Here is a 95,758-nt window from a genome sequence, read left to right as displayed (position 1 = left end):
CAGGCACTGGGAAGGATAGAGAACAGGTACAAGATGGCCAAGCATTTCATCTTCACGATAGAGGAAGGGAAGTTCGATTACAGGAGAAATGAAGAGAGTATAGCCAATGAAGCTTCGCTTGACGGATTCTATATAATCCGAACCAGTGTAGAGAAAGAGAAGTTGACTGCAGAAGAAGTGGTGTACAGTTACAAGAATCTATCCAGAGTTGAGAGGGCATTCAGGACGCTAAAGGGAGTGGATCTGAAGATACGACCAATACACCACTGGCTTGAGAAGAGAGTAAGGGCCCACATATTTCTCTGCATGCTAGCGTATTATGTTGAATGGCATTTGAGAGAGTCATGGAAGAGCATGATCTTCACTGACGAATATACCGATAGAGAACATGTACTACAGGCTACAAGATCCGAAAGCGCTCTTGAGAAGACGAGGAAGAAGAAGCTGAGTGACGGAACACCGGTACACAGCTTTCAGACTCTTCTATCTGAAATGAGTACGATTGTCTGTAACGATGCCAGGGTACCTGCTGTACCGGAGATACCTTCATTCACGATAATAACAACTCCCAACGAGGTACAGAGAAAAGCACTTGAACTTGTAGGATTGAAACAACTCAGCAACGTAGACAGAAATAACCGCTTCATTTCTCTGAAATCCTTTCAGATAGCTATTTCTTGCTTGCTCAGTTCGGGAACTTCAGACTAAAGAGAAAGGGCCTTACTGGATGCAACCAGTGGGTTCCAGTATTTGAGGTGCAGAACACACTATTCTTTATCCTTCTAAAATGCTCTTCAGATCCAAAATGTTCTTTCCAATCGTCCTATGTATTTCAAGAAGCTTGGTAAATGATAAGATGACCTTTAGTCCTGTCCCCGTAACAAGCGCAACAACTGATTCTTCCTTACTTTCGATTCCCTCTTCAAGGGCTTTCGCCAAACCTGCTATAGAAGCCACGCCAGTTGGTTCTGCAAAAATACCCTCGTGTCTTGCCATGACACGGGTAGCGTTAACCATCTCACTGTCTGACACGGAGATAGCCGACCCACCGGAATCCCTTATTGCTCGAAGAGCAAGTTCACCGTCAAGCGGGTAAGGCACGCTAATTGCTTTCGCCAGAGTACTGGGCTTTTCCCATCTCTCGATCTTGGTATCGTGCTCCTTAAAGGCCTTTACCAGAGGCGCACAACCCTCAGCCTGAACAACTAGGAGTCTTGGGAGTTTGGCTATCATACCAGCTTCGCTCATCTCCAAAAAGCCCTTCCAAATAGCAGCTGATAGTCCGGCCCCTCCCTCGGGCATCATAACCCAATCGGGAGTATTCCATCCAAGATCTCCAGCAATCTCGAAAGCTATGGTCGTACCTTCAAAGTGATAAGGAATGACTGATGAGGCAGTTGTAAGGTGAGTCCAGCTAGAAGATTCAGATAGATCCATTATCATGTCTATACAATCACTCACATTGCTTTTTTCCACAAGAATTAGTTCAGCACCATATAAGATCGTTTGCACATTTCTTTCAACAGGCGTATCGGCGGGCATCTGTACGAAACAATGGAGTCCAGCTTTCGCACAATAAGCGGCTGTTGCAGGTCCAGCGTTTCCATCAGAAGCGATGATTACTTTTCCTGAAGCGATTTTCTTAGCCTTACTGACACCCATAGCTGCAGGGCGATCTTTGTAAGTGCCGGTAGGATTCTGAGTTTCGTCTTTCAGCATTATTCTCCCGGTGTTTCCCAACTCAGCCTGAAGTCTAACGCCAGCAGTTAAAGGAGTTGCACCCTCTCCCAGCGTTACACAATGGCGAATATCATCGATTGGTAGTAGTCTATGGTACTTTCACAAGCCGTAACAATATTTGTCCGGAAAATCATCCAGATTCATTCCGCCAATTTGATTGTATCTGTAATTCAGAGTGCTGCCACACTTAGGGCATTTTGGGATACCAACTGAATTGCTGCACTAGAAACCGCATACGTCACAACTTTGCAGATAATGGCGGGATGTCAAATTCCTACCTCACAACTCTTCCTGAAGCGTTTCCACCAAGTAGCTTTTCGACCTCGTCTCTAGATACGATGTTGAAGTCTCCCTTTATTGTGTGTTTTAGGCATGAGGCTGCGACTCCGAACTCAAGTGACTTCAATGGTTCCCATGAATTGTCCAGTCCAAAAATCAATCCCGCAGCAAATGCATCTCCTCCGCCTACACGATCGATTATGTTTATGTCGTATTTCGTAGATACAATAAATTCTCCTCCAGTGAGCAGCGCAGCCGACCATTTATTGAAATTGGCATTTATGCTTTCTCTTAGGGAAATTGCAACTGCCTTCAGATCAAAAGTGTCCCTAAGCTTTGTTGCCACATCTCTGTATCCCTCGACACTTAACCTGCCATCACTCACATTAGTGCCCTCAGCCTTTATTCCAAAGACAGATTCACTATCCTCCTCATTTGCAAAAAGGACATCTATGTTATTCATAAGAGAAGTCATAACCTTTCTCGCCTTTTCTTTGCTCCATAGTCTCGACCTGTAATTTAGATCGCAAGAAACAGTTATTCCTCGCTTCTTGGCCTCTCTTAGAGCTACTTCACATGTTTCAATCAACCCGTCGCTAAGCGCAGGAGTAATGCCTGTGAAGTGGAACCAGGTGGCATCTGAGAAAACCTCTTCCCAATCGAAATCTCCGGGCTTTGAATTAGCGAAGACCGAGTTGTCACGGTCATAAATTACCTTTGACGGTCTCTGAGAATAGCCATATTCATAGAAGTATTTACCTAGCCTGCCAATGTCTTTCAAAACATAACTCGTATCCACCCCGTGAACACCAATATTCCCAATTGCCGCGTCTCCAAACTGATCGGCAGATACTTTGGATACGAATCTACTTTTTCCGCCGTACTTCGCAATCGCAACAGCAACATTGGCTTCCGCTCCCCCGTAAACAACTTCGAAATTCTTGGTCTGCTCAAATCTCTCTCCCAAAGGAGATGCGAGACGCATCATTATTTCTCCGAAGGTAACTACTCTAGACATAAAAATCCTCCTCCTACTTCATAAACTGATAACCAAAATCTATGAACACTCCTGCTGCAACTTCTAAAAAGTAATAGAACTTCCAATTCATAATTACTAGATGATAGCACGGCAGATCAAAACCTCCGGTGAAGTTGAAGATCTGACAAGACTTTTCCCCCAATCGGGATTCAATTCTACTTTCTTGAACGAAATAATAAAGTTTGTTGTGTCTACTCAATTTCTAATATCAATAATTTAAGGTAGATCTTGATGTTTTGACGTTAAACGTGATAATATTAAACCAGCATTTGCAGAAATTGAGGTGGTTCGATGAAAGGGTTGGGAAGAAATTTCTGGCTTTTCACTCTTGGAAGACTAGTGTCACTTATTGGAAGCGGCGTTCAAGCGCTTGCGATACCACTCTACATTTTGGATCTAACTGGCTCCGGGGTGATGATGGGCACATTCTCTGTAGTAACGATGCTGCCCAGAATCCTCTTTGGACCAATCGCCGGTGTTTTGGGTGATAGATTCAATCGGAAATATATTATGATATATATGGATTTTGCTAGAGGAGCAGCAATTATTCTTATGGCATACCTCTCAGATGTCGGTGTCTTGAATCTAGCGCTTCTCTTTGTCTTCCAGCTAGTTATATCGACTTTCGACATTTCATTCGACCCGGCAACTTCTGCAATGCTACCAGATATCATTGAAGAGCACAAACTTCTGAAGGCAAACTCTATTCTTGGCGCGGTTAACTCCGTTTCCTACATAGTCGGTCCTGCTCTCGGCGGAGTTCTATATGGACTTTTCGGAATTGAAATAGTCTTCATTATAAATGGAACATCGTTTATTCTTTCTGCGATTAGTGAAATCTTCATAGTTTATCAGCAGACTACTAAAAAAACGCGCGTCTCGGTAAAGAGCGTTTTTGTCGATATAGTTGAAGGAATTGGCTATTTAAAGAAGATAGATGGCTTGATGATGGTTCTGATGTTTGCAATGGTTTCCAATTTTTTGTCAACTCCGATTTTCACCGTTGTTTTTCCTTTTTTCGCCCGCACATTGGTTGGTTTCTCTAGCGAACAATACGGTTTTCTCCAGTCGGGTTGGGTATTGGGAGTCCTTTTTGGAAACATTCTAATTGGTACGATTCTCGTGAATAAGAAACAGGACAAACTGTTTGCGGAGGGATTAGTAACAGAGACAGTCTTAAATTTCCTTCTAGCCGCTCTCTTCTTTCCTTACTTCACAAGTCTTTTCGGTGGACCGTCTTGGTTGTTCTTTGCCGCACTGGGAATACCGATAGTTGTAATGGGTGTGTTCAACGCATTTGTGAATACTCCTCTTCAAACACTTTTTCATCGAGTACTTCCTACCAGCCACAGATCTAGGGTCTTTTCCGTAATTTCGATTCTAGCGCAAATTGCAACACCTCTCGGTTCAGCGGTCTTTGGCTTCGCAGTTGACAGGCTTCCAGTTCACTATCTTGTGTTGATATCGTGTATTGCAAATGCCATTCTCACCATTGTCTTCTTGGCAAAAGGAATGTCGAGACTCTTTGAAGTGAGGCCGGGAAAACACGGAGGAGACTCTTATGGTAATGCGGAGGAAATTGCCTGAGAAAACGACGGGATAGAAGTATCCGCATGGCGCAAAAACTGAAAAGATGAAAGTCTGCCACAATCAAAAAAAGAACCGGGGCAACTTCCCCGGCTCTCCTATTTAAAAAGCCAAGCTCATTCTGTTGCTGCAGGAGTCTCAGCCTCAGCTTCGATTTGCTCCAGTTCGGAGATTATAGATTCTATCTCCGTCTGAGCAGCTTCAGATGGCTCAACTTGTATCAAAGCTTCTAAGTAACCGAGTCTTTGATTGAGCTTCTCCTTCCTCCAGTCGGGACTGTAATCGAGCTCAAGGGAAAGGGAGTTATTTCTTATGAGAATGTATAGAACGTCTGCTCTAAGTCCATCGGAAATCTCTTTTTCAAGAACGCTGGTTAGACCGGATTCAATCTCTCCAATTGTGTTGAATACGTAATCTACAAAGCTCTGTCCATAGCTGCTTAACTGTTGCTGAAGAAGATCCTGGTTCATGAACGTGTTTTCAAGTTCCTCCAGCAATGCATTGTAGTATGCTGCAGCAACCTCGGGGTTTTCACTATCCAGATCATACATCTTCTGCACGATCATACCGCGCTTCTCACCGGCTTCAAAGAGATTTCGTATCGCTGTCTCGTAGTCCGGACTGTCAGTAAAGCCAAGCATTTCCGATAGTTCAATAAATGCTGCATATTCCATCAAGGATGCTTCGGACGAGGTTCCATCGCCAAATATGCCCGACGCTATCTCAACGAAGAATTCGTTCGCAGTCTCTTCTGTCGCTTTTGCTTTGGCATATTCATTGTAGAAAAGGAGCTCATTATCCAAGATCTCATAGTCGAACTTGTTTTCTTCTATATAGCTCTCTATCCACCTGTTATAAGTATCGTTTTGATAGCCTGACACGAAATCGTTGTAGCTGGCCGAGTTGACAACATCTTCAAGGCTGTTTATCTCATTTCTCTCTTCTACAATTATCAAATGATAACCAAATTCGCTTTGAACGGGACCATACAACTCGCCGATAGGAGCAGCAAGGATAGCTTCCTCGAATTCAGGTACGGTCTGACCTCTGACTATTGACCCCAGCTCGCCTCCATTCGCAGCCGTTGAAGAGTCTATCGAAAACTGGAGTGCAGCTTCTGCGAAGGTGATTTCGCCGCTGTTGATTCTGTCCATTAATCCAGTTGCTGTAGCCTCTTCTGTAACCAGAATATGTCTAGCTCTTATCGTCTCAAACTGATTCTTTATCTCCGTCTTGAACTCTTCGAAATAAGCCGCCAGAGCGTCGTCATTTAAAGGAGCCACCGATTCTTGAACGAGCTCAGCTTTAAGGGCATCGGAAACATAGTTTCTGATTTCCGATCTGAAAGCGTCCATGGAACCATAGATCGCCTCTATTTGTTCAACCATGTCGGGACTCGAGGTGTACATTTCCATCATCGAATCGGTTTCCGCGTCAATTTCCTCTTCAGATGGAATCAAATTGCTCTCCCAAGCAAAGTAATCTATTAGCTTCTCATCAACGATGTATGGTATTATCATGGTTTTCAGCCCAAGCTCGCTTGGTGTAAAGTAACTGTCAAAATAAGGATCAAGAATAATCCCTTGGCTCGCCGCATTTGCCACTGTTGCGTTAAATGCCTGCTCGATTTCCTCTCTTGTTATCCAGAACTCTTTAGAAACTGCTTCTCCACCTTTTGTTATCCTGACTGCATACTCTGCTCCGATAAGGGTGAGCGAAAAAAACGCTGCCAGGAGTATTAGTAGAAACTTCTTCAAAATCATTCCCCCTCGTGTATTAGGTACATTCATGATAACATTTCATTTGAAAAGGTGTGTCACGAGAGGTGAATATTTTGAAGAAAACTGATCTTGATCTGGAAAGACTTAACTCGACGTCATGGAAGTGGTTAAACTTTGAGGAGGCCGAGCTGTCTGGTGGTGAGAACTCCAGGCAGCCGCAAGCCATGTACTTCTTCACAGACGAAAAGAACAGATCCTTCTGCCGAAGATACAACAGGGAAGTGAATTTCAAGAGGGATGTTGAGGATATTGGTCTTTGTGATAAATGTGGAATGAGATTTCGAACTTACAGGGCAGCTCAGATATGCGTATTTGCACCTGCTGAAGCTTACTATACAATTGACACACGTGATGAAGCGAAAGAAATCGAAGAGTTTCCAGATAAGGACTTTGCGGAAAAGGGAGTAAGCGACTTCGAGAGCAAGAGCTGGCAATAAAAAGCTTTCTAATAGGCATATTGTGGCTATCTTCATCCTCAAAGAGCTTAGAGAAGATCACAAATATATGTTAGCATTAGATCGAATCAATTGATTAAACCTTCTTGGTTAAATCCCGAATGTTTCTGGCAAAATAGAAATCATAGAATGGACAAATAAAAATACATAAGAGTCATTTTGGTTTTCCGTAATAATGAGTATCCATTATTTTACTTTTTCTTGGAGGTGGACAATGAAAAACTTGTCTAGATCGTTTTTGCTGTTTGTCGCATCTGTGATTGTTGTCTTTTCCCTTTCTTCGTGCATTGTAGTAGACAACCCGGTTTTAGTCAGGGTGCCCTTTGAAGAACTTAAGGGCGGTGCTTATTATGGAGGGGGTCTCCTCTTTTCGCCTTCAGATATGTCGATTTCGCATTTGGGAGAGGGAACCCTGATTGCATTCCAGGATCTTAGAATGGAGTGGGCACCTGAAGAAGGTTCTTCTATTGCGGAGAGAAATTATGGTTATCTTTACATCAAATCCATAGATGGTACTGGTATCGAATATGAGTATCTGATTTACGATTCGGAAGGTGCAATTGTAAAGCATGTTGACTCAGTTTTTCAGCCGGTGTCTGCAGGTTCTCAAGATCTCTCGAGCTCATCCGATGCTGATTTCTTCTCTGGAGTCTCATACCATTCTGCCGCCGGTATGCAGGACCCGTATATAAGCAGTGGGTATCTTCTAACCTTCAGGCACGAGATACCCGATGCAGAGAGTTCCGGCCCGGTTTCCTTCAGAAAAGTCCTTTTCAGAGTTCAGCAACCTCCAATGGTTTCCTCAACCAGATTTCCCAGTGGCGTAATTGCAGTGAGCAATTCTATACCTAGATCGCTTGTGATAAACTCTTCTCTTCTTGTTCAGGAACCCTCTGCAATCGAAAATCAAATCGTATTTTCCAAGACATCTTCTTTGCCTAATTTCTCAAATGGTGATTATATTTTTGACACAATGAAAGATTCTTTGAGAAGAGTTGTTTCCGTGAATGATTCTGACCCTTCAAAAGTTACACTTGAAACGGAAGAAGCTTTTGTTGAAGAGGCTCTGGACACTTTGATTCTGAACATTGAAGGTGATGTATCAGAAATCATAGAGAAATTCGGAACCGAAAGTGATCGTTCCTTTGCAGAGAGTGTAACAACAAACCTGATTACAAAAGAATGGGAAGTATCTATCGTTGATGATGATGAGATGAAAGCTGCAATCATGAACAAACTGGTCCTCGACGCGAATATCAGTCTTGACTTTCATCTTTCGTGGAACAAATTCAGCTCAAATGGAACTCTTCGATTTCCGGCAAAAGTCTCTTCTATACTCGAAATAGTTGGAAAGGAAGGGTTCGAGACTGAAAACACGAAGAAGGTAGCTGAACCAGAGGTAAGCATCAGTGTATGCGGCATTCCCGTAAAAGTCAGCATACCGATTGAGCTATTCTATGGAATGGAAACGCAGATCGAGAGCATTGATCTTCAATTCGGTCCAGAGATAGAGGTTTATCCGAAGTTCCATTACGAAGTCGAAGCGAAGATAGACTTCCACGGGCCCCATGGAAAAAGCTATACAAGGGGTTCTATAGACCATAATTCAACCTTTGTAGATAAGATCGATTTCGACGGATCTCCTGAAATTGAAGGAAAGTTTGGCTTCAAGTTCTTTCCGGGAGTAACTATCGCTTGTGTCCTTCGTCCGGAGATGGAAATTCCCATGGGTTTCTCTGCAAAAGTAAATCAATCGAAGGCTGAGCTTGATTTTGAGACTGAAGGCCATATAATGATCAAGTTGGATCTTTTATTCTATAAGCATACTTTCGCCAAGACAAAGGTCTTCAGCCAGACGAGAAATATATATTCAAAAGAGTTCTAACGGATGTTCAGAAAGCTTTATTTGTAATCATCTAGGTTAGTGCAACAAAATTCGATGAAAGAAACCCTGCAAAAAAAACGGAAAGATGTTTTCAAGGAATCGAGGTTTTACAGAAAAGCATAATATGATTTCGGACATCAGAAAATAAACATGGGCATCCCGAAGCATTGCCTGCAAAGGGATGCCCTCTATTAACGAACTATCTCAGATATGAATACTCATTCCATTTACGCCTTCAAGCGCACCAAGTACTGTCTCTGATAGTGTTGGATGAGGGTGTATTGAGTTCTCAAGCTCTTCGACCGTTAGCCCATTCTTGACTGCTATTACTCCTTCCATTATGAGCTCCGTTGCAGATGGAGAGACTATGCTCATTCCCAGAACCTTTCCGTTTTCCTTATCTGCGATTACCTTTACGAACCCAGTGTTTTCAAGTACAGTCCTTGCTCTACCATTGGCGCTTAAGGGGAATTTAGCGATAATTACTCTCTCCATATCTTCAACATCGTCTTCTTTTATGCCGGTAGATCCTACCTCCGGATTGGAGAAAATGATTGAAGGAACTGCGGAGTAATTCATTTCCATTACTTCTCCGGCAATGTTGTGAGCCGCTACTATACCCTCATAGCTAGCAACGTGGGCAAGCATCATTCCGGCTCTTATATCGCCTATGGCGTAAACACCTTTAATGTTTGTCTGCATTCGGCTGTTCGTGACGACTCCCCTTTCAATTTCCAGACCAAGCTTTCTCACATCTTCGGTTATATACGGCCTCCTACCAACTGCAACAAGAACTTTCTCAGCCTGAACTGAGAGCTCCTGTTCACCTTCGGCATTTAGAACGAAGATACATTCATCCTTTTCCACCTCAGTCACCTTCGTTCTTTCAACTATTTCAACCCCCTGTCGAGTCAATGACTTTCGAATGTCATCGGCGACATCCCTATCTTCGTATGGAAGAATGTGGTCCGCAAGCTCAATGATTGTAGTCTTCACTCCGAATGAGCTAAAAAATGTTGCAAATTCGACACCGATAACTCCTCCACCAACGATAACAAGGCTTTCTGGCATCTCTTCCATCTGAAAGACATCGTTGCTGGTCCAAATCCCTTCGATTTCACTGAACGGCTTGAATATGGAGGGTTCAGAACCAGCGGCAATGACTATATTTCTGGTCTCTAGAGTTTTACCATGGTTCTTTAGCAGAACGTGTCCTGCATCCTTAATTTCTGCAACGTCGTTGTAGAAATCAACACCATTTTTCTTCAACAGGTGTTCGATTCCCTTTCTTGACATTGTAATCGTCCTATTCATGTGGGACATTATTCTCTTTAGATCGTAGCCTAGTCCTGATGCATCAATTCCAAGCCTCTTGGATTTCTCGTTTATCTCCGTATATAAATGAGCAGAGGTCAACATGGCCTTCGTTGGAATACAGCCCCAGTTGGTACATGTGCCTCCGAGATTCTCTTTTTCTACGAGTGCGACACTCTTGCCAAGTTGAGCTATTCTTATTGCGCATACATAACCGCCTGGTCCACCACCAATCACAACGGCATCAACCATTTTCTCTCCTCCTTATGTAGATCTTTATATCGCCGTAATTATCCGCCACTTTTTTCAAAAACTCATGCCCTTCTTTCTGAACTGATGCAGGAATTCTTTCCCCAGAAAGTGGATAATCCACTATAACAAGCAAGATCTCGCCAGGATTCATTTTTCTTAGTGTCTTCCTAGCTTGAATATCTGGCACTGGGCAGGATTCGCCTCTCATATCGAGAAGCTGGTCAGGTTCAATTTCGTCCAACTCTCCGCCAAGATAATAACTGCAAATGCCCTCCGAGCAAACAATCGGGCTGAATCCCTTCAGTTCACCCATAAACGTAATTGCTTCATCCAGCATTCTAAAAATGTGCGGAGAACTGAAGTCAAATCTCTCCACTCCGTGTAGATGAGTCGAAGTTAGAATTCCAAGTTTTTTCATCTGCTTCAGATGTCTGTAAACAGTTGACAGATCTATTTGAAGCAACGTCGCGATTTCCGTAGCAGTAAGGTAATTGTCCATCAACATTGTAAGGATTTCTAATCTCGTTTGATTTGAGAGAGTTCTAAAAAGATCTGGAAGCTTAAGAGGCATCCTTGAATTCCTCCTGCAGAAAGAGGTGCACCTCTTTGTGAAGCGCACCTCAAGTATCACACATTCAGAGCTTAACCGATTGATTTGTCACACTTTTCGATTATATCTATGAAGCCATCATAACTTATAAGAGGCACAGTAACGTCATCGGCTGTGTAACCTCTTGCCTCCACATCGTCCTTGATGGCAAAGCATTTTGCTTCAGTTTCTATGTCATTCAGTGCCCAGAAAATCCCGTCTTGAATGAGGACAACACTGTCCCCTTCTTTGGATGCTCTTATCTTTACTCTTTCAGCAGGATTATTGGGTCCGTTCTTCACTACTATTAGATGCATACCAGACACCTCACATAAATACTACGTTGTCAAAATCGTGGAAGAAGTCTCCAAGATCAGCTTCTCCAATCAGCTTTGCATTGAAGCTTTCTTCGATCTCCTTAACTTTGAATCTCTCCACATGTTCTCTGACACCGTATACCGCAGTCTCGTATCTCTTGATAAACCTAAAACACATGGAAATCGAGAGTAGGCCAAGACATTCAGGCTTAGTTTTCTTTGAAAGAGCAACAGTTGCCTCTTCCATTAGGAGAACGGATGGTTCAATATCCTCGCCATACATTCCGAACGCAGTTCTAAATGCTTCGTTTACCCAAATAGAACCTGCTGGCGCCTGATATACAACGAAAAGTATCTTCTTATCCATAAAGCACCTCACGCCATCAGGTTAACAAACCTGTCACTGTTGAAAATCAGTGAAGCCAGTTCGGGAAGACCACTGGGATTCGAACCTTCGATAATCATATCTTTGGTTACACCTCTGTAGTCCATGCATATTCCACAGATCTCAACTTTCAAACCTTTTTCTTTTATCATAGATTCCAATTTTCTGGGGATATCTCTGTCTACTCTTATAGGCTTGACCTTACTGTTTATAGAAAGGATTGAGTCTGCAAATAGAAATATCGTAACTTCATGTCCCTTGTTAAGGCCGGCTTCAGCAATCTTTATTGCTGAATCAAGATCCTCATATGAGTAAGGTGGTGCGAAAACTTGAATTGTTATTCTCAAAAGAGACGCCTCACTTTCTGTATAGTATATAGGCCATTGTCCAGTTGCCAAGTATCAAGAACACACTAGCGATTATAGAAGAGATTGCGAGAGTTGGAAGACCGGCAAGAAAATGACCTATATTACAACCGCCTGCCAGACTGGCTCCAGCTCCCATCATCGTGCCGCCGATCATCACAACAAGATAAGTCTTGGGATTCTTGGGCATTCTCAGTTTGAACTCTTTGGCAAGAAGTGAAGCGATGAGAGCGCCAAGAATGATACCGATTATTTCGAATCCGTCCCATCTAAGAGGCTGATTGCTGATGTAAGAATCAAATATTGAGACCCAGCCACCGGTGATACCGAATCCGTAGTTTCTCCCTGCAGCCTCACTTGTTATCCATGCAATGGGAGAGAGAATAGCAAGAGAAACCGCAGCACCCTTCCAGTTGAACTTAGTCTTTCTCTCTGTTGTCTTTGTCCCCAATGTATACCACAGAAGAACCGCAGCTAGTATCACTGCAGGGATCCAGGGATTGATATTGAGGACCGTTGCAAGAGTCGGACCAACCTTGTCAAGGTAGACAGAGGAATTGGCATCGACGGAAACGTTAAATTGAGAGGCCCAGGTTCTTATGGGCGAAAACACTCCGCCCCGCATTGCCATTGCACCAATTCCGTAGAAAACCGCAGCGATCATTGCAGTTGTCATTCCTTCTCCCGATCTGTAGGTTACACCAGACGCACAACCACCGGCTAGCACCATACCCAGGCCAAATACGTAAGCCCCAACAATATTGCCGAAAAGATTCAGTGTTGGTGGTGCAATCTTTATCCAACCCATTTGGGCAACAAAGAGAACTGTGATCATTTGCAGACCGACAGCAAGAAAACCTAATTTCCAAAGGTAGTTATCCTTGAAGAGCAAAACATCTCTAAACGCTGAGTTAAAACACACTCTTCCTCTCTGAAGAATTATTCCAAAAACGAGACCAACTAAGAGACCCGTCCAGGCCATGTCATCTCACCCCTTTTTTTCACTTTACCTTGATGTATATCTTCCACTCGCTGTTCCCAACTTCCTCGATTTCGAGAACTTCGTGTCCCATACTTTTAACCGCTTCCGGAATTCTTTCCTTTGACATTGCGTAGTCAATCCAAACCTCCAGGATTTCTCCTGATTTCATCTTCTTTAACGCTCTTTTTGTTTCAACATCAGGAACCGGGCAGACTTCTCCTCTTACATCAACTGATTTTGTTACTTCATACTTTGCCATCTTGGCACCTCCTTAATGTGATTTAGTTCACAATCTTCCTATAAATAAAACCGCTGCTTTTTCGGGATCAGACCTGACAACCGACTGTAAATCGAAGAAGGGTCTTCTCCAAAATGATAAATGTACGAAGTTATCACATAGTTGCGGCCTTATTCCAACTTGGTAACTCTAGCAGGATGAAGAATATTCATATTCTTTCAATGAAGTACAATAGAATACTGAAGCTAAAGGAGGCAGAAATGAACACGGGCTTTGTGCAAATTTACACAGGTAACGGAAAAGGGAAGACTACGGCGGCAATTGGACTTGCAGTAAGAGCTGCTCTTGCAGGTGAGAGAGTCTTCATAGGCCAGTTCATAAAGGGAATGAGATACAGTGAGCTATCCTTGCCTAACTACATTGAAAATATCGTCATCGAGCAGTTCGGAAGGGAATGTTTTATCATTAGAGATCCAGAAACCAAGGATCTTGAGGTTGCAAGAAAAGGTCTTGCCAGATCTAGAGAAGTAATCTCCAGCAGAGAATTCGGGGTCGTTATACTCGATGAGATTTTTATTGCTTTTCATTACAGGTTGGTATCTTCAATGGACATCCGAAGACTCATGCTTTCGAAACCGAAAGAGGTTGAACTAGTATTGACCGGCAGGAATGCCCCAGCCGAGATAATTAGAGAAGCGGATCTTGTTACTGAGATGAGAGAAATCAAGCACTATTATTCTAAAGGAGTTTTGGCAAGGGAGGGAATTGAGTATTGAGAAGATCTGGTCACACTGAAATCGATGCAAGTAAACTGAAAGCTCTGATTCTTGATCTAGACGGGACGTTACTTGACAATTCCAAGAGAATTCCCGCATCAGCCTTGAATGCAATCGAGAGGCTTCAGGAAAAAGGAATAAAGCTAGCGATCTTTACCGGACGTGACTACTTAATGGCTCGTGAATATCTGGACGTTCTAAACATTGAGGGTCCTCACGCTCTTCAGAATGGAGCCTTTCTTGCAAAGGGAAAGGGAGAAATCTTCCTCATGCGATGCATAGAAAGAAAGATAACGGAATACTCAGTTTCTCTTGCATCAATACTGAACTGTCATCTCCTCCTTAGAACGGATTCCTCTGAAATTCCTGACTGGTATCATGTGGGCGACTTTGCTCTTAGTCCTTACTTGCCATTCCTAGAAAGCAACATAAACAGAATAGTGAGACTGGACGATCTTACGGAAGTAGTTAAGAGTGCGAACCTTCTTCAACTCGACATCACTGGCGATCTTGAATCTTTGAAAGAGATCTTAGGCAGGCTAACGTCTAAATACACTGGCGACTTCAACTTCTCGTTCATATCAGCGTCGGATGATGCAGGCTTTTTGGATGTGTATTGGTCGCAAATGGAGGACACAGCTGTTCGTCTAGAAATAGCGTCAAAGGTTGACAGCTGGGGACTTCTTTCTCTTTTTAATGCCTCAGTCTCTAAAGGGCTGTCACTCGATGACTTCCTGAATTATCATGGTCTTGCCAGTCAGCAAGTTGCATTTATCGGCGATCACTATGCCGATATTCCCCTTCTAAAGAGAGTCGGGCTTTCTGTAGCTGTAGAGAATGCTCTTCCAGAAGTGAAGGCCGTCTGCGATTATGTGACTCAATCAAACAATGATGATGGTGTTGCTTTAGCCATAGAAGAGATCTTCTTCTCTGGAAAAAGATGACCAAGAAAGGCCTAAATTTATTTATCGAACGTGCGATGGTTTACTCAAACGAGAAAGTCATTAACAAACAGTTGATTATTCTTTCCAAAAAACGCTGGAATAGTGTTAGAATTAGATGAATACTGGTTATTATTAGAGGCGAGAAGATTTTTTGAACCAACGTTTGTTATTATTTTTCTTTAGAATGAGAGATGAATGAGTTTTGTCTTTGGAGGATTCAGCCCAATTTTGTCTCGATCTTATCGATGAAGCGGTCGTAGTTGTTAACAAGAATGGTAGAGTAGTCTTCCAAAACTCGGTTTCACAAAAGCACTTTGGGGACTTGATCGGCAAACTATACAAAGCCTTCTTCGACTGCGAGGATATTTTCGTTGACGACGAAGGAGTAGTTTGGAGAGTCTCTTCTTCTTCAGACAAATCCGACTCCAATGAAATCAAGATATTCAGAAGGACCAATAGTCTAAGTATTGGTTCATCGTTCACGAAACGAGAGAAAACCTCAGCGTCTTCGTTCTTCCAGGGAATAGATGACCATTCAACGCTTCATTCAATGCATTCGAACACGTCATTCAGTATCCTCTCGGAAATCGATCATTTCAGGGTTTACAAAAAAGCTTTTGAAGAGAATACTTCTGGAATGGCTATTTTCACTGTTGATATGTCTCGCGAAAAGATCATCCCGGCGGCAAAAAACCTCGCATTTGAGATCAATCGTCTGGCGCGACTTCCAGTAATAGAGGGCATACCCCTGGATAGACCAATGAGCAAGGCCGACCACCTATTCTTGAAGGCACTCATAAGAGTAGCCCGAACCGGGAGACAGGAAGCGCTTTTTCTTTCTGAAGAAGGCTTCTATGAAGAGGTGTTGATAAAGCCACTTTCTGATCGAGATTTGATAAGTGTACATAAAGAAGTCTCCGCCGAAATGAATCTTCGAATGGAACTGTTGTCGGCAAGGTACTTGGCAGGCACTATCGATCAAGCGGTGATTTCGGTTGATGAAAACGGAAAAATCGTGTTTGTCAACAAGGCGGCTGAAATTCTGTTAGGAAGAGAAAGAGGCGGCCTGATAGGAAAGAATATCAACTACTTTCTTGAAAACCAGTCTGACTCGAGGAGCGAGAAACCATCCGCGGGTCAAGAAATTGGTGAAAGACACCTCTTCTCTATAAACAAAAGCAATGGACAATCTGTTTTGGTCGAGGCCGCAGTAAAGAGGATCGAAGATTCATCACTAGCAGGAAAGGTGACGGCCACCGTATACTGCCTAAGTGGCCTCAAGTTCGAAGATGTGATTCAGGAATCCGCTCAAAAAACTATTAGAGGTCTTATAGAAACTCTTTCTACAGTTGTTGAAGTAAGAGACCCTTTCACGGCAGGTCATCAAAGAAGGGTGAGCAAACTTGCAACAGCCATTGCTACCGAGATGGGTCTAGGTCCGGAACAAATAGACACGGTGCGAGAAGGCGCTTTGCTTCATGATATTGGAAAGATTTCTGTCCCAACTGAAATTCTTAGTAAGCCGGGCCGGCTCACCGAAAACGAGTGGTTCCTTATTCAGAGCCATAGCGAAGCCGGTTTCAAAATGCTAGAAAGAATTGATCTGCCCTGGCCAATATCAAGCATTGTCAGGAAGCACCATGAGAGATTAGACGGCTCGGGTTATCCCCATGGCTTGAAAGGCAAAGACATTCCCTTTGAAACCAGGATTGTCACCGTTGCCGATGTATTTGAAGCCATCGTTTCTCACAGACCTTACAGACCTGCTCACGAAACATCAACAGCAATTACTGAACTTACAGAGGGAGCCGGAAGGCTGTACGATGGCGATGTTGTAGATTGTTGCCTTTCTCTCGTTGGAAAGGGCTTTTCTCTTGACTGAATGAACGCCGTGCCAGAGATCTTCGCATAACATTGTGAACCAATGGCTCAAAGGCAAAATTAAGTATCTAGTTTTTTGCTTAATCGGAAATGATACAGGTTCTTTGTTAAGATCTAAATTATACTCAAGCTACCTGAAAATATCTTAGATTAATAAATAAGCGCTAGCCCTTGCGCAAGAAGGGTATATCTCTCTTTGAAATCCGTCCCAAGATGATCCAACAAAACCTCTCGTGATAGAAAGCGTTCTCTCCATATCATATAAGCGAACTTTTCTCCCTTTCCGGAAGACCTGCCAATAGTTTGCCCACAAAGATAACTACAAGTGGGGAATCATTTCCTGAACCATCCCTTTCTGCGTATGAACAAGAGCATTATGAAAACCACTACACCCATGACAATAAGAACAACGGGATATCCCCACTTTAAGGAAAGCTCTGGCATGTAAACGAAATTCATCCCATAGATTCCGACGATAAAGGATAGTGGTATGAAGATAGTGGAGATAATTGTCAGCACTTTCATTATTTCATTCAATCTGTTACTTGTGGAAGAGAGGTATAAGTTCATGAGCTCTGACGAGAGCTCTCTGCTGATATCAAGCATATCCAGTGACTGAATTATGTGATCGTAAACATCTCTAAGATAAAGAACAGTCTGATCTTTGAAGTACTCGCTTTCTTCTCTGGAGATTCGCCCTATAACATCTTTGGTAGGCCACACAAGCCTTCTCAATTGGGCTAATTTTTGCTTCATTAGATATAGATCCTTAAGCTTTTCTCTGGAGATGCTCTCAACTAACTCTTCTTCAAGTTTTTCAAGTTCACTGCCGATACTTTGCAAGACTGGAAAGTAGTTATCCACGATTGTGTCCAATATTGCATATGCAGTGTAATCGTTGTCCATACTTCTTATTCTTGAGTTCCTCCGCATTCTGTTTCTAACGGGGTCGAGAACGTCCCCGTACCTCTCCTGGAACGTAAGTACAAAAGTCTCGCCCAAGAAGAGACTCATCTGTTCATAAACAACTGAATCTTCTTCCATTCGCATCATGGGAAGACAAACAAACAAGCAATTGTCATACTCCTCAACCTTTGCAACCTGCGGAACATTTGTGATATCTTCGAGAGCCAGCGGGTGGAGAGAAAAGACTTCACCCAGCTTTCGGATTGTCGCTTCGTCTCCTAATCCCTGCACATCAATCCAGTGGACTCTGTCGGTAGCGGAGATGACCGACGCCAGATTCTCTACGTTTCGAATTATTTCTTCTTTCAAGTAATCTCTGTCAAATTCAATGAGACTGATCTTTGGAAATGGTGATTCTTCATCTATACTAAGAGTCCCAGGAACGGAACCGAGCGGCGGTTTTCTCTTCCTGAAAATTCCCTTTCGATCCATTAAGTGCCTCCCTAAACAAAAATCAAAGTGATTTGACTTTCAATATAGCTCAAATATACTATCACCGGTCGAATTTTAGTAACACTTTCTAAGAGAGTGCGGAGCAAAGAAAAAGAATCAATTTTTCCTTTGGATTTCAAACCTGCGGGAGTATATTAGTATCAAAGTCACAAGAATCAGTCGTGAGCACGGAGAATCGCTCAGAGATCTTTGATTCACTCCCTTTTGTTCCATCGATTTCGCAATTCTCTGTTCAGTCGAATCAAAACAGATTTGAAACATCCGAGATTTGAGAATGCCTTCGATTTATGGTCTTGATTTAGTATTGTTGTGTAGATTTCAAAAACCTGGTTCGGAATCATCTTCAAAAAACGATTATGTTTGGTTTGCCCCTTCTCCCATTAGGAAGAAGCAGTTTGGAAAGACTCACAGCCGACACAGAAATGTAGTCGATCGGTTCGAAGATGCTTTGATTCATCAGCCGAATTTTCGTCTTCTCCACCAATGATGAGCTTGAGATTAGAGACTCACATAGATTATTCCTGAAGATTATTCTATCTGGAATAGTCTCCATTTTTCTTAAGAGAGAAGAGGTGAGGTGCCGTGAAAGTTCTGGGAAAATGTTTTCTTGTTCTTCTTTTAGTTTCTGTGAGTAGTTCAATGGCCTGTACGACTTTGATTGTAACGAAAGGTGCTAGTGCAGATGGATCGATGATTGTCGCTCATTCAGACGATAACGATCTGGCCGATCAGAGAATAGTATATGTACCAGCTCAGGATCATGAACCTGGCTCATTCAGACCTGTGTACTGCTCCGCAGTCGCGATGGGTGAATTTCACCAGTACAACAGCTTCATTTATCCGAGAATCGTGTCTGATAGAGCTCCGGCATATGATACTCCAGGGTATCCCCTTTCAATTCCCATCGGAATGATCCCTCAAGTAGATCATACTTTCGCTTATTTTGATGGGTCTTATGGGATTATGAATGAACATCAGTTGATGTTTGGTGAATGTACCGACGGTGCTAAGATTCAGATCGGTCCAGAACCTGGCAAAAGAATTTTCTACTCATCCGAGCTTTCTCGAGTAGCCCTTGAGAGATGCAAGACAGCTGGTGAAGCTGTTGAGTTGATTGGCTACTTGATTGAGAAATATGGATACTACGGAACGGGAGAGACTCTGCCCGTTGCAGACCCTAATGAAGCTTGGGTTATCGAAATGGCTCCCTCTCCCGAGGGAACCGGAGGTCTTTGGGTCGCAAGGAGAGTACCCGATGGAGAGGTCTTCGTTGCGGCAAATCAGTTTAGAATAAGGGAAATCGATACTGAAAATCCCGATTTTCTTTATGGAGAAACCCTTCATGAAGTCGCTGAGAAATTCGGATGGTGGGATCCGAAAGACGGCCCTCTAGACTGGTTGAGAACCGTTAGCCTGGGTGAGTACAACCATCCATACTACTCGCTTAGAAGAGTGTGGCGCCTTTTTTCGTCCATGGCACCAAGCATGAATCTGTCTCCATGGGTAGAAGACGGGTTCACTCGAGAGTATCCATTTTCGCTGAAGCCTGACAACAAGGTCTCAGCCAGTGATGTGATGAATCTATACAGGGATCACTACGAAGGAACAGAGTTTGATCTCACAAAGGGCGTCGCGGCCGGGCCGTTCGGTTATCCAGATAGATATTACGGTCCTTATGACGGACAGGGCGACGTGGGGGATCCTTCCCGCCAACTTGGAGGTGCATGGGAAAGACCAATTTCGGTTACGTACTGTGGTTATGCTTTTGTCTGTCAAGCGAGAAATTGGCTTCCAGATCCGGTTGGTGGAATCATGTGGCTCGGGCTCGACAAACCGGCCGATACTTGTTTCATTCCTTTCTTCGTAGGAGTAAGCGATCTTCCTGAGTCGATTCAAGTCTGCGACACTTCGGAGTTCAATAAAGACAGCGCCTGGTGGGCATTCAACTTCGTTTCTAATTGGGCGGCATTGAAATATAGCTATATGCACGAGGATATTAAACTTATGCAAGAGAAGTATGAAGCACTATCACTCAGTCGTCTTCCGGAAATCGAAGCCCATATAACAAAAATCCTTCTCACAAAGCCCGAAGAAGCGGGCAGATATCTAGCGAGATTCTGCTCTAGAAACTCCCAGGAAATAGTTGAAGCATGGTGGAAACTGTCCGAGTATCTCATTGTGAGATATAATGATGGGTTCATAAATGAAAAAGGGAACATGGCTCAACCAACCGGTTACCCCAAAGAATGGTTGGACGAAACTGGCTGGGCCGATGGGCCAACATCATACGAAAAGAAGTAGAGCTCAAGACCCCTCCTTCGAAGGATCTAATCCGTGCCTTCTTTTGGAGGGGTGTATTTTATTCCAATATTCCATGCCTTCCCAAGGTGCATACCAATGGACCAATAAGAATTGTCATAAACGGAGAAGGTTACCGGACTTATCTTCTTGATATTTGGAAGTCCATCAACAAGACACGATTCAGAACAATATGTTTGAACAACCTCTCCAACAAATGCAATGTGTGCTCCACCGAACTCAAATTTACTAACCAGCTCACATTCCATATTCAAAGGTGCCTCTTCAATCATAGGCACATTTCCCTTTTCACCTGGAAAGGTTCTAAAGAGTTCTGATTTGTCAGTGGTCTTCCCAGAATGAATTCCCATGTAGTCTACCCCTCTTAACATGTCAAGGGAAGGAACATTCACACTGAAATACCCGGTATCCTCTATATTCTTGCAACTCAGTCTGCTCTTTGCCAGAGAGATCTGAATCATGGGCGGCTGTACCTCCACAACTCCACAAAGCGCGATCGTGGTGAAATTAGGCCTCTCTTCATTCATCGTTCCTATGACCACCACAGGCATTGGGTAGAGGTATATTCCTGGTCCAATTCTGTCCTTCAAACTTCTTCACCAATCTTTCCTGCATCATCGATAATATAGAATATCTTCTTCATCTATCCTACATCAATTAATTCTACTCGATTCTGCCTTTGAAAAGCAAGCTGTACACTCGTTTGACGATTTATAAGAAGCGATCGCGTTTCATGTAAATGCCTCAACGGATTCTGCTTCTCTTGATTTACGGAGATTCGATGCTTCACGAAAGCAAAAAAAGAAGATGTCTTTCACAGATTGTATAATGTCAGAAGGAGGAGAAAAAGGGAGGTAATCTTGTGAACGAAATCTACAAAGATGTAGTTTGGGTCGATTTTGATACTCTGGAAGCTTTCATGAAGGATGTATTTGTTGGAATCGGGGTTCCAGAAGAAGACGCGAAAATCTGCGCAAATGTTCTCATCACCTCAGATAAACGGGGAATTGATTCACACGGTGTTGGCAGATTGAAACCTATCTATGTGGATCGAATCCGCGCTGGCATTCAAAATCCTATCACTGAGTTCGAAATCGTCAGAGAAAGTGCCACGACAGCAGTAATTGACGGCCACAATGGAATGGGTCATGTGATAGCGTTCAAATCAATGAAACTTGCTATTGAAAAAGCAAAGAGATATGGAATGGGAATGGTTGCCGTAAGAAATTCAACACATTATGGAATAGCGGGTTACTACCCAATTATGGCAGTTGAAAACGGAATGATAGGCATTACAGGCACTAATGCTCGTCCGTCAATTGCCCCAACATTTGGGGTAGAAAATATGTTGGGAACGAACCCCCTGACTTTTGGAATCCCCACAGACGAGAAGTTTCCTTTTGTTCTCGACTGTGCTACTTCTGTGGCACAAAGAGGAAAGATCGAGGTGTACGCTCGAGCGGGAAAAGAGTTACCAGAGGGATGGGTCATCGGTCTAGATGGAAGACCCAGGACCGACACTCAACAAATACTGATCGATTTGACAAAGGGTGAAGCCGCTCTAACTCCCCTGGGCGGCATAGGCGAGGAGACAGCGGGGTATAAAGGCTACGGCTACGCAACTGTTGTTGAGATTCTGTCGGCCGCGCTGCAAACGGGAAGCTATCTGAAGATGTTAACAGGAATTGCCGATAACAACGAAAAAAAGCCGATTCCAATAGGCCATTTCTTCATTGCGATAGACATAGAACCGTTCACACAACTAGATGACTTTAAGAAGCTTGCGGGAGACATTCTCAGAGAACTCAGGAAATCCAGAAAGGCACCGGGTCAAGAAAGAATCTACACCGCAGGTGAAAAGGAATATGAAGCCTGGCAGTTTAGGAAAAACAGAGGTGCCCCTTTAAACGAGGTTTTAAGAAAGCAACTTGTGCAACTTCGGGACGAACTGCGGCTTCATAGGTACAAGTTCAGCTGGGAATAATATCTATCCCTGAAGACAAAATTTCTCTTTTAGGAGTAAAACAATGAAAATCGGAGTTGTAGGATTTGGAGCAGCATCGATAGGTTTCATAAGTGAAATTTTAGATGAGGATCATGAGATTCATGTTCTGGAGCGTTCAAAAGATATTTTCAGTTCCAGTATAAGCGGAATACGGTCCGATGGAAAGATCTTTGTGTCGGAAACAATGGGAGGAGACATGGAGATTCCTCTCGCAATCCAGAATGAAGTCGTTGACTTCTACCTGGAAAAACTGCATCCAGATGATAGGCGTGAGGTGAAAAGAGGTGTCTCTTTTGATAGAAGATCGCGTTTCTTTGATCTCTTTTATTCAAAAGGCTTCGAGCCCGTTAATTCTACCTTCTGGCATATAGGTACAGATAAACTAAGTTCGGTGCTTACAAAGATTTTTGAGGAATTCTCGACTAGAAATAATCTTAAATTTCACTTTGGTTCTAGAGTCGATGACATAGACATCGAAGACGAGAAAATAATCCTTCGCGGCGAGGGATTCGAGGCTGTATTTGACTATGTCGTGATAGCTGTTGGAAGAAGCGGTCATGCACTAATAAAGAAAGTGACAGACCACTATCCTGAAATCGTGGCTTCTAGCAATACAGTCGATATTGGAGTTAGATTTGAAATCCCAGATCATGTGTTGGAAGAAATCAACGAAGAGATGTACGAGTTTAAAGTGAGACTCAAAACCAAGACAGGATACACAGTAAGAACCTTCTGCAATAACCCTTCAGGGAAGGTAGTTCTAGAGAACTACGACGATTTTGTGACAGTGAACGGTCACTCAAACTCGGGTGGGAGTTCTGAAAACACCAATTTTGCGATACTTTGTACAACGCGATTTACTGAGCCCTTCCGTGATCCAATAGGATATGGCTCATATATTAGCAGGCTAAGTAATATTTTGGCTGGTGGCAGGAAAGTGATCCTTCAGACTTACGAGGACTTCATACAAAGCAAGAGAACTAAGAGGTTAGGGAGAGTTAAGCCCACGCTACCTGACGGAGATTATATTCTTGGAGATATTAATCTTGTGCTGCCAAGGAGAATATCCGTTTCCATTACGGAATTTGTTGAGAAACTAAGTGAAGTAATCCCAGGAATCTCTTATCGAGACAATCTCATGTATGCCGTGGAAGTCAAGTTTTACTCAAACAAGATCAACAACAGTCGCTATAAGAATCTGAAATTCATAGGTGATTGCAGTGGCCATACGAGATCAATTACCTACGCAACTGGACACGGAAGGCTTACCGGTTATTCACTGAAATGAAATTTGAAAACGACCGGATTTAGGAAGCTAAACTGTCGTTACCGAGGAGATTGTCTTCGAGAGAGTTTCAGTGTTACTAAGAAGAAGTTCCATCGAAAATGAGGAGGATTTACCTCGCTGTTTAACGAAAGAGCTTCTCTATTAGTTAAACTTTTGGAGGTCGCTTTTGCTCGGAGTGTTTTTGAAATGTTCTTTTTAAATTGCTCTAGGGGTCTTTTATGAACATCAATAAGCTTGTGTAACTTACATTTAAATTTGACTAAACCCAAACTACACAATTCTCATGAACTTTAGACACCGTTCAAAGGTCTCAATTCAGAAAAGCCGAGATGAAAGACACATCGATTAAGAAAGAGTTGTAGGACCGGCGCAAAGCACACCAACACCCTTTTAAGTGCGACTTCTCCTCAAGGCACCAAAGTAACGTATGAAAGATCAACCGGAAGGGTCCGATCGCTGATCGGACCTTTACTTTGAAGGGAGGAACAGTTAGTGAATATTGAGAATTCTATCGTCTTCTTCGGAACTGAAGATCTAGGTTTAACAAACTCCTTTTATGTAAACCTTCTTGGCCTTAAACTACATAAAGATCAGAAGAGCTGTCAAATATTCCTAACTCAAGGCGGTGGAATGATAGGCTTCTGCAATCATCTTGATCTTGACTCTCAAAGAAACAACTCTATCATTACCTTGTTGACCAATGAGGTTGATGAATTCTACCGCAAATTGAAAGATGCTGGCGTGACGTGTTCCGAACCAAACGTAAGTCGGGAATTCAAGATCTATCATTTCTTTACAAAGGATCCAAATGGTTTTCGGTTGGAGATACAGAAATTTCTATGAGAATTGTTGTTCAGTTCTTTAGTATTCTTGAATGGTAGAATTGATTGAAAACTTCAATCAGGGTGATAAAATTGAAAAAAATAGCTCTACTGGCTAGTTTGCTTTTCTCAGTGGTACTGTTCAGTATAGAGTATTCACCGGACAGCAAGGCATTCAGCGCTACTTCAGTGGCAGTAAGTTTAGACGGAGAGAAACTTGTCGCAGGTTATATTGATAACACAATCAAAGTCTGGAGCCTTTTGGATGGTAAACTACTGAACAACCTTTCTTTCAATAGTTCATGGGTAACCGCCGTCGCTGTTTCGCCCGATGGTAAAAAGGGTATCGCCGGGTACGACGATGGGATGATTATCGTGTGGGATCTTGCCACAGGAAGAAAAATCAAATCGCTTAGCAGTCATACAAGCACGGTAAACGATCTAATTGTTACGAAAGACAGCAAGACGTTGTTTTCATGTAGCTCAGATGCTACTGTGAAGATCTGGTCGCTTGCTGACCTGGCTTTTATTAGAACGCTTAGAGGCCATTCAGGATCGGTCTTTTCAATTGTGGATTGGCCTGAACAGAATCGACTGTACTCTGCTTCGGAAGATGGGACCCTTAGAATCTGGGATTCTTCCACGGGTCAGCAGGTAAAGGTAATCAGAGCGGAAATAGGGGCCCTCACAGCAGTCTCCATGGATGAAGGAAGGTCGATCCTAATTCTTGGATCTGAGGCGGGACAAATGAAATCCTACGATGTCAAGACCTGGTCCTCACTTAAGACCACAAGAGCTCACAACGCACAGATAACAAAAATCTTGATTGACAATGAAGTTGTTTATACTGCATCGAGTGACAGGACAATAAAGCTTCTCTCTCTGCCTTCGTTTAGCCTTATAAAAATGATAACTGGGCACACCTGGGACGTTACTGAGATAGCTCTTTCAATGGATGGTCATGTCCTCTATTCTTCCTCGACAGATGGCAAATTGAAGGTATGGGACATTGAAAAGGCTTCAGCAGTAGGAACATTGATTGGTTTTGGTGATGGGGAGTATTTCTCATATAACTCCCAGGGAAACTGGGTCTCTTCATCATTGGCAAAGGAGAGAGTAACCTGTGAAAATGGATCTAGCCCTGCTGAGGTCGGTAAGGAATTGAGTTCCATTCTTCTTCAACTAGATAAGTTGCCAAGAATCTACACTACCAGTGAACGAGAAATAAATTTAGAAAAGAGCACCGTAAGTTTCACGGTTTCCCAGCCCGTAACAAGAGTAACTGTGAATGAAGAAGAGGTAGCGATTGGAGAAGATGGCTGCGTAGTTTTCTCCCCTGATGGTGAAGGAACTTACACACTTAGAGCTTATGACAGCTCCGGTTCCTACGACGAAAGAATCCTCACTGTTCACTTCGAAGAGACGGTCATGTATGTGGTGAAGGAAATCAGCTCATATCAAAGAGGAGATAAAGTATTAGTGGACGATTACCGAAACAACGAATTCCTAGTTAATGGGGAATGGGTTGATGAAACCTTTTTATCGATATCACCTCCAGATCTTGAACCTCCTATCATAATCGGCGAAAGAACTCAAAAAGTCTCCATTGGGAAAGATAAGTACTTGACATTTTCTGTTTCAGATAACGGAACTGTGACAGCTGCAGAAGTAATAGCACCCGATCTTACCGTTTCGCATCGCACTCTCAATTCAACATCAACGGAAATTGTTATTGAAGTTAACGGAACTGGTGTTTACACTGTCAACGCCTACGATTCCGATGGGAATAAGACAGTTGCTACCTTTTATCTAGAGGGAGAAGAGGAACTCTTCTGGGTCTCCAAGGATTATGGCAGCCTGAGGAAAGGTCAGCAAGTTAAGGTTGCTGAAGAAGGCGAGAGCTGCTACTACGTTTCAGATTATGGCTGGGTTGAAAAGGACTGTCTCTCAAGAAGCCCTGTCACAACGGGGGAGCCGATAATTGATGGCATTCCTGTTCAGTATGCGTCTTCTGCAGGCGAAAAGATTTTAAGCTTCAAAGTCAGTGACGACGTAAACGTAAAAGAGGTTGTGGTTTCCGGGAAGGCCTATCCAGTAAATGAAAGGGAAAGGGAAATGCACATTATTGTGAACGAATATGGTGAACACCTTGTTGTTGCAAAAGATGTCGAGGGAAATTCCTCGGAAGCGATTTTTACTCTGTCGGCCCCTGATAAAAATGAAAAGAGCAATAGAAGTCTGTTTTTGTTGCTAATCCCGATTTTGACACTTGCAGTGTTGATTTACATTTGGGTTGTGAGATCGTCGAGGAAAAAGAGCCGAAAGGTAAGGCTTTGAAAGAGCAAATGAGAAAAATCGTTTTCCTCGTTATTATATGCATTGCGTTTGTTGCGGTTTTCTCTGGATTTGGAATGTTGAAAAGGCACAATCCAGATTTCGAATTAACTGAGTCCGAATCAGTAACAATAGAATATGGAGAAATTGTTTCACTACCACTGTCTAATTTTGTCAAGGCAAATGGGGCAACCGTTGAGTTTTCATTGGTTGGGGAAAACGGAAAGATAGATGGTGACTTCCTCGTAATTGATTCGAGTACGCTTAGCCTACCTGAAGAAACAATCGATATCATCGTTAAGTCTGAAAAGTCGGAAGCTGTGCTTCACATTACATTCTTAGTAAAGAACTTGCCACCACCCCCGGTTCTAAGTATTACAAACCAGAAAGTCTTTGAAGGCGACAGACTAGAGATCGATCTCTCAGAACTCACCTTTTCTGAAATGAACGAGATAAGTTACGAAATTGTCGGTGGGCCGGGATTTATTGAAGGAGATATCTACCGTTACAGTTCTTCGGTACGCGAGGCGCCTGTCGCCCACAGAGTAACTATAAAAGCTATAGACAGTTTGCGGCAGTGGCACTGTGAAACTTTCAGCATAATTGTTATCGACAAAAATCACTGGCCCGAAGAGCCGCATGGTCCTTATCCCGGTGATGGAGTTGAAGACTTCTTTAATGACCTAGTTCTATCTTGGGAATGTAGTGACCCCGACGGTGATATTCTGTCTTATGACCTCTATTTTGGCACCGAGAGCCTTGGTTTACTTGCAAAAGGCATTAACAAGAATATGTACGAGCTGCCATCTCTAGAACACGGAGAAACTTACAGCTGGCAGGTTGTTGTAAATGATGGGAACGGGGGATTGGTAAAGGGTCCCATCTGGTCTTTTTCGACAGAAGAAATACCTGTTTTGACATGGAAGAGAATTGTCGGTTTTGAAGGAAGAGACTCCTTTAACACAGTAAAGTCTCTGTCCAGTGGTGGATACATCCTTTGCGGTTCCTCAGATCCGGTTTCGGAATCCGAATCATTGAAAGACTCGATTCCAAGGGTTGGATGGATCGTAAAGATCGACAATAACGGTTTCATGGAGTGGGAGAAGAGATTTAATCTTGGTTGGGTAGAGCTTAATGACATCATAGCCACCTCGGATGATGGATTCCTGGTAGTGGGTAAAGCAATCGATAAAACCGCTGTTGGATTCGACGCGGATTCTTCACTGCTTGTAATAAAGCTTGATAAGTTTGCGAATGAAAAGTGGAGATTCAAGAGTGAGGGTATCTTCAATGAGGCGACCTCAGTAATTGAGGTAGAGGATGGATACTTGATTCTAGGAACAAAGACGGAGTCAAAAGAAGATCGTTCGATCCTGTTAGTAAAACTAGGCAAATCAGGTTCCCTAGAATGGCAAAAATCCTATGGAGGAAGCTCTTTTGATCGAGGAGTTGCATTTGATGTCGACGGTGATGGCAACGTTGTGATTGTCGCCGAGACAACTTCGAAAGACGGTGAAGCAAAGGGAAATCCCGGCAACCGCTTTCAGGTAAATGGAATCTACATTGAATTATCTTCTGTTCTTACAATCAAGGTCAATAGAGACGGAGAAGTTATATGGTCGAAAGTGCTTGGAGGAAAGAGCGAGGATTCGCCTTCTTCTGTCAGAATAAATGACGAAGGAGAAATAATTATCACAGGCTCCACAAATTCCAGGGAAGAAACTTTCCAGCGAGATTCTTCCGACTACGACGGATTTGCAGCAAAACTATCTGAAGAAGGTGATTTATTGTGGGCAAGAGTCTATGGGGGATCTGGTAACGATATAATCGAAGACTTCTTCATCACGCAAGCGGGTGGCATTCAAGCGATTGGCTTTTCTGAATCAAATCGATCAATCAACCAGCCCGTAGACGAGGCCATGAAGAGATCTGGTATAACTTACAGTGATTTCTGGGTGCTGCAAACTGATGCTGAAGGAGAGCTCTTATGGCAAAAGTATCTTGGAGGCAGTAAAGACGATGTAGGACTATCAATCGCTTATGTTTGTGATGGATTCGTTGTTGCTGGCTATTCAGCTTCAATTGACGGAGACGTTGGCTCTAACAAGGGTGATTTTGATGCAGCGGTTTTTTATCTTAGATAATCAGTTGTAAAATTCCCACTTCAAGCCTTTTCTCTGAGCTGTAAAAATCGCTGTGAGGCAATTGCTGAGAAGTGATTCAGATCTTTCTCCATCAATGGGGAACTGGCAAATTCCACTCACGACAGAAGGTGACACATCAGTATCTGAAACGGCAACTGGTTTCTCCAAATCTGATGTGAGAACCGACATAGTTCTAGAAACGCAACTTCTATCGCTGCAATCCAGTACAGTTACATACACATCATCCATGATTCTAAACGACTTGCCTTCTTCTATCTGAAGTGTGATTCTCTTTCCAAGCCTTTGCAATACGGTATCTAGTATCCTCTTTCCAAACATTGCAGCTATCTCTTTGGAATTGGACAACATAGTGCAAACAATCGAAAAACAAGCTCCATTTTCCTTCGAGGAGGAGATTTTCTTTGAGAGAAATCTATTTAAAGATCTTTCGTTTCCGAATCCCGATAATGGATCGATGTACATAATATCTCTTAAAATGTTTCTAAGAACAGTAGATTCACTGTTATCCCTCAAGGAAATGAAGTAACAAAGCCTTTCCGAAATCTCGACACTGTAAATCACTATCGTAAATGGTAAACCCTTTGAATTCTCAAAATCATTAAGAGCGAAAGATACTTGCTTAGTCTTACCAGACAGAAACTCCTTTAGCCTCAGCGCACAAACCTCGTCGAGCATGTCAGAAAATCGTTTCATATCGAATTCTTCACTCAAGAAACTGAGTTCATCGAAGCAAGCTGCGGCAAGCCTTTCCCATGTTGAATTTGCAACTACGATCTTCCCTTCTGAAGAGACAATTGCGCACGCTTCGACGTTTCCTTCGAGAAGAGTTCGAGCAATGTGCAAACCTTCGTCAATTCCTCTCTTTGCAGCTCTCATGACGCACCTCGCATACTGTATGTCTGACAATTCGTATGCAAATACATGCCAACTATGATTTTGAATAATCGTTTTTTAGAGTATAGAATTTACCCGTGAAGAAGGAAAAGATTGAATACAGACAATCCGAGTCGAGCGACTTGCAATTTGTAGCGCATCTGGTCTTCAATACTGACCCATCCCATTTCAAGCGTGCACTGGGAAGAAAAGCTCTGGCAGGCATATCTAGGCTTCTGATTATGGGCAGCGCGATAAATCTCGAATTCATTACTGTTTGCGAAATTGGCAATCGGCCAATCGCAATATATGCATTTTACACGCATGAGGAGATGAACAGACTGTCGCATTTACACGTTGACATGATCAACTTTTCTTTTAGTATCTTTGGGTTTAGACTCTTGCATGAATTTCGAACTCTTCAAAGATCAATGGAGATGGGCATTTTCCCCGAGCAAAAATACCTCGGTCTAATCTCAGTTCACGAAGATTTCAGAAACAAGGGATATGGACGGAGGATCCTTAATCATCTACTCGAAATGGATGCAGAAATCGTTTTGGACGTCTCTCGATGGAACAGAAAGGCACTATCTCTATACTCCGAATGCGGTTTCGAATTTGAAACCAATCTTCCTTCCAACTATCCAACAAAGGACAGCATACGAATGAAATCCACTCGCGATCATCACTGACTGAGGTGTTGCTAAGCTCTCATCACCACCCTTAAGAGTCTGTCAGAGAAGAAAGAGCAACTTCCTAAGAACTTCGTAATAATCTTGATCTCTGAAAGTGAGAACACGATCGTCCTTCTTGGTCACCCCGGGGAAAAAAGATAACTTATGAGCTAAAGTGTGTTCTATGTAGGCAATTTCAACCTCAAATTCAGCCGGAATTGATACCGGTTGAACTCCGATATTCTTCACAGCATTGTAAACACCTTCCTCGATCAACTTCACTGCCTTAGCGGGATGAATTGAATCTACTGAAGCACCACTGCCAATGTTGGTTGACACGGTTTGTATGCCAGGTACGTTTTGCTTAGCGATTTGTACAATTCCCTCATCCCCGCTGATGAAAACGACCGGTACCCCATGATAAGAGGCCGACATCGCGTTTAGCTCAAATTCGCTAATAAGCTTGTTGTTGATCTTGAGGTAGTATATGTCCCCCGTCATAGTATGAGAAAGAGGATTTAGAGCCTTTCCAGAGGGTGAATGGTATCCTGTGAACACCACGGCTCCAAAACTAGAATCAATTCCTTGCATCATCATGAAAGGATCTCTAGCCCACCCACGGAGAAGTCGAACTCCTTCCGGCAGAAGAGAGGGATCGATGTTTCTTGCGCTCCCGTGGGCATCCCTCACAGTTATTTCCGAGGCTCCAGCCTCAAGAGCACCCTGAACAGCTGCCTTTACTTCTGCAGTCATCTGTTTCTTGAAATACTCGTAGTCCTGATTACCCTTTTTTGCTTCATTCCAGTCCGCAATTCCTGCAGTTCCCTCAATGTCTGCACTAATGAAAACTTTCAAAGATATCCCTCCTGTTTAGTTTTCTATAAAATGCAAGAAGTTTTCGGTAAAAGTAGAAAACCCTGAAACACCACTGGCTGGTTTACTGAATGACCAAATATTGGCATTAAGGACATAAACAATGAAGGATTGAGAGCATTTTTCTATTTATTCCTCCAAGTTGACCAAGTTGCCAGAAAAAATCGATCAGCATTCCATCCTCAAAAGATTCTATCCACAATCTTCAACTGCTTTTTTTGCTAGTTTATCCGCAATCTCGTTGAATGTCTCTCCAATATGTGATCTTGCTTTTACCCATTCAATGTCGATCTGGGAGGAGAACTGCTTGAGCCGTTCAACGTACTTTCTCGTTAGTTTGTTCTTCGCTTTCCACTCCCCCTCCGCCCAACTTCTTAGTCCCATATAGTCATAGTGAATAGTAGCTTTTCTATATCCCTTTCGCATACAGTATTCCAGCGCCCTAATCACGCCTTCGATTTCACCTGTAACGTTTTTCATTTCGAGATTCTCTCTTAAACACCCGTTGATTCTTTTCTCAATTTGATTTTCTGTGATCACCAATACTCCATATCCTACCTTATTGTCCATGAAACTACCATCTACGAAGAGGTGAACTCCATCATAATTTCTTCCGTTGAATTCCTCCCATCTAAACAGGAGCCATTCGCTCTTCTCTTCGGAGAGAAATGAAGGCAGAACCATTCTCTTGTTTCCTTTACGGTTCGTATAAAGCCTGAGCACTACACTGTTTGAAAGTTCAACGCAGTACTCACTGATGACAGTGACAGAACAGCAAAGGCCTCTTTTCTTGAGGAATCTCGCGAATTCGTAACCGGTTTCTTTCAAAGCAAGCGTCCAGTCATTCAAAGTCATATTCTATACAGTGCCTCGATAAAATCCAGAAAAAGGATTGTCGTATACCCGCCGACTGCAATGAAAGGGCCGAAAGGAAGCTGAGCTCGTCGATCAAATTTTCTGCCTTTTGCGGCAGCATTTATTGCATAGACAATTAGCGCTGCAAAAGAAGCTACCATGATCGTATATAAAGAACCTATAATGCCAGATGCCAGAGAAAGTGCTGCAAGCAATTCTACGTCGCCAAAACCAAAACTGTCTTTCCTTACAAGGTTTGCTATGAAGAAAAATGCAACCATCGCCCCAGTAACGAGAAGAGCATGAAGTAAATTTGCAGGGAATCGACCCTCAACAGTTGACCAGGCGAAGCCGCCAGCAGCCACAAGAATCACGCCGAAGTCTGGAATCATGTAGTGCTCAAGATCGATAAAAGAAGAGACAATCAATCCAATAGTCAAAACTGACATTGAAATTGCTCCAAACAGAGAAAAGACAACTGAATTCAATGAGAACAACAGTGCAGTAAGTAACTCAACGACGGGATACCTTGCAGCAATGGGTTCCCCACAATATCTACATTTGCCTCCCAGAAAGATGTAGCTTATCAAAGGAATATTGTCCTTCCATGATAGCTGGTGTTTGCATTTTGGACAAATACTTCTTCGAGGTCTGGTCATTGAGTATTCTTTTGAAGGAATACGAAATATCAAAGCATTTGAAAAGCTTCCAAATATCAGCCCAAAAATGAAGAAGAGAGAGACTCTAAGAACTATGTAATCCCACACTGTTTTCTCTCTTCTTCAGTGAGGTATTCATCGAATAGCTCTTTCTTCCCATAGAAGTACCAAACCTGCTCATTTTCGAATTCTTTAAGGAGTCTCTTTGCCTCATCGCACTGCCCTTTCTTCATATGAGAAACGACTAGCAGCATCTTAAGCTCTGGCCTATCGGGGTTTTCCTTGAGAAAATTTGTCGCCACTTCTTCCACAACGTCGTAATTTGAGTGCTTAAACTGGATTTTTGCCCAAGGCTCCACATCATTTATGTAAACCGGTTTTGTTCTAAGCACCTCATCTTCAACAATTCTCCGCATCTCTATGTTTCCCATCTTTTCGTAAAGTTCGGCCATTTCCACCTTTGTAAGAATACTGTCTGGATCTCTTTTCGAAAGGTCTTTGAGAACATTCAGAGCTTCATCCATTCGACCGGCATTAATATAGGCATCAGTTAACATGAAGTAGGTGACAAGGTGATCGGGAGAAGCTGCAATCTCCCTTTGCCAACAATCTGCCGCACTATCAAAATCACCTCTGTTATAGAATGTCTGACCAAGAAATGAATACGCTGTAACAAGTGAAGAATCTATCTTTAGAGCATTTTGAAGCCATTTAATTCCCTCTTCTTCATCACCTGACTCTAGAAAAATAGAGCCTTTCAGCTCACAAACCGTCGCTTTGTCAACATTTGCATCCATGAGCAAATCAAGAAACTTCTGGGCGCTTTCATAGTCACCCCGATCAGCTATAGAGAGTATTTTGTCCTGAAACCCCGAAAATGTACCTCTAGTAAAAGAAGCCACAGAGAGACCTGTCTCTTTCAAGTAATCATTGAATTCCTCGTATTCTATGGGAGCGTAGTTTTCGGGAGTTACAACATTGTCGAAAGTTTCCGCTAAACCACCTATTGTCAGAAGATCCTTCCCAATTTTAGTAGACTTCAAATCATGTATCGCAACGTTTATATCACCATCGTAAACCTCATCGAGGATTGCGATCGCAAATGGTAGTGTGTCCGTGATATCAAAGCTCTTCTTGTCTTTCTTGAGGCGAATAATCTCCATATAGCACCTCTTCTCAGAGTGACTTGTAAAAAATATACCATGTTTGCTCGCCGAAGAAGTAATTTTACCTAAGATTGGTGAATCTTTCTATTCTTGTTTCACCATGAATGAGGTCTGCCGAGATCAGAATGAACAGAGACCATTCCAGGTAGAAACCCAAAATCACTTTACCATGAAGGACTTCAAAATACCGGTGCACTGCGCTTCTTACATAAGGCAACTAATTATTAAGAGCTTGATAGCTTGTCAACGTGATTTCTTATGGCTCCTTGAGTTTTTTCCCTTCGACTTATCGGGAGAGGAGCGCTTACTTCTCCTGGTCGTCTTTCCGTTATCATTGACAATAATGAAATCGATTTCCATGGTTGTCTTGTCTGCTCTTACAACCTTCACCTCAAGCTGATCTCCGATCCTAAATACCCGCTTGCTCCTTCTTCCCACAAGAATATTCTGGTCCTCAATGAAGTCATAATAGTCATCCAGTGTTGAAATGTGGACTAGACCAGAAATCATTTTTTCGGTCAACTCCACAAAGATTCCGAATTTTGTTACACCCGTGATAACACCTTCAAAAGAATCACCCACATGGTTGGAGATGTACTCCACCTTTTTCATGTCCACAAGATCCCACTCCGCTTCGTTTGCAATTCTCTCTCTCTTCGATGCCCACGAGGCAATTTTGGAAAGACTTTCCTCCAGATTCTTTGAATGGTTCTTAAGATCAGCCCCGGCATTCTTGATCAAATCTTTTAACAGCCTGTGAACAACAAGATCCGGGTACCTTCTGATTGGAGAAGTGAAGTGAGTGTATGCTTCAGATGCCAGTCCAAAGTGACCGATATTTCTGTCAGAATAGACAGCTCGCTTCATTCCTCTCACTAGAACTCTTTCTATGGAGGAGTGGAGGGGGTGATCTTTGGACTTCTCAAGTATTTGCTGAAGAGCCTTAGGATGAACGTTTCTCGGAATCTTGACTTTCAATCCAAGTGCTTCCAGATAATTTTTTAGTTGCATCATTGATTCTGGATCTGGTTTATCGTGAATTCTGTACACAAACGGTAACCCCTGATTGTTAAATATCTCAGCAACAGTCTCATTTGCAAGTATCATGAACTCCTCGATTATCCATTCGGATATTCCTCTACTCTGTGGCAGAATATCAGTTACCCTGCCTTTCTCGTCAAAGATGATCTTTACCTCTCTAGATGAAATATCCATAACTGATCCCCGCTTCTTGCGGATGTCCCGTATCTTCTGAGCCAATTCGTGCGACAATTTGAGACTCTCAGAAACTGGTCTCAATTTCTCCGAAATATCTGAAGATGCTTTACCATTTAGGAAATCGTTAACCTCTGAATATGTTAGTCTCTTCTTAGAGTTAATAACGGAATTCTTCACTGACGAGGAAACCACACGTCCAACAGGGTCAATCTCCAGCAGCAGCGAAAGAGTAAGTCTGTCCTCTTCAGGTTTAAGAGAACATATATCATTTGAAAGTTCAAATGGCAGCATCGGAATAACCGTATCGAGCAAATAAACAGAAGTCCCTCTAGAATAAGCTTCCAGGTCTAGCTGAGTCCCCTCTTGTACATAATGCGACACATCCGCAATGTGTACACCAAGAACGTAATTTCCTTCTCTGCTCTTTCTTATCGATATTGCATCATCGAAATCTTTTGCATCATCACCGTCTATTGTGAAAACCAATTCATTTCGAAGGTCTTCTCTTTTTCTAACTTCTTGAAGATCAATGCTCTTTGCAACCCTGGCTGCTTGTTTTCTCACCTGCTCAGGAAAGTAACCCGGTTCTGGAAGGTCTTGTCTGTAAATAACTGTCATCAAATCTGCTTCGGGACTGAACACGTCACCAATAACCTTTTCTACGACACCTTCAGGATTCCTCCCCGGGGAAGGATATCTGGTGATCTTGATTAGAACCTTTTCGTCGGGTTTGGCTCCATTGAATCCTTCGGGAGGGATATAGAAGTCAGTCTTTATCCTCATATCATCAGCGACGACAAAAGCCATGATGCCCCTGGTCTTGAATGTACCGACTACTTTCTTTTTATTCCTACTGATTACTTTGATGACCTTCCCCTTTCTAATTTCTCGATATCTTCCCGTTATTTCCACAAGAACAGTATCTCCATGAATGGAAAAACCACTGTCTTCGGGAGCGACAAAAACATCCTCTTCGTCTTCAACGCTTATATAAGCTCCCGTCCCTCTTCTTGCGAATTCAATAGTACCAACTATAGTCTTTTCACCAGGAACAATGTACCTTCCTTTTAAATCCTTTATAATCTCGCCAGAATCGGTCAATTCTTCGAGATACTTCTTGAGCAACGCCCTATCCTCCCGATCAGTTAGGCCGAGCTTCACTATGAGACCTCTCATTGTCGTAGGTGAATAATCCTTGGAGGTCATTTCTTCTTTCAATGCTTTCAAACTTAGCTTCATAAGCCTCTTTCCTCTCTGTCATCAGACAATTTTAGGACTCTTCATGTTATAATTATACAGTGTATGTATTATAACCATTTATGGCTTACAGGAGGTCGGTAATGCGAATTGGAATATTGACGGGCGGCGGGGACTGTCCTGGTTTGAATGCAGTTATTAGAGGCATCGTGAAATCTGCTCCGGAAAACGTGGAAATTATCGGTTTGATGCACGGTTGGAAGGGATTGGTTGTTGGTGAGAGTATGAAACTCACCGATAACGATGTTGAAGGTATTCACATTCTCGGAGGTACAATCCTTGGAACATCTAGAACAAATCCTTTTAAATCGGAAGATATGAGAATAAAAATGGAGGAAAACATCAAGAAACTCGGTCTTGATGTGATTATAGGAATCGGAGGCGACGATACTTTGACCGTGGCTGCAAGACTCTCATCCATGGGATACAAAGCAATTGGAGTCCCAAAGACCATTGACAACGATGTTGCCAACACCGATTATACTTTTGGTTATCAAACTGCGGTAAATGTTGGGGCGGACGCGATTGACAGATTGCACTCTACTGCAAAGTCACATGGACGGATCATTATCGTTGAATTAATGGGGAGAGAAGCTGGTTGGGTGACTTTGGAAGCTGGCATGGCTGCCGGCGCACATCTAATCCTTATTCCTGAATACCCAATGACAATAGATGAAATCCTAACCTATGTCAAGAAGCGAATGGATAGATTCGGATACATGATTATCGCAGTTGCAGAGGGCTTCAAACCAACTGAATTGGAAAATGTTGTTGGCGATGAAAGCAAGATCGACGCCTTTGGTCATATAAAACTGGGAGGGATTGCCCATTATATGGCGAATATTATCTCTGAGAGAACGGGTTATGATACTAGATCCGTTGTTCTGGGGCACCTTCTGAGAGGTGGAACCCCCACGGCATTTGACAGAATTCTGGGCACAAGATACGGAGTTCACGCAATGGAGCTTGTCATGAAAGGCGATTTTGGCAGAATGGTTGCACTTAAAGGCAATGATATCATCTCTGTTCCCCTTGAATATGGAATAGCTACAAAGAAGTTAGTTCCCTTTGAGTATTACAAACTGTCCCAGATCTTCTTCGATTGAGGCGTTAAGTTGTATTATTCTGAGCCGGTAAGGATTGCAAGATGCGCTATGGAGGAGTTTATTCGCCATGGTGTTTTAATTGGAACCCCTGACTGGGTTTCTGAAGAGTTCCTGTCTAGGAGAGCAGGTTGTTTCGTTTCTCTCCATACATCAAACGGCTCGCTTAGAGGTTGCATAGGAACGATATACCCTTTGCAGGAAAATGTTGCTCTTGAAATAATCCAGAATGCTATCTCCGCATCTACAAAAGACCCTCGATTCCCTCCTGTAGAGGCGAGCGAACTAGCTGACATAGATGTTTCCGTCGATATTCTTAGCCCTCCAGAAAGAACCACACTTTCTGGACTTGATCCTAAGAAATATGGCGTCATTGTTTCTCTGGGTTACAGAAAAGGAGTCCTGCTTCCCGATCTTGAAGGTGTAGACACGATTCAAAAGCAGCTATCGATAGCCTTACGGAAAGCCGGCATAAGGGAATCGGAAGATTACAGTATTTTCAGGTTTTCAGTTGAAAGGTATCGCTGAAACCGGTAAGAGGTGAATTCATGAAACCGGCCGTTTACTTTGATGAGTATGGCGAGGAAAAGGTACTGCAGTGTCTTCTTTGCCCCTTGCATTGTATAATCAAGCCCGATCAGGTTGGCTTTTGTGGCGTAAGAAAGAATGTTGACGGAATGCTATATTCTCTTAATTACGGTCAGCTCACTTCAATTGCTATAGATCCGATTGAAAAGAAGCCTCTCTATCATCTTTTCCCTGGCGAGAAGATACTTTCAGTTGGTTCATGGGGCTGTAATTTGAGATGCAACTTCTGTCAGAACTGGGAGATTTCGAAGCAACGCCCAAAGACGGTAATGCGTGTTATGCCCCAGCAGCTTATTCAAATTGCTCTGGAGAGAGAATCGCGAGGTATAGCTTTCACTTATAACGAGCCGATTGTCTCTTTCGAATTCATACTTGATACCTCTCGAGCAGCAGCCAAAGAAGGTATATATAGCATACTTGTTACAAACGGAGTGATTGACGAGGAACCCATGGATCTTCTTTCGCAGTCGGTAAGAGGTATGAACATCGATCTTAAGGGTTGGAATGACGAGTTTTACGTGAAAGACATCGGCACAGAAAAACGAGTTGTTCTTCGATCAATAGAGACAGCCAGGAAAGCGGGAACGCACATTGAGTTGACTACGCTCATTATTCCCGGCAAGAACGATTCGCCTGAAGAAATGAGGGAGGAAGCTAAATGGATCTCAGGGCTGTCTAAGGATATCCCACTTCATATTAACAGATACTTTCCTAACTACAAGAGCACAATACCCCCAACTTCGCCTGATTCTCTAATACAACTTGCCGAAGTAGCAAAGGAGTACTTGCGATACGTTTATGTTGGGAATATCGATCTTCCAGGTCTATCGGACACAACATGTCCGTATTGCGGAAACCTCCTGGTCGAGAGAAGAGGTATGCGAAGTTCTGTGGTTGGCATAGATGAAAAAGGAAGGTGCAACAATTGCCAAAAAGAAATCCCAATAGTCTTCTGAGAAACCGAATTTTCCTGTATGGACTCCTCTTTGTTTCCGCAATAATTTTGCTGACAATTGTTTTCTTTCGACAGAAGCCATTGGAGTACTATGACAAAACCGAGTATCATCTGGGAACTTATGTGACAATAAGAGTCTCCTCTTCCACAATGTCCCCAGTTACACTCGCAGAGGCTGCTATGACCGAGATCAAGAGGATAGATGACAAATTTGGGAGCAGAAACAATGGCGTAATCGCTGAGCTGAACAGAACCGGAGAGCTTCATGACATAGATAAGGAAACAAGTTTTCTAATTAGGTCAGCACTGGAAATAGCTCGAAACACGTCCGGTGCGTTCGATCCGACCCTCTATTCTCTAACAAGACTATGGGGATTCGATGATGCATCTTCTAAAAAGAGGATTCCCAGCGATAAGGAAATCGAAGACGCTTTGGGCTCAACGGGCTTTTCAAGAGTTACCTACGATGAAAAGCTGGGATACGTATCTCTGGTTGATGGAGCGATGATTGATCTTGGAGGGATAGCAAAAGGTTATGCAGTCGATATGGCAATTGCAAAGATTAAATCGCTTGATCCGGAAGCAACAGGTTTCATCGATGCCGGGGGTGACATTGGAGTAATCGGTCCCAAGTATGGGAATAGACCATGGATAGTTGGAGTGAGAAATCCCAGAGGAGAAAGTGTTCAAGATGTTCTTGAATACATCTACCTTTACGATGGTGCTGTAGCTACTTCTGGAGATTATGAGCGATTTTTTATTGAGGACAATGTACGTTACCACCACATTTTTGACCCCGAAACGGGTTTCCCTTCCCGTAGCGGAGTTATAAGTGCAACTGTAATAGGAAAGAGCACCATGCTCGCAGATGCCTATGCAACGGCCGCTTTTGTTATAGGTATGGAACCAGGTGTTACTTTCCTGCCTAGATTTGGAGCCCTTGTATTACTTGTAATGGAAGATATGAGTATCTTCAGGTCTCCAGGTTTTGAAGTGTATCAGGAGAAATGAAATTTTCCACGAGAAATGACATCTTGATTGTAATCGTAGCGTTTGCTCTGGTGATCCTTTTTGCATTTCCGCGTGGAAACGGCTCTTCTTTCGCAGAAGTGTACTACGATGGGAGACTGGTGAGAACTATAGATCTGAGCATAGATTCTGAGATTTTTCTCGATGTAGGAATGGTTGTCAAAGTCCAGGGCGGAAAGATTTCCGTGATCGATTCAGACTGTCCGGAGAAGCTTTGTGTTGCCCAAGGAGCAATAAACATGCCCAATATCCCAATCGTATGTGTACCAAACAGAACTTTGATAAAGATCGTCTCGGATCGGTCTGAAGTTGATGCGATAACTCAATAGGGACTTAGGAAAATCAAGTGAGCCACGAACAGAGGCCGAAACATTTCGTGAAGAATTGGGATCAAGAAAGAAATCGGGTCAATGATTTTGTCTCAAAACTCTGGTTAAACGAGTGACTGTGGAGAAATGATGGAAGCAAAGAGAGTTACTACACTATCGATGTTAATGGCGATAGGGTCTGTTCTTTATCTTCTGGAAAGCCTAATACCGTTTCCACTTCCAATCCCGGGAGGAAGATGGGGCTTTTCCAATCTTGTCTTGATCATAGCGCTGGCCGGCTTGCCTTTCGGCGACATCCTGGCTCTTTCAATAGGCAAGAGTATCATCGGAAGTTTGCTGGCAGGCAGACTCGCTACTCCAGGTTTTCTGATGGGAGTTGCAGGCGCAGTTTCGTCCGCAGCAACAATGTGGCTTATGAACAAAACCGGAAAGTTTGGTCTATTTGGAATAAGTATAGCAGGCGCAGCGGTTAGCAATTTCTCACAGCTAATGGTAGCTTCTTCGCTTATTATTAAGAATATAGAGATCATCTTTCTTTACCCCTATATGTTGGTACTTGGATCGATTTCCGCTTCGATTAATGCTTATGTAGCATTTGAAGTCATAAGAAGGATGGGTGATTCACTTTGGCAAGACTAATACTCGGTTCCTCTTCTCCAAGAAGAAGGGAGCTTCTGCATCTACTGAGGGTCTCTTTTGAAGTCATACCTCCAAAGGGAGTAGAAGAGAATCTTTCAGAAAGATTCTGCAAAAAGGAATTGTGCGAACTTTCTCACTTGAAGGCCGAAAATGTCATGCTTAGAAATCCTTCTTCCACTGTAATTGCAGCAGACACGGTAGTCGTTCTTGATGGACTTGTTCTTGGAAAACCATCTTCAGTGGAAGAAGCCTACGAAATGCTGCTTGTCCTCTCGGGCAGAACTCATTCTGTCTTCACCTCAGTTTCCGTAATGTACGAAGAAAGCGAATTCAACTTTGTGGAGAAGACTGACGTAACGTTTAGAGAGGTTCCATCGGAGGTCCTCAAAGAATATGCTGAAAGCGGTCTATCACTTGACAAGGCTGGAGCTTATGGAATTCAGGATTATGGTGCTCTTTTCGTGAAGAGCATAACAGGTGACTTCTATAATGTGATGGGACTTCCAATAGGAAGATTGTGGCATGAGCTACACACGCGGGGGGTAATCTGAATTGGAAGGCCAGATAATGCCTAGAGAGAAACTGTTGGATAAGGGCGCTGGCGCGCTGTCAAACAGCGAATTAATCGCGATTCTTCTTAGAACAGGAATCAAAGGAAAAGACGTACTTCAGCTTAGTGAAGAACTTCTTGGCTACTATGGCTCTCTAACGGCTCTTCTTTCTGCTGAAGTTAACGAACTACTGAATACAAAAGGCCTTGGAAAAGCAAAGGCAGTTTGTTTGAAGGCCGCTCTTGAGCTGGGACAGAGGATCTTCAGAGAAATGACTGAGAAAACGAAAGTTCGGCTGGATGAACCTGAAGGTGTCTACCATCTTTGCCATGATATGGCCTTTATGGATAGAGAAACCGTAAGAGTTATTTCCCTAGACAGCAAACTCAACTACAGAGGATTGAATACGGTTAGTGTGGGATTACTGGATTCCTCACTTCTTCACCCGCGAGAGGTCTACAAACCTGCAATAAGCAGGATGGCCGCTGCAATAATCCTGGTTCATAACCACCCTTCCGGTGATCCATCTCCTAGCAGAGAAGATGAAGGTGTTACTTCAAAGATAAGGGAAGCTGGAGAAACGCTGGGAATCAAAATGCTTGATCACGTTATAATAGGAAGCGGTACATTCTACAGTTTTGCAGCAGGAAGAACATTTAAAGCGGAGGTGGCAGAAAAATGATTTCAAGAGATCACGCAATGCAGTTAATAATGAACAACATACGATCTAATAATCTTATTAAACACGTGCTGGCCACCGAGGCGGTAATGAGAGCCCTCGCAGCACGACTCGGCGAGAATGAGGATGTTTGGGCAATGGCAGGACTTCTCCACGATCTTGATTACGAATTCACAAAAGACAACTTCGATCAACATGGTCTGAAGACTGTTTCAATGCTTCAAAACGAAGACTTGCCAGATGAGGTCAGCGATGCGATTCTTGCTCACTGTGAAAAGAAAGAACGGGTCAAGCTAATCGAGAAAGCAATATATGCTGCCGACCCGGTCACAGGATTCATAGTGGCCGCAGTTCTCATTAGAAAGGGTAGCAAACTCTCAGACATTGATGTGAATTTTCTACTAAACAGGTTCAAAGAAAAGTCATTCGCAAGAGGTGCCAGCAGAGAGCAAATGGCCAGTTGTTCGGAATTTGGAATGTCTCTCGAAGATTTCCTTTCTCTTTCTCTGAAAGCAATGCAAGAAATATCTGTTGATTTAGGTCTGTAGTCTCAAGAATATTCTGGTATAGAGAGGTGATGCCATGCTTAAGGGGACAATCGAAAGAGAAGTTAGAAGGTACAAAGAGGAGTATTCTCCTATCAAGAGAGAATTACCGGAGAACCTTAATATTGCCAAATTCGTTGATCACACACTCTTGAAAGCAGATGCTACTCCAAAGATGGTGGAAAAATTATGTGAAGAGGCCATTAGGTTTGAGTTCTGGAGCGTTTGTGTGAACACTGGGTATCTTCCTCTGGTTAACAGGTCTCTCAGCGGTAGTACAATAAGAAAAACTGTGGTTATAGGGTTTCCATTAGGCCAGATGTCAAGAGAAGTGAAGGGATTTGAGACATCCTGGGCATGTGACAACGGAGCGGACGAATTCGATATGGTAATTAATGTTGGTTTGCTGAAATCTGGAGAGTACGAAAGCGTATTTGATGACATAGCTAAAGTGGTAGAATCGGCTCGTGGAAAGACTGTTAAGGTGATTATTGAAACATCGCTCCTCTCAGAAGAAGAAAAGATCGTTGCTTGCGTTATTTCAAGAGAAGCAGGTGCCGCCTTTGTGAAGACCTCGACTGGTTTCTCCGGAGGAGGGGCTACGGTAGATGATGTATCGTTAATGAAATTTGTCGTGGGAGACGCTTGCAAAGTTAAGGCTTCCGGAGGGGTTAAATCGAGAGAGGAAGCTCTCGCAATGATTTCTGCCGGAGCAAGCAGAATTGGTACTAGTTCAGGAATCAATATTGTGTCAGATGAATCAAAAGAGAATCGGGGGGGTTATTGAGATGGATTTCTGCACATTACCGTTAAAGGACTTCTTGAAGAAAGTCGCTGAAAAATCCGCAACTCCTGGTGGGGGAGCAGTCGGAGCAGTTGTGGCAGCGCTCGCTGCCTCTCTTGGTTCCATGGTTGCAAATCTCACTATTGGAAAAAAAGGTTATGAAGACGTAGAAGGTCACATGGAATCTTGTTTAGAGGTATTCGAATCGGAAAGCAATTATCTGTGTGACTTGATGAACCGAGATATTCAGGCTTTTGATCAGGTGTTATCTGCGTATAAGTTGCCAAAGGCGACCGATGATGAAAAGAATGCAAGAGAGATGAAAATTCAGCAAGCTTTAAAGACAGCTATCGAGGTCCCTTTTGACCTTGCCAGGAGATGTAAAAACATCATCGTGAACGTTGAACGTCTCGCGAAATGGGGCAACTCCAGTGTTCTTTCAGACGCGGAGAGCGCTGCCCATCTTCTTCTTGCAGTCCATAGAATTGCTAAGGCAAATGTCATGATTAATATGAAATCCCTAAAAGACCCTGATTACGGTGCATGGATAAACGAAGAGATGAAACAACTTGAAAAACAGATTGATTCCTCATACAACAAGATAATTGAGATAATCGGAAAACGTAATGGTTGAACTGAAACTCAAGGCAAAGAGTACGGATTCAAAAGCTAGAACCGGGGTAATCGTCACGCCTCACGGTGAATTCGAAACTCCGGTTTTTATGCCTGTTGGCACAAACGGAACAGTAAAGGGATTATGGCAAGATCAGTTAGAAGAGCTTGACGCGAGAATCATACTTGGAAACGCATTTCACCTTTTCTTACGTCCCGGGCTGGATGTTCTCAGGAGCTTTGGTGGGCTTCATGAATTCATGTCGTGGAAACATTCGATTCTGACTGACAGCGGTGGATTCCAGGTCTTCTCTCTAAAAGAAAAAAAGATTACTGACGATGGGGTAAAGTTTCGATCGCCTCTTGATGGCAGAGCACTCTTCTTTACTCCTGAGCTTTCTTCAGAGATTCAGGAGGCGATTGGATCGGATATTGCCATGGCCTTCGATGAGTGTGTTGAACCAAGCGCAAACAAAGACTATGTAAGACAGTCAGTAAAGAGAACTACGATTTGGGCGGAGAGATTTCTGCTTTCTCACAAAGGGCAAAGTATGCAGTCTCTCTTTGGTATAGTCCAAGGGGGCTTTTTTAGTGACCTGAGGGAAGAAAGTGCCGCTAGAATTACTTCACTTGATTTTGAAGGTTTCGCTCTTGGCGGACTGAGCGTTGGAGAGGATTTCCAAACGACGGAAAGAATTTTGTCGGGATCTGTAAATTTGTTACCTGAAGAAAGACCAAGGTATTTGATGGGGATAGGTTCTCCAGAACTCATAATGGCCGCCGTTGAAAACGGCATAGATATGTTTGACTGTGTTCTTCCAACCAGGTTAGGAAGGCATGGAGCGGCTTTGACATCGAATGGAAGAATCAATCTTAAGTCCTCAACAAACAAGGAAGACAAGAGACCCGTTGATCCCGATTGCAGTTGCAAGGTTTGCTCGACATACAGCCGAGCATACATACACCATCTTTTCATAAGGGATGAGATTCTTGGAAAGATCCTGTTAAGCTATCACAATATTAGTTTTCTTATGCAGTTTGTGAAAAGGATCCGACAAGCTATACTTGACGACAGACTGGCCGAATTCAAAGAACATTGTATTGAGACTGGCCTAATTCAAACAGAGAACCTTAAGACTTCTGAAGAACGTATGGGGTGATAAGATGAAGAAGCTCCTGATTCTGATCGTTGTGTTTTTTTGTGTTGTTACTGTGGCAATGAATCCCTTCCAGCTTCAAACGGGTGGAAATGGTATCCTTGCAGTAGAGTATGATTCGGGATTTGGCAGTCCTTCTGATTTGTATGGGATAACTAATTCAGCTTTCTCAACGCACTTCGTTGAACTGACTACGGTTGCCTCTCCCTCTTCAAATCAACGTGCTCTCTACCTGCATCTCTTTGAGGATTCAGATGATGGAATGGCAGGGATGCTTCAATACTACATGGACACTGAAAATGCATCGAATGTTAGATCACTTAGCTACACAATATCGGGTGCGCTTGGCCCCTTTACGGCTTACGGGGCGGATTTTGAATTAAACATGACGACCGCCACGGCAACAACCTACGGTGTCTCAGTCAGGGGAGGTATCACAGGTAAGGCATATGAACTGATTGAATACATAGTTTCCTTCAGCAGCGATTTGTGGAACAGTGGTTCCTCCGTAAGTTCAGTCGATCTGCTCGCTGGGATAAGATTTGTTCCTGACCCTTTTATGATTGGACTTGAATTAGGCACAAGAGAGGGGATGGCAATAAAATATCTGGGTCTTTCGACTCAGTATACATACAACAATCTCTTTTCTGCTCGTGCTGGAGTATCTATGAACGCTGATCTTTTAAGTAACATAGATTTCATTGTTGGCGGAGGCATGGAAGTAAGGGTTGGAGATATGCTGATAACAGCAGGGATTGGCACTAACCTTACCAATAAGATTGAATCTTTTAGCTTCAGCAGGAACTGGAGTGTCGGCCTGCTTGGCCGATGGTGATAATGCCTGCGTCGCCAGACGTGTCGCGTTTGCCTTGAGATTCCTCAAGAGAACTATTCGGCTGATTTTCCTGATCTAGTCGATGGTTCATGGTAAATATGCTGAACCTTTTCTGCTGGAACTACTTTAGGATTTATTTGGCTCTTTTTTGGGAGGCCGTATGGATAGAATAGCTGTTATAGACTACGGATCGCAGTACACACTTCTTCTTGCAAGAAGGATTCGGGAGATGGGCGTCTTTTGTACAGTTGCAAGTCCAGAGGAATTCAAAGTCGAAAGCGAAATTAAGGGAGTAGTTCTTTCAGGGGGACCTCAGAGTGTCTACGAGGAAGGCGCGCTCGGTTTTCCTAAACAACTAGAAGGTTTTCCAGTTCCAATAATGGGCATTTGCTACGGGATGCATCTCCTTGCGAAAAAGCTTGGAGGCGAAGTCCGAAGCGGTGCACTTGGCGAGTACGGACTTACAAATGTGTCTATGGACAACGAACGTTTTCGTGACATACCAGAAGAAATAGTAACGTGGATGAGTCATGGAGACGAGGTTACGTCGCTTCCAGCTGAATGTAAGGTAATAGCTAGAAGCAAGAACGGCATAACTGCAGGTTTCTCCAACGGAAGAGACATCGCTTTTCAGTTTCATCCAGAGGTTAATCACACTCAGTTTGGAACAAATCTAATCGAAGATTTCGTATTTAATGTCTGTAATGCCTCTCGAAACTGGAAACTTAGCGCTTTTGCTGAGCGCAAAGTTGAAGAGATCAAGAGGATCGTTGGCAGCTCGAAAGTAGTTGGAGGCCTTTCTGGCGGCGTCGATTCAACCGTTGCAGCGGTCTTGACCTCTAAGGCAGTGGGTGATGCGTTTACTGGGATTTTTGTAAATCATGGACTTATGAGAAAGAATGAAGATATAGAAGTCTGTGAAGCTCTTAGAAGCCTTGGTATAAAACTGATAAACGTTGATGCTTCGGAAGAGTTTTTTCGAGAGTTAAAGGGAATTGACAATCCCGAAGAAAAGAGAAAGATCATTGGAAAAACATTCATAAAAGTCTTCGAAAGAGAAGCAAACAAACTGAATGCGAGCTTTCTTCTTCAGGGTACAATCTATTCCGACGTAATAGAATCAGGAGCCGCTTCGAAAAACTCCGCAAAGATCAAGAGCCATCACAACGTTGGTGGCCTTCCTGACAAGATGAATCTGAAGCTTCTGGAACCTATAAGAGAGCTTTTCAAAGACGAGGTCAGAAATTTAGGATATTCTCTAGGAATTGAACCGTCTTTACTGACCAGGCAGCCATTCCCCGGTCCAGGTCTAGGCGTGAGAATAATAGGCGAGGTTGATTCTGAGAAAGCGAGAATCCTGAAGGAAGTTGATTCGATATTCATGGATGTTCTCAGGAAATCAGGTGAATCAGAAAAGATCTGGCAATCATTCGCTGTTCTGCTTCCCGTCTTCAGTGTTGGTGTTAAAGGCGACAAGCGGTCATACGGTTATGTTGTAGCACTGAGAGCGGTGAATAGCTCAGAAGGTATGACTGCGTCTTGGCACGAACTGCCTCATGAGATCCTCAGAGAAGCCTCTTCGCGAATAACCTCAGGAGTAAGGGAAGTCGGAAGGGTTGTCTTCGACATAACAGACAAGCCGCCTGCAACAATAGAATGGGAGTAGAATATACGAAGCTCACTAAAGAGAAAACAGTGGCTGCTCACTCTCAAAATGAAACTGCTCTCAAAAAACGAAAGACAATCGTTATAGAAACTCTGGGCAAGAGTCAAATGTGTTCTCTTGCTTCCTGTAGAGGCAACAAGTGCGCTCAAAAAATAAAGACGCCGAACGGCGTCTTTCTGGAGCGGAAGACGGGGTTCGAACCCGCGACCCCCTGCTTGGCAAGCAGGTGCTCTACCACTGAGCTACATCCGCAAATGAAAACTAGTCTCTCTGGTGCGAGAGGAGGGACTTGAACCCTCACAGGTCTCCCCACTGGATCCTAAGTCCAGCGCGTCTGCCAATTTCGCCACTCTCGCTGGTGACTCGCGCGGGATTCGAACCCGCGACCCCCTGATTAAAAGTCAGGTGCTCTACCTGCTGAGCTAGCGAGTCGCTCCCACTTTCAGTCTCCAGCCTGCGCTGGCAGAAAGATTATATCATCACATCATCTGCCTATCAAGTGGAGAGAATTATTAAGAAACTGTGAAAGAACAAGCGCTTCTTGAAGCCTCCACAAGTAGCAAGAGTTGAAGACTGATGATACTATCTACTTAGGAGGTCATAACATGGTTTTACTTGCTGACATTGGTAATACAACAACGGTTCTAGGACTTACCGGCGAGAAGAGCATTGAGGAAGTCTGGAGACTCCCCTCATCAAGAATAGAGACTGAAGATGAACTCTTTGTTATCCTTGATGGGCTTCTTAGGATTAAGGGTTACTCTGTCGGAGAAATAGATGGCCTGTGTGTTGCAAGTGTTGTTCCTAGGTTGAACAGAACAATTAACTACTTCACAAGAAAGTATCTTCCGAAACCTGCAGTCTTCTTGAGGCCGGATAGATTTTTCCCTTTAGGGCTGAATACGGATAACCCAGCCGAGATTGGGGCTGACCGACTTGCCGATGTCTTAGGGGCAAAGGAATGCTATGGAAACAATGTGATAGTTGTCGATGCGGGGACAGCAATTACCATAGACATCGTAAAAGACGGTAATTTTGTGGGAGGAGCAATCCTTCCGGGGCCTGGGACAGCAATGTCCGCACTTTTCTCGCATACCGCAAAACTACCGGAAGTGGAGCTCTTCTTCGAAGACCACTACTTTGGAACTAATACAGAAGACAACTTGAGAATCGGTATTGTAAACGGAACATACTTCGCAATTCAAGGGATTATTGACAATATTATCGAGAAATTCGAAGAAAAGCCAACAGTTGTGGGTACAGGCGGGAATATCGATCTCTTCTTAATTGAGGGAGGTTTGATAGAAATCGCTGATCCGAATCTCACACTCAAAGGCTTAAGTTTCTACTATAACAGAGTGAAACCATTTGAAGAAGATACTACTTGTTAACCCGTGGATAGAAGATGTGTCGGCCTATGACTATTGGCTAAAACCATTAGGTCTGCTGTACATTTCTTCAGTCCTGAAGCATATCGGGATCCAATCAATTCTAATAGATTGTCTCGATAGATATGATGATGAATTGATCACCTTTTCTCCGAAATTCGGAGAGAAATATTACGGAACGGGGAAATTCCTTGAAAGCGAGATACCAAAACCCCAGTCTATTGCCTCGATACCCAGGAGATTCAAGAGGTTCGGATTTCCCGAGGAAGTATTGAGAAAGAAAATAAGACAAGTAAAGAACGTTGATTGTGTCTTTGTCACTTCAATGATGACTTACTGGCATTATGGAGTACACGATACTATTAGGATTATTAAGGACGAAATGCCCTCTGTTCCAGTGATACTTGGAGGAGTTTATGCAACACTCCTTCCCGAACACGCCCGGCGGTATTCCGGAGCAGACAAGGTTTGCCCCGGAACCGGAACGGAACCACTCAAAATGGCTCTTGGTTTCCTGGGAATCAATGAAACACTCGATTTTGACTGGTTCGACGACCTCGATCCAGACTATTCGGTTTATAAATCTGCAAGATATGCCGTGTTGATTTCGAGCCTTGGCTGTCCGTTCAAATGCACATATTGTGCCAGCAGCCTCCTCTGGAACAGCTTCGTGAGAAGAGACCCGGTAAAGAGTGCCAGGTTCGTCAAGCATCTTACTGCATCAAAGGGGCTCTCAGATATCGTCTTCTTTGACGATGCAATTCTTGTAGGTAGTGGTTTCAAGAGACTGATGGAGGAGTTCGAGCGTCTTCGAATCAAGGCGAGATTTCATCTGCCAAACGGCGTTCACGCCAGATTTATCGATAGAGAAACCGCCGATCTCATGTACATGAACAATTTCAAGACGATAAGAATCGGTTTAGAGACTTCCGATCCGGTTATGCAAAATTCCACAGGCGGAAAAGTCAATCTAGACGATATATTCGTAGCGATTGAGAATCTTTCATCAGCGGGATTCACTTCTCGAGAGATCAGCGCCTTTATTATGGTTAACCTTCCAGGCCAGAGCGAAGAAGACGTTCTGGCTTCTCTTAGAATCTGCGAAGAACTAAGAATTAGCCCCAGTCTCAACGAATTCACACCCATTCCTGGAACGGTGCAGTGGAAAGAACTAACCCGTGGCGGCGTATTCGACGAGGATATCGACCCACTCCTTTTGGACAACTCGATCCTTCCATACTGGTGGAAGGAGGGCTTTTCTCCTGACGCTGTTCAGAGGCTGAAAGAGAAAGCGTGGTCATTAAGGAGAAGATTAAATGACTAAGGATCTATTCTTAGGCTTTGGGAGTAACATGGGAGAAAGACTGAATCTCATTATTAAAGCCTTTACAATGCTAATAGAAAGGGAAATCACGCTGCAATCAGTATCATCGCTCTACTTGACAGAACCATTAGGCAATATCGAGCAAAATGAATTCTTGAACTGTGTGGGGAAATTCGAATTCAAAGGTGATCCACACTTCTTGCTTGAAGAGATCAAGGTAATCGAGAAGTCTATTGGAAGAGTTGAAAGGTTCAGGTGGGGTCCGCGAGAAATCGACATCGACATTCTGCTCTTTGGAGAAATGATTCTGACAACTGAAAAGCTTTCTATACCCCACAAAGATATAATAAGAAGGAAATTCGTTTTGGTCCCTTTACTCGAAATCGACGAAGAGCTCAGAGACCCAAGAGACAACAGTCTCTTTTCGGATCATCTTGAAAGCCTTGGTAAAGAGGGATGGCCTGAGCTCTTCCTAGAAGCTCGTCTTTTTGAAAAACTAATAGAATTAGAGGTGAAGAGATGAAAATACGAAACTTCAGCATAATTGTAATAGTGGTTCTAATTACGACCTTGTTTTCCTCCTGTAGTGCCTCGAAATCAGAACTCGTACCCGGAAAGTTTGCGGGGTTTGCGCTAAGCGACTATATGGATATCTCTACTTCGGTTAGTGTTGGCGGCATGATCTTAGGGATAGAACTAAATGAAGATACTCTGCTTCTCCATAAAGAGTTCGCTAAAGGCACAAAGGAATTCAATGTTTACGTAGCAAAATTTGAGAATGCTTCAAGAGCCACAGGTTTCTGGTATGACTTTGTTAGGGAAATTTCAAATGAAATCAGATCAGTCATAAGCGCGATTCCATGGATCTACGGAGAATTCTCCGGTGAAGTCGGCGAGAGCTTCATGAAGTCGTGGTTTTCCGGTAGATGGCTTTACATTTTTCTTGGGGACAATAGTGAGGAAGTAGACTCTGCGGTAAGAGCCTTCAAAGAGTATGAGAAGAGTCTGGTGAGATCAGTTGAGTCTTAAACCATACAATGACCTCAAGACTCATTTGAAATCACGATATGGAGAACCCGTTCATAGAGTTCCCCTTGATGCAGGCTTCTCATGTCCCCACAAAGTAAATGGAAAAGGTGGATGCATATACTGTGATTCCTCGGGAAGTGGTTTCACAGTAGACTCGACTCTCTCGTTAAGAGAGCAGCTCGAAAGTAGGATGGAATTCCTTCGAAAAAAGGGTATTAGGAAATTCATGGCATATTTCCAGGCCAACTCAAATACCTTCGCACCCGTAAAGAAACTACGACAGCTTTACAGAGAGGTTATTGTTGATGACGTTGTCATCCTCGACATCTCTACCAGACCCGATCTTGTCTCTGATGAGGTTCTAGATCTACTTGAAGAATTCACTTCTGACGTTGATGTGATTCTTGAACTCGGTCTTCAGAGTATCAATCCCAACACTATCAAAACCATTAACAGAGGTCACACTCTGTCGCATTTTATCGATTCGGTACTGAGAATCAAGAAAAGAAGAATAAATTTGGTTGTACATATGATATCGAATCTTCCCTGGGATACTGAAGAGGATGTTGCGGAGGCCGCAAGACTGATCTCTGTACTCGGTATAGATGGCGTCAAACTCCATTCTCTATACGTAGTCAAAGGCACTGAACTTGCAAGAATGTATGAAGCAGGTGAAGTTAAGATAGGAAGTGTAGATGAATTTCTGGAAAGAGTAGTGGTATTTCTGGAGCATCTAGACTGGAGAGTCATTGTACATAGACTTGTCTCAGACCCTCCTAACGAAGGAACAATGTTTGGAAATTGGGGAATGTCAAAAATCAAGCTATTGAATATGTTAGAAAGAAAGATGATAATTGAAGGTAGATACCAGGGAAGCAAGGCTCTATTTTATAGATCGGGAAGCGAAAAGAGTGACCGCGGAAAATCCGAGGAAAGTCCGGACTCCATGGGCAGGGGCGCTGGGTAACACCCAGGGAGAGTGATCTCCGGAAAGGGCCATAGAAAATTAGACCGCCTTCGGGCAAGGATGGAAAGGTGAGGTAAGAGCTCACCGGCTGTCGGGTGACCGGCAGGCTAGGTAACCCCCGTCTGGAGCAAGTCCAAGCAGAAAGGGTCTGAGGATGCCCACCGATTCCCTTTCGGGTAGGATGCTTGAGGGTTATGGTAACATAACTCCGAGATAGATGGTCACGAGAACAGGATCCGGCTTACGTTTTCGCTTCCCGCGTTTTTTTGGAGTGTCTAATGAATATTCCGATGACTAGGAGCGATATGGTCGAGAGGGGATGGGAATGTCTCGACATCATTCTAATAACGGGCGATGCATTTGTTGACCATCCTTCTTTTGGAACGGCGATGATTGTGAGAGTGCTGGAATCACAAGGCTGGAAAGTAGGTGTCATTTCGCAGCCCGACTGGCGAACAAACGAAGACATCTCAGTGTTGGGTAAACCTGCTCTGTTCTTCGGTGTCACCTCTGGTAACGTTGATTCAATGGTTGCAAATTATACATCGACTGGAAAGAGAAGAAGGAGCGACGATTACACTCCTGGAGGTTTTGGTGGAAAGAGGCCGGATCGGGCAACGATTGTTTACTCAAATTTGATTCGGCAGGTCTTCAAAGAAACTCGTATAGTTCTCGGTGGAATAGAGGCCAGTCTTAGAAGGTTTTCTCATTTTGACTGGTGGAGCAACAGAATAAGAAAATCGATCTTGCTTGATTCCAAAGCAGACTTGCTGGTATATGGAATGGGTGAAAAGCCAATTCTGGAAATCGCAACCAAGATCTCGAAAGTAAGAGAAGTCCCCACAGATGTTGAAGGAACGGTTTTTTGGTCCAGCTCTAAACCCGCAGGAATTGAATTGCCATCTCATGAAGAAGTATCTCTAGACAAGAAGAAATACTTTGAAATGACAAAAGTAATGCATGAAGAGACAGACCCGGTAAGGGGACACCAGTTGTTCCAGCTTCAAGACAATCGATATGTAGTCCAGAACAAGCCACCCAAAGTTACGTCAGAAGAATTAGATGCTTACTATTCCTTGCCGTTTACCAGAAGAGTTCATCCAGTTTCGCTTTCAAGGGGAAGGGTGAAAGCATTAGAGACTGTACGTTATTCTGTGACAAGTCATAGGGGTTGTTATGGACAATGCAACTTCTGTGCGATCGCTTTTCATCAAGGTAGAACCGTTGTTTCCAGGAGTGAAGATTCGATAATTCAAGAAATATCTTCATTCACCAGAGACGTCGGATTCAGGGGAACTGTTACTGACGTGGGTGGACCTACTGCGAACATGTACGGCTACGAATGTTCTATAAAGGAAAAAGTCGGTGCATGTGCAAAAAAGAGATGCCTCTTTCCAGAGGTGTGTGATTCTCTAAAACCAGATCATTCAAGATACCTTAATCTACTTAGAAAAATAGGGAAAATCCCCGGTGTGAAACATGTTTTCGTATCATCTGGAATCAGATATGACCTCATTCTAAAAGATAAAAGATCCGGAAGGGATTTTCTCAAACAACTTTTGAAAAACCACGTTTCTGGTCAGTTGAAAATTGCGCCCGAGCACACAGTGCAGAAAGTCCTTGAATACATGGGCAAACCCTCTAAAGATGTTCTCTTAGATTTTCTCAAAGAGGTTAGGCTCCTTTCTAACGGGAAGTGCCACATTATAGGCTACTTCATAGCGGCTCACCCGGGATGCACAAAGGAAGACATGATTGAACTGAAGAGGTTTGTCAAGAGAGAAATGCACTATAACCCCGAGCAGGTGCAGTTGTTCACACCGACACCGGGAACCATCTCCACAGCAATGTACTTCACCGAAATGGCTTCAGAGAAGGGTGATCCAGTCTTAACTGAACGGTCGACAGGTGGAAGAAACAGACAGAAGGAAATTCTGGTACGCAAAGAGATCCTAGATAGAAAACCTGAAAAGGATATAAAGGGTACCGGCCACAAGCGTAATAAGAGTGACAGGCATTGAGAACCTAAGAAAATCCCCATATGTGAGTCTTTCCTTTGAATGCTTTTCTATTAGACCCACTCCAACCATGTTAGCTGCGGCACCGGCTATTGAAAAACTGCCACCCAGACAGGCCGAAATGGAGATCACCCACCAAATATCTGCCGGAACGCCGAACTTAGTTGTCATCCCCTGAATCACTGGTATCATGAAAGTTACCGCAGGAACCGCTCCTATAAAGCCGCTCATTATTGCCGACAACCAGTAAAGCGTCAAGAACAACAGTATTTTGTTGCCGGAGAGAGAGCCAAGCAAGTCGGAAATAACAGAGGTGATGCCGACCTCCTGGAGTGCAAATGCAAGAACAAACAGGCCCATGAAGAAAAATATCGTATCCCATTCTATATCTTCGGAAAGATGCGAAAAGCTCTTTCCGTTAAGAATCATAGCCGCTGCCGCACCAGCAAGAGCAATAAGAGAAGGTTCCACTCCGATTAGACCATGGAGAAGAAAGCCCACAATTGTAGCGAAGAACACAGCTAATGACTTGTAGAAGGCTGACATTGAAACTATCGCTTTCTTAGGATCCATGTTGGCTAGACGCTGCAGCTTTTCTCCCATTTCTCTGTAATCTTTGAAAACATGTCGATCAAGGTAGATTAGCGCAATTATCAACGCAAATAGTGTAATCGGCCCATCAATTCTTATGAAGTCCATGAATCCGAACCCACTTGCTGAGCCGATAAGTATGTTTGGTGGATCACCAATCAAAGTTGCCGTCCCACCGATATTTGCCGCTAGAACTCCAGCAAGGATGAAAGTGCGAGGAGAAACCTCCAAAGCATCTGCTACAAGAAAGATTATCGGTGCAAAAAGAAGAATCGTTGTGACGTTATCTAGAAAAGCAGAAAAGAGTGCAATTGTAACCACAAAGAATGTAAGCAAAGCTCTCACATTACCCTTGGAGAACCTTACTACGTGAACAGCAACAAATTCGAAAAAACCAGTCGTCCTCAAAGTGCCAACAACTATCATCATTCCAATTAGAATACTGATAGTATTGAAATCAACAAGGTAGCCGAGCTCCTTCATATCGAAGTCAGGTATAACTTTAGACAAAAGTATTAGAATACCAGCAGCAAATGCAACTGTTGATCTATTAAACTTACCAGAAATTATCAGATAATAAGCGCTTATGAAAACCACTAGAACAAACACCCACTGCAATTAACTCACCTCTGGAAGACATAACTTTATCAGTATATCACCTTCTCATTTTTTGAACAACGAATTCCTCTGCTCAGTCAAATTCTTACCGGAGTAGCCAAAATAATGAAGGAGGTCAGAGTTTATGAGAAAAGTTCTTGCAGTTCTTATTGTTGTAATTCTGTCAGTGGCTTCTCTGGCCCTGGTTAACGAAGGCTACGAGAGCCCAATAACCAACGTAGTCCAAGCAGCAGGACCAGCAGTTGTCAAAGTCGATGTAGAGGCCACTAGGAAATATTCAATCACCGATCCTTACGGTTTCGAGGATTTCTTCAGGCGATTTTTCGGAGAGATCCCCGGCCAGAAGGTAACCGGGGTTGGCTCGGGTTTCATCTTCAACAAGGATGGGTATATTTTCACCAATGAGCACGTAGTTTCAGACGCGGAAAAAATCACGGTTTCTCTACTTGATGGAAGCACCTACCCGGCCAAATACATTGGCGGAGATGAGGAGTTGGACATTGCAGTGATAAAGATCGATCCCGATGGAGTTGATCTCCCCACTGTTGAACTTGGTGACTCAGACGCGCTGAGAATCGGCGAATGGGCAATTGCTATAGGGAATCCTCTTGGCCTTAAGCACACAGTTACTCTCGGAGTGATAAGTGCGGTAGGAAGGCAGCTGCCAAAACCAGATGGCAACGGAGTATATTCTAATCTAATTCAGACAGATGCCGCGATTAATCCCGGTAACAGCGGGGGGCCTTTGCTAAATATTCATGGCCAAGTTGTCGGAATAAATACTGCCATAATCGCTCCTGAAGTTGGAACCACCCTTGGATTCGCAATTCCCATAAACGTAGCTCTCAGATTTGTCGATTCAATTATCGAGACCGGATCTGTGCAAAGAGCATATCTTGGGGTCTATATGGATACGGTCACTGAGGAGGTTTCAAAATCCCTCGGACTAAAGGTTGACAGCGGAGCATTAATTACAGATGTGGTTCCTGGTTCAGCAGCAGAGAAGGCCGGAATAAAACCACAGGACGTCATTATTGGCTTTGAGAGTCTAGAGATCACAAACTCAGCGGAGCTTAGGGCAGCAGTATTGAACTACCCTGCAGGCTCCGAAGTGAAGATTACAATAGACAGATTCGGAGAGAGAATCGTACTGACTGCTGTTCTAGGATCACTTGCTCAAGAAAGCGAGTCTTCAGCAACAGAAGACAACGGAGCAAGACAGGCTTTTGTGAGCTCACTCGGTATATCGGTTTCTGAAATAACTCCCGGCGATAGGGAACGTCTAGGAATACCTCAGGAATTTAGAGGCGTAATAGTAAGAGAAGTAAATCCAGAAGGAATAATCTACAGGTTGGGAATAGGCCCGGACGATATAATTACTCGTCTGAGCATAAATGGCAATCAAGAATCGATCGAGAGCGTCAACGATTTCGAGAAGTATACTGAAAAGATCAAGAAAGGGGACTACGTAGCGTTCTTTGTTTACAGAAACGGTGTAAGATTCGTGGCTTCTTTCCAGCTCTAAAACGAAAATGCCGCCACGCTTTGACTAGTGGCGGCTTACCCCCTTAATCCCCTGTGCAGGATTAACGCCTTGATTATAGCACAGGGGTTTTTTCTTTCCAAAACCATCTCTTGAGTAGATTTAATTATGATGCATTACGCCCACAATACATTATATTGATGAAACAAGCAGAATAGCTTTCGCAGCCAGTTTTCCTTCAACATATGCAGATGTTTCCAGCTTAGCGACGTTCATCCTACTGTCGATCAATTTGACAGAGTACTCAATTCTGCACGGCGGACGTACTATGGTCTTGAAACGAGCTCTTTCTATTCCCGCAAACAACGGTGTTTCATTTGGTTTCAGCAAAAGAATTCCTGCAGTCTGAGCAAGACCTTCAAGAATCAGCACACCTGGATAAATCGGATAACCAGGAAAATGACCCTCAAAAACAGGATCGTTTTCTAGCAAGTCTCTGAAAGCAAGAATTTCGGAATCGGTCATTGAAATCACGCCATCGACAAGAAGAAAGGGCTCCCTGTGGGGTATTCTTTCCTTTACAAACTCCTTGTCTCTCACAAATCACCTCCGTTTGATTTTCGAACTGTTCGCTCGCCAGCAGTCCTAGATTCAGACAAAAATACGGCAAAAGGTCCTGGTATGTTGTTGCTTTTGTTAAACCAGCATACTTGTGCCAGGAGGATCTACTTTGAATGAGCAAAGACAGTCGCTAACCGAAATGCTTGGAATCAAATACCCCATTCTTCAAGGAGGGATGGCATGGGTCTCGGAACATAATTTGGCTGCAGCAGTTTCCAATGCCGGTTGCCTAGGCATAATTGCCGGAGGGAATCTTTCTCCAGAGGATCTACTTCATGAGATTCGCGAGATCAGAAAATTGACTTCAAAGCCCTTCGGAGTCAACGTAATGCTGCTTTCTCCATATGCGCAGGAACAGATAGAGATAATCTGTAGGGAAAGAGTTCCCGTTGTAACTACTGGGGCAGGCAGTCCATCCAGCTTTATTGAAAAATTGAAGACGGCCGGAACTAAAGTGATTCCCGTGGTCGCCTCTTCCGGGCTCGCTAGAAGGCTAGAGAGACAGGGAGTCGATGCAGTGATTGCCGAAGGAATGGAGGCGGGCGGCCACATCGGAAAGGTTTCAACAATGGTATTGGTTCCAGCAGTTGTTTCAGCAACGAGAATCCCAGTTATTGCAGCAGGTGGAATTGCTGACGGAAGAGGATTAGCAGCATCTCTTGCACTTGGAGCTAGTGGTGTTCAGATGGGAACAAGATTCATCTGCACGACTGAATGTAGAGCACATTCTAGATACAAGGAACGGATTCTGTTATCAAATGAACTAGACACCGTCGTTACGGGCAATTCAAATGGTCATCCTGTAAGAGGATTTAGGAACAGGCTAACAAGACGCATTAAAGAACTAGAAAAGCAAGGCTCTGGATTCGAGGAAATTGAAAAAATAGCTGTCGGAGCTCTCAAGAGAGCTGTCGAAAATGGTGACATAAGTGATGGTTCCATGATGGCCGGTCAATCCTGCGGGCTTATTGGAGAAATCCTTGATGTTTCACAATTAGTTCAGTCAATAATTGATGAGGCAGAAGAAACAATTCGATTCCTGGGAGGCATAGAGAAATGGTAGCATGGATTTTTCCCGGACAGGGGAGCCAATACGTTGGCATGGGTAAGAGTTTTTGCGATGAAAGTCCTTTGTTTAGAGAGTTTCTTGAACTATCCGGACAGTTGCTGGGTTTTGACATGTTAACAATGATGCTCGAGGGGCAGGAAGACGAACTAAAGCTCACGCATAATGCCCAACCGGCTATTCTTTCGCTAAGTATAGCCCTTTCCGATGCTCTTATTGAGAGGTGGGGAAAACCCGACATTTGCGCCGGATTATCGCTGGGTGAGTTCTCTGCTCTAGTCGTAGCGGGCACACTTAGATATGCCGACGCACTTCGTCTTGTAAGGTTGAGGGGGACAGCTATGCAACAATTGATGTCTTCTGAAGATGGAACGATGGCAGCGATAATTGGTCTTCCAGAAAAAGTAGTCGAAGAGATCTGCCTTGAGATTTCTTCAAGCGAAGAGGTTATTGTAGCCAATTACAACTGCCCAGGTCAAGTTGTAATTTCAGGGTTATCAGAAAAAGTTCGAAGTGCTATGAACAAGGCAATGGAAAAGGGAGCGAAAAAATGTGTGGAGCTTTCAGTGAGTGCTCCTTTCCATAGCCGATACTTGCGTCCAGTTGGAGAAGTTTTGAGAGAGTTCTTGAACGGCATTGATGTCAAGCCTCCGGAAATCCCTGTTATCTCAAATGTTACCGGAGAGCTTTTTCCTAAAGATCCAAACGCGATAAGAGAGTTGCTAATTGAACAGGCTTACAGCCCTGTCAAATGGGAACAATCTATTAGAAAGATGATCGAACTAGGCGCAGATCGGTTCGTTGAAGTGGGGCCTGGAAAAGTGCTTAGTGGGTTTATGAAGAAGATAGATAGGAGTGTCTCTGTAGAAAGCACAGAAAACGAAGGCCTTGGAATACTTAAAGAACTACAGGAAATCAAGAACTGAAAACTAAACTTTGAGAGGTGAGCTCAGTGGAAAAAACATCAACAATTCAGGAAAAAGTGATCTCAGTCGTTGCAGATAGTCTGGGAGTGGAAGCTGGTGAAATCAGTGGTAATTCGAGATTTATTGAAGACCTCGGTGCAGATTCACTAGACTTGGTAGATCTTGTCATGGAGCTTGAAGACAAATTCGAAGTTCAGATCAGCGACAGCCAGGCGTCTAGCTTCAGGACCATTGATGATGTTGTCAAATTCATAAGCACGCTCGATGAAAAATAAGATGAAAAGAGTCGTAGTTACTGGAATGGGAGTTATTAGCTCGATCGGAACTAATCTTACAGAATTCTGGGAATCGCTTAAATCTGGTACCTCGGGAATAGACTGGATAAGCACATTTGACGTGTCCGAATATGGGGCAAAGGTTGCCGGTCAGGTTAAGAATTTCGATCCAACTAAATACATGGATAGAAAAGATGCAAAGAGAAATGCAAGGTTTGTCCAGATGGCAATCGCGAGCGCAAGTGAAGCGTACGATGATTCCGGGCTGGGGAATAGCCGAATAAACTCCGAAAGAGCGGGGGTAATTTACGGCGTGGGACTTGGTGGTATGGATGTGATAGAAGATCAGCATTCTGTTCTAATGAACAAAGGTCCGTCAAGAATCAGTCCCTTCCTTATCCCTATGACGATAGCAAACATGGCCCCCGGACTTTTGGCAATTCGCTTCAATTTCAGAGGCACAAACTTCACCCTTTCCACAGCGTGTGCCTCGGCAACCAATGCAATAGGTGAAGCCACAAGGCTTATTAGAGGCGGAATTCTCGATATTGCCATGACGGGGGGTTCGGAAGCCACAGTAACACCTCTTGCTCTAGCTGGATTTTCGAATATGAACGCTCTTTCACGTGGAGCTCCTAAAACGGCTTCCAGACCGTTCGATCGTGATCGTGATGGATTTGTTATGGCTGAAGGATCGGCAACTTTGATCATAGAAGAGTATGAACATGCCATGAAACGAGGCGCTATGATCTACGGAGAGGTTGTTGGTTACGGCTCAACCGACGACGCATTTCACATTACTTCACCGGAAGAGTCCGGAGACGGAGCGTACAGAGCGATGAAAATGGCTTTAGAAGAAGCCGGAGTTGATCCCTCAGAAGTTGACTACATCAATGCTCATGGTACTTCGACTCCACTGAACGACCTAATGGAAACCCGAGCGATTAAGCGTCTATTTGGAAATCGACAAGACTTGAACATTAGTTCGACGAAGTCGATGGCCGGTCACGCACTAGGTGCAGCAGGAGCCATAGAAGCTGTGGCAACTCTACTCTCAATGAAAAATTCCTTTATTCCACCCACTATAAACTATTCGAGTCCTGACCCAGAGTGTGATCTGAACTATACTCCGAACTTTGGAGTTAAAAAAGAATTACATTTCGTACAGAAGAATTCCTTTGGATTTGGAGGTCACAACGCTTCCCTTCTCTTCAAGAAGCTATAGGTTGCCTGTTCCGGGTGGGGTGCTGAAGCGCCCCACTTCTTCATAGCTTGGAAACTGTTTCTTTGAAGAATGAGCTTTCGTTTTCTATTTGACCAATAACAATATCGGCAATAACTGAGAGATCTAATGATTTTCGTCTCCACCGGGATCTTTCTTCGCGATTTTCTCTGACAATACTCTCAGAGCAAACTTCACAGCCTTAGTCCTGAACGGTCTTGCTTGGCTATCCAGTTTGATGAGCCAACGATTCCCTCGCCTTGATAGATTTATGTAGAATCGCTGGGAGAAGTCCCTATCGACTGTTAGCGTTTCAATCAAGAAGGTATTGCGGTCCATATTTCTGTACAGCCCCATGAATTTCACAAAAATCTCATTTTTCGAAAAACTCTTCCCGTCGACTTTCTGAAGAGATTTCTCGTCAATGTCATCGATCCACAAGTTCGACACACGAACCACGTCCTCTTCACCATTTATTTCGCATTTGATTCTTATGCATTTCATCCTAAAGATCTCTTTACTCATATCCAGCCATTTCTTCTCGTATCTTGTTCCTACTCCGACCGTAGGATTCACTTCAAGGACTGGATCATCGAAACAGTTCGTCTTTCCAACTTCTCCAAACATTTCATGAACAAACTCTTTTGAATCCGAATACAGCTGGAAAAAACCACCCTTTTTTAACACTTTGGCAATCTTCTCAAGGAAATTAACTGAATTGAGCCTCCGTTCTGAATGTCTCTTTTTTGGCCACGGACAAGGAAAATTCATGTATACTCCCGACATTGAATCTTTAGGAAGTATGTTTCGCAGAGCAAAAGATGCATCTACAAGCAGTGCGCGAACATTTCCAACATGATTCCTTGAGAGTGACTTCAAAAGCTTTTTGGCACTTATCATTGATAGCTCTACACCAAGATAATCGGCATTGGGGTTCTCAATTGCCTTCTGAAGTATGAATTCTCCGCTCCCAAAACCAATTTCTAAGAAAGTCTCTCTCTTTCTTCCAAAGACATCCTGGAGATCAAGAGGAAGTTTATATTCCGTACAATCCACATAGTTACGGAGATAGTATTCACTCATGCTTTCGCCCCGCCCACAAATCAGACATTTATTTCTACCAAATTTCCTTGCTTGACAAAAAGCATTCTAACGCAATTGTGCATCAATTTCTACATTCAGCTTTTTGCTATTGGATCGCATCATCATCCTCCGATGGTATAATTATCGTGACTCCCGGAGGTGAAGGAAATGCTCTTTGATCCTGCAAGAATCGAAGTCCTTTATTCAGAAGAGGAACTGAAGAAAATTGTCAATGGACTGGCAGAGAAGATTAATGAATACTATTCACCGATTACTGATGAAATTACTGCAGTATGTATCTTGAAGGGGTCGGTTCATTTTTACAGTGACTTACTTAAGCGGCTGAATTTGAAGGTCCGATACAACTTTGTTCATGTTTCCAGTTATTCTGGAGCATCAACTACCGGTAGGATTCGCGTTAAAACCTGGGTAGATGAATCGGTTACCAATCGCTACGTCTTGCTTGTTGAAGACATAGTTGACACAGGAGGAACTCTCAGGTACATTATCAACTATATCTGGAAGCAAAAACCAGCGGATGTAAAACTAGTATCGCTTTTCGAAAAGACCATTCACGATCATGGAGTCAAAATTGATTTTACAGGTGAAAAGATTGGGGATCAGTTCATAGTCGGTTATGGACTTGACTACGAGGAGGTTTGTCGCAATCTTCCTTACGTAGGTTATTTGAAAGGAGAATAATGAAAAAAGGCAATGTTGTTACACTAGTTCTGGCTGTACTGCTTCTAAGCATTTGCACCATAACTTCCCTTTTTGCATTGAACGTTGTCAGTTCCAACAGGAAAAACACCCAGCTGATGCTAGAAGCTTCAATAATGAGAGGAGTAAGAGTCTCAGCAGAAAAGCTTCTTCTGTTCAGTATGGAACATGGAAAAAAGCTGGCTGTTGAGATCAACGGTTATCACTTGGAAACGGATGAGATTAATGGGAGTTGGTGTGTGCGATTAGATAATGGAGATAAAGAAGAAATAATATTCGCCGAAGGCAGGTGAGCGATTTGATAGCAATATCCGTTGATTCCGGTTGTGCACCTAGCAGGGATTTTGTTCGGGAGCATAAGCTATTTTTCATGGGGATGAAGGTGATAATTGACGATAAGGAATACACCGATGACTTTGACTTCATGGAGAATGTGTTTTATAGAATCGTTGAAAACTCAAAGGAATTTCATACGGCGCAGCCACCGTTGGGTCAGGTACTTGAATATTATAACGATATTAGGTCAAGAGGATATACAGAGCTTCTTGATATTCACTTTTCATCAAAGATGTCAGGGGTGTACGAAACTTGCGTAATGGCTTCCAAAATGGTCGAAGGAATAGATGTTCGGGTGGTCGATACCAGAAAAGTGTCTATTGGTGCTAATCTTGTGGCCAGAAAGCTTATCAAGCTCGTTGAAACTGGATGTAGTCTAGACGAGGTTTTTGAAAGCGTACCCCGTGTCATTGATAATACTTTTATGGAGTTTAGTGTTCCCACTTTGAAGTATCTCATTAAGAATGGAAGAATAGGAAAGGCACAGGGGCTCGCAGGAACCTTGCTAAACATAAAACCAATTCTTTCTGTTGATGAAGAAGGATTTATAAGCCCAATAGCAAAACTCAGAGGTATGAAGAAGCTTCAGGAACAGATGGTTCAGAACATCGTGGAATTTCTTCAAAACAGGAGAAAATCAATCACGCTTTACTCGATTTATGGAAGCGAAGAGTATTTGACCGTTATGCATGAGACAACTGAATGGCTTATAGAATCGATCGAGTCGAGACTTGGAATATCTAGAAGTGACATTGAGCTGGTCAGCGGTAGAATATGGCCTACGATAGCTTGTCACAGCGGTCCTGCGGTTTTTGGACTTGCTTGCTACGGGGAGAGAGAAGCAGAATAATGCTCTTGGAGCAATTCCTTGAAGAATGTGAAAGACTTCTCGAAGCTCACCTCAGCGGTAAAAGGGAAGATAATGTATTACCCGAGCTCAAGCGTTTCCTATCTTTGCTCGATAGGTCCGAGTTGTCTCATTTCTCCTCGCTTGGCGAATACTTGTCTAAGTTTATTTCTTACCTCTCCAGAATTGACGAGTTTCCTCATGATCGAAAGGTCAAAAGATTGAAAAACGGCCTCGAAATGATAGCCAAGCTAAGGAATTTTTTTCTACTTCACAATTCAGAAGAAATTGAATCTCTTCTTGGTAGACCGGTTTCACCTTCGACACCCATTAAGTACGCATATTCGGTAGGTGAAGCGAGATCAAAGATACTGAAGAGAATGGATATCGAAACAATTGGCGACCTAATACAATATTTCCCGAGAGATTACGAAGATCGAAGGATAATTATGCCCATTTCCTCGATAGTTCCTGACCGAAAGGTAAGTGTAAAAGGCCGTCTTCTGAACTTCTCTGCAAAGAAGGCATCGGGTTATACAATTATCTCAGCAGTAGTCAGCGATGGTTTTGGTCAGTTGCTTCTTAAGTGGTTTAATCAGGACTATATTATTCAGAAGCTTAGGAGGGACCGAGAGTACTTGATTCACGGTTTGGCAAAGGAAACTCCATTTGGCCCCATGGAGATGAACTCTCCAGAAATAGAGGAGATCCAAGGCGAAGTGCCAAGAGAAATCCTTCCTGTTTATTCGCTAACTTCGGGCATTTCTATGAAGATGATGAGAAAGATCGTCAAACGAAATCTCGGCTTGGTAAGATCGTTGGACGATCTAGTACCTTCCTCAATAACCACTGAAAGGGGATTACTTCCCAGAAAACATGCGTTTACCGCTATTCACTTTCCAAAGAGCCTTTATGAAATTAGGAAGGCTAGAGAATCGCTGGCTTATGAGGAGTTCTTTCTGTTTGAGACTACAATCTTATTCAGAAAACGCCAGATTAGGAAAGAGTATCAGGGTCTCCAAAAGGAAATCAGCGGCGTCTTGTCGAAGAGACTGATCGAATCCTTGCCATTTGAACTAACTAAAGATCAGGTTACTGCTTTCGAAGAAATCAGAGATGACATGAGGGCCGCTTCGCCTATGAATAGACTACTTCAAGGTGATGTTGGCTCCGGGAAGACTCTGGTCGCTGAACTGGCAATGGTCGATAATTACGAAGCTGGCTATCAGAGCGCCTTGATGGTACCTACTTCTGTACTTGCAATGCAGCACTATGAGAAGATCAAGAGAGAACTTTCGCCTATTGGGATTGAAACCGGTCTGTTGACGGGATCATTGAAAAAAAACGAACAGGATTTTGTGAGGATGAGGTTGAAGAAGGGAGAAATAGATGTGGTTGTCGGTACTCACGCACTCATCCAGGATGGTGTTGAATTTAAAAATCTTGGCCTTGTGGTTGTCGATGAACAACATAGATTTGGGGTCAAGCAACGAGAAACATTGACAACAAAAGGCAAGCTTCTCGACAGTCTCGTCATGACCGCCACTCCAATTCCCAGGACTCTTGCTTTAACGGTTTATGGAGACCTCGATATTTCGACAATTCTTACATTGCCAAAAGGAAGATCCCCAGTCAGAACAATTATACTCGCAAGAAAAAGACTTAAAGATCTTTACTCATACATCTCAGATGAACTGAAGATGGGTCATCAGGCATTTTTCATATACCCGCTCATCGAAGAATCAGAACAGGTCGATCTGAAAAATGCTACCGATGAAGCAACGAAACTTAGAGAAGAAGTATTCCCAGGGGTAGGTGTTGAATTGCTTCACGGCAGGTTAAACGATAACGAGAAACAAGAGATAATGCAGAGATTCAGATCAAGGCAAAGCATGATTCTCGTTTCAACAACCGTTGTCGAAGTTGGGATAGATATACCCACCGCCACTGTTATGGTTATTGAACACCCCGAAAGATTCGGAATGGCTCAGCTACATCAACTTAGAGGGCGTGTCGGTAGAAGCAATCTTAAATCTATCTGTGTAATGGTTATGAATAAAGCTATTTCAGATGATGCTCTGTCAAGGCTCAGAGAATTCGCTTCTACTTCGAGCGGATTCGACGTCGCCGAGCTTGATCTAAGACTTCGAGGACCGGGCGAGTTTCTTGGCTTAAGGCAGCATGGTATGCCTCAGTTCCTTATTGGTGACATTGTAAACGATCGAGATCTTCTCTTCAAGGCAAGAGAAGACGCAAAACAACTGATGGAAGAAGACCCCGAACTCCTTGAGCACGGTGCTCTACGAATCGAAATGGAAAGGGTATATTCAGAGAGAGCTAGACTGATTGAGGTAGGATAGCATGTTGACAATAACCGGCGGAAAATTCGCCAGGAGAATGATTAACCCAACAACAGCGAAGAAAACCAGGCACACTCCCCAATTAGCTCGTAAGGCCCTCTTCGACGTTATAGATATAAACTCAAAGTCCCTTTTAGATCTTTTTTCGGGGAGTGGGATAATATCTTTTGAAGCCATTAGCAGGGGTGCAGCCAACGTCTTGGCAGTTGAGATTTCAAGAAGGGCCTGCAATTCAATTCTTGGAAACAAACGGGGAATTGATCCCTCTATGGATCTGGAGATTCTCTGCTCAGATTTTCGTAGGGCAATTCCATCATTCGTAAAAAGCGGAATCGCATTTGACGTCGTATTTGCGGACCCTCCCTTCGATGAGGAATACATCCAGCCTCTTATGGCAGTTCTTGAAAGAAATACTGAGCTTCTAAACCTTGCCGGAATGCTTATAGTCGAATCTTCTGTAAGAGAGAAGGGTTTTGTCTTGCAAGGTGCAGGATCCTTCGATCTTGTTGACCAGAGAAACTATGCAGGAGTAGTGTTCTCTTTTATGGTGAAGAAATGAGATTTTTGGTTGAAGAGCCCTTAACCAAACTAGCGAGGAAGCTCAGACTGATGGGTTTTGACACGGAAATATGCTCTAGAAATGAGATAGGCAAGTCATTTGAGAATCGGGATGTGTTTTTGACTAAGAGTAAGAAAGCGATGGAGATCGCGATTAAATTTGGGATCAGATCTTATTTAATCAAGTCGGAGAACTGGCGCTCGCAGCTCAAATCTGTAATTCAAAGATTCCAGATAGGTTTGGACGATGTTCACTTTCTTAGCAGATGCTCGAAATGCAACGGTCTGCTTGAAGAGGCTTCCCTAAAAGATGTTGCAATGGTTCCAGATTATGTGGTGCTTACGGCAGAAAGGCTTTACAAATGCACCAGGTGTGGTCAGCTTTACTGGAATGGGAGTCATGTTCAACACATGAAATGGATGAACGAAATTGCAGGAAAGAGTGGTGGTAATGCTGAAGAAAACAAATTTTGAGAAATCATCCGATGAAGTAATCCAGAGGATTTTGAAGAAGATTTCTTCTGAACCCTCTTCAAAAGCATCGCTGTTCATACTGGAGAAATATCGAAACGTTTTCAAAGAAGTCAACCCAGATGAAGCCTTCACTCGCACTGGTAGAGAGATAAGGTTAAGCCTAAATCCCTCTCTGAAGGAGCTTTCTGAGGATTTTTCGGGAGAGATGAACGTTGTTGTTTCCTCTCATGGCAAAGAATTCAGAGAAAAAGTATTTCTCGTCAGTCTTTCTTACGATGGAGAACCTCATGGGCTACTGATTATGCCTGCAGGCGCAGAATCGAATAAATCACTCAAGGACTGGATAAAGGAAATTGAGCTTGCTTTGCATTATTCGCTGAAAAGATCAGCCGAAGAGGAAGCTTTCAGACGATTGAAACTGGTTTCAAAGCTTACTTCGGTACTGGAAACCGAAACTCAAGTTGAAGAATTGATACGTAAATCATTGGAGATAGCAAGAGAAATGTTGAGAGTTAGATGGATCTTCTATCTCGAAGGGCAGGGAAAGAGTCTTCACCTGAAGGCGGCTGTGGGAAACGGTAATAACCCTCTCAAGGGAATCGAAATAGAGATTTCTGATGATCAGTTGAGTGAACTGGCAAGTGAGAAGCTTTTCGTTTCTGCGAGAAAATCAGATCTCTCATCTGCAATCTTTAAAGAAGATGTTTCTGTGGGCTCCTTCATGGCTATTCCTCTAGCAGTAGAAGGAACACTAAACGGACTGATCGTCGCTGCAGACAGGGAAGATATTGAAGGAGAATTCAGAGCATATAAACATCTCGACAAAGAAGATCTTAAAATTCTTGATGATATAAGCAGAAGAATGGCCGTTGCTATTAGCAGAATAAGACTTACAAAGAGGTTGGAGCTAGAAGTAAGGAAGCTAAGACAGCTTGGGAAGAAACATGAAGAACTCATAAATGATCAAAAAGATCAGCTTTTCAAGCTTGGAGTTCTCCACAAAATTACCGAGGCCATGAAAAGAAGCATGGACAGAGAGAGAATAGTTAGAATTCTTCTAATAGGCGCGACTGATTCCTCAGGACTGAGATTCGATCGCGCCACATACTTCCGTGTAGATAGCGGTCGTTCCCTTCTCATTTTGGAAACCCAAGTAAATTCTACGAGGGGCAATAGTTTCAAGGATAGATCCGCATACAGTGATCTTACAAGGTATCTTCAAGATGTTTCGCTTGAGGCGGCACAAAGTACCACTAATAATGAGCCTTCGGCATCAATTTCATATCCTGGGAATATCATTCTAGAAAGGGTCATCCTCAGGAAAAAAATGGTTCACGTTTCTCCAGAAATGCTCAGGCTCAGGGGAGAAGAGCTGAGCTTGATGAACAGAATTATCGGCACTGACGAGTATCTCATTGCTCCCGTGTCAGGGGAAGAAGAAGTACAAGGTGTACTGGTGGTTGACAATGCTTATTCCCGGAAGAAAATCAGCAGTGGTGACATAGAGATTCTCGGATTGCTGGCCGACAGTACAGGAGTAGCTCTTGAACTTACGGAGAACTATAAGAGAATCGTACAGATGGCAGAGAGTCTCGAAAAAGAGAGAAATCTTTCCAATTATTATCGAAGATTCGTTTCAAGTATACTTCAGTCTCTAGAATCAGCAATCATAGTTTGTTCTGTTGACGGTGAAATAACGGAAATCAACAGAACTGCTGGATTTCTTTTGAACATTGAAAGAGAAGAATTGATTGGAAAGAAGATTCAATCAATGAAACCACAACTTGGAAGCATTATCGACCTTTTGTCGGATGCGATGAGAATTGGCGAGACTATTACCCTAACGGATCAATACTTTGAAGCCTTTGGAGAAAGATACTTCGACGTTCGCATAACACCGCTGAGAGAAGAGAAAAGGAAAGGTCTAACTGGCGTGATTCTCTCCTTAGATGACATAACTAGGAGGAGAAATCTTGAGCAGGAACTGAAGGGTAGGGAAAAACTTGCGGCTCTGGGGGAAATGTCTGCAAGAGTCGCTCATGAGATTAGAAATCCAATAACAATAATCGGCGGCTTCGTGAAAAGGATTCTGGCTTCCTCAGACAGGAAGAAAACCGAAGAATATGCGAAAATTCTCATGGATGAGCTTCAAAGACTGGACAGAATAGTTGGCGAAGTACTTGAGGTTTCTAGAAGAAAGGCCAAACCATCTAAGGAAGCGTTTGACCTGGTTTCTATGACACGTGAAATACTGGCTGGATTCGAAGAAAAAGCCGCGTCGGAAAATGTTAAACTTGTTCTATATACGAAAGAAGAAAGAATTGAATATTACGGAAATAGAGATAAAATCAAACAGGTAATAATCAATCTTGTTCAGAATGCTATTGAGGCCTCCGAATCTGGAGATGAGGTTCATGTAACTCTTGAGAAAGATAGCGAGGAAATCCGTTTTTCAGCCTGGAACGGTGGGAAAACTATACCAGAAGAGACTTTGAAGCGCATTTTTGAACCATTCTTCACTACAAAGACTCTCGGTACTGGTCTAGGACTTTCTATTTGCAAAAAGATTGTAGAAGAGCATGGAGGAAGCATTCATGCTTCAAGCGGAAGTGAAGGAACCGTCTTTACTTTCAGGTTGCCGACTAAGGAATTTGGGAGGTTTGATCTTGAAAAGAGTACTGATAGTTGAAGATGAAAAGAATCTGAGGCTACTAATCGAAGAAGAACTTACGGAATCTGGCTTTGAAGTCAAGAGTACTGGCACAGCTGAGGAAGCTCTTGAAATTCTCAGCACAAATAACTCGTTTGACCTCATGACCATTGACATTGAAATGAAAGGAATGAACGGGCTCGAGCTTGCCGGTGTTGTGCGAAAGCGGTTTCCTAATATGAAAATTGTGCTTTTAACCGCTTATACTCATTACAAGCACGATCTTTCTTCTTGGGCCGCCGATGCATATGTTGTCAAGTCACCGGATTTCTCAGAACTTAAGAAAGTTATAGAAAGCCTTCTGAGAGAAGACCTTGACTAGTAAAGAAGGAGGAAGGAAGATGCACAAGAAAATCATATCTCTTTCAATAGTGCTTTTGATTACAATGTCACTTCTAGGATATTCAGTAAGACCGGGTGACCTTCTATCGATTTCCGTATATGGGTCCAGCGACCTTTCGAGTGAAACCCTTGTGGGACCGGATGGAACTGTTTCCGTTCCTCCGCTTGGAAGCATTATGCTTCTGGGAAAGACACTAGAGGAGATTCAATCCTTTCTGTCTTCACAATTTCTTAGCAAGGGCATTCTTACATCAGAGCCCCAGGTAACTGTATCTGTGAAGTCGTTTGCTCCATTCATGTTCTACGTTCTGGGAGAAGTTAACAAACCCGGAGCAATTGAGTGGCGCGACGAAACTATTGGGATCTCTCAACTGCTTGCTCTTGCGGGCGGCCTCAAAGACGGGGCAGATCTTTCCTCATCTTTCATAGTGGATAGCGAAGGAACAAGAAATTACATAGATCTATCCTCAATTCTCTCCGGTGGATCCGCTCTAAAAGAGAAAATCTCTGAGGGCTCAACATTATTCGTTCCAACAGGTCCTCGTGCGTGGATAATGACGATGGGCGAGTTCAATTCTCCTTCACTAGTCAAATACAGCCCTGGAATTACTTTGACTCAGGTGATCGCCAAATCTGGAGGACTAAAGGAAACCGCCGATGATAACGAAATCATGATTCTCAGCGAAGCTAAAGAGAATTCTTCGATCGTTAGTCTGAACAGCGTCTTATCCGGCATAAAAAGTGACCCTGTGCTATCTGCTGGAAGCATCGTCATAGCAAACGATGCCTCATCAAAATCAGTCAAACTTCTTGGAGAGTTTGGCAATCCTTCATCAATACCATACCGTGAAAAGCTGACTTTGCTTCAGGCTATTGGAGAGGCCGGAGGAGTAAATCAGGCCGCTTCGGACCAGCTTTACATTCTGAGGAAAGACCTAGATGAACCGGAATCCGTTGAAATCAGCAAACTCCTCAGCGGTCAGATCAAAGATATAGACCTCTACCCAGGTGAAACAGTATTCGTTCCACGCCAGCCTGAAAGATATGTATATATAGCCTCCGCATCGTTTGGAGGAAAAGTTGAATTCAGTATAGATGAAGAAATTACGCTAATCAATGCCTTAGTAAAGGTAGATCTCTTTGATCCAGTAAGCCAGGACCCATTAGTTGTTGTAACCACATCAGGCGAACGTCGTGAGTTTCATCAAGGGGAAGATGCCGTTCTCGATGCAGGATCGATGATAATACTTCCAGGCGGTGAAAAGAGTATCTTCGTCACCGGTGAAGTGAAAAACCCGGGCGTCCTTTCCTTCTCGAATTTCGAAGAAATCACTCTTGGAAAAGCAATTGCAAAATCAGGTGGAGTAACGGAGTTTGCTGGCTCTGTAGAACTTCTGGAAAATGGGGAGGCAAAAAAGTTTTCAATCGAAGATGCTGTTAAGAGCACTTTGGTTCTTTCAGCTCAATCTATCGTAAATGTAGCAGAGAAAGAGCGTCGTTTTGTATACGTCGTTTCTTCGGCAGAAGGTGGAAGAATCGATTTTGAAGAAAGAGAACCATTCACTCTTAGAAACCTGCTGGCAAAGATGAATTTACTAAACTTCAATTCGAAGAAGGAAATATCGATTATTGACACCGCTGGAATGAGCAAATTTCTTTCTGTTTCTACCCTATCAAAGGAAGACTATCAGCTTGAGACCGGTTCAATCGTGTTAATTCCTGATATAAGTACATGGATATATGTATTTGGGGAAGTGGAAAGACCCGGAAAGATCAAGCTCGATGAAGACGATCTTCTTCTGACGCGTGCTATCAGTGCAAGTGGAGGATTCACTCAAAACGCAGACATTTCGTCCGTTCAGGTGCTTTCTGGATCGGAAATCAGTGAAATAGATCTTGATGAAGTTCTGAAGGGAATATCCAGTGATCGGGAAATTTCTTACGACGATCTCATATATGTCCCAAGAATCGACAGTCGATTCGTCTACGTTGTTTCTGAGGAAAATGGTGGAAGAGTTGATTTCTCTTCTGGCGAAAGCATTACCCTCAGAAATGCCCTTGCCAAACTAAATCTTGTGGAGATCGCTTCACAGAAGGAAATTTCGGTGATTTCGCCGTCTGGTAAGGAGATAAGAGTTTCAATTAGTTCTCTTGAAAGATCTGACCTCGAACTGGAAACCGGAAGTGTAATATTTTATCCTCAGGCGGATAACGTGGCAAATGTTATTGGACAGGTAAGAAATCCCGGTACTGTGAATCTTAAACCCGGTATCCCCTTCAATCTGAGCACCGTAATAGCAGCAGCTGGTGGCATAACCGACCTGGGCGACGAATTCAATATTACAGTAATAGATTCTAAGTCTGCTTCTACAGCTGTTTATAGCCTCGAAGATCTAACAAGAGACCCGATTCCGGTAATTCCAGATGGAGCTACTGTGTTTATTCCCGAACTCGAGGCGAGATTCGTTTATGTTTTGGGGGGCGTACGAGAGCCTGGAATAAAGGAAATAGGCAAAGAAGAGCCAAATCCAACTCTGACAAAACTAATAGCGATTTCTGGTGGATTAAGCGACCCACTTTCGAAGGAAGTTGAGATAATTGAGGATAATCAGAGAAGAAAGCTTGACCTACAGTCAGTAATGATGGGTCGTATTCAAGATCCACAGGTATCGAATCATTCGATAATATATATTTCTGAAACTCCCGATCGATTCGTGTATGTAATCTCTAAAGAGAAGGGCGGAAGAGTCGACTTTGGAAGCAATGAGGAAATCACCCTAAGGACTGCACTGGCAAAACAGAATCAACTTGATTTTGATTCGGATGGCAGGGTTACCATTATCCTTCCTGACGGGACAAAGAGAGAGAGACAGATTTCAGATCTTGGGGAGAGCGATATGAACTTATCCCCTGGATCAATAGTAATTTACCCAGATGTTCTACGTCAGGTGTTTGTGGTGGGTGCAGTTAACAAACCGGGACTCGTGGAATTCGAACCTGGAGAAAAAGTCTCCCTAACAACTGTTCTCGCAAGGGCAGGTGGAATGACCCCGCTTGCGCTGAGTAGCAAGATACAGATAACGGATCCTTTTGGCAGGACCTCAACTGTAAGTGTAGACTCAATACTTCTTGGTAAGGCTCTTGACATGAATCTTGAAGATGGTTCTTTCGTTTACGTACCCATATATGAACCAGTCAGGGTAAATGTAATAGGAGAAGTCAAGTATCCAGGAACGATTGAGTTTTCTAAGACCGAATTGCCATCTCTTCTACTCGCTATTTCTAGAGCCGGTGGTTTGACTGAAAAAGCTGCACAAAACGTGAAGATCACGGGCGAAGAGAAAGAAGTACTGTGGCTAGATCTTGTCGATGGAAAAGATGTGATGTTAGTCTCGGGTCAAACCGTCTACGTTCCGGGTGACGATCGATACATCTACGTTGGCGGTGAAGTAAACTCTCCCGGAAAATTCGAGTTCGCAGCTCAGGAGGAGATTACGGTTCTGAGAGCTCTCGCAAGGGCTGGCGGTGAAAAGGCCACCGCCTCAGACCTGGTCAAGGTATTGCTGCCCTCAGGGGAGATTCTACCAGTGAGTCTTTCGAATATCAGGAACGAAGGCAAGGATGCGGTTATTGAACCTGGAAGCACACTCATAGTACCAAAACAAGTGCTAAGAATAACCGTTCTTGGGGCAGTTAAGAATCCAGGTCTTTTCACTTTCAATCCAGATGAGGATCACTCACTTTCCGATGTTATAGCTAGGGCCGGAGGTCTCATAGATGAAAGTCTTGTTGATGCGATAATTGTTCATGACGACAAACGATACAATGAATATACTCCAGAAGTTTTGCAGAAAAGAGGAAATCAACTGTCTGATAACACTTATATCTATGTGTCCAGTAGATCACCCGTCTCTGTGACTGTCCTGGGTGACGTCGCTAGACCTGGAGAGTATGAAATCAGCGTCAGGAACCCTTCCATTGCAACGGCAATCGCAGTTGCCGGCGGAGTTGAAAAGGCCGTAACAACGCTAAGCCTAATCGGAATAGATGGCAGGGTGCAATTGTTTGATGCCTTGAGGACCGAGGAACTCGCAAGAAGCTATCTAGAAGATGGAGATACCATTGTCGCATTAAGAAACTACGATTCTTTTGTCGCGGTGGTCGGTGATGTGGAATCGCCGGGAGTATTTCCAGTCTCGGACTATGGTGAGCTGACTCTGGCTGAACTCATAAGTCTTGCTGGAGGAATTACAAATTTCGAAAGCGGCGGAAGAGTCTTCATATCTTCAGGCGGCAAGACGGAAGAGATCATTATTTCACCTGACGATTTCATCGCTCTCACCAGAAAAGTAGTTCCCGCTGGATCCACTGTATATGTACCTTACACGGAACCGGCCAGAGTTTATGTTTTCGGTGAGGTTCAGAAACCCGGTATCGTTAGATACTATGACGGCATGACAGCCATTGAAGCACTTGTAGAGGCCGGGGGACCGACAAGCTATGCTGTGCTCGGAAATGCATTGCTCTTCCAGGATCTTGAAGAAGAACCAATGGTAATCGACCTGGATCAGCAGAAAGGAAAACCTGCGAAGGGGAATATCCCGCTGATACCGGGAAATATAATCTTCGTTCCGCAGTCCCCAATAGTGAATATTAAAGATATTATGTCGATTGTTGCGTCATCGCTAAGCATAGTGAATTCAGCAGTTGGCATATTTAAGTGAGGTTTGAGGAACTTGAATATTGACTCTCATTGCCATTTGCTTCCCGCAGTGGATGATGGTGTGGAGGAAATCGAGGAATCATTAGCAATCCTGGAAGAAATGAAACTTAAGGGGCTGCAAAGGCTTTATTTGACGCCCCATTTGTTCTCTCCCATAAGTCCTTCAGATCCTGCGGAAATAATGAGGCGATGGCATGAATTCAGATTCGAACTGAATAATCATTCGGTCGAAGTTCTGCTTGGTTCGGAAATCTTTCTTAGGCCTGAGGTGTTAGAATCTGATTTGATCACAATGGGTGAGTCCAATTTTCTGCTAGTAGAGCTCTCGACTCAGCAGAAACCACATTACCTTTTTGAAGTCATAGGAAAGCTTCAAAGTACGGGGTTTAGAATCATACTCGCTCATTTGGAAAGATATCATTATCTTTTCAAAAAGATAGGATTTATCTTTGGGAAGGTAGAACCAACAGACGAAATACACAGGCTAAGAGACATGGGAGTTCTATTTCAGGTTAACTGGAACAGCCTTGATAAGGATTCAAAGGCAAGAGTTCTTGTTGATCGGAGGATTGCGGATATTACTGGAAGCGATAAGCACAAACAAGGCGATAACAGACTGCTTATCGACTTCGATGATGATCGATACAGACTTTTTCTGAACGATTCTTTTCTCTAGATGGAGGTGCTTTAGTGAGCGAGTTCGAGGGTAGTGATTACAGAGAACTGACTCTTGAAGATATTCTTAGAATGTTTAAGAAACGGATGATCCTTTTCGTTTCTATAGTGCTCGCAGTTGTTGTTGTGACGGGAATCTACCTCATTTTCGCTACTCCTATTTACGAAGCCAGCGTTACAATAAAGGTCGACCCCACATCACAATCTTCAGTAAGTGATCTCTTCAGTAGTTCCCTGACCGGTAGTTCGGGATCGAACATCTCCACTGAAGTTGAACTGATTAAGAGCCGGACAAACATTGAAGAGATTATTGAAGTGCTTGATTTGGTGGACAGAATCTATTCAGAAGAGACAAAGAACCGACTTCTTGCGGAAGGATATTCACAGAAAGATCTTGTGACATCACTAACACGCACGATTTCTTCAATGATAACGGTCTCTCCAGTCAAGGATACAAGAATTGTCAGAGTCTCGGTTCAGAACAGGGACCCAATTCTCGCAAGAGATATCGCCAATACACTAGCCGATGTTTATAATACAAAGCTCGCAGAGTTATCCAAAAGAGATTTGACAAGAAAACGAGAATTCATCGAGGCGCAGATTCCTCTACTAGAAAGTGATCTGAATGAGGCTACAGATAGGATAAAGGATTTCAAAGAGGAGACCGGAATTTACGTTCTCGACAAGCATGCCGATCTTCTTTTTCAGATGCTTAGTAGTTATGACAAGCAGTACAACGAACTTATGATATCCGCTGAAGAGAAGAAAGCGGAAATCGAGACCTATCAAAGTATGCTCGATGATTTCGACAGCAATGATTCGAAAAGCATAAAGGCTTTGTGGGTGCAAACCTCCGAGAGCTTCTCTGTTAACCCAGTTCTGACGAGTCTGAGGCAAAGTCTCGCAACTTTGCAGGTGGAGCTTGCTTCTCTAGAGGAACAGTATCCGAAAACCGATCCAAGAGTTAGGTCGAAGATAACAGAGATCTCAAAGACCGAGAGCTTGATCGAGGAACAGATACAGAATGAGTTCATAACCTCCGGTCAAGGTATGACTTTAAATCCAGCTTATCAGCAGATTATGACAGGAGTCATCAGTTCGGAAGCCGGGTTCCAAATACTTCAAGCTTCAATTCAGGCGGTGGGTCTCCTGAGAGATCAATATCAATCTGAACTCAGAAGCCTACCTGCAAAGGAACAGCAGCTACTTGATCTTGAAAGACAGATTGCTGTGAAAGAGAGCCTCTATACACTACTTCTAGAAAGGCTCGAAGAAGCGAAGATCAGTGAAGCTGCCGTAGTTGGAAACGCAGCAATAGTTGATCCCGCAACTGTACCCCAGTCTGCGGTAAAGCCGAACAAAAAACTTTCTCTCGCAATTGGAGGTGTGCTTGGAATCTTTCTCGGAATGCTCATGGTCTTCCTTGCTGAGTACCTCGACAAGACTTTGAAGACGGAAGAAGAGATAGAACGGTTTAGCAGACAGCCTATCATTGGTAGAATTCCGAATATTGAGGGGGCAAGCGAGGAAATGTACGTTGAGAAGAATCCCACCGCTCCTTCCTCAGAATCAATCAAGTTGGCCGCAAGCAACCTTTCCTTCACGATGGGTGAGGGAAAGTCTGTTGCCGTTACTTCCGTTCTGCCTACCGAGGGAAAGAGTTTTGTGATAGCGAACCTGGCCTACTCAATGGCAAACAGCGGTCAGAGAGTCGTTCTCTTAGATCTCGATTTGCGTCGTCCGAGGGTAGAGAAGATCCTCAAGGCAGAAAAGATAACTAAGGGCGCAGTAGATGTGATTATGGGAAACACAACAATTGATGAAGTTATACAACACTACGCGGTTAACATGGACTTCATAGCGGTTGGAACTATTCCTCCCAATCCAACAATAGTGCTTTCATCGAAAAACATCGATGCCCTCCTTTCAGAACTCAAGCAGAGATACGATAAAGTTCTTATAGATATGCCTCCGGCTGTGGTTACCTCAGATGTATCTCTCATCGGTAACAAGCTTGATGGGATAGTACTGGTCGTGAGGCCTGGAAGGGCGATTAAGGATGGCTTGAGAATAGTTGTTGAGAATCTAAAAACAGTGGGAATCAAGATCCTTGGAGTAATTGTGAATGGTGTTGATGAGAAGAATTCAAGCTATTACTATCACTACTACTACTATTACAATGAAGAGGGAAAGAGGCAAAAAAGAAGAAAGCGTACAAAGAAATAATCAAAATAGCTAATACCGAAAATTCGAAAAGTTCGCTACTGAATGCTGACGAAACTAATAATGGCAATTCTCTGCGTTTTTAGTCCTGAACTCTTTGCTTTGACGAGGTGGTTTGGATGTCCGTAAAGAAGCACGTTATAGACTTCGAGACAATTGTCTATCTGTTTTTAACGCTGTTCATCCCTTTGTTTGTCACAAAGGGATTCACACATGAGCCTTCAACTGGAAAACATCTTTTCTACGTTATTGGATTCACAATTATCTTTCTTTCTGTGTTAATAAGGAAAAAAGAGATTTCAGTAGAATTTGGAGACGTTCATCTGGCATTTTTCGGAATAGGCATAGCGGCTCTTTTGTCATTGATCGTGGTCTCTATGGACAATCCACAGTACCTGAGATATTCTTTAGAAATCGCTCTCTATGTAGTTTTTCTCTCTTTCACAGCGGTCTATATTTCGAACAAATGGAACACCATCGAGAAGCTAGAAATTGTAATGATCTTTTTTGTAATTGGAGCTGCGGTAGTTGCTTTTGACGCTCTCCTGAACTTCTATCTAGGTGTGGACATCTTTCTTGGTAAGGTCGGCGAGCCGTTTGCAAGAGCTTCTGCAAGATCAACGATTGGGAACCCGAATTTCGTGTCTGATTATATGGGAATGACCATTCCAATGATATTCTACTTCCTTATATCGAGAAAACCGCTAGGCTTTCTTCTCAAAAGACATTTTGGCCAGCTAGTTTTCAAGATTACTTTGCTCATTTTTCTGATACCCATGGTCTCTTCCGTATTCGTGTCACAAACAAGAACGGTGATAACAGCAATATTCGTCGGAAACCTGCTTTTTCTTGTTCTTTATTTCTTTCTGAAAAAGAGAAAGAAGAAGGAAGCCCTAGAAGACTCTGAGAGCAGAAAACTGGGCAGAGTGTCTCTCGTTTTCTTTGTCTTAGCTCTGATAATCATCGCAGTACTCTCTTATCTATACCTCACCCCTTCGCCACTGTCCGGTGATGGAAGAATCAACATAACCGCAAGACTGGAATATGCTATCACTTCTTCGGGTTCCTGGAATGAAAGGTTTTCTGCTTGGTACAATTCGATTTTTCAGTGGCTGGAAAGTGAGAACAAGTTGAGAATTCCATTTGGCTCGGGCATTGGCACTTTTCAACTCTATCATTTGCTGTACAGTCCAGATGTTCTTCAGCATAGTCCTTACTTTATGCCAGTTTGGAATAATTTCAAAAGGACGCACAACGACTACGTACAGGGCCTGGGAGAAATGGGTCTAATTGGATTTCTATTTATCGTTCTTCTCGTTGGATTGCTCGTTTTTAGATATTTGAAGAATCTACTTAAGATCGACAATAGAAGGGACTTACTGCTTTACGGATCGCTGGGGGCAGGAATATTCTCTCTGGCAGTTCACAGTTTCTTTGAGTTCCCCCTACACATGCAACCAAATCTCATGCTGGCAATCTTTTTGGGATCAGTTGTTGTTGGAAAATACTTCAATCCAGATCTAAAAAACAAGAAAATCAGTAGACTCCCGTTTGCAGTAGTCATTATGGTTCTTGCAGGGGTCCTGATATTTCTGAAAACCTCAGCCTTTATAGGGGAAGGCTTTTTTAGGATCGGCCAGACTAATCAGCAGTATTATCTCGCTTACTACAACCAGGCTCAAAGCCTCAATATTAAGGCTCTCGAACAAGCAAAGAATGAAATCAATAGTTACGCTGGCAATTATGCTTATCTTAAAGACGTTACCAGCTACATGAGCGCCAAAGGAAGTGAGATTCGTTCGAAGTATCCTGGAGCGAGCCAAATAGACCTTCTTGAGTTGGCCGAGAAAGATCGGCAGAGTGAGGTGCGCAAATTACTCGACGAAATAGATAATCGAATTAACCAATATAACTTCTACTTGGCGAGATCAGGGGAGTATTATGAAAAGGCCATTGAGAATTTCAAGTTCTCAAACAGAGTTTATCCGGTCTTCGGAAAGCCATTATGGTACATCGCCGGGCTAGGTACAAAAACACTGAGACTTGAAACTGCCAAAGACAACCCGGAACTCATGAAGTCTATTCTCACAGGCAAGGATGAATACTCATCCGATATAATCCCGGAGTTCAAGGGCAACCCCAAAATAATCCCCGTTCACAGGACGACGATTCGGACTCTTCCTTTCCGCGATTTCTTCGAGAAAAACATTTCGGTCTTTGACAATCCCGAATACGTTTCGGGATTGCAGCTGTATTTCATTACTCAGATTCAGATGATTCTGGACGCGGCCGATTATTACGAATCGTCAGTAATACTTTTCAGCGAACGACAAACACCTAGAATTCTTGGGAGGTTGTATACTAGCATAAACAGCGAGTTAAAAAAATACTACAGTTTCATCAGTTCTAGAGAGACCATGATGACCTCCGCCTTTGGAGAGAGCGGTGAATTCAGACAGTTACTCATTGATCTGGTATACGAAAGTGCTGATAGAGCAATATACTGGTTTGATCTGGCAATTTCGCTTCTTCCGGGCACATGGAATAGATACCCAGACTGGGAGGATATTTATATTGAATACATGAACTCGATTCCCTCTGTTCTCGATTCCAATGAAGAGAGAAAGCTAAAGATTCTTGAAGTTGCCGAGAAACATGTTTGGGCCTGCGAGAACATGGGCCCAGAGGCTCCAGTAGAAACGCTGCAGTTTGCAATCCAATGGGGCAAATCCAACCTGTCCAATGGCGAATTGATAGACTTCGAACAATCTTTGAAAAAGATCTATGAAGAGGTTGTTTCTCTAAACACTGACTTGCTGGAGAAGTCACCAAATATTCCTCAGGATACAGCCGAAAGAATAAGGACTCTTATCTCGCTTTACGAAGCGCTTTGAATTGTTTCGTTTGGTATACATTTAGCTAAGTAAATGATATAATATTTCTGGAGGTGTCCTGTGGAGAAGTTCTACGTCACTACGCCAATATACTACATCAACAGCGAACCGCATATAGGGTCCGCGTATTCGACAATAGTTGCAGATGTTATCGCAAGATATAGGAGACTCTCGGGATACGATGTGTTTTTCCTAACTGGAACCGATGAACATGGACAGAAGGTGCTTAACGAAGCCATAGAAAGAAATGTTGAAGCCCAGAAATACTGCGATGAGATGGCTGAAAAATTCAAGGCACTTTGGAAAGAACTTGAGCTTACAAACGACGCTTTTGTAAGAACGACTGATGAATACCACATGAAGACTGTTCAGACGTTCGTCTCCAAGCTAAAGGAAAATGGCGACGTATATAAGGGAAAGTATGAGGGCTGGTATTGCATACCGGACGAAACTTTCTGGAACGAAGAAGATCTTAAGGAAGGAAGAACTTGCCCGGAGTGTGGACGAGAAGTTAAGTGGGTAAGCGAAGAAAACTACTTCTTCCGCCTTTCAAAATATAATGATATTCTTCTGAGGTTTTACAAAGAGAATCCCCAGTTCGTTCAACCTGACTTCAGAAGAAACGAGATGCTAAGGATTTTGGAATCCGGATTGAAAGACTTGAGTATTACCAGGACTTCATTTGACTGGGGCGTTCCAATGCCAGATGATCCAGAACATGTCATATATGTTTGGGTTGACGCGCTGATAAACTACTTGAGCGCTATTGGGTACCCTCATAACATTGATCATTTCGAAAGATACTGGCCTGCCGATGTTCATCTGATCGGCAAGGAGATAAATCGTTTTCACTCGATAATTTGGCCCGCCATGCTTCTCTCTGCAGGTCTTCCTCTGCCAAAACAGATCTATGCCCATGGATGGTTGACCGTGAATGGCCAGAAAATTTCAAAGTCACTCGGAAATGCAATCAGTCCTGTGGCCTTCGTTAGAACCTACGGCAACGATGCTTTGAGGTACTACCTCCTAAGGGACATACAGTTTGGGAGAGACGGTGACTTCTCTGAAACCAACTTGATTAGCAGAATCAATGCCGATCTTGCGAATGATCTCGGTAACCTTCTGCATCGAACTGTCGTCATGATTCAGAAATTCAACGATGGTGCTGTTCCTGAAAGGAGCATCACAGAAACGATAGACGAAGACCTTGTGGAGCTTGGGGAGAAGACATTCTCTGCCTACACTGAGTCAATGGATAATATGAGGTTCACCCAGGCTCTTGAATCAGTTTGGGAGCTAATCAGATTCGGAAACAAATATATCGATCTTACTGAGCCCTGGAAAATGGGGAAAAAACCGGAAATGAAGGGCAGACTAGATACGGTTCTGCACAATCTTGTCTGCACTTTGAAAAATGTTTCCATAATGATTGAGCCTGTAATGTTTAGAACAGCGAGAGAGATTCGAAAGAGGTTAGGTTTTGGTGGAACCATGACCCTCGAAAACGTAAGCTGGTCGGATATAGTGGCAGGAAATAGAGTTAGTCACGGAGAGCCGATTTTTCCTAGAATCGAAATCGAAAAGCACAGGAAGGTGACTGAGATGGAAAACAAGGAGACGGGCCCGGAGATCAAAGACAATCTTTTAATAAGCATTGATGACTTCTCAAAAGTCGAATTGAGGGTCGCATCTGTAACTGAAGCCGAAATCGTCCCAAAATCGAGAAAACTCGTAAAATTACAACTCGACCTAGGTGATCTAGGAAGGCGACAGGTAGTAGCTGGAATTGCTCAGTTCTATAACCCTGAAGAACTTGTCGGTCTTAAAGTTGTCATCGTTGCGAATCTTCAACCGGCAAAACTTATGGGAATTGAATCAAACGGCATGATCCTGGCTGCAAAGATCGGTGATTCTCTTTCACTGCTCACGGTACACAAGGATGTGCAACCAGGCGCAAAAGTTTCTTGACAACCAAGGAGGAAAAAGTCTTTGCCCGAAGAGATAATACACAAGAATATAGATGATGAACTGATTAATTCATATATGCTCTACTCGATGAGCGTCATTGTGGGAAGGGCCATTCCAGATTTGCGTGACGGTCTAAAACCTGTACAACGCAGGATACTATTTGGAATGTCGGAGCTAGGTCTTCATCATAACCAAGGGTTCAAGAAAAGCGCTCGAATAGTTGGTGAGGTCATGGGGAAGTTTCATCCACACGGCGATGCTGCGATATACGACGCGCTTGTCAGAATGGCTCAACCCTTCTCAATGCGCTATCCTCTCGTTGAAGGCCAGGGTAACTTTGGTTCGATAGACAGGGATCCGCCCGCGGCAATGAGGTATACCGAGGCGAGAATGGAAACGCTTGCCGAGGAATTACTACAAGATATCGATAAGAACACTGTTCCCATGATGCCCAATTTCGACGGATCGCTATCTGAACCTGACGTACTCCCTACAAAGATTCCCAACCTCCTTCTCAATGGCACATCCGGGATTGCAGTGGGTATGATGACCAGTATTCCACCCCACAATCTTGTGGAAATTGTCGATGCTATCAGTTTGTTGATAAAAGATCCCGAATGTTCTGTATCGGATTTACTAAGACACATAAAGGGTCCGGACTTCCCCACTGGCGGTATGATTATGGATGCCGCTTCCATTCCCTCAATCTATCAAGAAGGGAAGGGAAGGATAACCGTCAGGGCAATCGCAGAGATTGAGGAATCGGGAGGAAGCTCACAAATAGTTGTCAGTGAAATACCCTACAATACATCGAAGGCGGATATTATAGAACAGATTGTGAATGCAACTCAGAACCATCGTGATCTGCAAATCAGAAATATCAGGGATGAATCGGATCAAAAAGGGCTCAGAGTGGTCATTGAACTTAAACGTGGAGCAGATCCAAATGTAGTTCTGAATCTGCTTTTTAAACACACGCAATTACAAACAACCTTTAGCGTCAATATGCTGGTTATAGACGAAAAAAAGCGACCGAGAGTAATGAACTTAAAACAGATCCTTCAGGGATTTCTTTCCCACAGGTTCAACGTAATCAGATCGAAAACGGAGTACGATTTAGAACAAGCATCGAAGAGAGCACATATCGTTGAGGGATTGACAAAGGCCACGAGATCGATAGATACTGTTGTGGATATAATAAGAAATTCTGCCAATAGCGAAGAGGCTTCCAAAAACCTTATGGAGACGCTGGAAGTCACCCAGGAGCAGAGCTCGGCGATTCTCGATATGAGAATGGGAAAGCTTACAGGAATGGAAATTGAAAAGCTTCTCAACGAGTACAAAGACCTTGTTGCAAAAATAAACGAGTACAGAATGATTCTCGCAAGCGATGAGAAGGTTTATGGGATAATTCTAGATGAATTGAATGAAATAAAAGCGAAGTACGGAGATGCTAGGCGTACAAGGATTGATTTGGGAAATGGAACTGATTTCAATATAGAAGATGTGATACCGGACGAGGATATAGTCCTGATGGTTACGAAGAAGGGCTACATAAAATCGACTCCTCTCGAAAGCTACAGAAAACAGGGTAGAGGCGGCAAGGGCGTGATAGGAGTAAGAACCGGAGACGAAGACTTCGTTGTCAATATACTTACCACCACTAGACTCAGCAAAACGGTCATAATAACATCAAAAGGAAAGGCCTACGTGTTGAGCAATCACATCATCGATCACTCGTCTAGAGATTCTAAGGGAAAGCTTCTTGCAAACTACATCAAGATCGATCCAGATGAAAACGTGCAAGCCGTTCTTTCGACGAGAAAGGAAGAAGTTCAAGGAAAGCAACTTGTCATCACGACAAGATCAGGGAAGATAAAAAAGACTGAGTTCGAAGCATTTTTGAATGTACGAATCTCCGGCATAAAGGCTATTAGCCTCAACGAGGGTGACAGAGTTATCGATGCATCGCTTACATCTAGAGAAGATGACACCATAATCATCTCAACAAAGAACGGAATGGTAATAAGATTCCCGCTGGATCAGGTACGTTCCATGGGAAGAAGCGCAGCAGGAGTTATGGGAATCAGGCTGAAGAAGAACGATGAAGTTGTTGGCGCCAACATCGTTGCTTCCGAAGATACGAGATTCCTACTCACAGCCACCGAAAAAGGTGGTGGGAAAAGGACCTGCTTATCTGAGTACAGGAGTCAGAATCGTGGAGGTTTAGGAGTAAAAAACATTTACGGGCTGGAGAAGATCGGGAAAGTTATTGGAACGCTAGTAGTTAACAGTGACGATGAAGTTATACTTGCTACTAAGTTGGGTATGTCTATCAGAATCCCCGTATCTCAGGTAAGGCCCACTGGCAGAGTAACAAAGGGAGTCAGAATAGTTGATCTGAAGGATAACGATATTGCTGCATCGATGGCGGTTGTTGTTGACTAAAAATCCCAGTCAAACATAGGGGGGTGTCATGAATTGACTCTGACGGAGAAACAAAAGAAGATTCTTGAGTACATCGAGAACTTCATTAAGCTCTATGGTTACCCGCCAAGCATAAGGGATATCTGCAGGGATTTCGAGATATCCTCTCCAAGGGGGGTGGCGAAACATCTCGAGTCTCTTGAAAAAAAGGGTTACATCGAAAGGACCGGCGTTTCTCGAGGAATTCGAGTCTTGAGAAGCCCAGATGGTTCGTCGCTTGAACCCGGTGAAGATGTTGTGATGCTCCCAGTTATTGGCAATGTTGCGGCAGGTGAAGCTATTCAAGCGGTTCAAACTGAAGACGAGAAGATTCCCGTGCCGCTTTGGATGATCAGAAGGGGATTCGAATACTACATGCTCAAGGTAACTGGTAACAGCATGATTGAATCTCACATAGTCAACGGAGATTTCGTTATCATAAGGAAGCAGGAGTGGGCAAACAACGGTGAAATAGTGGTAGCACTGATAGATGATGAATACGCCACTCTGAAGAAGTACGAAAACGAAGGGCCGAAAATCCGGCTCGTTCCCTCAAATCCAGAAATGCTTCCAATTGTCGTTGAAGCTAACAGAGTTAAGATACAAGGCAGACTTTCCGGAGTGCTGCGTTGGTATAAATAGTAGAACGCTTTTTCAAGGAGTTGAAACATGAAGATTGCAATTGGTTCCGATCACGCAGCTTATGAACTCAAATCTTTTCTCGTGCAATATGTCGAGAGTAAGGGCCATTCAGTAATTGATCATGGTCCAGAATCGGGCAGTCTTTCGGTAGACTATCCTGATTTTGCAGACAAGGTTTGTAAATCAGTAACTGACAATGATGCCGATTATGGTATTCTGCTTTGCGGAACTGGAATTGGAATGTCCATAGCGGCCAACAAGCACAGAGGCATTCGTGCTGCTCTCTGCCTTTTCCCCGAGATGGCGGCTCTTTCCAGGAGACATAATCATGCAAACGTTCTAGTGCTTGGAGGACGGCTGATCGGAAGTGAGCTGGCGGGCTGGATAGTCGATGCTTTTCTTAATTCGTCTGAAGAAGGTGGTCGGCACCAAACCAGAGTTGACAAACTTGAAACGGATACTTTCGAGAATCGGGTGAATGAGCCTTGATAGTTTTCTACGACAGAAGGCATCTCTTCCATCTCCCGATGAAGGAGCTTGATAACGGTAACTGGATTGAAAACCCGGACAGACCAGAAAGAATCGAATCTGTCCGTAGCGCTCTAGAATCTGCCGGGTTTCAAATAAAAGAACCAAGAGATTACCACTGTTCCCATCTTTTTCAGGTTCATACGCCAGAATACGTAGAATGGCTCAAGGCGAAAAGTAATTCGGTTTCCAGAGACAGAGAATATTTTCCAGAGGTTTTCGGCTATGATAAGCTCTTCGATACTGGTACACCGGTCACTTCGGGATGCTATGTGAGTGCTCTCGCATCAGTGTCAACAGCGCTGAATGCAGTTGACTCTATTCTTGAAAGTGAACCCGTTTCCTATGCCTTATGCAGGCCACCAGGACATCATGCAGGCAAATCGACTGGTGGAGGTTACTGCTACTTCAACAACGCAGCAATAGCAGCCAAGTACTACCAGAAACACACCAGGGGTTATGTTGCAATTCTCGATTTAGACTTTCACCATGGGAACGGTACTCAAGAAATCTTCTACTACGATGATACTGTTTTCTATGTCTCTATACATGGTGATCCTAAGAATTTCTATCCCTGGATTAGCGGGAACTCCTGGGAGATAGGTTCTGACTCAGGAGAGGGATTTAACATGAATTTTCCTCTTGCCGGAGGTATAGAAGGCCCAGAGTACATGAGAACTCTGTCGAAGGCTCTGCAAGAGATCGAAGACTTTTCTCCTGATCTCATGATCATCTCCCTGGGTACAGACGGTCACAAAGATGATGACATAGGCCATTTCAATCTCAGCAGCGAGGATTATTCAATGATGGGAAAGTTGATCGGGGAAATAGAAGTTCAGAAGCTTATAGTTCAAGAAGGCGGATATAATCCCAAAGCAAATTCTGCCTCCGTTTTGAACTTCCTTACGTCAATCAGATGAAAATCTAAAGAAAGCGCGGCCAGGCCGCGCTTTCTTTATTTAATCAAAATGCTGCTCCAAAACCAAAGAACGGCGTTCCATAATACGGTTTCCCTGCTCCAGAGTTTTGCTCAGCAAGAAAAGTGTTGTAACCGTAGCCAAGTCGGACCAAACCTATCATCGGTATCGATATGTCTATGCACAGACCAAAGTCAGCAAGGAAATTCCCTCCTATTAAGTCTCCGCCTGGTGTCTTTCTATAGAAAAGCAAGTCTCCAAATCCCACAATATCTAAGGGTATTGAAGAGGCCTCAGGTGTTAGGGGATACCTTAACTGCGCAGAACCTACGGTAACTCCGTACGCGTTCTGGCCTATAATTTGCGAACCTCTGACTCGAACAAATGTGTCCGGAGTCAACAAATAACTTCTGAAAACACCGTTTGGTGAAAGCGGGAATAACTGCTGAGTTCTCACTCTGAAACCAAGTACCGGGTCCCCTATCGACATGAAGTTTCTGTACTCCGCATAACCCGAAATAAATGGCTCGTTATCCTTTCCAAATAAACCTCTGACCGTCAGTCCGGCAAGGTACTCACTTCCCATAGTAGGCCTGTAAAGATCGTCTCGGGTAGACAGCTCATAGCTCAATCCAGTGAAGATACCATCAAAATTTTCTGAGAGACTACCCGTGTCGACTTCCGTAGCAGTTTTAGTTTCCGTTGAGACCTGGCTTTCAGACATTATGTACTCGTAACCGGCGGTAAAACCGACTTTCTGCCCAGGGGAAACATTATAAATGGGAGTCAAAGAGAACAAGAACTCCGTTTCCTGGGAGGATTTCGTGACTATAGTGTCAGTCGAATCATTTGTTGTCGTGAATCCTGAGAATTTAAACTTGAATGCCGTATCGAGATCAAGTTTTGTTCCTCCTACCTTTGGGATAGAATAGCCTATAGTTGCATCAAAGGCTGGCCTTCTTGTCGTAGTCTCTGTAGCTCCGTCAGTCACGATAACTTCCTTATTGTTCGGCATGGGAAGCGTAACACTGAGTGTCGTTGAGATGTTCTGCCCGTAGCCCCAAACATTGAGAAGTCCGAGATCGAGATACAGATTCAACCCATTCTGCCAGCCTCCTCCTCCGCCGATCTTATTATTCTTATCAGTCTCCTGAAGCGTAATGCTTACGTCGAGCGCATCCTCACCAACAGGAACAGGGGCAATATCAACTTTTGAAAAGTAGCCGGTATTGTTCAAGAAAGCGTATGTATTTCTAAGCTCATCAAGCGACAATACATTGCCTTTCTGAATGACTATCTTGTCGACTATCAAATAATCCTGTGTCTTCTTAGGACCGTCGAATTCAACGGTTATGTCTCTTACTAAAGGCTCCGTAATCTTGATACTGAAGAAGCCGATCTTCTCATCAATAACTGGTTCTATCCTGATAAAAGGATACCCTCTCTCAGTATATAAGTCCTGAACTGCTTGAATAGATCTCATCGCTACCTCGTTGTCTACTCTTTGACCTTCAGTGAGTCCCGTCTCTCTTAGGATTTCACCTTTCTGTAGATTGACGTTCCCCTCTATGAAGACGCTTCTGAGATCGAACTCTTCTTTTACATATTCAACCGGCGCAAAAGCAATGCTCATTGATAGCGCTCTGCTTTCTTTAACTCCCTCGGGAAGTGTTACCTGTCTTGCGTTTCTCAACGCGTTATTCAACGTAAGAATCATTGCCTGATAAGTCTCGTCATCAAATCCCCATTGACCGCTGGAATTCGCATAATATGTGCTGTAGACTGTCTGAACCATCATATTTATGTCGTCTAGCTTGGGCACGTACTTCTTCTTAGAATTTATCCATCTAACCAAAAATGATGTGTCATAATACTTCTTCAGGCAATCAATCTGCAATTTGCTCGACAGAAATGCCTTGGACTCATCAGATAGGGGTGCTTCAATCGATACTTCCCACAGAAAGGATACTTTGACTGTAAATGTGACTTTTACTCTATCTTTTATGTTGCCAGAAAACACGTCTTTTCTGCTTTTATCGGTTTCCCACTCTACCTCAACAAAAGGTTCAATGTAGCCGTTTTCTTCGAGTTTGCTCATCATAGCTTCCTGAGTGAGGGGAATATCATAGATCAGTTTCGAGGGATCCGCCGGTTTACCGCTCTCTATAACTGAAACCGATTCAAGAGCGTCAGGTTCAACGATTTTTGGACCGTCAAAAACAACTTCAACATCGACAACAGGGTATTCCACAACCTGAATCTTCAAAAGACCGGAAGATTCATCGAAACTATAGTAAACATCTGAAAAGTAACCGCTCTTTCTAACTCTTTCCAGTGCCTCACTGAGTTCTGAATCGCTAATCTCTTTTCCCCGCTGAATATCAAGTATCTCAAGCACCTCTCCATCCGAGATCACTCTGTTGTCAAGAACGGTAATTCTCGAAGGAACAATAACTGCAAAAACAGATCCTGAGACCAGGACCAACACAAGAATCAAGAACAATCGTCTAACGGACATCTGACAAACCTCCCAGGGATATTTCTGCCTCTTGAAGAATGGTCAAGACCATCTTCATTTTGACTGGTGAAGTGAAGCAGTCGTTCCCGAAAGCTTCTCGAAACTGCGACGACGAAAATGCATACCCCTCGTCATCCAGTAATCTCTCTATAGACCAGTCTACACGGTCGCTCAATGTAATAACAGCAAATAGAGTCAAAGGGACATCTCCTACAGGCTGACAATCTATACTCGAGAGCAAGAACTTCGCACTCACTTCAGTTCCAGATCCTTCGACCGAACGAATCCTAAATTCCCCTCCGGTGGACTCCGCAGCAAACTTAAGCATAGGAAGCCCCAATCCGAATTTCACTTTCTTTCTCTTTTCAGTATAGAAGGGATCTAAAACGGATTCAAGTGATTCACTCGAAATTCCTTTTCCCCTGTCAACAACCGAAAAGTAAAAACTCTCTTCTCTCTTCTCGACGATTCTCAATGTAGCTTCCTCCGTTCCAGAGTCGACTGCGTTCTGAGCGATATCAATAATGTGGTCACATATGGTTCTCAATCCCATATTATTCTCAGCGACCTTCCATTTGAATAGAGAGCGCTTCTAAACTCCTCGAAGCTTCTTGCCTTTGACTCAATCGAAACGGTGGGGGTGATCATACTTAAACTGTGTGCATCACTTGAATGAATGATGTTCTCCACAGGAAGTTTCTTTTCAAGGGTTCTCTTGAACGAAATCTCCATCGGTACTTCCCTGCAGGTCTCAGGTATGAAACCTAGCTGAGTCAAAAGTCCCATCTTTCTTTCAACGTGAGCCATTACAGAGATTCCGCCATACTCCTCTACGGTTGACAGAGTTTGCGAAATGCTCAAGAGAGCTGGTTGACCTAGCCAGATCTCTTCGAATCCAGTGAAGGTATCATCTTCATCAACGATTAACTGATAGCCTGAGATCTCTGGATCGACCGATAATCGCGAAAACTTTTCCTCTTTCAGCCACTCAGAGTAATCCTCAGCTATCTCAACCTCGGGAAAATAAGCGAGTATATGAACATCTTCCAAAGTGTGTACTTCTATGCCAGGTATGACAACTACACCAAACCTGTTTAGTACTTTACTGAAAACCCTGACATTCCTCGCACTGTTGTGATCGGTTATTGCAACCCAATCTATTCCCTTTGAAACGCATGTTAAAGCTATTGCATTGGGAGTCATTGTGATATCTGCGCAGGGGGAAAGACAACTGTGAATATGGAAGTCACAAAGAAACGACAAAGCCCGCTAGCCTCTCAGCCCACTCTTGATAAGCTTGAGCGCAGTATCGAAGGTAGTATAATCGCTTTCAAGAAGGACAATACCAGTTTCTTCTGCCTTTCTTACAGTTGATTCCTCGAAGTGAAGACCGTTGCACAACACGATCGCTCGCACTCCAACTATGGAGGCCACTGCAAGTATATTTACATGAGACTGAACGGTCAACCAGATTGAATTTGAGGGGGCATTGCCCATCACATCGCTAAGTAAATCACCAATATATGCATCGGAAATTTCAATGTCTAGAGGCAGGCTAGTAATTACTCTCATTCCACATTTCTCAATCAGATCGTTCAGTTTCATTTTATTTCCTCCCATTCCGATAGAAATGCATTTCCAAGACGACTCCCTTTCCGGCTTCGGATACAACAACCATTTTGTCGGAATACCTTCTCATGTTTGAAAGACCCATTCCCGCCCCAAATCCCAGTTCCCTGACATGGTCTGAAGCGGTGGAAAACCCTTCCTTCATTGCTTGTTCCACGTTCTCTATGCCTCTTCCATAATCCTCCACTCTCACTTTGGTTACGTTTTCATCGTACCAGGCAAAAATGTAACCTTCACTCCCACTGTGAATAACTACGTTGACTTCAGCTTCGTAACAGGCAATAGAAACTCTTCTTATTAGCGTGTCATCATCCGTCAGAGTTTTAAGAAAACTCTTGAGTTTTGCAGATCCAACTCCCGCAGTATCGATATCTGTGTAATCAATATGGTAAACAAAATCGGCACTGGTCTTCTCAACATAATCTCCCGTGATTAGGGACTTGTCAAACCAGTCAACGCTCTGTTCCAAGACCTCTCTCCGTCGTTTGTCATGAACATAAATCAATCTAAATTTGTCAAGAATAGCACCAATTATATCCTTCTTGGAGATAATCCCTACAAGTCTTCCGTCGGAATCAACAACCGGGAATCTGCCATACCGATATCTGTTGAACATTTCTATTACCGACTCAAGTTTCATCTCCGGAGAGAAAGTGACTATATTCCGTGTCATGTGTTTTTCGATCGGATCAGTGATGTAGTTACCCTCCAGAGCAACAATAATGTCTTCTATACTTACTATCCCTTCGAGTTGATTGTTACCGTCGGTAACGGGAATACCGGAGATCTTGCAAATCCTCATCAGCTCTTTCGCCTGCCACATTGTTCTATCCTTGGTCAGTGTTACAACACTCTTTATCATTATGTCCTTAGCCGTGATATCTGCGAATAACCCCCTTAGTTTATCTAGAAGGTCGTCGACATTTCTTTCAGTCAAAGTGTTTCCCTTCCTCAAGAGAATCTCCCAAGTTCTCATTGAAGAGAATTCCGCAGGCTCTATACATTGACATTCTCGCGTGAACTAGCGGCATATCCAGCTCTTTTGCCAACTCTATAGTTGTCTCCGGCACATTTCTCTTTCTAATTATGACAACGGCTGTTGCACCGACTACGGAAGCTGTCCTGACACACTGTGGAGAGTTGAGTCCAGTTACCAAAATCATTCCGGGACCTCCGAAAGCCAGCACGTCGCTCATCAAATCGGCAGCACCTACCGACTCCACTTCTGGGTCTCCATCACCGCAGTACAGTATTTCACATCCGAGAATCTCGATGATTCGTGATAGAGTCATTATCACTGAGCCTCCCTGTTGAGAAGATCTCCTGTGTAACTATGCCGAATGAAAGCATCAAAAGTTACTGGACAGCCAGTTTTAAAGATTTCGGCTATGGCGATGGCATACTCCTGAATTTCTGCTTGAGCATGTGAATGGGCCCTTTGATTAAGAAAATTCATAATTGATCTGGCGTTTACTGTCCAGTAAGCCTCAGTGTACATTGAGGTCGGCAGAACTATTCTTGCCATCTCTTTGGCTACTCCCATTTCAATTAGCCTTTTATATGCTGCAAATGCGTTTTCATAGGCTTCACTGATAATCGATGTTGCTCTTTCGTTCAGTTCCTTGTCTTTGCAGACAATCGACCCTTGTCTGTTGTCTTTGTCAGGTATTCTGATGACGCCCGGTATATACCACTCTTCGGAAAACTCAGTATATCTTCCACTGCGTTCATTAATAGACGCAATTCTGTGTCTTACCAGTTGCCTCATTACAAATATGGGAAGCTTCAAGTGAAACTTGAAAATGATGTGTTCAAAGGGAGATTGGTGACCGTTTTTCATCAGATAATCTATAAGCCGATCATCTCTCTCCTTATTTGTCAGACCCTTGCCATAGCTTGTCCTTGCAGCTTGAACTGCAGAATAGTCATCACCCATCTTATCTACCAGCTCTACAAATCCTCTATCCAGAACATCAATCTTCATTGTTTCCTCCGTCTTCTTTCATTGCCTTCCTTTCTTGTGAAGTCCTTCTCTTTTTACTAAAGTATTCTAACAGAAAGAGCCCAACAACAACTATCGCGGCAAGCGGAACTATTGTAACAAGCGCAAGCTCGAAAATCGCTCTTCTTCTTAGCTCCTTCAATGCCGAACTCACTTCATCGTCAAAACTCTCGTATCCGCTCAGCTGCAGATAGAACCTAGCGAGATCATAGTAGTCTCGATCTTTCATCAGATAGTATGCCATTCCAAGATTCCTGACTGCCATTGAGTTCTCCGGCCAAAATCTCAAAGAATCTTGATAGTTCTTTACCGCCTCTTCAAAATCACCGTTTCCAAGGTAATAATTTCCAACGACCATTGAGGTATCTGAGGCGAACCTGGGTGGGATTCGGTGCAAGTCTATGGAATTTAGGATTTCCAGAGCTTCAGAGGATTCACCCATTTTCATGTAAGCCATAGCCGCATAATACATCGAAACAGGTTCATCTGTACCCAATCGAGAATAATCTTCTAGCACAAGCTCTTCGAGCCCCGAAACGAACTCACTTTCAATTAGATCATCTCCGAGCAAGTCTTGAAGACCTTCGGAGAATATTCTTTCTCTTATCTCCATAAGCCTATCTTTATCAATCGAACTGCCACTTGAGTATACTTCCAGAAGAGCTTTATAGGGGAAATACTGATTAGGTAATAACTCAATCAACTCATACGCAGTTTTTACAATCTCTTCTGATGATCTTGGATCTCTCGTATCCACCCAGTCATAGAAGAAAGCCCTCAAAGAAATCGCCTTTATCAGATTATCGCTGTTTTGAGTAGAATAGAGCATATTCAAAGCCGACACTGTAGATACGGAAACCAGTTCATTGACAATCTTAATCCCTTCCTCAATCTCAGATGGAAGGGCTTTATCCTTCAGTTCCTCGTAGAGGTTTGAGAACCAGACCTTGTAGTTGGGCTGAATTGTCTCCCTGTATTTCAGACCAACCGCGATTGCTAGAATGGCTTTCGTTTCGACACTTTGAGTCTCCAGCGACTGTAGTTCAATCAGATACTCTTTGGACAGAAGGAGCTCGGCATTGTCAAGCGCAAAAATCAAAGATACAGACACTAGAAAGATCGCGACGGCAAATGCTGACTTCATGGAATCTCACTCCAAAATTCGCCAAGAGTGATTGCGAGAAATGGTTTAGCTGATTCCATAACGTCGTCAATTACTAGATAAAGACTTGGTTTCTCTTCAATCGTTACGCAAACCCCAGTACCAGAAAAACGACTGGTCTCCCTGACCGAGAAATACTCCCAGTCAAATCTCTTGACACTCTCGTAGTGACCAGGCATCAGTGAGGGGTTCACAGCCTTCGAAGCCTTTTCTATATGGAGCTCCCTCCCTCTGTCCCAATCGTAA

83 protein-coding genes, 3 tRNA genes, 1 other RNA gene and 3 pseudogenes (1 of these 90 running past the window's edge) are annotated in these 95,758 nt (G+C 43.4%); 57 read left to right on the top strand and 33 right to left on the bottom strand.

The window, feature by feature from the left end:
- Positions 1 to 708: pseudogene (locus Y696_RS03330) on the top strand (hypothetical protein); the annotation flags it as partial.
- 66 nt (positions 709 to 774) lie between these two features.
- On the opposite strand, the pseudogene thrC reads toward Y696_RS03330, so the two are convergent.
- Together thrC and Y696_RS03320 are read right to left on the bottom strand one after the other, a co-directional pair.
- Positions 775 to 1,827 (bottom strand): annotated as a pseudogene (gene thrC / locus Y696_RS03325) (threonine synthase); the annotation flags it as partial.
- A gap of 187 nt (positions 1,828 to 2,014) precedes the next feature.
- A complete protein-coding gene (locus tag Y696_RS03320) occupies positions 2,015 to 3,037 on the bottom strand; it encodes a sugar kinase (protein ID WP_006492260.1) in 1,023 nt (340 codons plus the stop codon).
- 312 nt (positions 3,038 to 3,349) lie between these two features.
- On the opposite strand from Y696_RS03320, the gene Y696_RS03315 reads away from it, so the two are divergent.
- Entirely contained in the window at positions 3,350 to 4,645 is a 1,296-nt protein-coding gene (locus Y696_RS03315; RefSeq protein WP_006492258.1) for an MFS transporter, read from the top strand.
- A gap of 116 nt (positions 4,646 to 4,761) precedes the next feature.
- Here Y696_RS03315 and Y696_RS03310 read toward each other — a convergent pair whose 3' ends face one another.
- On the bottom strand, positions 4,762 to 6,408 hold the full coding sequence (locus tag Y696_RS03310; RefSeq protein ID WP_259459833.1) for a peptidylprolyl isomerase: 1,647 nt from the start codon (positions 6,406 to 6,408) through the stop codon (positions 4,762 to 4,764).
- Between the two features lie 71 nt (positions 6,409 to 6,479).
- On the opposite strand from Y696_RS03310, the gene Y696_RS03305 reads away from it, so the two are divergent.
- Together Y696_RS03305 and Y696_RS03300 are read left to right on the top strand one after the other, a co-directional pair.
- Complete coding sequence (locus tag Y696_RS03305) at positions 6,480 to 6,863, top strand: hypothetical protein (RefSeq protein ID WP_006492255.1); 384 nt, start codon at positions 6,480 to 6,482, stop codon at positions 6,861 to 6,863.
- Positions 6,864 to 7,095: 232 nt separating this feature from the next.
- Positions 7,096 to 8,766 carry a hypothetical protein gene (locus tag Y696_RS03300; protein ID WP_121509770.1) on the top strand — a complete coding sequence of 557 codons (1,671 nt, stop codon included), beginning with the start codon at positions 7,096 to 7,098 and terminating at the stop codon, positions 8,764 to 8,766.
- 204 nt (positions 8,767 to 8,970) lie between these two features.
- On the opposite strand, the gene lpdA is transcribed toward Y696_RS03300, so the two are convergent.
- The 7 genes from lpdA to Y696_RS03265 all read right to left on the bottom strand — a co-directional run bounded on the left by lpdA (position 8,971) and on the right by Y696_RS03265 (position 13,229).
- Positions 8,971 to 10,332 (bottom strand): dihydrolipoyl dehydrogenase, encoded by a 1,362-nt coding sequence (gene lpdA, locus Y696_RS03295; protein WP_121509769.1) that lies wholly within the window; start codon positions 10,330 to 10,332, stop codon positions 8,971 to 8,973.
- Positions 10,325 to 10,903 carry a sulfurtransferase TusA family protein gene (locus tag Y696_RS03290; protein ID WP_006492251.1) on the bottom strand — a complete coding sequence of 193 codons (579 nt, stop codon included), beginning with the start codon at positions 10,901 to 10,903 and terminating at the stop codon, positions 10,325 to 10,327. The genes lpdA and Y696_RS03290 overlap by 8 nt, the downstream gene beginning before the upstream one ends.
- A gap of 71 nt (positions 10,904 to 10,974) precedes the next feature.
- On the bottom strand, positions 10,975 to 11,238 hold the full coding sequence (tusB, locus tag Y696_RS03285) for a sulfurtransferase complex subunit TusB (RefSeq protein WP_006492250.1): 264 nt from the start codon (positions 11,236 to 11,238) through the stop codon (positions 10,975 to 10,977).
- Between the two features lie 10 nt (positions 11,239 to 11,248).
- Positions 11,249 to 11,605, bottom strand: coding sequence for a hypothetical protein (locus Y696_RS03280; protein ID WP_006492249.1), 357 nt, complete (start codon positions 11,603 to 11,605; stop codon positions 11,249 to 11,251).
- Positions 11,606 to 11,613: 8 nt separating this feature from the next.
- Positions 11,614 to 11,970, bottom strand: a complete 357-nt coding sequence (locus Y696_RS03275; protein ID WP_006492248.1) for a DsrE/DsrF/TusD sulfur relay family protein — start codon at positions 11,968 to 11,970, stop codon at positions 11,614 to 11,616.
- A gap of 10 nt (positions 11,971 to 11,980) precedes the next feature.
- Entirely contained in the window at positions 11,981 to 12,970 is a 990-nt protein-coding gene (locus Y696_RS03270) for a YeeE/YedE family protein (RefSeq protein WP_006492247.1), read from the bottom strand.
- A 19-nt stretch (positions 12,971 to 12,989) separates the two neighbouring features.
- Positions 12,990 to 13,229, bottom strand: coding sequence for a sulfurtransferase TusA family protein (locus Y696_RS03265; protein WP_006492246.1), 240 nt, complete (start codon positions 13,227 to 13,229; stop codon positions 12,990 to 12,992).
- 113 nt (positions 13,230 to 13,342) lie between these two features.
- Here Y696_RS03265 and Y696_RS03260 point away from each other — a divergent pair, with 113 nt between their 5' ends.
- The 3 genes from Y696_RS03260 to Y696_RS03250 all read left to right on the top strand — a co-directional run bounded on the left by Y696_RS03260 (position 13,343) and on the right by Y696_RS03250 (position 16,810).
- Positions 13,343 to 13,984: a cob(I)yrinic acid a,c-diamide adenosyltransferase gene (locus Y696_RS03260; protein ID WP_006492245.1), complete on the top strand. Its 642-nt coding sequence runs from the start codon at positions 13,343 to 13,345 to the stop codon at positions 13,982 to 13,984.
- On the top strand, positions 13,981 to 14,928 hold the full coding sequence (locus Y696_RS03255; RefSeq protein WP_006492243.1) for an HAD family hydrolase: 948 nt from the start codon (positions 13,981 to 13,983) through the stop codon (positions 14,926 to 14,928). Before Y696_RS03260 ends, Y696_RS03255 begins: the two co-directional genes overlap by 4 nt.
- 208 nt (positions 14,929 to 15,136) lie before the next feature.
- Positions 15,137 to 16,810 (top strand): HD domain-containing phosphohydrolase, encoded by a 1,674-nt coding sequence (locus Y696_RS03250; protein ID WP_014730401.1) that lies wholly within the window; start codon positions 15,137 to 15,139, stop codon positions 16,808 to 16,810.
- A 332-nt stretch (positions 16,811 to 17,142) separates the two neighbouring features.
- Here the strand turns inward: Y696_RS03250 and corA are convergent, their stop codons facing one another.
- Positions 17,143 to 18,207: a magnesium/cobalt transporter CorA gene (gene corA / locus Y696_RS03245; protein ID WP_006492238.1), complete on the bottom strand. Its 1,065-nt coding sequence runs from the start codon at positions 18,205 to 18,207 to the stop codon at positions 17,143 to 17,145.
- 603 nt (positions 18,208 to 18,810) lie between these two features.
- On the opposite strand from corA, the gene Y696_RS03240 reads away from it, so the two are divergent.
- Positions 18,811 to 20,529, top strand: a complete 1,719-nt coding sequence (locus Y696_RS03240; protein WP_006492236.1) for a dipeptidase — start codon at positions 18,811 to 18,813, stop codon at positions 20,527 to 20,529.
- 26 nt (positions 20,530 to 20,555) lie between these two features.
- Here Y696_RS03240 and Y696_RS03235 read toward each other — a convergent pair whose 3' ends face one another.
- Positions 20,556 to 21,137, bottom strand: a complete 582-nt coding sequence (locus Y696_RS03235; RefSeq protein ID WP_259459832.1) for a flavin reductase family protein — start codon at positions 21,135 to 21,137, stop codon at positions 20,556 to 20,558.
- A gap of 272 nt (positions 21,138 to 21,409) precedes the next feature.
- Between Y696_RS03235 and Y696_RS03230 the strand changes: the two genes are divergently transcribed.
- The 5 genes from Y696_RS03230 (at position 21,410) to Y696_RS03210 (ending at position 29,139) form a co-directional block, all read left to right on the top strand.
- Positions 21,410 to 22,531, top strand: coding sequence for an Ldh family oxidoreductase (locus tag Y696_RS03230; protein WP_121509768.1), 1,122 nt, complete (start codon positions 21,410 to 21,412; stop codon positions 22,529 to 22,531).
- Between the two features lie 43 nt (positions 22,532 to 22,574).
- Positions 22,575 to 23,840 carry an NAD(P)/FAD-dependent oxidoreductase gene (locus tag Y696_RS03225; RefSeq protein ID WP_121509767.1) on the top strand — a complete coding sequence of 422 codons (1,266 nt, stop codon included), beginning with the start codon at positions 22,575 to 22,577 and terminating at the stop codon, positions 23,838 to 23,840.
- Positions 23,841 to 24,332: 492 nt separating this feature from the next.
- Positions 24,333 to 24,683: a VOC family protein gene (locus Y696_RS03220; protein WP_121509766.1), complete on the top strand. Its 351-nt coding sequence runs from the start codon at positions 24,333 to 24,335 to the stop codon at positions 24,681 to 24,683.
- A gap of 71 nt (positions 24,684 to 24,754) precedes the next feature.
- Positions 24,755 to 26,998 (top strand): WD40 repeat domain-containing protein, encoded by a 2,244-nt coding sequence (locus Y696_RS03215; RefSeq protein ID WP_121509765.1) that lies wholly within the window; start codon positions 24,755 to 24,757, stop codon positions 26,996 to 26,998.
- On the top strand, positions 26,995 to 29,139 hold the full coding sequence (locus tag Y696_RS03210) for a hypothetical protein (RefSeq protein ID WP_121509764.1): 2,145 nt from the start codon (positions 26,995 to 26,997) through the stop codon (positions 29,137 to 29,139). Before Y696_RS03215 ends, Y696_RS03210 begins: the two co-directional genes overlap by 4 nt.
- On the opposite strand, the gene Y696_RS03205 is transcribed toward Y696_RS03210, so the two are convergent.
- Entirely contained in the window at positions 29,140 to 30,036 is an 897-nt protein-coding gene (locus Y696_RS03205; RefSeq protein WP_006492226.1) for a diguanylate cyclase domain-containing protein, read from the bottom strand.
- Positions 30,037 to 30,131: 95 nt separating this feature from the next.
- Between Y696_RS03205 and Y696_RS03200 the strand changes: the two genes are divergently transcribed.
- Positions 30,132 to 30,725, top strand: coding sequence for an N-acetyltransferase (locus Y696_RS03200; RefSeq protein WP_006492225.1), 594 nt, complete (start codon positions 30,132 to 30,134; stop codon positions 30,723 to 30,725).
- Positions 30,726 to 30,767: 42 nt separating this feature from the next.
- Here the strand turns inward: Y696_RS03200 and Y696_RS03195 are convergent, their stop codons facing one another.
- From Y696_RS03195 to rnr, 5 genes are all read right to left on the bottom strand, one after another.
- On the bottom strand, positions 30,768 to 31,562 hold the full coding sequence (locus Y696_RS03195; RefSeq protein ID WP_006492224.1) for a M55 family metallopeptidase: 795 nt from the start codon (positions 31,560 to 31,562) through the stop codon (positions 30,768 to 30,770).
- 210 nt (positions 31,563 to 31,772) lie between these two features.
- A complete protein-coding gene (locus Y696_RS03190; protein ID WP_006492223.1) occupies positions 31,773 to 32,435 on the bottom strand; it encodes an RNase H family protein in 663 nt (220 codons plus the stop codon).
- A complete protein-coding gene (locus Y696_RS03185; RefSeq protein WP_006492222.1) occupies positions 32,432 to 33,202 on the bottom strand; it encodes an A24 family peptidase in 771 nt (256 codons plus the stop codon). The genes Y696_RS03190 and Y696_RS03185 overlap by 4 nt, the downstream gene beginning before the upstream one ends.
- Positions 33,187 to 34,257 carry a lipopolysaccharide assembly protein LapB gene (locus Y696_RS03180; protein WP_006492221.1) on the bottom strand — a complete coding sequence of 357 codons (1,071 nt, stop codon included), beginning with the start codon at positions 34,255 to 34,257 and terminating at the stop codon, positions 33,187 to 33,189. Before Y696_RS03180 ends, Y696_RS03185 begins: the two co-directional genes overlap by 16 nt.
- Positions 34,258 to 34,503: 246 nt before the next feature.
- The gene (rnr, locus tag Y696_RS03175; RefSeq protein ID WP_121509763.1) at positions 34,504 to 36,717 is read right to left on the bottom strand and encodes a ribonuclease R; all 2,214 of its coding nucleotides are present in this window, start codon (positions 36,715 to 36,717) and stop codon (positions 34,504 to 34,506) included.
- Positions 36,718 to 36,818: 101 nt separating this feature from the next.
- Between rnr and Y696_RS03170 the strand changes: the two genes are divergently transcribed.
- The 14 genes from Y696_RS03170 (at position 36,819) to guaA (ending at position 48,207) form a co-directional block, all read left to right on the top strand.
- A complete protein-coding gene (locus Y696_RS03170; RefSeq protein ID WP_006492217.1) occupies positions 36,819 to 37,841 on the top strand; it encodes a 6-phosphofructokinase in 1,023 nt (340 codons plus the stop codon).
- 9 nt (positions 37,842 to 37,850) lie between these two features.
- Positions 37,851 to 38,366 carry an AmmeMemoRadiSam system protein A gene (gene amrA, locus Y696_RS03165; protein WP_006492216.1) on the top strand — a complete coding sequence of 172 codons (516 nt, stop codon included), beginning with the start codon at positions 37,851 to 37,853 and terminating at the stop codon, positions 38,364 to 38,366.
- Between the two features lie 20 nt (positions 38,367 to 38,386).
- Positions 38,387 to 39,382, top strand: coding sequence for an AmmeMemoRadiSam system radical SAM enzyme (gene amrS, locus Y696_RS03160; RefSeq protein ID WP_006492214.1), 996 nt, complete (start codon positions 38,387 to 38,389; stop codon positions 39,380 to 39,382).
- Entirely contained in the window at positions 39,352 to 40,392 is a 1,041-nt protein-coding gene (locus tag Y696_RS03155; RefSeq protein WP_121509762.1) for an FAD:protein FMN transferase, read from the top strand. Before amrS ends, Y696_RS03155 begins: the two co-directional genes overlap by 31 nt.
- Positions 40,389 to 40,739 (top strand): NusG domain II-containing protein, encoded by a 351-nt coding sequence (locus tag Y696_RS03150; protein ID WP_099771968.1) that lies wholly within the window; start codon positions 40,389 to 40,391, stop codon positions 40,737 to 40,739. Before Y696_RS03155 ends, Y696_RS03150 begins: the two co-directional genes overlap by 4 nt.
- A gap of 126 nt (positions 40,740 to 40,865) precedes the next feature.
- Positions 40,866 to 41,378, top strand: coding sequence for a Gx transporter family protein (locus Y696_RS03145; RefSeq protein WP_257211958.1), 513 nt, complete (start codon positions 40,866 to 40,868; stop codon positions 41,376 to 41,378).
- Complete coding sequence (locus Y696_RS03140; RefSeq protein WP_099771966.1) at positions 41,366 to 41,929, top strand: Maf family nucleotide pyrophosphatase; 564 nt, start codon at positions 41,366 to 41,368, stop codon at positions 41,927 to 41,929. The genes Y696_RS03145 and Y696_RS03140 overlap by 13 nt, the downstream gene beginning before the upstream one ends.
- Positions 41,930 to 41,945: 16 nt before the next feature.
- On the top strand, positions 41,946 to 42,611 hold the full coding sequence (radC, locus tag Y696_RS03135; RefSeq protein ID WP_099772284.1) for a RadC family protein: 666 nt from the start codon (positions 41,946 to 41,948) through the stop codon (positions 42,609 to 42,611).
- On the top strand, positions 42,608 to 43,156 hold the full coding sequence (locus Y696_RS03130; RefSeq protein WP_099771965.1) for an HDIG domain-containing metalloprotein: 549 nt from the start codon (positions 42,608 to 42,610) through the stop codon (positions 43,154 to 43,156). Before radC ends, Y696_RS03130 begins: the two co-directional genes overlap by 4 nt.
- Positions 43,157 to 43,190: 34 nt before the next feature.
- The gene (deoC, locus tag Y696_RS03125; RefSeq protein WP_099771964.1) at positions 43,191 to 43,940 is read left to right on the top strand and encodes a deoxyribose-phosphate aldolase; all 750 of its coding nucleotides are present in this window, start codon (positions 43,191 to 43,193) and stop codon (positions 43,938 to 43,940) included.
- A 1-nt stretch (position 43,941) separates the two neighbouring features.
- A complete protein-coding gene (locus tag Y696_RS03120) occupies positions 43,942 to 44,571 on the top strand; it encodes a cyclodeaminase/cyclohydrolase family protein (protein ID WP_099771963.1) in 630 nt (209 codons plus the stop codon).
- Positions 44,564 to 45,709 (top strand): tRNA guanosine(34) transglycosylase Tgt, encoded by a 1,146-nt coding sequence (gene tgt, locus Y696_RS03115; RefSeq protein ID WP_121509761.1) that lies wholly within the window; start codon positions 44,564 to 44,566, stop codon positions 45,707 to 45,709. Before Y696_RS03120 ends, tgt begins: the two co-directional genes overlap by 8 nt.
- Positions 45,710 to 45,713: 4 nt before the next feature.
- Positions 45,714 to 46,541, top strand: a complete 828-nt coding sequence (locus Y696_RS03110) for a hypothetical protein (RefSeq protein ID WP_006492202.1) — start codon at positions 45,714 to 45,716, stop codon at positions 46,539 to 46,541.
- Between the two features lie 160 nt (positions 46,542 to 46,701).
- Positions 46,702 to 48,207, top strand: a complete 1,506-nt coding sequence (gene guaA / locus Y696_RS03105) for a glutamine-hydrolyzing GMP synthase (RefSeq protein WP_006492201.1) — start codon at positions 46,702 to 46,704, stop codon at positions 48,205 to 48,207.
- Positions 48,208 to 48,384: 177 nt separating this feature from the next.
- Here guaA and Y696_RS03100 read toward each other — a convergent pair.
- From Y696_RS03100 to Y696_RS03090, 3 genes are all read right to left on the bottom strand, one after another.
- A tRNA-Gly gene (locus Y696_RS03100) sits at positions 48,385 to 48,459 on the bottom strand.
- Positions 48,460 to 48,478: 19 nt separating this feature from the next.
- A tRNA-Leu gene (locus tag Y696_RS03095) sits at positions 48,479 to 48,563 on the bottom strand.
- A tRNA-Lys gene (locus tag Y696_RS03090) sits at positions 48,564 to 48,639 on the bottom strand.
- Between the two features lie 173 nt (positions 48,640 to 48,812).
- Here Y696_RS03090 and Y696_RS03085 point away from each other — a divergent pair.
- From Y696_RS03085 to Y696_RS03055, 7 genes and pseudogenes are all read left to right on the top strand, one after another.
- The gene (locus Y696_RS03085) at positions 48,813 to 49,598 is read left to right on the top strand and encodes a type III pantothenate kinase (RefSeq protein ID WP_006492200.1); all 786 of its coding nucleotides are present in this window, start codon (positions 48,813 to 48,815) and stop codon (positions 49,596 to 49,598) included.
- Positions 49,576 to 50,919, top strand: coding sequence for a B12-binding domain-containing radical SAM protein (locus Y696_RS03080; RefSeq protein WP_121509760.1), 1,344 nt, complete (start codon positions 49,576 to 49,578; stop codon positions 50,917 to 50,919). The genes Y696_RS03085 and Y696_RS03080 overlap by 23 nt, the downstream gene beginning before the upstream one ends.
- On the top strand, positions 50,912 to 51,442 hold the full coding sequence (gene folK, locus Y696_RS03075; RefSeq protein WP_006492197.1) for a 2-amino-4-hydroxy-6-hydroxymethyldihydropteridine diphosphokinase: 531 nt from the start codon (positions 50,912 to 50,914) through the stop codon (positions 51,440 to 51,442). Before Y696_RS03080 ends, folK begins: the two co-directional genes overlap by 8 nt.
- Entirely contained in the window at positions 51,439 to 51,948 is a 510-nt protein-coding gene (locus tag Y696_RS03070; RefSeq protein WP_006492195.1) for a hypothetical protein, read from the top strand. The genes folK and Y696_RS03070 overlap by 4 nt, the downstream gene beginning before the upstream one ends.
- A pseudogene (locus Y696_RS03065) lies at positions 51,938 to 52,816 on the top strand (TIGR01212 family radical SAM protein); the annotation flags it as partial. The gene Y696_RS03070 and the pseudogene Y696_RS03065, both read left to right, overlap by 11 nt.
- A gap of 31 nt (positions 52,817 to 52,847) precedes the next feature.
- Positions 52,848 to 53,175: RNase P RNA component class A (rnpB, locus tag Y696_RS03060), an RNA gene on the top strand.
- An 18-nt stretch (positions 53,176 to 53,193) separates the two neighbouring features.
- Positions 53,194 to 54,936 (top strand): YgiQ family radical SAM protein, encoded by a 1,743-nt coding sequence (locus Y696_RS03055; RefSeq protein ID WP_121509759.1) that lies wholly within the window; start codon positions 53,194 to 53,196, stop codon positions 54,934 to 54,936.
- Here Y696_RS03055 and Y696_RS03050 read toward each other — a convergent pair.
- Positions 54,868 to 56,133, bottom strand: coding sequence for an ArsB/NhaD family transporter (locus Y696_RS03050; RefSeq protein WP_259459839.1), 1,266 nt, complete (start codon positions 56,131 to 56,133; stop codon positions 54,868 to 54,870). The genes Y696_RS03055 and Y696_RS03050 overlap by 69 nt on opposite strands.
- Positions 56,134 to 56,266: 133 nt before the next feature.
- On the opposite strand from Y696_RS03050, the gene Y696_RS03045 reads away from it, so the two are divergent.
- Positions 56,267 to 57,667: a Do family serine endopeptidase gene (locus tag Y696_RS03045; RefSeq protein ID WP_006492190.1), complete on the top strand. Its 1,401-nt coding sequence runs from the start codon at positions 56,267 to 56,269 to the stop codon at positions 57,665 to 57,667.
- A 150-nt stretch (positions 57,668 to 57,817) separates the two neighbouring features.
- On the opposite strand, the gene fabZ is transcribed toward Y696_RS03045, so the two are convergent.
- On the bottom strand, positions 57,818 to 58,225 hold the full coding sequence (gene fabZ / locus Y696_RS03040) for a 3-hydroxyacyl-ACP dehydratase FabZ (RefSeq protein ID WP_006492189.1): 408 nt from the start codon (positions 58,223 to 58,225) through the stop codon (positions 57,818 to 57,820).
- 130 nt (positions 58,226 to 58,355) lie between these two features.
- On the opposite strand from fabZ, the gene fabK reads away from it, so the two are divergent.
- Genes fabK through fabF form a run of 4 tightly spaced genes read left to right on the top strand, consistent with a single transcriptional unit; the run spans position 58,356 to position 61,738 of the window.
- Entirely contained in the window at positions 58,356 to 59,309 is a 954-nt protein-coding gene (fabK, locus tag Y696_RS03035) for an enoyl-[acyl-carrier-protein] reductase FabK (protein ID WP_121509758.1), read from the top strand.
- Positions 59,303 to 60,238 (top strand): ACP S-malonyltransferase, encoded by a 936-nt coding sequence (gene fabD / locus Y696_RS03030; protein ID WP_006492187.1) that lies wholly within the window; start codon positions 59,303 to 59,305, stop codon positions 60,236 to 60,238. The genes fabK and fabD overlap by 7 nt, the downstream gene beginning before the upstream one ends.
- Positions 60,239 to 60,264: 26 nt before the next feature.
- On the top strand, positions 60,265 to 60,513 hold the full coding sequence (acpP, locus tag Y696_RS03025) for an acyl carrier protein (RefSeq protein ID WP_006492186.1): 249 nt from the start codon (positions 60,265 to 60,267) through the stop codon (positions 60,511 to 60,513).
- Position 60,514: 1 nt separating this feature from the next.
- Positions 60,515 to 61,738 carry a beta-ketoacyl-ACP synthase II gene (gene fabF, locus Y696_RS03020; RefSeq protein ID WP_039882830.1) on the top strand — a complete coding sequence of 408 codons (1,224 nt, stop codon included), beginning with the start codon at positions 60,515 to 60,517 and terminating at the stop codon, positions 61,736 to 61,738.
- A gap of 123 nt (positions 61,739 to 61,861) precedes the next feature.
- Here fabF and trmB read toward each other — a convergent pair whose 3' ends face one another.
- The gene (gene trmB / locus Y696_RS03015) at positions 61,862 to 62,818 is read right to left on the bottom strand and encodes a tRNA (guanosine(46)-N7)-methyltransferase TrmB (protein ID WP_006492184.1); all 957 of its coding nucleotides are present in this window, start codon (positions 62,816 to 62,818) and stop codon (positions 61,862 to 61,864) included.
- Between the two features lie 168 nt (positions 62,819 to 62,986).
- Here trmB and hpt point away from each other — a divergent pair, with 168 nt between their 5' ends.
- The 17 genes from hpt to Y696_RS02930 all read left to right on the top strand — a co-directional run bounded on the left by hpt (position 62,987) and on the right by Y696_RS02930 (position 88,204).
- A complete protein-coding gene (gene hpt / locus Y696_RS03010; protein WP_006492182.1) occupies positions 62,987 to 63,520 on the top strand; it encodes a hypoxanthine phosphoribosyltransferase in 534 nt (177 codons plus the stop codon).
- Positions 63,520 to 63,831: a hypothetical protein gene (locus Y696_RS03005; RefSeq protein WP_006492180.1), complete on the top strand. Its 312-nt coding sequence runs from the start codon at positions 63,520 to 63,522 to the stop codon at positions 63,829 to 63,831. Before hpt ends, Y696_RS03005 begins: the two co-directional genes overlap by 1 nt.
- Positions 63,828 to 64,724, top strand: a complete 897-nt coding sequence (locus Y696_RS03000) for a DegV family protein (RefSeq protein ID WP_006492178.1) — start codon at positions 63,828 to 63,830, stop codon at positions 64,722 to 64,724. Before Y696_RS03005 ends, Y696_RS03000 begins: the two co-directional genes overlap by 4 nt.
- Positions 64,724 to 67,081 (top strand): ATP-dependent DNA helicase RecG, encoded by a 2,358-nt coding sequence (gene recG / locus Y696_RS02995; protein ID WP_014730369.1) that lies wholly within the window; start codon positions 64,724 to 64,726, stop codon positions 67,079 to 67,081. The genes Y696_RS03000 and recG overlap by 1 nt, the downstream gene beginning before the upstream one ends.
- A gap of 1 nt (position 67,082) precedes the next feature.
- Positions 67,083 to 67,640: an RsmD family RNA methyltransferase gene (locus Y696_RS02990; protein ID WP_006492175.1), complete on the top strand. Its 558-nt coding sequence runs from the start codon at positions 67,083 to 67,085 to the stop codon at positions 67,638 to 67,640.
- Positions 67,637 to 68,113, top strand: coding sequence for a Mut7-C RNAse domain-containing protein (locus tag Y696_RS02985; RefSeq protein WP_006492174.1), 477 nt, complete (start codon positions 67,637 to 67,639; stop codon positions 68,111 to 68,113). The genes Y696_RS02990 and Y696_RS02985 overlap by 4 nt, the downstream gene beginning before the upstream one ends.
- Positions 68,091 to 70,802: an ATP-binding protein gene (locus Y696_RS02980; protein ID WP_006492173.1), complete on the top strand. Its 2,712-nt coding sequence runs from the start codon at positions 68,091 to 68,093 to the stop codon at positions 70,800 to 70,802. Before Y696_RS02985 ends, Y696_RS02980 begins: the two co-directional genes overlap by 23 nt.
- Positions 70,780 to 71,145, top strand: a complete 366-nt coding sequence (locus tag Y696_RS02975; protein WP_006492172.1) for a response regulator — start codon at positions 70,780 to 70,782, stop codon at positions 71,143 to 71,145. Before Y696_RS02980 ends, Y696_RS02975 begins: the two co-directional genes overlap by 23 nt.
- A 19-nt stretch (positions 71,146 to 71,164) precedes the next feature.
- Positions 71,165 to 75,889 carry an SLBB domain-containing protein gene (locus Y696_RS02970; RefSeq protein WP_121509757.1) on the top strand — a complete coding sequence of 1,575 codons (4,725 nt, stop codon included), beginning with the start codon at positions 71,165 to 71,167 and terminating at the stop codon, positions 75,887 to 75,889.
- Between the two features lie 12 nt (positions 75,890 to 75,901).
- On the top strand, positions 75,902 to 76,564 hold the full coding sequence (locus Y696_RS02965) for a CpsB/CapC family capsule biosynthesis tyrosine phosphatase (RefSeq protein ID WP_121509756.1): 663 nt from the start codon (positions 75,902 to 75,904) through the stop codon (positions 76,562 to 76,564).
- A 14-nt stretch (positions 76,565 to 76,578) separates the two neighbouring features.
- The gene (locus Y696_RS02960; protein WP_121509755.1) at positions 76,579 to 78,789 is read left to right on the top strand and encodes a polysaccharide biosynthesis tyrosine autokinase; all 2,211 of its coding nucleotides are present in this window, start codon (positions 76,579 to 76,581) and stop codon (positions 78,787 to 78,789) included.
- 116 nt (positions 78,790 to 78,905) lie between these two features.
- Entirely contained in the window at positions 78,906 to 81,680 is a 2,775-nt protein-coding gene (locus tag Y696_RS02955; RefSeq protein ID WP_121509754.1) for an O-antigen ligase, read from the top strand.
- 60 nt (positions 81,681 to 81,740) lie between these two features.
- On the top strand, positions 81,741 to 83,648 hold the full coding sequence (gene metG / locus Y696_RS02950; protein ID WP_121509753.1) for a methionine--tRNA ligase: 1,908 nt from the start codon (positions 81,741 to 81,743) through the stop codon (positions 83,646 to 83,648).
- Between the two features lie 21 nt (positions 83,649 to 83,669).
- A complete protein-coding gene (gyrA, locus tag Y696_RS02945) occupies positions 83,670 to 86,096 on the top strand; it encodes a DNA gyrase subunit A (protein WP_006492165.1) in 2,427 nt (808 codons plus the stop codon).
- 33 nt (positions 86,097 to 86,129) lie between these two features.
- Complete coding sequence (gene lexA / locus Y696_RS02940) at positions 86,130 to 86,756, top strand: transcriptional repressor LexA (RefSeq protein ID WP_006492163.1); 627 nt, start codon at positions 86,130 to 86,132, stop codon at positions 86,754 to 86,756.
- Between the two features lie 27 nt (positions 86,757 to 86,783).
- Positions 86,784 to 87,245: a ribose 5-phosphate isomerase B gene (gene rpiB, locus Y696_RS02935; protein ID WP_006492162.1), complete on the top strand. Its 462-nt coding sequence runs from the start codon at positions 86,784 to 86,786 to the stop codon at positions 87,243 to 87,245.
- Complete coding sequence (locus Y696_RS02930) at positions 87,242 to 88,204, top strand: histone deacetylase family protein (protein ID WP_006492160.1); 963 nt, start codon at positions 87,242 to 87,244, stop codon at positions 88,202 to 88,204. Before rpiB ends, Y696_RS02930 begins: the two co-directional genes overlap by 4 nt.
- Positions 88,205 to 88,247: 43 nt before the next feature.
- On the opposite strand, the gene Y696_RS02925 is transcribed toward Y696_RS02930, so the two are convergent.
- The 9 genes in view from Y696_RS02925 to Y696_RS02885 are tightly spaced (at most 6 nt apart) and all read right to left on the bottom strand, a layout consistent with a single transcriptional unit that may run on beyond the window.
- On the bottom strand, positions 88,248 to 90,719 hold the full coding sequence (locus Y696_RS02925; RefSeq protein ID WP_006492159.1) for a POTRA domain-containing protein: 2,472 nt from the start codon (positions 90,717 to 90,719) through the stop codon (positions 88,248 to 88,250).
- The gene (locus Y696_RS02920; RefSeq protein WP_006492158.1) at positions 90,709 to 91,272 is read right to left on the bottom strand and encodes an ATP-binding protein; all 564 of its coding nucleotides are present in this window, start codon (positions 91,270 to 91,272) and stop codon (positions 90,709 to 90,711) included. The genes Y696_RS02925 and Y696_RS02920 overlap by 11 nt, the downstream gene beginning before the upstream one ends.
- Positions 91,263 to 91,982, bottom strand: coding sequence for a PHP domain-containing protein (locus Y696_RS02915; RefSeq protein ID WP_006492157.1), 720 nt, complete (start codon positions 91,980 to 91,982; stop codon positions 91,263 to 91,265). The genes Y696_RS02920 and Y696_RS02915 overlap by 10 nt, the downstream gene beginning before the upstream one ends.
- Before the next feature lie 6 nt (positions 91,983 to 91,988).
- On the bottom strand, positions 91,989 to 92,324 hold the full coding sequence (locus Y696_RS02910) for an iron-sulfur-binding hydrogenase (protein ID WP_039882828.1): 336 nt from the start codon (positions 92,322 to 92,324) through the stop codon (positions 91,989 to 91,991).
- A gap of 1 nt (position 92,325) precedes the next feature.
- Positions 92,326 to 93,303, bottom strand: a complete 978-nt coding sequence (locus Y696_RS02905) for a CBS domain-containing protein (protein ID WP_006492155.1) — start codon at positions 93,301 to 93,303, stop codon at positions 92,326 to 92,328.
- A complete protein-coding gene (locus Y696_RS02900; RefSeq protein WP_006492154.1) occupies positions 93,278 to 93,640 on the bottom strand; it encodes a hypothetical protein in 363 nt (120 codons plus the stop codon). Before Y696_RS02900 ends, Y696_RS02905 begins: the two co-directional genes overlap by 26 nt.
- 2 nt (positions 93,641 to 93,642) lie before the next feature.
- Positions 93,643 to 94,332, bottom strand: coding sequence for an FAD-dependent thymidylate synthase (gene thyX / locus Y696_RS02895; RefSeq protein ID WP_006492153.1), 690 nt, complete (start codon positions 94,330 to 94,332; stop codon positions 93,643 to 93,645).
- Positions 94,322 to 95,494, bottom strand: a complete 1,173-nt coding sequence (locus Y696_RS02890; protein ID WP_006492151.1) for a hypothetical protein — start codon at positions 95,492 to 95,494, stop codon at positions 94,322 to 94,324. The genes thyX and Y696_RS02890 overlap by 11 nt, the downstream gene beginning before the upstream one ends.
- Positions 95,491 to 95,758: the 3' end of a type I phosphomannose isomerase catalytic subunit gene (locus Y696_RS02885; RefSeq protein ID WP_006492150.1), read on the bottom strand. It continues 527 nt past the right edge of the window; only the last 268 of its 795 coding nucleotides appear in the window; its start codon lies beyond the right edge, outside the window; it ends in the stop codon at positions 95,491 to 95,493. The genes Y696_RS02890 and Y696_RS02885 overlap by 4 nt, the downstream gene beginning before the upstream one ends.

Origin of the sequence: Mesotoga sp. H07pep.5.4 (assembly GCF_003664935.1) — a bacterium.
GTDB lineage: Bacteria > Thermotogota > Thermotogae > Petrotogales > Kosmotogaceae > Mesotoga > Mesotoga prima.
This window is presented reverse-complemented; position numbering and strand designations above follow the sequence as displayed.

Coding starts and splice junctions, on each gene's coding strand:
- Y696_RS03320 (WP_006492260.1), bottom strand. CDS start 3,037: ATGTCTAGAGTAGTTACCTTCGGAGAAATAATGATGCGTCTCGCATCT.
- Y696_RS03315 (WP_006492258.1), top strand. CDS start 3,350: ATGAAAGGGTTGGGAAGAAATTTCTGGCTTTTCACTCTTGGAAGACTA.
- Y696_RS03310 (WP_259459833.1), bottom strand. CDS start 6,408: ATGATTTTGAAGAAGTTTCTACTAATACTCCTGGCAGCGTTTTTTTCG.
- Y696_RS03300 (WP_121509770.1), top strand. CDS start 7,096: ATGAAAAACTTGTCTAGATCGTTTTTGCTGTTTGTCGCATCTGTGATT.
- lpdA (WP_121509769.1), bottom strand. CDS start 10,332: ATGGTTGATGCCGTTGTGATTGGTGGTGGACCAGGCGGTTATGTATGC.
- Y696_RS03290 (WP_006492251.1), bottom strand. CDS start 10,903: ATGCCTCTTAAGCTTCCAGATCTTTTTAGAACTCTCTCAAATCAAACG.
- tusB (WP_006492250.1), bottom strand. CDS start 11,238: ATGCATCTAATAGTAGTGAAGAACGGACCCAATAATCCTGCTGAAAGA.
- Y696_RS03280 (WP_006492249.1), bottom strand. CDS start 11,605: ATGGATAAGAAGATACTTTTCGTTGTATATCAGGCGCCAGCAGGTTCT.
- Y696_RS03270 (WP_006492247.1), bottom strand. CDS start 12,970: ATGGCCTGGACGGGTCTCTTAGTTGGTCTCGTTTTTGGAATAATTCTT.
- Y696_RS03265 (WP_006492246.1), bottom strand. CDS start 13,229: ATGGCAAAGTATGAAGTAACAAAATCAGTTGATGTAAGAGGAGAAGTC.
- Y696_RS03260 (WP_006492245.1), top strand. CDS start 13,343: ATGATAAATGTACGAAGTTATCACATAGTTGCGGCCTTATTCCAACTT.
- corA (WP_006492238.1), bottom strand. CDS start 18,207: ATGGATCGAAAGGGAATTTTCAGGAAGAGAAAACCGCCGCTCGGTTCC.
- Y696_RS03225 (WP_121509767.1), top strand. CDS start 22,575: ATGAAAATCGGAGTTGTAGGATTTGGAGCAGCATCGATAGGTTTCATA.
- Y696_RS03205 (WP_006492226.1), bottom strand. CDS start 30,036: ATGAGAGCTGCAAAGAGAGGAATTGACGAAGGTTTGCACATTGCTCGA.
- Y696_RS03190 (WP_006492223.1), bottom strand. CDS start 32,435: ATGACTTTGAATGACTGGACGCTTGCTTTGAAAGAAACCGGTTACGAA.
- Y696_RS03180 (WP_006492221.1), bottom strand. CDS start 34,257: ATGGAGATTATTCGCCTCAAGAAAGACAAGAAGAGCTTTGATATCACG.
- rnr (WP_121509763.1), bottom strand. CDS start 36,717: ATGAAGCTAAGTTTGAAAGCATTGAAAGAAGAAATGACCTCCAAGGAT.
- Y696_RS03170 (WP_006492217.1), top strand. CDS start 36,819: ATGCGAATTGGAATATTGACGGGCGGCGGGGACTGTCCTGGTTTGAAT.
- amrS (WP_006492214.1), top strand. CDS start 38,387: ATGAAACCGGCCGTTTACTTTGATGAGTATGGCGAGGAAAAGGTACTG.
- Y696_RS03150 (WP_099771968.1), top strand. CDS start 40,389: ATGAAATTTTCCACGAGAAATGACATCTTGATTGTAATCGTAGCGTTT.
- Y696_RS03145 (WP_257211958.1), top strand. CDS start 40,866: ATGATGGAAGCAAAGAGAGTTACTACACTATCGATGTTAATGGCGATA.
- radC (WP_099772284.1), top strand. CDS start 41,946: ATGCCTAGAGAGAAACTGTTGGATAAGGGCGCTGGCGCGCTGTCAAAC.
- Y696_RS03130 (WP_099771965.1), top strand. CDS start 42,608: ATGATTTCAAGAGATCACGCAATGCAGTTAATAATGAACAACATACGA.
- deoC (WP_099771964.1), top strand. CDS start 43,191: ATGCTTAAGGGGACAATCGAAAGAGAAGTTAGAAGGTACAAAGAGGAG.
- Y696_RS03120 (WP_099771963.1), top strand. CDS start 43,942: ATGGATTTCTGCACATTACCGTTAAAGGACTTCTTGAAGAAAGTCGCT.
- tgt (WP_121509761.1), top strand. CDS start 44,564: ATGGTTGAACTGAAACTCAAGGCAAAGAGTACGGATTCAAAAGCTAGA.
- Y696_RS03110 (WP_006492202.1), top strand. CDS start 45,714: ATGAAGAAGCTCCTGATTCTGATCGTTGTGTTTTTTTGTGTTGTTACT.
- guaA (WP_006492201.1), top strand. CDS start 46,702: ATGGATAGAATAGCTGTTATAGACTACGGATCGCAGTACACACTTCTT.
- Y696_RS03085 (WP_006492200.1), top strand. CDS start 48,813: ATGGTTTTACTTGCTGACATTGGTAATACAACAACGGTTCTAGGACTT.
- folK (WP_006492197.1), top strand. CDS start 50,912: ATGACTAAGGATCTATTCTTAGGCTTTGGGAGTAACATGGGAGAAAGA.
- Y696_RS03070 (WP_006492195.1), top strand. CDS start 51,439: ATGAAAATACGAAACTTCAGCATAATTGTAATAGTGGTTCTAATTACG.
- Y696_RS03055 (WP_121509759.1), top strand. CDS start 53,194: ATGAATATTCCGATGACTAGGAGCGATATGGTCGAGAGGGGATGGGAA.
- Y696_RS03045 (WP_006492190.1), top strand. CDS start 56,267: ATGAGAAAAGTTCTTGCAGTTCTTATTGTTGTAATTCTGTCAGTGGCT.
- fabD (WP_006492187.1), top strand. CDS start 59,303: ATGGTAGCATGGATTTTTCCCGGACAGGGGAGCCAATACGTTGGCATG.
- fabF (WP_039882830.1), top strand. CDS start 60,515: ATGAAAAGAGTCGTAGTTACTGGAATGGGAGTTATTAGCTCGATCGGA.
- trmB (WP_006492184.1), bottom strand. CDS start 62,818: ATGAGTGAATACTATCTCCGTAACTATGTGGATTGTACGGAATATAAA.
- hpt (WP_006492182.1), top strand. CDS start 62,987: ATGCTCTTTGATCCTGCAAGAATCGAAGTCCTTTATTCAGAAGAGGAA.
- Y696_RS03005 (WP_006492180.1), top strand. CDS start 63,520: ATGAAAAAAGGCAATGTTGTTACACTAGTTCTGGCTGTACTGCTTCTA.
- recG (WP_014730369.1), top strand. CDS start 64,724: ATGCTCTTGGAGCAATTCCTTGAAGAATGTGAAAGACTTCTCGAAGCT.
- Y696_RS02990 (WP_006492175.1), top strand. CDS start 67,083: ATGTTGACAATAACCGGCGGAAAATTCGCCAGGAGAATGATTAACCCA.
- Y696_RS02985 (WP_006492174.1), top strand. CDS start 67,637: ATGAGATTTTTGGTTGAAGAGCCCTTAACCAAACTAGCGAGGAAGCTC.
- Y696_RS02980 (WP_006492173.1), top strand. CDS start 68,091: ATGCTGAAGAAAACAAATTTTGAGAAATCATCCGATGAAGTAATCCAG.
- Y696_RS02970 (WP_121509757.1), top strand. CDS start 71,165: ATGCACAAGAAAATCATATCTCTTTCAATAGTGCTTTTGATTACAATG.
- Y696_RS02955 (WP_121509754.1), top strand. CDS start 78,906: ATGTCCGTAAAGAAGCACGTTATAGACTTCGAGACAATTGTCTATCTG.
- rpiB (WP_006492162.1), top strand. CDS start 86,784: ATGAAGATTGCAATTGGTTCCGATCACGCAGCTTATGAACTCAAATCT.
- Y696_RS02925 (WP_006492159.1), bottom strand. CDS start 90,719: ATGTCCGTTAGACGATTGTTCTTGATTCTTGTGTTGGTCCTGGTCTCA.
- Y696_RS02920 (WP_006492158.1), bottom strand. CDS start 91,272: ATGGGATTGAGAACCATATGTGACCACATTATTGATATCGCTCAGAAC.
- Y696_RS02910 (WP_039882828.1), bottom strand. CDS start 92,324: ATGAAACTGAACGATCTGATTGAGAAATGTGGAATGAGAGTAATTACT.
- Y696_RS02900 (WP_006492154.1), bottom strand. CDS start 93,640: ATGACTCTATCACGAATCATCGAGATTCTCGGATGTGAAATACTGTAC.
- thyX (WP_006492153.1), bottom strand. CDS start 94,332: ATGAAGATTGATGTTCTGGATAGAGGATTTGTAGAGCTGGTAGATAAG.
- Y696_RS02890 (WP_006492151.1), bottom strand. CDS start 95,494: ATGAAGTCAGCATTTGCCGTCGCGATCTTTCTAGTGTCTGTATCTTTG.